This window comes from Mesorhizobium sp. P2_C7, assembly GCF_056404515.1.
The window spans coordinates 1-110,957 of sequence record NZ_JBFUDW010000009.1 but is presented as its reverse complement, the minus strand read 5'-3'; the positions used below and the strand labels follow the sequence as shown (position 1 = coordinate 110,957).

At 63.4% G+C, this 110,957-nt stretch carries 109 protein-coding genes and 3 pseudogenes (1 of these 112 running past the window's edge); 61 read left to right on the top strand and 51 right to left on the bottom strand.

What is annotated here, in order from left to right:
• Together AC1D2G_RS19820 and ypfJ are read right to left on the bottom strand one after the other, a co-directional pair.
• Nucleotides 1-741: the 5' portion of a TCR/Tet family MFS transporter gene (locus AC1D2G_RS19820; RefSeq protein ID WP_477416016.1), read on the bottom strand. Its footprint begins 525 nt before the window's first position; the window shows 741 of its 1,266 coding nt (coding positions 1-741); the start codon lies at nt 739-741; the stop codon falls past the left edge of the window.
• A gap of 156 nt (nt 742-897) precedes the next feature.
• On the bottom strand, nt 898-1,824 hold the full coding sequence (gene ypfJ, locus AC1D2G_RS19815; protein ID WP_477228134.1) for a KPN_02809 family neutral zinc metallopeptidase: 927 nt from the start codon (nt 1,822-1,824) through the stop codon (nt 898-900).
• A gap of 193 nt (nt 1,825-2,017) precedes the next feature.
• Here ypfJ and AC1D2G_RS19810 point away from each other — a divergent pair, with 193 nt between their 5' ends.
• Complete coding sequence (locus tag AC1D2G_RS19810; RefSeq protein WP_477228135.1) at nt 2,018-4,087, top strand: hypothetical protein; 2,070 nt, start codon at nt 2,018-2,020, stop codon at nt 4,085-4,087.
• 114 nt (nt 4,088-4,201) lie between these two features.
• On the opposite strand, the gene AC1D2G_RS19805 is transcribed toward AC1D2G_RS19810, so the two are convergent.
• A complete protein-coding gene (locus tag AC1D2G_RS19805; protein ID WP_095090960.1) occupies nt 4,202-4,390 on the bottom strand; it encodes a hypothetical protein in 189 nt (62 codons plus the stop codon).
• Nucleotides 4,391-4,499: 109 nt separating this feature from the next.
• A complete protein-coding gene (gene mntR / locus AC1D2G_RS19800; RefSeq protein WP_167392353.1) occupies nt 4,500-4,955 on the bottom strand; it encodes a manganese-binding transcriptional regulator MntR in 456 nt (151 codons plus the stop codon).
• A gap of 231 nt (nt 4,956-5,186) precedes the next feature.
• On the opposite strand from mntR, the gene AC1D2G_RS19795 reads away from it, so the two are divergent.
• From AC1D2G_RS19795 to AC1D2G_RS19785, 3 genes are all read left to right on the top strand, one after another.
• Nucleotides 5,187-6,551, top strand: coding sequence for an Nramp family divalent metal transporter (locus AC1D2G_RS19795; protein ID WP_457153166.1), 1,365 nt, complete (start codon nt 5,187-5,189; stop codon nt 6,549-6,551).
• A 74-nt stretch (nt 6,552-6,625) separates the two neighbouring features.
• A complete protein-coding gene (locus AC1D2G_RS19790; protein ID WP_477228136.1) occupies nt 6,626-7,468 on the top strand; it encodes a protein-L-isoaspartate O-methyltransferase family protein in 843 nt (280 codons plus the stop codon).
• A 118-nt stretch (nt 7,469-7,586) separates the two neighbouring features.
• Entirely contained in the window at nt 7,587-8,240 is a 654-nt protein-coding gene (locus AC1D2G_RS19785) for a dihydrofolate reductase family protein (RefSeq protein WP_477228137.1), read from the top strand.
• A 12-nt stretch (nt 8,241-8,252) separates the two neighbouring features.
• On the opposite strand, the gene AC1D2G_RS19780 is transcribed toward AC1D2G_RS19785, so the two are convergent.
• Complete coding sequence (locus AC1D2G_RS19780) at nt 8,253-9,122, bottom strand: LysR family transcriptional regulator (protein ID WP_477228138.1); 870 nt, start codon at nt 9,120-9,122, stop codon at nt 8,253-8,255.
• A 176-nt stretch (nt 9,123-9,298) separates the two neighbouring features.
• Between AC1D2G_RS19780 and AC1D2G_RS19775 the strand changes: the two genes are divergently transcribed.
• A complete protein-coding gene (locus tag AC1D2G_RS19775; protein WP_477416299.1) occupies nt 9,299-9,898 on the top strand; it encodes a LysE family translocator in 600 nt (199 codons plus the stop codon).
• Nucleotides 9,899-9,920: 22 nt separating this feature from the next.
• Here AC1D2G_RS19775 and AC1D2G_RS19770 read toward each other — a convergent pair whose 3' ends face one another.
• Complete coding sequence (locus AC1D2G_RS19770; protein WP_477416014.1) at nt 9,921-10,715, bottom strand: SDR family NAD(P)-dependent oxidoreductase; 795 nt, start codon at nt 10,713-10,715, stop codon at nt 9,921-9,923.
• 218 nt (nt 10,716-10,933) lie between these two features.
• Between AC1D2G_RS19770 and AC1D2G_RS19765 the strand changes: the two genes are divergently transcribed.
• On the top strand, nt 10,934-11,389 hold the full coding sequence (locus tag AC1D2G_RS19765; RefSeq protein WP_477228140.1) for a MarR family winged helix-turn-helix transcriptional regulator: 456 nt from the start codon (nt 10,934-10,936) through the stop codon (nt 11,387-11,389).
• A 25-nt stretch (nt 11,390-11,414) separates the two neighbouring features.
• On the opposite strand, the gene AC1D2G_RS19760 is transcribed toward AC1D2G_RS19765, so the two are convergent.
• Complete coding sequence (locus AC1D2G_RS19760) at nt 11,415-12,593, bottom strand: MFS transporter (protein WP_477228141.1); 1,179 nt, start codon at nt 12,591-12,593, stop codon at nt 11,415-11,417.
• A 206-nt stretch (nt 12,594-12,799) separates the two neighbouring features.
• On the opposite strand from AC1D2G_RS19760, the gene AC1D2G_RS19755 reads away from it, so the two are divergent.
• The 4 genes from AC1D2G_RS19755 (at nt 12,800) to carB (ending at nt 19,001) form a co-directional block, all read left to right on the top strand.
• A complete protein-coding gene (locus tag AC1D2G_RS19755) occupies nt 12,800-13,156 on the top strand; it encodes an ArsR/SmtB family transcription factor (RefSeq protein ID WP_457152519.1) in 357 nt (118 codons plus the stop codon).
• Between the two features lie 78 nt (nt 13,157-13,234).
• Nucleotides 13,235-13,993, top strand: a complete 759-nt coding sequence (locus AC1D2G_RS19750; protein ID WP_477416012.1) for a metallophosphoesterase family protein — start codon at nt 13,235-13,237, stop codon at nt 13,991-13,993.
• A 397-nt stretch (nt 13,994-14,390) separates the two neighbouring features.
• Entirely contained in the window at nt 14,391-15,278 is an 888-nt protein-coding gene (locus tag AC1D2G_RS19745) for an SH3 domain-containing protein (protein ID WP_477228143.1), read from the top strand.
• A 219-nt stretch (nt 15,279-15,497) separates the two neighbouring features.
• A complete protein-coding gene (carB, locus tag AC1D2G_RS19740) occupies nt 15,498-19,001 on the top strand; it encodes a carbamoyl-phosphate synthase large subunit (RefSeq protein WP_477228144.1) in 3,504 nt (1,167 codons plus the stop codon).
• Here carB and AC1D2G_RS19735 read toward each other — a convergent pair.
• The 5 genes from AC1D2G_RS19735 to AC1D2G_RS19715 all read right to left on the bottom strand — a co-directional run bounded on the left by AC1D2G_RS19735 (nt 18,998) and on the right by AC1D2G_RS19715 (nt 23,120).
• Nucleotides 18,998-20,173 (bottom strand): FAD-dependent monooxygenase, encoded by a 1,176-nt coding sequence (locus AC1D2G_RS19735; RefSeq protein ID WP_477416010.1) that lies wholly within the window; start codon nt 20,171-20,173, stop codon nt 18,998-19,000. The genes carB and AC1D2G_RS19735 overlap by 4 nt on opposite strands.
• 256 nt (nt 20,174-20,429) lie before the next feature.
• The gene (locus AC1D2G_RS19730) at nt 20,430-20,822 is read right to left on the bottom strand and encodes a RidA family protein (protein ID WP_477228145.1); all 393 of its coding nucleotides are present in this window, start codon (nt 20,820-20,822) and stop codon (nt 20,430-20,432) included.
• Between the two features lie 310 nt (nt 20,823-21,132).
• Nucleotides 21,133-21,525 carry a RidA family protein gene (locus tag AC1D2G_RS19725; RefSeq protein WP_477228146.1) on the bottom strand — a complete coding sequence of 131 codons (393 nt, stop codon included), beginning with the start codon at nt 21,523-21,525 and terminating at the stop codon, nt 21,133-21,135.
• A 74-nt stretch (nt 21,526-21,599) separates the two neighbouring features.
• Entirely contained in the window at nt 21,600-22,064 is a 465-nt protein-coding gene (locus AC1D2G_RS19720; RefSeq protein ID WP_477228147.1) for a cupin domain-containing protein, read from the bottom strand.
• A gap of 312 nt (nt 22,065-22,376) precedes the next feature.
• Nucleotides 22,377-23,120, bottom strand: coding sequence for a DUF899 family protein (locus AC1D2G_RS19715; RefSeq protein ID WP_477416008.1), 744 nt, complete (start codon nt 23,118-23,120; stop codon nt 22,377-22,379).
• A gap of 179 nt (nt 23,121-23,299) precedes the next feature.
• On the opposite strand from AC1D2G_RS19715, the gene AC1D2G_RS19710 reads away from it, so the two are divergent.
• Entirely contained in the window at nt 23,300-23,644 is a 345-nt protein-coding gene (locus AC1D2G_RS19710; RefSeq protein WP_457153702.1) for a hypothetical protein, read from the top strand.
• A gap of 9 nt (nt 23,645-23,653) precedes the next feature.
• On the opposite strand, the gene AC1D2G_RS19705 is transcribed toward AC1D2G_RS19710, so the two are convergent.
• Together AC1D2G_RS19705 and AC1D2G_RS19700 are read right to left on the bottom strand one after the other, a co-directional pair.
• Nucleotides 23,654-24,142 carry a GNAT family N-acetyltransferase gene (locus tag AC1D2G_RS19705; RefSeq protein WP_477228149.1) on the bottom strand — a complete coding sequence of 163 codons (489 nt, stop codon included), beginning with the start codon at nt 24,140-24,142 and terminating at the stop codon, nt 23,654-23,656.
• Between the two features lie 5 nt (nt 24,143-24,147).
• Nucleotides 24,148-25,080: a transglycosylase SLT domain-containing protein gene (locus AC1D2G_RS19700; protein ID WP_477416006.1), complete on the bottom strand. Its 933-nt coding sequence runs from the start codon at nt 25,078-25,080 to the stop codon at nt 24,148-24,150.
• 181 nt (nt 25,081-25,261) lie between these two features.
• On the opposite strand from AC1D2G_RS19700, the gene AC1D2G_RS19695 reads away from it, so the two are divergent.
• Nucleotides 25,262-25,831 (top strand): methylated-DNA--[protein]-cysteine S-methyltransferase, encoded by a 570-nt coding sequence (locus tag AC1D2G_RS19695; RefSeq protein WP_477416004.1) that lies wholly within the window; start codon nt 25,262-25,264, stop codon nt 25,829-25,831.
• A 59-nt stretch (nt 25,832-25,890) separates the two neighbouring features.
• On the opposite strand, the gene AC1D2G_RS19690 is transcribed toward AC1D2G_RS19695, so the two are convergent.
• Nucleotides 25,891-26,220, bottom strand: coding sequence for a hypothetical protein (locus tag AC1D2G_RS19690; protein ID WP_477416002.1), 330 nt, complete (start codon nt 26,218-26,220; stop codon nt 25,891-25,893).
• Nucleotides 26,221-26,505: 285 nt separating this feature from the next.
• On the opposite strand from AC1D2G_RS19690, the gene AC1D2G_RS19685 reads away from it, so the two are divergent.
• Nucleotides 26,506-26,718 (top strand): cold-shock protein, encoded by a 213-nt coding sequence (locus AC1D2G_RS19685; RefSeq protein ID WP_010910991.1) that lies wholly within the window; start codon nt 26,506-26,508, stop codon nt 26,716-26,718.
• A 231-nt stretch (nt 26,719-26,949) separates the two neighbouring features.
• Here the strand turns inward: AC1D2G_RS19685 and AC1D2G_RS19680 are convergent, their stop codons facing one another.
• The 3 genes from AC1D2G_RS19680 to AC1D2G_RS19670 form a co-directional block, all read right to left on the bottom strand.
• Entirely contained in the window at nt 26,950-27,558 is a 609-nt protein-coding gene (locus tag AC1D2G_RS19680) for a glutathione S-transferase family protein (protein ID WP_477416000.1), read from the bottom strand.
• A gap of 264 nt (nt 27,559-27,822) precedes the next feature.
• Nucleotides 27,823-28,671: an EAL domain-containing protein gene (locus tag AC1D2G_RS19675; protein WP_457152237.1), complete on the bottom strand. Its 849-nt coding sequence runs from the start codon at nt 28,669-28,671 to the stop codon at nt 27,823-27,825.
• Complete coding sequence (locus AC1D2G_RS19670; RefSeq protein WP_477228153.1) at nt 28,668-29,564, bottom strand: EAL domain-containing protein; 897 nt, start codon at nt 29,562-29,564, stop codon at nt 28,668-28,670. Before AC1D2G_RS19670 ends, AC1D2G_RS19675 begins: the two co-directional genes overlap by 4 nt.
• Before the next feature lie 203 nt (nt 29,565-29,767).
• Here AC1D2G_RS19670 and AC1D2G_RS19665 point away from each other — a divergent pair, with 203 nt between their 5' ends.
• Nucleotides 29,768-30,970 carry a pyridoxal phosphate-dependent aminotransferase gene (locus AC1D2G_RS19665; RefSeq protein WP_477228154.1) on the top strand — a complete coding sequence of 401 codons (1,203 nt, stop codon included), beginning with the start codon at nt 29,768-29,770 and terminating at the stop codon, nt 30,968-30,970.
• 81 nt (nt 30,971-31,051) lie between these two features.
• Here the strand turns inward: AC1D2G_RS19665 and AC1D2G_RS19660 are convergent, their stop codons facing one another.
• Entirely contained in the window at nt 31,052-31,447 is a 396-nt protein-coding gene (locus tag AC1D2G_RS19660; RefSeq protein ID WP_477228155.1) for a (R)-mandelonitrile lyase, read from the bottom strand.
• Nucleotides 31,448-31,692: 245 nt separating this feature from the next.
• Here AC1D2G_RS19660 and AC1D2G_RS19655 point away from each other — a divergent pair, with 245 nt between their 5' ends.
• The 3 genes from AC1D2G_RS19655 to AC1D2G_RS19645 all read left to right on the top strand — a co-directional run bounded on the left by AC1D2G_RS19655 (nt 31,693) and on the right by AC1D2G_RS19645 (nt 36,689).
• Nucleotides 31,693-33,222, top strand: a complete 1,530-nt coding sequence (locus AC1D2G_RS19655; RefSeq protein ID WP_477228156.1) for a putative bifunctional diguanylate cyclase/phosphodiesterase — start codon at nt 31,693-31,695, stop codon at nt 33,220-33,222.
• Nucleotides 33,223-33,418: 196 nt separating this feature from the next.
• Nucleotides 33,419-35,470 carry an elongation factor G gene (locus tag AC1D2G_RS19650; RefSeq protein ID WP_477228157.1) on the top strand — a complete coding sequence of 684 codons (2,052 nt, stop codon included), beginning with the start codon at nt 33,419-33,421 and terminating at the stop codon, nt 35,468-35,470.
• Between the two features lie 721 nt (nt 35,471-36,191).
• Nucleotides 36,192-36,689 (top strand): methyltransferase family protein, encoded by a 498-nt coding sequence (locus tag AC1D2G_RS19645; RefSeq protein ID WP_477228158.1) that lies wholly within the window; start codon nt 36,192-36,194, stop codon nt 36,687-36,689.
• Nucleotides 36,690-36,734: 45 nt separating this feature from the next.
• Here the strand turns inward: AC1D2G_RS19645 and AC1D2G_RS19640 are convergent, their stop codons facing one another.
• Both AC1D2G_RS19640 and trxB read right to left on the bottom strand, forming a co-directional pair.
• Nucleotides 36,735-37,631, bottom strand: a complete 897-nt coding sequence (locus tag AC1D2G_RS19640; RefSeq protein ID WP_095090930.1) for a LysR family transcriptional regulator — start codon at nt 37,629-37,631, stop codon at nt 36,735-36,737.
• Nucleotides 37,632-37,710: 79 nt separating this feature from the next.
• Nucleotides 37,711-38,685, bottom strand: a complete 975-nt coding sequence (trxB, locus tag AC1D2G_RS19635) for a thioredoxin-disulfide reductase (RefSeq protein ID WP_477415998.1) — start codon at nt 38,683-38,685, stop codon at nt 37,711-37,713.
• A 251-nt stretch (nt 38,686-38,936) separates the two neighbouring features.
• On the opposite strand from trxB, the gene AC1D2G_RS19630 reads away from it, so the two are divergent.
• Together AC1D2G_RS19630 and AC1D2G_RS19625 are read left to right on the top strand one after the other, a co-directional pair.
• Nucleotides 38,937-39,416 (top strand): Lrp/AsnC family transcriptional regulator, encoded by a 480-nt coding sequence (locus tag AC1D2G_RS19630; protein WP_095090929.1) that lies wholly within the window; start codon nt 38,937-38,939, stop codon nt 39,414-39,416.
• 247 nt (nt 39,417-39,663) lie between these two features.
• Nucleotides 39,664-40,458 (top strand): glycosyltransferase family 2 protein, encoded by a 795-nt coding sequence (locus AC1D2G_RS19625; protein ID WP_477415996.1) that lies wholly within the window; start codon nt 39,664-39,666, stop codon nt 40,456-40,458.
• An 87-nt stretch (nt 40,459-40,545) separates the two neighbouring features.
• Here the strand turns inward: AC1D2G_RS19625 and AC1D2G_RS19620 are convergent, their stop codons facing one another.
• From AC1D2G_RS19620 to AC1D2G_RS19605, 4 genes are all read right to left on the bottom strand, one after another.
• Nucleotides 40,546-41,187 (bottom strand): HAD-IIIA family hydrolase, encoded by a 642-nt coding sequence (locus AC1D2G_RS19620; protein WP_477228161.1) that lies wholly within the window; start codon nt 41,185-41,187, stop codon nt 40,546-40,548.
• Nucleotides 41,188-41,199: 12 nt separating this feature from the next.
• Nucleotides 41,200-41,772 (bottom strand): D-sedoheptulose-7-phosphate isomerase, encoded by a 573-nt coding sequence (locus AC1D2G_RS19615; RefSeq protein ID WP_477228162.1) that lies wholly within the window; start codon nt 41,770-41,772, stop codon nt 41,200-41,202.
• Between the two features lie 7 nt (nt 41,773-41,779).
• Nucleotides 41,780-43,273, bottom strand: a complete 1,494-nt coding sequence (rfaE1, locus tag AC1D2G_RS19610) for a D-glycero-beta-D-manno-heptose-7-phosphate kinase (RefSeq protein ID WP_477228163.1) — start codon at nt 43,271-43,273, stop codon at nt 41,780-41,782.
• Between the two features lie 140 nt (nt 43,274-43,413).
• Nucleotides 43,414-44,046 (bottom strand): LysE family translocator, encoded by a 633-nt coding sequence (locus tag AC1D2G_RS19605; protein ID WP_457153558.1) that lies wholly within the window; start codon nt 44,044-44,046, stop codon nt 43,414-43,416.
• Nucleotides 44,047-44,210: 164 nt separating this feature from the next.
• Between AC1D2G_RS19605 and rfaD the strand changes: the two genes are divergently transcribed.
• Genes rfaD through waaC form a run of 3 tightly spaced genes read left to right on the top strand, consistent with a single transcriptional unit; the run spans nt 44,211 to nt 47,106 of the window.
• Entirely contained in the window at nt 44,211-45,161 is a 951-nt protein-coding gene (gene rfaD / locus AC1D2G_RS19600) for an ADP-glyceromanno-heptose 6-epimerase (protein WP_095090923.1), read from the top strand.
• Entirely contained in the window at nt 45,134-46,141 is a 1,008-nt protein-coding gene (gene waaF / locus AC1D2G_RS19595; protein ID WP_477228164.1) for a lipopolysaccharide heptosyltransferase II, read from the top strand. The genes rfaD and waaF overlap by 28 nt, the downstream gene beginning before the upstream one ends.
• Nucleotides 46,138-47,106, top strand: coding sequence for a lipopolysaccharide heptosyltransferase I (gene waaC, locus AC1D2G_RS19590; protein WP_477344158.1), 969 nt, complete (start codon nt 46,138-46,140; stop codon nt 47,104-47,106). Before waaF ends, waaC begins: the two co-directional genes overlap by 4 nt.
• Before the next feature lie 251 nt (nt 47,107-47,357).
• Here waaC and greA read toward each other — a convergent pair whose 3' ends face one another.
• Together greA and AC1D2G_RS19580 are read right to left on the bottom strand one after the other, a co-directional pair.
• On the bottom strand, nt 47,358-47,831 hold the full coding sequence (gene greA, locus AC1D2G_RS19585) for a transcription elongation factor GreA (RefSeq protein ID WP_095090920.1): 474 nt from the start codon (nt 47,829-47,831) through the stop codon (nt 47,358-47,360).
• Between the two features lie 307 nt (nt 47,832-48,138).
• Nucleotides 48,139-48,675, bottom strand: a complete 537-nt coding sequence (locus AC1D2G_RS19580) for a tetratricopeptide repeat protein (RefSeq protein ID WP_095090919.1) — start codon at nt 48,673-48,675, stop codon at nt 48,139-48,141.
• 145 nt (nt 48,676-48,820) lie between these two features.
• Here AC1D2G_RS19580 and AC1D2G_RS19575 point away from each other — a divergent pair, with 145 nt between their 5' ends.
• The 5 genes from AC1D2G_RS19575 to AC1D2G_RS19555 all read left to right on the top strand — a co-directional run bounded on the left by AC1D2G_RS19575 (nt 48,821) and on the right by AC1D2G_RS19555 (nt 53,640).
• Nucleotides 48,821-49,246, top strand: a complete 426-nt coding sequence (locus AC1D2G_RS19575) for a DUF3775 domain-containing protein (RefSeq protein ID WP_184874603.1) — start codon at nt 48,821-48,823, stop codon at nt 49,244-49,246.
• A gap of 177 nt (nt 49,247-49,423) precedes the next feature.
• Nucleotides 49,424-50,455: an extensin-like domain-containing protein gene (locus AC1D2G_RS19570; protein ID WP_477228328.1), complete on the top strand. Its 1,032-nt coding sequence runs from the start codon at nt 49,424-49,426 to the stop codon at nt 50,453-50,455.
• Between the two features lie 117 nt (nt 50,456-50,572).
• Complete coding sequence (locus AC1D2G_RS19565; protein ID WP_477415994.1) at nt 50,573-51,379, top strand: extensin-like domain-containing protein; 807 nt, start codon at nt 50,573-50,575, stop codon at nt 51,377-51,379.
• A gap of 85 nt (nt 51,380-51,464) precedes the next feature.
• Nucleotides 51,465-52,172: an LssY C-terminal domain-containing protein gene (locus AC1D2G_RS19560; RefSeq protein ID WP_477228167.1), complete on the top strand. Its 708-nt coding sequence runs from the start codon at nt 51,465-51,467 to the stop codon at nt 52,170-52,172.
• 157 nt (nt 52,173-52,329) lie between these two features.
• Nucleotides 52,330-53,640, top strand: coding sequence for a hemolysin family protein (locus tag AC1D2G_RS19555; RefSeq protein ID WP_477228168.1), 1,311 nt, complete (start codon nt 52,330-52,332; stop codon nt 53,638-53,640).
• A gap of 55 nt (nt 53,641-53,695) precedes the next feature.
• On the opposite strand, the gene AC1D2G_RS19550 is transcribed toward AC1D2G_RS19555, so the two are convergent.
• Genes AC1D2G_RS19550 through AC1D2G_RS19540 form a run of 3 tightly spaced genes read right to left on the bottom strand, consistent with a single transcriptional unit; the run spans nt 53,696 to nt 56,941 of the window.
• A complete protein-coding gene (locus AC1D2G_RS19550) occupies nt 53,696-55,258 on the bottom strand; it encodes a DHA2 family efflux MFS transporter permease subunit (RefSeq protein ID WP_477228169.1) in 1,563 nt (520 codons plus the stop codon).
• Nucleotides 55,259-55,265: 7 nt separating this feature from the next.
• Nucleotides 55,266-56,390, bottom strand: coding sequence for an HlyD family secretion protein (locus AC1D2G_RS19545; protein WP_477228170.1), 1,125 nt, complete (start codon nt 56,388-56,390; stop codon nt 55,266-55,268).
• Entirely contained in the window at nt 56,387-56,941 is a 555-nt protein-coding gene (locus AC1D2G_RS19540; RefSeq protein ID WP_095090912.1) for a winged helix-turn-helix transcriptional regulator, read from the bottom strand. Before AC1D2G_RS19540 ends, AC1D2G_RS19545 begins: the two co-directional genes overlap by 4 nt.
• Before the next feature lie 424 nt (nt 56,942-57,365).
• Here AC1D2G_RS19540 and AC1D2G_RS19535 point away from each other — a divergent pair, with 424 nt between their 5' ends.
• Entirely contained in the window at nt 57,366-59,447 is a 2,082-nt protein-coding gene (locus AC1D2G_RS19535; protein ID WP_477228171.1) for an ABC transporter ATP-binding protein/permease, read from the top strand.
• Nucleotides 59,448-59,486: 39 nt separating this feature from the next.
• Here the strand turns inward: AC1D2G_RS19535 and AC1D2G_RS19530 are convergent.
• A pseudogene (locus tag AC1D2G_RS19530) lies at nt 59,487-60,466 on the bottom strand (quinone oxidoreductase family protein).
• Between AC1D2G_RS19530 and AC1D2G_RS19525 the strand changes: the two are divergent.
• On the top strand, nt 60,465-60,977 hold the full coding sequence (locus tag AC1D2G_RS19525; RefSeq protein ID WP_477228173.1) for a winged helix-turn-helix transcriptional regulator: 513 nt from the start codon (nt 60,465-60,467) through the stop codon (nt 60,975-60,977). The pseudogene AC1D2G_RS19530 and the gene AC1D2G_RS19525 sit on opposite strands and share 2 nt — an antisense overlap.
• Nucleotides 60,978-61,033: 56 nt before the next feature.
• Here AC1D2G_RS19525 and AC1D2G_RS19520 read toward each other — a convergent pair whose 3' ends face one another.
• Nucleotides 61,034-61,639: an NADPH-dependent FMN reductase gene (locus AC1D2G_RS19520; protein WP_477228174.1), complete on the bottom strand. Its 606-nt coding sequence runs from the start codon at nt 61,637-61,639 to the stop codon at nt 61,034-61,036.
• Nucleotides 61,640-61,728: 89 nt separating this feature from the next.
• On the opposite strand from AC1D2G_RS19520, the gene AC1D2G_RS19515 reads away from it, so the two are divergent.
• Nucleotides 61,729-62,097 (top strand): winged helix-turn-helix transcriptional regulator, encoded by a 369-nt coding sequence (locus AC1D2G_RS19515; RefSeq protein WP_167392347.1) that lies wholly within the window; start codon nt 61,729-61,731, stop codon nt 62,095-62,097.
• A gap of 256 nt (nt 62,098-62,353) precedes the next feature.
• Here AC1D2G_RS19515 and AC1D2G_RS19510 read toward each other — a convergent pair whose 3' ends face one another.
• Together AC1D2G_RS19510 and AC1D2G_RS19505 are read right to left on the bottom strand one after the other, a co-directional pair.
• Nucleotides 62,354-62,749: an acyl-CoA thioesterase gene (locus AC1D2G_RS19510; protein ID WP_095090906.1), complete on the bottom strand. Its 396-nt coding sequence runs from the start codon at nt 62,747-62,749 to the stop codon at nt 62,354-62,356.
• 91 nt (nt 62,750-62,840) lie between these two features.
• The gene (locus AC1D2G_RS19505) at nt 62,841-63,782 is read right to left on the bottom strand and encodes a phosphoribosylaminoimidazolesuccinocarboxamide synthase (protein ID WP_477228175.1); all 942 of its coding nucleotides are present in this window, start codon (nt 63,780-63,782) and stop codon (nt 62,841-62,843) included.
• 202 nt (nt 63,783-63,984) lie between these two features.
• On the opposite strand from AC1D2G_RS19505, the gene AC1D2G_RS19500 reads away from it, so the two are divergent.
• From AC1D2G_RS19500 to AC1D2G_RS19490, 3 genes are read left to right on the top strand one after another with little or no spacing between them, the layout of a single operon-like run.
• Nucleotides 63,985-65,601 carry a GMC family oxidoreductase gene (locus tag AC1D2G_RS19500; protein ID WP_477228176.1) on the top strand — a complete coding sequence of 539 codons (1,617 nt, stop codon included), beginning with the start codon at nt 63,985-63,987 and terminating at the stop codon, nt 65,599-65,601.
• A complete protein-coding gene (locus tag AC1D2G_RS19495) occupies nt 65,598-66,812 on the top strand; it encodes a mandelate racemase/muconate lactonizing enzyme family protein (protein WP_477228177.1) in 1,215 nt (404 codons plus the stop codon). Before AC1D2G_RS19500 ends, AC1D2G_RS19495 begins: the two co-directional genes overlap by 4 nt.
• A complete protein-coding gene (locus AC1D2G_RS19490; protein WP_477228178.1) occupies nt 66,809-67,726 on the top strand; it encodes an NAD(P)-dependent oxidoreductase in 918 nt (305 codons plus the stop codon). The genes AC1D2G_RS19495 and AC1D2G_RS19490 overlap by 4 nt, the downstream gene beginning before the upstream one ends.
• Nucleotides 67,727-67,806: 80 nt before the next feature.
• On the opposite strand, the gene AC1D2G_RS19485 is transcribed toward AC1D2G_RS19490, so the two are convergent.
• On the bottom strand, nt 67,807-68,745 hold the full coding sequence (locus AC1D2G_RS19485) for a diacylglycerol/lipid kinase family protein (RefSeq protein WP_477415993.1): 939 nt from the start codon (nt 68,743-68,745) through the stop codon (nt 67,807-67,809).
• A gap of 696 nt (nt 68,746-69,441) precedes the next feature.
• On the opposite strand from AC1D2G_RS19485, the gene AC1D2G_RS19480 reads away from it, so the two are divergent.
• The 4 genes from AC1D2G_RS19480 (at nt 69,442) to AC1D2G_RS19465 (ending at nt 72,715) form a co-directional block, all read left to right on the top strand.
• Entirely contained in the window at nt 69,442-69,876 is a 435-nt protein-coding gene (locus tag AC1D2G_RS19480) for a hypothetical protein (protein ID WP_477415992.1), read from the top strand.
• A gap of 7 nt (nt 69,877-69,883) precedes the next feature.
• Nucleotides 69,884-71,014, top strand: a complete 1,131-nt coding sequence (locus AC1D2G_RS19475) for a hypothetical protein (RefSeq protein ID WP_477415990.1) — start codon at nt 69,884-69,886, stop codon at nt 71,012-71,014.
• A 15-nt stretch (nt 71,015-71,029) separates the two neighbouring features.
• On the top strand, nt 71,030-72,028 hold the full coding sequence (locus AC1D2G_RS19470) for an alpha/beta fold hydrolase (protein WP_477415988.1): 999 nt from the start codon (nt 71,030-71,032) through the stop codon (nt 72,026-72,028).
• A 165-nt stretch (nt 72,029-72,193) separates the two neighbouring features.
• Complete coding sequence (locus tag AC1D2G_RS19465) at nt 72,194-72,715, top strand: hypothetical protein (RefSeq protein ID WP_477415986.1); 522 nt, start codon at nt 72,194-72,196, stop codon at nt 72,713-72,715.
• Nucleotides 72,716-72,800: 85 nt separating this feature from the next.
• Here the strand turns inward: AC1D2G_RS19465 and AC1D2G_RS19460 are convergent, their stop codons facing one another.
• The 3 genes from AC1D2G_RS19460 to AC1D2G_RS19450 all read right to left on the bottom strand — a co-directional run bounded on the left by AC1D2G_RS19460 (nt 72,801) and on the right by AC1D2G_RS19450 (nt 75,509).
• Nucleotides 72,801-73,424 carry a hypothetical protein gene (locus tag AC1D2G_RS19460; RefSeq protein WP_477415984.1) on the bottom strand — a complete coding sequence of 208 codons (624 nt, stop codon included), beginning with the start codon at nt 73,422-73,424 and terminating at the stop codon, nt 72,801-72,803.
• Nucleotides 73,425-73,441: 17 nt separating this feature from the next.
• Nucleotides 73,442-75,064, bottom strand: coding sequence for an FAD-binding protein (locus tag AC1D2G_RS19455; RefSeq protein WP_477415982.1), 1,623 nt, complete (start codon nt 75,062-75,064; stop codon nt 73,442-73,444).
• Nucleotides 75,065-75,266: 202 nt separating this feature from the next.
• Nucleotides 75,267-75,509 (bottom strand): DUF1344 domain-containing protein, encoded by a 243-nt coding sequence (locus AC1D2G_RS19450; RefSeq protein WP_095090895.1) that lies wholly within the window; start codon nt 75,507-75,509, stop codon nt 75,267-75,269.
• Between the two features lie 446 nt (nt 75,510-75,955).
• On the opposite strand from AC1D2G_RS19450, the gene AC1D2G_RS19445 reads away from it, so the two are divergent.
• A complete protein-coding gene (locus AC1D2G_RS19445) occupies nt 75,956-76,450 on the top strand; it encodes a YegJ family protein (RefSeq protein ID WP_477396142.1) in 495 nt (164 codons plus the stop codon).
• A 14-nt stretch (nt 76,451-76,464) separates the two neighbouring features.
• Here the strand turns inward: AC1D2G_RS19445 and AC1D2G_RS19440 are convergent, their stop codons facing one another.
• Together AC1D2G_RS19440 and AC1D2G_RS19435 are read right to left on the bottom strand one after the other, a co-directional pair.
• Complete coding sequence (locus tag AC1D2G_RS19440) at nt 76,465-77,436, bottom strand: hypothetical protein (protein WP_477396143.1); 972 nt, start codon at nt 77,434-77,436, stop codon at nt 76,465-76,467.
• Between the two features lie 68 nt (nt 77,437-77,504).
• Nucleotides 77,505-78,563: a CapA family protein gene (locus AC1D2G_RS19435; RefSeq protein ID WP_477415980.1), complete on the bottom strand. Its 1,059-nt coding sequence runs from the start codon at nt 78,561-78,563 to the stop codon at nt 77,505-77,507.
• Nucleotides 78,564-78,724: 161 nt separating this feature from the next.
• Here AC1D2G_RS19435 and AC1D2G_RS19430 point away from each other — a divergent pair, with 161 nt between their 5' ends.
• A complete protein-coding gene (locus tag AC1D2G_RS19430) occupies nt 78,725-79,981 on the top strand; it encodes a hypothetical protein (RefSeq protein ID WP_477415978.1) in 1,257 nt (418 codons plus the stop codon).
• 16 nt (nt 79,982-79,997) lie between these two features.
• Here AC1D2G_RS19430 and AC1D2G_RS19425 read toward each other — a convergent pair whose 3' ends face one another.
• Nucleotides 79,998-81,203, bottom strand: a complete 1,206-nt coding sequence (locus AC1D2G_RS19425) for a clavaminate synthase family protein (RefSeq protein WP_477415976.1) — start codon at nt 81,201-81,203, stop codon at nt 79,998-80,000.
• A gap of 101 nt (nt 81,204-81,304) precedes the next feature.
• On the opposite strand from AC1D2G_RS19425, the gene AC1D2G_RS19420 reads away from it, so the two are divergent.
• Nucleotides 81,305-82,231 carry a LysR substrate-binding domain-containing protein gene (locus AC1D2G_RS19420; protein ID WP_477415974.1) on the top strand — a complete coding sequence of 309 codons (927 nt, stop codon included), beginning with the start codon at nt 81,305-81,307 and terminating at the stop codon, nt 82,229-82,231.
• A 7-nt stretch (nt 82,232-82,238) separates the two neighbouring features.
• On the opposite strand, the gene AC1D2G_RS19415 is transcribed toward AC1D2G_RS19420, so the two are convergent.
• The 3 genes from AC1D2G_RS19415 to AC1D2G_RS19405 are packed head-to-tail and all read right to left on the bottom strand — an operon-like array spanning nt 82,239 to nt 86,708.
• Nucleotides 82,239-83,171: a hypothetical protein gene (locus AC1D2G_RS19415; RefSeq protein ID WP_477415972.1), complete on the bottom strand. Its 933-nt coding sequence runs from the start codon at nt 83,169-83,171 to the stop codon at nt 82,239-82,241.
• A complete protein-coding gene (locus AC1D2G_RS19410; protein WP_477415970.1) occupies nt 83,171-85,873 on the bottom strand; it encodes a spermidine synthase family protein in 2,703 nt (900 codons plus the stop codon). The genes AC1D2G_RS19415 and AC1D2G_RS19410 overlap by 1 nt, the downstream gene beginning before the upstream one ends.
• Before the next feature lie 49 nt (nt 85,874-85,922).
• The gene (locus AC1D2G_RS19405; protein WP_457152803.1) at nt 85,923-86,708 is read right to left on the bottom strand and encodes a protein-L-isoaspartate O-methyltransferase family protein; all 786 of its coding nucleotides are present in this window, start codon (nt 86,706-86,708) and stop codon (nt 85,923-85,925) included.
• 31 nt (nt 86,709-86,739) lie between these two features.
• On the opposite strand from AC1D2G_RS19405, the gene AC1D2G_RS19400 reads away from it, so the two are divergent.
• The 10 genes and pseudogenes from AC1D2G_RS19400 to AC1D2G_RS19355 all read left to right on the top strand — a co-directional run bounded on the left by AC1D2G_RS19400 (nt 86,740) and on the right by AC1D2G_RS19355 (nt 96,820).
• Nucleotides 86,740-87,093: a hypothetical protein gene (locus tag AC1D2G_RS19400; RefSeq protein WP_457152802.1), complete on the top strand. Its 354-nt coding sequence runs from the start codon at nt 86,740-86,742 to the stop codon at nt 87,091-87,093.
• Nucleotides 87,094-87,306: 213 nt separating this feature from the next.
• Nucleotides 87,307-88,953 carry a DUF2778 domain-containing protein gene (locus tag AC1D2G_RS19395; protein ID WP_477415968.1) on the top strand — a complete coding sequence of 549 codons (1,647 nt, stop codon included), beginning with the start codon at nt 87,307-87,309 and terminating at the stop codon, nt 88,951-88,953.
• Nucleotides 88,954-89,081: 128 nt separating this feature from the next.
• Nucleotides 89,082-92,105, top strand: coding sequence for an excinuclease ABC subunit UvrB (gene uvrB, locus AC1D2G_RS19390; RefSeq protein ID WP_477415966.1), 3,024 nt, complete (start codon nt 89,082-89,084; stop codon nt 92,103-92,105).
• Between the two features lie 168 nt (nt 92,106-92,273).
• Complete coding sequence (locus AC1D2G_RS19385; RefSeq protein WP_477228194.1) at nt 92,274-93,179, top strand: DMT family transporter; 906 nt, start codon at nt 92,274-92,276, stop codon at nt 93,177-93,179.
• A gap of 253 nt (nt 93,180-93,432) precedes the next feature.
• A pseudogene (locus tag AC1D2G_RS19380) lies at nt 93,433-94,778 on the top strand (ATP-binding cassette domain-containing protein).
• A gap of 100 nt (nt 94,779-94,878) precedes the next feature.
• Nucleotides 94,879-95,160 carry a type II toxin-antitoxin system RelE/ParE family toxin gene (locus tag AC1D2G_RS19375; RefSeq protein WP_095090884.1) on the top strand — a complete coding sequence of 94 codons (282 nt, stop codon included), beginning with the start codon at nt 94,879-94,881 and terminating at the stop codon, nt 95,158-95,160.
• A gap of 8 nt (nt 95,161-95,168) precedes the next feature.
• Nucleotides 95,169-95,468, top strand: coding sequence for a HigA family addiction module antitoxin (locus tag AC1D2G_RS19370; protein WP_457153409.1), 300 nt, complete (start codon nt 95,169-95,171; stop codon nt 95,466-95,468).
• 133 nt (nt 95,469-95,601) lie between these two features.
• Nucleotides 95,602-95,784, top strand: a complete 183-nt coding sequence (locus AC1D2G_RS19365; RefSeq protein ID WP_095091704.1) for a hypothetical protein — start codon at nt 95,602-95,604, stop codon at nt 95,782-95,784.
• Nucleotides 95,785-95,941: 157 nt separating this feature from the next.
• Nucleotides 95,942-96,364: a VOC family protein gene (locus tag AC1D2G_RS19360; protein ID WP_457153410.1), complete on the top strand. Its 423-nt coding sequence runs from the start codon at nt 95,942-95,944 to the stop codon at nt 96,362-96,364.
• A 103-nt stretch (nt 96,365-96,467) separates the two neighbouring features.
• Nucleotides 96,468-96,820: pseudogene (locus tag AC1D2G_RS19355) on the top strand (DUF1428 domain-containing protein).
• A 232-nt stretch (nt 96,821-97,052) separates the two neighbouring features.
• Here the strand turns inward: AC1D2G_RS19355 and AC1D2G_RS19350 are convergent.
• Entirely contained in the window at nt 97,053-98,687 is a 1,635-nt protein-coding gene (locus AC1D2G_RS19350) for a tetratricopeptide repeat-containing sulfotransferase family protein (protein WP_477228195.1), read from the bottom strand.
• A gap of 784 nt (nt 98,688-99,471) precedes the next feature.
• Here AC1D2G_RS19350 and AC1D2G_RS19345 point away from each other — a divergent pair.
• The 5 genes from AC1D2G_RS19345 to AC1D2G_RS19325 all read left to right on the top strand — a co-directional run bounded on the left by AC1D2G_RS19345 (nt 99,472) and on the right by AC1D2G_RS19325 (nt 100,862).
• Nucleotides 99,472-99,678 (top strand): cold-shock protein, encoded by a 207-nt coding sequence (locus AC1D2G_RS19345; RefSeq protein WP_023809797.1) that lies wholly within the window; start codon nt 99,472-99,474, stop codon nt 99,676-99,678.
• A 148-nt stretch (nt 99,679-99,826) separates the two neighbouring features.
• Nucleotides 99,827-100,096 (top strand): hypothetical protein, encoded by a 270-nt coding sequence (locus tag AC1D2G_RS19340; RefSeq protein ID WP_095090880.1) that lies wholly within the window; start codon nt 99,827-99,829, stop codon nt 100,094-100,096.
• Nucleotides 100,093-100,359, top strand: a complete 267-nt coding sequence (locus tag AC1D2G_RS19335) for a hypothetical protein (protein ID WP_457153413.1) — start codon at nt 100,093-100,095, stop codon at nt 100,357-100,359. The genes AC1D2G_RS19340 and AC1D2G_RS19335 overlap by 4 nt, the downstream gene beginning before the upstream one ends.
• 41 nt (nt 100,360-100,400) lie before the next feature.
• On the top strand, nt 100,401-100,538 hold the full coding sequence (locus AC1D2G_RS19330) for a hypothetical protein (RefSeq protein ID WP_164482279.1): 138 nt from the start codon (nt 100,401-100,403) through the stop codon (nt 100,536-100,538).
• 99 nt (nt 100,539-100,637) lie between these two features.
• The gene (locus AC1D2G_RS19325; RefSeq protein WP_477415964.1) at nt 100,638-100,862 is read left to right on the top strand and encodes a hypothetical protein; all 225 of its coding nucleotides are present in this window, start codon (nt 100,638-100,640) and stop codon (nt 100,860-100,862) included.
• 59 nt (nt 100,863-100,921) lie between these two features.
• On the opposite strand, the gene AC1D2G_RS19320 is transcribed toward AC1D2G_RS19325, so the two are convergent.
• Nucleotides 100,922-101,335, bottom strand: coding sequence for a Kazal-type serine protease inhibitor family protein (locus tag AC1D2G_RS19320; protein WP_477228197.1), 414 nt, complete (start codon nt 101,333-101,335; stop codon nt 100,922-100,924).
• A 510-nt stretch (nt 101,336-101,845) separates the two neighbouring features.
• On the opposite strand from AC1D2G_RS19320, the gene AC1D2G_RS19315 reads away from it, so the two are divergent.
• The 3 genes from AC1D2G_RS19315 to AC1D2G_RS19305 all read left to right on the top strand — a co-directional run bounded on the left by AC1D2G_RS19315 (nt 101,846) and on the right by AC1D2G_RS19305 (nt 103,231).
• On the top strand, nt 101,846-102,058 hold the full coding sequence (locus AC1D2G_RS19315) for a cold-shock protein (protein WP_006202520.1): 213 nt from the start codon (nt 101,846-101,848) through the stop codon (nt 102,056-102,058).
• Between the two features lie 343 nt (nt 102,059-102,401).
• Nucleotides 102,402-102,614: a cold-shock protein gene (locus AC1D2G_RS19310; RefSeq protein ID WP_013530020.1), complete on the top strand. Its 213-nt coding sequence runs from the start codon at nt 102,402-102,404 to the stop codon at nt 102,612-102,614.
• 188 nt (nt 102,615-102,802) lie between these two features.
• Nucleotides 102,803-103,231: a BA14K family protein gene (locus tag AC1D2G_RS19305; RefSeq protein ID WP_477228198.1), complete on the top strand. Its 429-nt coding sequence runs from the start codon at nt 102,803-102,805 to the stop codon at nt 103,229-103,231.
• Nucleotides 103,232-103,401: 170 nt separating this feature from the next.
• Here the strand turns inward: AC1D2G_RS19305 and AC1D2G_RS19300 are convergent, their stop codons facing one another.
• The 3 genes from AC1D2G_RS19300 to AC1D2G_RS19290 all read right to left on the bottom strand — a co-directional run bounded on the left by AC1D2G_RS19300 (nt 103,402) and on the right by AC1D2G_RS19290 (nt 105,536).
• Complete coding sequence (locus tag AC1D2G_RS19300) at nt 103,402-104,040, bottom strand: MBL fold metallo-hydrolase (protein WP_457154591.1); 639 nt, start codon at nt 104,038-104,040, stop codon at nt 103,402-103,404.
• Between the two features lie 139 nt (nt 104,041-104,179).
• Nucleotides 104,180-104,497: a hypothetical protein gene (locus AC1D2G_RS19295; protein ID WP_095091700.1), complete on the bottom strand. Its 318-nt coding sequence runs from the start codon at nt 104,495-104,497 to the stop codon at nt 104,180-104,182.
• A 145-nt stretch (nt 104,498-104,642) separates the two neighbouring features.
• Nucleotides 104,643-105,536, bottom strand: coding sequence for a branched-chain amino acid aminotransferase (locus AC1D2G_RS19290; RefSeq protein WP_095090875.1), 894 nt, complete (start codon nt 105,534-105,536; stop codon nt 104,643-104,645).
• A 248-nt stretch (nt 105,537-105,784) separates the two neighbouring features.
• Between AC1D2G_RS19290 and AC1D2G_RS19285 the strand changes: the two genes are divergently transcribed.
• The gene (locus tag AC1D2G_RS19285) at nt 105,785-106,318 is read left to right on the top strand and encodes a MarR family winged helix-turn-helix transcriptional regulator (RefSeq protein ID WP_167392346.1); all 534 of its coding nucleotides are present in this window, start codon (nt 105,785-105,787) and stop codon (nt 106,316-106,318) included.
• Nucleotides 106,305-107,024 carry a response regulator gene (locus AC1D2G_RS19280; RefSeq protein ID WP_095090873.1) on the top strand — a complete coding sequence of 240 codons (720 nt, stop codon included), beginning with the start codon at nt 106,305-106,307 and terminating at the stop codon, nt 107,022-107,024. The genes AC1D2G_RS19285 and AC1D2G_RS19280 overlap by 14 nt, the downstream gene beginning before the upstream one ends.
• 44 nt (nt 107,025-107,068) lie before the next feature.
• Here AC1D2G_RS19280 and AC1D2G_RS19275 read toward each other — a convergent pair whose 3' ends face one another.
• Entirely contained in the window at nt 107,069-108,163 is a 1,095-nt protein-coding gene (locus AC1D2G_RS19275) for a tyrosine-type recombinase/integrase (protein WP_477415962.1), read from the bottom strand.
• On the bottom strand, nt 108,160-108,423 hold the full coding sequence (locus AC1D2G_RS19270; RefSeq protein WP_477415960.1) for an XRE family transcriptional regulator: 264 nt from the start codon (nt 108,421-108,423) through the stop codon (nt 108,160-108,162). The genes AC1D2G_RS19275 and AC1D2G_RS19270 overlap by 4 nt, the downstream gene beginning before the upstream one ends.
• Before the next feature lie 1,179 nt (nt 108,424-109,602).
• Here AC1D2G_RS19270 and AC1D2G_RS19265 point away from each other — a divergent pair.
• The coding region (locus AC1D2G_RS19265) for a beta strand repeat-containing protein (RefSeq protein ID WP_477415958.1) at nt 109,603-110,957 on the top strand (1,355 nt) is incomplete at its 3' end.

The following is a 110,957-nucleotide window of genomic DNA, read 5'->3' as shown; positions in this document are numbered from 1 at the left end:
GCGGTAATTGGAGACGAACGACCACACCGCCGGGTACATCATGTGCCCGAGCGTCATCATGAAGAAGACAAGCCCGATCCAGCCGATGCCTTTGTACTGGCGCATCTGCAGGAGCGTCCCAACCGGGTTCGCGCGTTTCCACTCGAAGCGGCGGCGATGCTTGTCGTCGAGCGTTTCCGGCAACAGGAACAGCGCAATCAGGAAGTTCACGAAAGCCAGCCCGGCGGYGAAATAGAACGGTACGCGTGGCCCGAACGTACCGAGCAGCCCGCCCAGAACCGGCCCGATGACGAAGCCGACGCCAAAAGCGATGCCGAGCAGGCCGAAATTCTTCGCCCGGTTCTCATCGTTGGAGATGTCAGCGATGAAGGCGGATGTCGTCGAATAGCTGGCGCCGGAAATGCCGGCCAGCACGCGCCCGATGAACAGCATGGGGAAGGACCAGGCGACGGCGCAGATCAGGTTGTCGATGGAAAAGGTCAGCACGGAGGCGAGCAGGATCGGCCGCCGTCCGAAGCGATCGCTCAAGCCGCCCATGATGGGCCCAAAGAAGAACTGCATCGCCGCATAGACGAAGAACAGCCAACCGCCCTCGATCGCCGCTCCGCTGATGCTGACGCCAGTCAACTCCCTGAGATAGGCCGGCAACACCGGCATGATCATGCCGAAGCCGATGATATCGAGCAGCAGCGTCGTGAAGACGAGCGCAAGGCCCCGTCTGGCGGTTTTGGGGTCGATCATAAAGGGTCAAGCTCCTCTGCTCGCCCTGGGGCGCAGGCGGACGCACCTTATAAGCGAGCTTGTCGCCCGGAACAATAAGGGAACAGGCTTGATACTTTCATCCTGACATCCCCTGACGGAGGCTTCGCCGTCAGGTCGATCTCGGAAAACGGTCCCTCAGATCGGGCCGCTCAGCGTGTTGCAATCCGAAAGCTTGCCGCTCTTGTAGCCGCGCGCCAGCCAGGTTTGCCGCTGCTGCGAGGTGCCGTGGTTGAAGCTTTCCGGCACGACATAGCCTTGCGTCTTCTTCTGCAGCGTGTCGTCGCCGATCTGTTTGGCGGCGTTCAGCGCGCTCTCTATGTCGCCCTGCTCCAATATGCCTTTCTGCGCGGTGTAATGTGCCCACACACCGGCGAAGCAATCGGCCTGAAGCTCGATGCGCACCGACAGCTGGTTGGCATCGGCTTCGCTCATGCCTTGCCGCATCTGGTTGAACTTAGACATGATGCCGGTCAGGTTCTGCACATGGTGGCCGACCTCATGCGCGACCACATAAGCCCGGGCGAACTCGCCCGAGGCGCCGAACTGCTGGTCGAGCTGCTGGAAGAAGGTCATGTCGAGATAGACCTTGTGGTCGCCGGGGCAATAGAACGGTCCGGCTGCCGCGGAGGCAAAGCCGCAGGCCGAGCGGACCTGGCCGCTGAACAGCACCAGCTTCGGGTCTTCGTAGGTCAACCCTTGAGATTTGAAGATGCCGGTCCAGGTGTCTTCGGTCTCGGCCAGCACGGTGGCGACGAACTGCTTCATCTCGTCGTTGGCGGGCGCACCCGCGCCGCTGTCCTGGCCGCCGCTGTCGTCGGTGATCTGCCCGCCGCCGCCCGGCAGCAGGCCGCCGTCGCCGCCGCCCAGGATCGTCGACGGATCAAAGCCGAAATACCATCCGGCCAGCACCACCAGGATGACGAGGAAGATGCTGCCGCCGCCGCCGGCGCGACCACCGATGGGGATGCGGAACTGACCGGGGCTGCCGCCGCCGAGCCCGCCGCCGCTGTCGCTGCGGTCGTCCTCGATATTGTCACTCTGACGACGGCCTCTCCAGAGCATGGCAACTCCTCGCGCTGCGAACTTCCCCGTTGTTCCGGCAAGGCCGGCTCAACCCAACAAACAATTATCCCAATGGTTGCACCAAGTCACAGCATTTTTCGAGACTGCGCCCCTGCCGAATGGCTGCCTCGCCACTCTGGCAGAGACCACGGAAGGCCTGTAGCATCGCCGCAAACGGAGGGGTACGCGAGGCTTGAAGACGTTCGGTGAATTCGTGTCGCTGCTCGCGGCCCTGCTCTGCCTTGGTCTCGCAAGTGCCGGCGCGGTGACGCTTGATTCCAGTGTCGCCGTCACCGATCCCGCCACTTTGCAGGCACTGGAGCGCGGCGGCCTGTCGATCAGCCGCCTGCTCGGTCCGGCACTCGGCCTCACCCGCGAGGTCGACAATCGCGGCCTATTTTCGGTGCCGGCGCTGGCCACCGTCCGCGACACCGTCAAGCTTGAGATCGCCGACGAACCGAAGACCAGTCCCGACCCCTATGTCGCGGCCATGGCTAGGTCGACCGACACCAGCCAGAAATTCAATCCGAAATACATCGACGACGACGGCTCGACGCTCGACCTGACCGGCGTCGTCAACCGCATGGATCGCGGCTATCTCGGTCATACCGAATGCGGCGAGATCCGGCTGATCTATCGCTTCCACTATTCGGTCGCGGAAAAGCCGGTGAAGGGAAAGGCGGGCCAGCGCATTTCCTCGCGCCTGCCGCTGACCATGAGCCTGGTGTTCAACGCCAAGCCCACGCGGGCCCAGGCCCGTGCTTCAAGGGATTTGCCGAGCGCAATCGATGTATCCTGCGCCGAAATCGCCAAGCGCTGGCTTGCCGCCGGGCAGATGGATCTGCCGCCAGACCAGTTGGCGGCGTGGCTGCGCTCTGACGAAGGGCCGCTCTCCGGCGCCATGCTGAATTCGTCGCAGATCATGCGCCTTGAACTCAACATGCAGGTGCTCAGGCTATCGGCCTCGACGCGCCGCGATTTCGGCGGCCACGCCGAATATCTGCTGAAGATCTTCAAATGGGATCCGGCCACATCGAGCTTCTACGAATCGAAGATGGAGAACCAGATCGACCGGGCGATCGTGCTGGCCGACAAGCCGTCCTTCGCCAAGTGGCTGCTCACCGACCGCAACATCTACGACCTCGATCATGGCCGGCTGGTCATCGACGAAAAGTTCCTGGCCAAGAGCGCCGTCTCCGTAGCACCCGGCGGCCTGAGCCGGTCGCAGAACAACATCGCCTATGGGCTGGTCGACGACGCCGATATCGACAAGGCGCTGAAGGACTACGTTGCCAGGGGCAACACGCTCTCCTCCGTCAAGTCGGTGGCAGGCTTCGAACTGCGGCTCAATGAGATGACCTGCACCGGCTGCCACCAGACGCATGGCATTGCCGGCTTCCACTATACCGGCGCCGACCCGGCCAGCGAGCCGCGCCGCAACGCCGTCTTCGTGCCGGGCTCGGCCGTGTTCTTTGCCGACCTGCCGCGTCGACGCGCCATCGTCGAGCAGTTCGCCGCCGGCGGCCATCCGGATTTCACGCGTGGCTTTGCCGCCCGTCCGGACCAGAAATACGCCGAGGCGCTGAAGGGCAGCGACCTCTACAATGGCTGGGGCTCGATCTGCTATCGGGGCGAGGATTTAAGCTTCAAGGACTGGAGCTGCGGCGAAGGCTTGCGCTGCGCCGGCGTCCACGAGAGCGCAATCCATCCGGGCTTCGGCACCTGCGTCAGCGAGGCCGGCACAGCGGTCGGTGACCCCGTCGAGTTCGGCGAGATAAAAATGTCGACATGGGGCAACGACCAGTATTGCCGGCTGTCACCGGCCACCGCCAAGGCATGCGCCATCGATCCGGCGCGGGACAAGAAGCCGCCGGTCAAGCTCGCCGGCTATGGCGCCGCACGCCAGCGTTATGACAATCCGCAGCAGAAGACCGGCGGCTTTCCCGGCGGCATGCTGCGCAAGGCAAGCTGTGAAAAGCTTCCCGACGAGGCGACCTGCGGCCGGTTGGCCAAGACCGGTTTCAACGACTGCATTGCGTCGGGCAAGGACCACAAATTCTGCACCAAGGAATTCACCAAGACCGCCGGCCTGCGCGCCTGCGACAAGGCGCATCCCTGCCGCGAGGACTATATCTGCACCGCCGGCTATGACGACCTGCCCCAGGCCAAGCCTGGTGAAGGCACCTGCATCCCGCCCTATTTCATCTTCCAGTTCCGCGTCGACGGCCACCCCAGAAGCTGGGTGCAAGATGTCAGGGAGTGAGAGCCCGGTTTTGCCGCAGGCAAAATGATAGGCCCAGTGGTCAACGAAGGCGCCGTTGCTACATCTCAGCAAACGGCTTTCGCCGACAATTGCCGATGTCTGCCCGAAAGGCGCCTAATCCCTTTGCTTGGCGCCGGCGCTCTTGCCGTCGGAACTTTTAGAGCGCTCCTCGAAACGCGCGGCGCCCTTCTTCAGCGGGTGACCGGTCTCGGCTTCGGTCTTGCGCTCGTCCTTGGCCGCTGCCTGTTTCAATCCCTTGGCCGCCTGTTTGCCCTTAGCGGTCGGTGCCTGTTCAACGCCCATCACTTCCTCCCTTGGCGCGCGCCAATCGCGCGGTGTCAGGAGCAACGTGCGTAACATCAGGCGGTTCCCGCGCGGCTTCGTCGTTCGGGAAACGCGGCGCTGACGCAGCTCAGCGTGCCGCCGTCATCGCCTTGCGGAATGCCTCGAGCGTCTCGGCGCTGACATGGTGCTCAATGCCCTCGGCATCGATGCGCGCAGTCTCGGCGCTGACGCCGAGCGAACGCAGGAAGGCTTCCACCGTCTGGTGGCGGATGCGGCTCTCCACCGCGACCTTGCGGCCGGCATCGGTCAGGAACACGCCGCGATAGGGTTTTCTGGACACCAGGCCGTCGGCGCACAGCCTGGTCAGCATCTTGGCCACCGTCGGCTGGGCCACGCCGAGCCGTGCGGCGATATCGACCTGACGCGCTTCGTTGCCGTCTTCGATCAGGTCGGCGATCAGCTCGACATAATCCTCGACCAACGCGCTGCGGCGCGCTTCGCGCGTGTGCCTGAACCCCTCCGAATGGACGTCGGCGTCAGGCAGCGGCTTTTCGCGCGGGACCGGTCTGTTCTTCAGCGCCAATGCGCGCCCCTCCTGGGAGTTTAGCCGTCCATGCATTCATAGCACGGGCTCTGATTCTTCAGGCCGTTTATTTGCATTCCGCCACAGGCGCAACCGGCGTTGTCGGCGACCGTTCCCGCGCCAGGTCGCCGCTCGAACAAAAAGCACCGACAATGAAATATAGCATATTGCATAATGTTGAGCCATGGCATAGCTTAGGGGAACATCGACACGTCTCGCGGAAAGCCCCTCATGTCTGAAGTCGAAGCCACAGCCTCCCAATCCACTTGGCGGTTCGCCAGGCCCGAGGAGGACGACCAGCCCAGCCTGCGCGAGGTCAATTCTTCCATCGCCGTGCCGAACTCGGGCGTTTGGTTCCGCCGGCTGTTCGCCTTCATGGGCCCCGGCTACATGGTCTCGGTCGGCTATATGGATCCGGGCAACTGGGCGACCGACCTCGCCGGTGGCGCGCAGTTCGGCTACACGCTGCTGTTCATCATTATGCTCTCCAACCTGATGGCGATCCTGCTGCAGGCGCTGGCTGCCCGCCTCGGCATCGCCACCGGCCGCGACCTCGCCCAGGCCTGCCGCGCCTACTATCCACGCCCCGTCAATTTCATGCTGTGGATCGCGTGCGAACTGGCCATCATTGCTTGCGACCTGGCCGAAGTCATCGGCACCGCGATCGCGCTGCAGCTTCTGTTCGGCATTCCACTGATCGGCGGCGCCGTGCTCACGGCGCTCGATGCCTTTCTCGTGCTGTTGTTGATGAACAAGGGTTTTCGCTATCTCGAAGCCTTCGTCATCGCGCTCCTGATCATCATCTTCAGCTGCTTTGCCATCCAGATCTTTGTCGCCGCCCCGCCGGCCGGCTCGATCCTGCATGCAATGTTCATTCCGTCGTCCGAGATCGTCACCAATCCGGCAATGCTCTACATCGCCATCGGCATCATCGGCGCCACCGTCATGCCGCACAATCTCTATCTGCACTCCTCGATCGTGCAGACCCGCGCCTATGAGCGCACCGACAAAGGCAAGCGCGACGCCATCAAATGGGCAACGACGGACTCGACCATCGCCCTGATGCTCGCCTTGTTCGTCAATGCCTCGATCCTGATCGTGTCGGCGGTCGCCTTCCACGACACCGGCCACCAGGATGTCGCCGAGATCGGCCAGGCCTTCGAGCTGCTGTCGCCGCTGCTGGGCCTCGGCATCGCCTCGATCCTGTTCGCCGTCGCGCTGCTGGCTTCCGGCCTGAACTCGACTGTGACGGCGACGCTGGCCGGCCAGATCGTCATGGAAGGTTTCCTGCGCCTGCGCATCCCCAACTGGGCACGCCGCCTGCTGACGCGCGGGCTCGCCATCATCCCGGTGGTGATCGTCACCGCGCTCTATGGCGAAAAAGGCACCGGCCAGTTGCTGGTGTTCAGCCAGGTGATCCTGTCGATGCAGCTGCCCTTCGCGGTTGTCCCGCTGGTGCAGTTCGTCTCCGACAGGAAGAAGATGGGCAACCTCGCCATTCCGCGCGGCGTCGCCGCACTGGCCTGGGTGGTCGCCGCGATCATCCTGGTGCTCAACTTCAAGCTGCTCTACGACACCATGTTCGGGGTCGGCTGAGACGCAAAATCGACTGCTCTGCTGAGAGATAGTCCGGCGACAAATCGGCAATCCGCGCTATCTTCTCCCGCGTCATGACCGGGATAGAAGACGTCAGGAAGTTCTACGCGAGGCTGATGGCCGCCAATGCCGGCTCGCCCGATCCGCGCCTGGAGGCGGTCTTCGCCGAGGTGCCGCGCGAAGCCTTCCTCGGTCCTGGGCCGTGGACGATCATCGCCGGCAACGGCAAGATCACGACGCCGAGCGCGGATCCGGCTCACATCTACCAGAACGTGCTGGTGGCGCTCGACAACGACAAGGGCATCAACAACGGCGAGCCGTTCCTGCACGCCATGTGGATCGGCAAGCTTGCGCCGAAACCCGGCGAAGCCGTTTGCCATATCGGCGCCGGCACCGGCTACTATACCGCGGCACTGGCCAAACTGGTTTCGCCCGGCGGCACCGTCACCGCTTTCGAACTCGACAACAACCTGGCCGAACTCGCACGACAAAATCTCGAAACCTATGGCAATGTGACCGTCGTCCATGGCGATGCCGTGACGTCGCCCTTGCCGCCATCCGACATCATCTACGTCAATGCCGGGGTCGCCGCGCCACCGGTGGGATGGCTGAAGGCGCTGCGGCCGGGCGGTCGCATGATCTTTCCCTGGCGCCCGGCCGAGCGCGTCCCGCTGTCAGTGATGGTGACCCGCACCGAAAAGGGCTTCGCCTGCAACCCCTTCATGCGCTCATGGTTCATTCCATGTGTCGGCGCCTCGGTTGCAGACCCCGCGGCGAAGATCCCGACGCGCGACCAGGCCGCGCGCAGCCGCTCGATCTGGCTGACGTCGGACAAGCTGCCGGACCGCACCGCCACGGCGATCTTCGGTGAGGTCTGGTTCTCCTCGCGCGTCCTCGATGCCAGGCCTCGCAGGTGACGCACCGACGGCGGGCCTGTCAAAATCTTGCCAGCGGTGTCGGACGGGCGGCGATCCGCGCGTCCTTGGGCTGAAGTCCAGCCGCGACGGCGTGGATTGAAGAAACCGGAGCATTGGAATGAGAAAGATCATCGCCGCGACATTCGTCAGCCTCGATGGCGTCATGCAAGCCCCAGGCGGTCCGGAAGAGGATCCGGTCGGCGGCTTCAAGTTCGGCGGCTGGACGTTCCACTACTGGGATGACGCCATGGGCGCGTTCATGGGCGAGACCTTCACCAAGCCCTTCGACCTGCTGCTCGGCCGCAAGACCTACGACATCTTCGCCGCCCACTGGCCGTACCAGGACAACGATCCGATCGCCGAAAGCTTCAACGCCGTCACTAAATATGTGGCGACGCACCGGCACGACACGCTGACCTGGAACAACAGCCAGTCGCTGGGCGACGATGTCGTGGCAACGCTGCGCAAGCTGAAGGAGCAAGACGGCCCGGACCTGCTCATCCAGGGTTCGAGCGACCTGATCCAGACCTTGCTCGCCAATGACCTGATCGACGAGATCAGCCTGCTGATCTTCCCGCTGGTGCTGGGCAAGGGCAAGCGGCTGTTCGGCAACGGCACCATGCCTTCCGCCTTGAAGCTGACCCGCCCGCAGGCCTCCAGCACCGGCGTCATCATGGCGACGTATGAGCGTGGCGGCGAGATCAAGACCGGATCGTTCGCGCCGGAGAAGCCGTCCGAGGCAGAGATCGAGCGGCGCAAGAACTGGAAGTAGCTGGACCTGGTTTCAAGCCGCCACCAGCCGCCGCGCCAGCCCTTCGCGGATATGCCGCGCGAACTCTTGCGCTGCAGGCCCGACACCATGCCTCGGCAAATGCAGGTTGATGGCAAAATTCGGCAGCGGCGGCAGGCCTGAATCGAACGGCAGTATGTCGAGATCGGCCGGCACGGTGGAGGCCAGCCATGTGGTGACCGCGAGGTCCGAGCGCACCGTCGCCGTCGTCGCGTCGATGTTACCGTTCTCGAATACGGTACGCCATTCCAGCCCGTGCTCACCAAGCGCCGACAGCACCGCCGGCCGGAAGGCGCAGGTGTCGGCAACGATCGAAACCGGCAGCGGCCGCTTGGCGCGGGCAACGCCGCCCTTGGCGCCGACCCAGACCAGCCGGTCTATGGCCAGGCACTCGCCGGCCGACGGGCCGACCCGTTCCTCGATCACCGCAAGGTCGATGGTGCCGGCCGCAAGGGCAGCAGTCAGCTCCGGTGACGACGCGCAGACCAGCGATATCTCGACCTGCGGATAGGTCTCGGCATAGCGCTTCAGCACCGGCGCCAGCAAGGTGCCGACGAGATCGTAGGGCACGCCGAGCCGCACCTGGCCGGCCACCGGGGTGCCCGCCATGTCGGTCCAGATCTCGTCATTCAAGGCCAGCAGGCGCTTACCCTTGCCGAACAGCCGCTCACCGGCGCGCGTCAATCTGAGGCCGCGCCGGTCGCGCTCGAACAGGCTGGCGCCGAGCGCCTCCTCCAGCCGCTTGACCTGCTGGCTGACGGCGCCTTGCGTCAGGTGCAGCGCATTGGCAGCCGCCGTCATGCTGGCCTTGTCGGCGACGGTGACGAAGGTGCGGATCAGCGCCATGTCGAGATTTCGGATCATAGCTGCATTATGTCTTCTAATGCCAAGCATAGCAAACATTGTATTTACTGAAGTTCATGCGCGGCTAGGATGGCGGTGTCCGTCGATGCATGTCGCCCAAAAATGCGCAGCGGTTTTGGGAGAACGAGATGCAGAAACAAAACTTGAAGCGTGTCGACACGCTTAAAGGAAGCCGCATGCTCGAGCCGATCAACCCCCTCGTCCTGTTTGCGATCATTGCCACCACCACGCCCGGCATCGCCACGACCCTGTCGACGGCGTCCGGCGCGCAGTTCGGCTTTCGCCGTTCCGTTCCCTTGCTCGTTGGAAGTGCCGCCGGCCTCGCCACGGTGACGGCCGCCGCGGCCGCCGGGCTCGCCGGCCTGCTGCTTGCGGTGCCCTCGCTGCAACTGGCGATGAAGGTCGTCGGCTCGCTCTATCTCGTCTGGCTGGCGATCAAGATCGGTCGCAGCGGACCGCCCGACCTGGACGTCACCATGGCCAGTCCGAACAGCTTTCTCGGCGGCGCCGGCATTCAATGGATGAACCCCAAGGGCTGGGCGATGGGGCTCGGTGCGGCAGCCTCGTTCGCGGCTTTGACCAGCGGCCCGCTGCAGCTTGCGCTGCTGCTAGGCGCCACCTTCGGCTTGGCAGCAGCTGCCTCGCTGTCGCTGTGGTGCGTGGCCGGGATGCTGCTTGCCCGGCTGCTCAAGACAGAATGGCAATGGCGCGCGCTCAACATCGTGCTGGCGCTGGTGCTTGCCGCCTCGATCATTCCAATGTGGCGGTCGGCCTGAACGCCAACCGCCACACGCGGGCTCAAGCCGCGTAGCGTGCCGCCGGCTTGTTGGCATGCAGGCTGCCGTAGAAGGCTTGGCGCGCGCCGAGGAAAGTGTCCAGCTTGGTGGCGTCGGCAAGCCCCGGCACGGTAACCGTTTCGCCCTTGGCCAGGCCGACAAGTGCGGCATCGACCAGATCGTCCGCCGTCATGACGATCTCCTGCGGAAGGCTATCGATATCGCTGCCGGCGATCTCCCAGAAATCGGTCCGGGTCGCGCCTGGCAGCACCACCTGCGCCTTCACCTGCGTACCCGCAACTTCGCGCTGCAGGGCTTCGGTGAAGTTGACGACATAGGCCTTGGTGCCGCTGTAGATGCCGCCGAACGAGGTGTCGAAGGCAAGCACCGAGGCGATGTTGACGATGGCGCCACGGTTGCGCGCCACCAGACCTGGCAGCACCGCACGGGTCAGCCGCGTCAAGGCGATGACATTGACCTTGATCATGCGCTCGATGGCGTCGGCATCGGCTGTCGCCACCACCTGCTGGCCGCCAATGCCGGCATTGTTGACCAGCACCGTCACGCTGTCGTCGGCGGCGATCGCCTGCTCGACGCGGCGGACATCATTGTCGTCGGCGAGATCGGCGCTGATCACGCCGACCTTACGGCCGTAGGCGTAGCGCAGCTTCTCCGCCAGTTCCTCGAGCCGGTCGGCACGCCGCGCCACCAGCACCAGGTCATAGCCCTGCCCTGCCAGCCTGTCCGCATAGACCGCACCGATGCCCGCCGAAGCTCCGGTGACCACCGCCGTGCCCTTGTTGCTCTGTCCACTCATTGTCCTGTTCCTTCTTCGACTGATTGCTTCGCTTCGACTTTTGCCGCCGGCACCGTGGGCAACCGCCCTTGCCCTGCCGCCAAAGCCATCTGATCTTATTTAGTGGCATATACCACTATGTATGAAATAGGCATATGCCACTATCTTGTCAATGATCGGGACTGAGATTATTTAAGGGTAAGCGGTCGGGCGTGATGCAGCCGTCGCCGAGAGAAAAAATGTCAAAAGATGCCCTACCCGGCCTGACGCTGTGCAACAACGCCATGCTGCGTCGCGCGGCACGCAAGCTCGGCCAGTATTATGATGATGTGCTTGCGCCTTCGGGCCTCAAGGCCACGCAGCAGGGCCTGCTTTACCAGATCCATATCGGCAACGAGCCGGCGATGGGCGCCATTGCCGCGTCCATGATCATGGACCTGTCTGCGCTTGGCCACACGCTGAAGCCACTGATCCGCGACGGCTATGTCGAGACTTTCGCCGATCCGGACGACCGCCGCATCAAGCGCGTGCGGCTGACGCCGCAAGGTCTGGTCAAGCTCGATGAGGCGATGAAGCTGTGGCAGGTCGCCCAGCAGCGTTTCGAGGACGTGGTCGGCAAGGATCAGGCGGCAAAACTGCGCGCGGCGCTAGATGACATCGCCGCGCTGGATTTCGAGCTGCCGCCGGCCAGCTAAGGCAGCCGACGGGCCTCCGAGAAGACTATTCAGCCGGCATGGCAACCGGCCGCGCCGCCCAGCGACCGGCCAGCACGATGCCGAGCCCGATGATCGGGAAGGCCGCGGCGACCAGCCCGAGATCGGCCGGCGCGCCATAGCGCAGCACGGCGCCACCGACCACCGCTCCTAGCGCCACGCCGAGATAGAGTGCCGAACCGTTGAGCGACAGCACGATCGGCGCGGCGTCGGGCGCCAGCTTGATGATGCGGCTGGCCTGCGCCGGCGGGAACGCCCAGCCGACAATGCCCCACGGCACCATCATCGCCATCAGCGCCGGTCCGGCAATATGGGACGGCAGGAAGGTCGGGATGACCGACAGCATGACCAGCATGGCCGCACTCAGCGTCAGCGACCAGCCGACGGTGCGCGTGGCGCCAAAACGGTCGGCTGCCTGGCCGCCGGCGATGTTGCCGATGACGGCGCCGACACCGAAGGCGAGCAGCATGCCGGGCAGCGCGATCTGGCTGAGCCCGCCGCCCTCGATGGCGAGCGGCGCGACATAGGCAAAGACGGTGAAGGCGCCGGTCAGCGCCAGAAGCGTCGTCAGGAGGATCGGCATCACGCCGGGCCGCAGCGCCGCTGCCAGCCGGCGCTTCAGGGGCAGCCTGGTGCCGACGATGCCGCGTGGCAGCCGGTACCACAGGATCGCGCCGGCAAGCGCGCCAAGGCCGGCAATGGCGTAGAACGTGCCGCGCCAGCCGGCGAATGCAGCGACCAGAGCGCCAAGCGGCGCGCCGACCGCGACAGCCACCGTGGTGCCACCGACGACGACGGCAATGGCGCGGGCCCGGTGATGGTCATCAACCAGCGCCACCGCCGTGCCTTGCGCGGTCGCAGCGAACAGGCCCGACGACAGCGCCATGACGATGCGTGCGATCAGCAGCAGTTCGAAGGAGGAGCTCAGCGCGGCGGCAATGTTGCCGATGACGAAGAACACCAGCGTCCACAGGATGACACGGCGCCGGTCCCATTCGCCGGTCAGCGTCGCCAGGATCGGCGTACCGACCGCATAGGCGAGCGCGAAGGCGGTGATCAGCGTGCCGGCCAGCGGAATGGAGATGCCGGCGTCCGCCGCGATGTCGGGCAGAAGGCTGGAGATGACGAAGCCTTCGGTCGAGATCGTGAACGATCCGAGCGCAAGCCAGAAGAGGCGCTTGTCCATGGGGCGTGTCCTTAGTTCAAAAGTTATTGAACAATTGGACATGACAGGGCATGATGTCAATGAAGCCAGGGAAAAATAGCAGCACCCTCCTGACAGCCCTGTGTCAGCACAGTCGGTCAGCACGGATCGCAACGGAAGAACGGCGCGTATGCGCAGAGCAGGATGGATGCGTTGAAATCGGCCCGAACTGTGCTTAGTTTCCAGCCATGACCTTGCCACACCCCAATACCGACCAGATCAGCCTGCCGATCGTGCTCGGCGTGCTCGGTGACCCGACGCGGCTCGCCATCGTGCGCTATCTCGCCAGCAAGGAAGGCGTGGCGCTGAACTGCAGCCAGTTCCTCGACCTCGGCTCCAAGACCAATCTGAGCTATCATCTGGCCAAACTGCGCGAGGCCGGGGTCACCCGCGCCGAAGTCGTTGGCACCAACCGCATGATCACGCTGCGTCGCGCCGACCTCGACGCCCGCTTCCCCGGCCTGCTCGACAGCGTCATCGCCGCCGCCGGAGACGATCCCGCGCTGCCCGCGGTCGGTGGCCACGATCTTGAAGTTTCCGCCTGACCCTTGCAGGAATTGGGTTCCTCGCCCCGCATAGCGGGGGAAAGAGAAAACGCTGCCCCACGTTCGGAGCCACCCAAGATGCGCATCGCCGTCCTCGCAGATATCCATGGCAATGTGCTGGCGCTGGACGCCGTGCTTGACGATCTGAAGCAGCGCGGCGGCGCCGACCTGACCGTCAATCTCGGCGACAGCGTTTCCGGCCCGCTATGGCCGCGCGAGACGTTTGCGCGGCTGGAAGCGCTCAACCTGCCGACGGTGCGCGGCAACCACGACCGTCGCGTCGCCGCCGATCCGGCCAGTGACGAGATGTGGCCTTCCGACGCCTATGCGCAGGAGCGGCTGACGCAGGCGCAGCGCGAGGCGCTGTTCGCGCAGCCGCTGACGCTCGAGATCGCGCCCGGCATCATCGCCTTCCACGCCCGGCCCGACCATGACGAGAAATATCTGCTCGATGCGATCACCGATGGCCAGCTGGTGCGCGCGCCATTGGCGGCGATTCGGCGCCGGCTGAAGGCGCTTGACCCGGCCTGCCGCATCGCGCTGTGCGGCCACAGCCACCGGGCCGAGCTGATCCGCATCCCCGGTGGTCCGGTCGTCTTCAATCCCGGCAGCATCGGCTGCCCCGCCTATGACGATTCGACGCCGCCGGCGCATGTCTCGGAGCAGGGATCACCACATGCGCGCTACGGCATTGTCACCTTGGGCAGCGCCGGCCAGCCCGACCGCTTCGAGGCCATCGCCGTCGACTACGACCACGAAGCCGCGGCCAGACAGGCCGGAGATGCGGGACGCCCGGAATGGGCCCACGCGCTCAGGACCGGCTTCATGCCGGGCTGAGTGTAGCTCATGCCGGGCTGAACTCGTTGATGCCGCCAGCCTCCCTGACCCGTAAACTTGCAACGCCAGGCCGCCGCGGCTAGACACGAAATGCCCTCAGCCAGGCCGGGAGGATTGACCTGGCGAGGGGATCAGCTGGGGCTTCGCAAGGAGCAGCAGGGTTTCTCCCGTCCGCCCAGCACCATGGTTCGTTCGAATTTTCGGGCTTACATGGCGGCGCGTCGTCGCTTATAAAACCGGCCGGGCATGCGACGGGCTCGATCCGTCGCGTGCACGGTGTCTTTGAGTATCAGCGCACGGCCAAATGATGAGGCGCACCGTTACGCTCCGAACAACCCTGCATGCGCTGATTGCGGCTCCGCTTCTGATGGCGGCCTGGCCGGCTGTTGGCCCCGCCATGGCCGAAGAATCGCCGGATCTCGTCATCTCCATCGTCACCGGCCTGGCGCCGGATGACCTTCTCAATATCCGCACAGCAGCATCGCCGGTCGCCACGGTCGAAGCGCGTCTGGCTGGAGGCGCAAGCGTCACCAATCTCGGCTGCAACGACGTCAACGGCAACAAATGGTGCAAGGTCGAGAGCATGGGCAAGGACAAGCTGAGCGGATGGGCGCCGGCGCGCTACCTCATCCCCCTCAATCCGGCTCCCTATGTCGAAGGCCAGGCAAGACCGGCCGACGCACCGATGGTCGCCTCCACTGGCAATGAGGCCGATCAGGCATCGGCGCTGGACAAACCACAAACCGGCGACCCCGCCAAGCCCCAGCCGCCGATCGCACCGCCGCCCGACCTGGCGGCGCGTCTGGGTGGCGCGGGTCCGGAGGCTGGCGCCGAAAGCACGCAGAAATCAGCCGTCGAAATCGGCCAAACGGCCATGCGGGATGCCTACGGCCTGGCCTTCGCGGTGCAGGAAAACCCGACGACCGGCGAGATCGAAAAGCCGCCGGCCGCGGCATCCATTGCCCCGCCGCCTGACTCACAAGCCGTCGCGCGGATGGAACCGCCAGCGGGCCATGCCACCAATGAAATTCCCTGCGCCCGCTATGTCGGCGAGCCGATGACCCGCTGCCCGGTCAGCGTCGTGCGCGCCGGCACGGACAAGGCCGACGTCACCGTCACTTGGCCCGATGGCGGCACCCGCGTCATCTCCTTCGTCGCCGGCAAGCCGGCCGGGTCCGACGGGCAGAGCGACTTCCGCTTCACCCGTGAAGGCAGCCTGAACATGATCCGCATCGGCGTCTCCGAACGCTTCGAGATCACGGATCAGATGGCGCTGGGGGATTAGTCTTAGGGGAGTAAGGGAGTAGGGCAGTAAGGCAGTATGTTTGCAGCGCGCTCCAAACTCTACCTACTCCCCTACTCCCCTCATTTTCGGGGTTACATCGGGCAAAACTCTTCCCTATAAGGCCCTCCTAGCCTGATACCAGAATCGCGAGCACAACCGGCCGGGTCTTCCCGTCCCGGTTTTTTGTGCAAGCCGCCCGCCGAACGGAACTTATCGCCCATGCCAAGACGCACTGACATCAAGTCGATCCTGATCATCGGGGCCGGCCCCATCGTCATCGGCCAGGCCTGCGAGTTCGATTATTCCGGCACCCAGGCCTGCAAGGCGCTGAAGGAAGAGGGTTTTCGCGTCATCCTGGTCAATTCAAATCCGGCCACAATCATGACCGACCCGGAACTGGCCGACGCCACCTATATCGAGCCGATCACCCCGGAAGTCGTGGCCAAGATCATCGCCAAGGAGCGGCCCGATGCGCTGCTGCCGACCATGGGCGGCCAGACCGCGCTCAACACCGCTCTGTCGCTGCGCCGCATGGGCGTGCTCGACCGCTACAATGTCGAGATGATCGGCGCCGACGCCACGGCGATCGACAAGGCCGAGGACCGCGCGCTGTTTCGCGAGGCGATGAAGAAGATCGGGCTGGAAACGCCGAAGTCGATGCTGGCCAACGCCACCGACGTCAAGAACACCGACCGCAAGACGCACGAGGCCGAGCGCGCCGCCGTCAAGGCCGAGGCCCCGGCCGATCTCGACGCTGCGCTCGACGCGCTGGAAACCCGCTGGAACCTCGGCGAAGGCGACCGCAAGCAGCGCTACATCAGCCATGGCATGGCGATCGCCGCCCAGGCGCTCGACCATGTCGGCCTGCCTGCCATCATCCGCCCGTCCTTCACCATGGGCGGCACCGGCGGCGGCATCGCCTACAACCGCGCCGAATTCTACGAGATCGTCCAGTCCGGTCTCGATGCCTCGCCGACCACCGAAGTGCTGATCGAGGAGAGCGTGCTCGGCTGGAAGGAGTACGAGATGGAGGTCGTCCGCGACAAGGCGGACAATTGCATCATCGTCTGCTCGATCGAGAACATCGACCCGATGGGCGTGCACACCGGCGATTCGATCACCGTCGCGCCAGCGCTCACGCTCACCGACAAAGAATACCAGATGATGCGCAACGCCTCGATCGCGGTGCTGCGCGAGATCGGCGTCGAGACCGGCGGTTCCAACGTGCAGTTCGCCGTCAACCCGGCCGATGGCCGTCTGGTCGTGATCGAGATGAACCCGCGCGTCTCGCGCTCGTCCGCCTTGGCTTCCAAGGCGACCGGTTTCCCGATCGCGAAGATCGCGGCCAAGCTCGCCGTTGGCTACACGCTGGACGAGCTGGAGAACGACATCACCGGCGGCGCGACGCCGGCCTCGTTCGAGCCGTCGATCGATTACGTCGTCACCAAGATCCCGCGTTTCGCCTTCGAGAAATTCCCCGGCGCCGAGCCGGTGCTGACCACCGCCATGAAGTCGGTCGGCGAAGTCATGGCCATCGGCCGCACGTTCCAGGAATCGCTGCAGAAGGCGCTGCGTGGTCTCGAAACCGGCCTCACCGGCCTCGACGAGATCGAGATCCCCGGCCTCGGCCACGGGACCGCGATCGCCAACCATGCCGACGACCGCAACGCCATCCGCGCAGCACTGGGCACGCCGACGCCCGACCGGCTGCGCATGGTGGCGCAGGCGATCCGCATGGGCACCTCGCTGGAAGACGTGCACGCCATGTGCAAGATCGACCCGTGGTTCCTCGAGCAGATCGCCGGCATCGTCGCCATGGAAGCCCGCATCCGCGAGCACGGCATCCCCGGGGATGCCGTCAATCTGCGCATGCTGAAGGCGATGGGTTTTTCCGACGCCCGCCTGGCATCGCTGACCAGGACCGACATCGAAGTGATCGCGAAGGTCCGCGAAAAGCTCGACGTTCACCCGGTCTACAAGCGCATCGACACCTGCGCCGCCGAGTTCGCCTCGCCCACCGCCTACATGTACTCGACCTACGAAGTGCCGTTCGCCGGCCACCTCGCCAACGAGGCGCAGGTCTCGTCGCGCAAAAAGGTCGTCATCCTCGGCGGCGGGCCGAACCGCATCGGCCAGGGCATCGAGTTCGACTATTGCTGCTGCCACGCCGCCTTTGCGCTGCGCGACGCCGGCTATGAGGCGATCATGATCAACTGCAACCCCGAGACCGTGTCGACCGACTACGACACCTCGGACCGGCTCTATTTCGAGCCGCTGACGGCGGAAGACGTGCTGGAGATCCTGCGCGCCGAACAAGCCTCGGGCGAACTGGTCGGCGTCATCGTCCAGTTCGGCGGCCAGACGCCGCTGAAGCTGGCGGATGCGCTGGAGAAGGCCGGCATCCCAATCCTCGGCACCTCGCCCGACATGATCGACCTCGCCGAAGACCGCGACCGCTTCCAGAAGCTGCTGCACAAGCTCGGCCTCAGCCAGCCGAAGAACGGCATCGCCTATTCGGTCGAGCAGGCCCGCCTCGTCGCAGGCGAGCTCGGCTTCCCGCTGGTCGTGCGCCCGTCCTATGTGCTCGGCGGCCGCGCCATGCAGATCATCCATGACGAGGGCATGCTGCAATCCTACCTGCTCGACACCGTGCCCGGCCTGGTGCCGGAGGACATCAAGCAGAAATACCCCAACGACAAGACCGGCCAGATCAACACGCTCCTGGGCAAGAACCCGCTGCTGTTCGATACCTATCTCTCGGGCGCCATCGAGGTCGATGTCGATTGCCTCTGCGACGGCAAGGCAACCTTCGTCTCCGGCATATTGGAGCACATCGAGGAGGCCGGCATCCATTCGGGCGACAGTGCCTGCTCGCTGCCGGTGCACTCGCTGCCTTCGGAGCTGGTGGATGAGCTGGAGCGCCAGACGGCGGCACTCGCCCGCGCGCTCAATGTCGGCGGCCTGATGAACGTGCAATATGCGATCAAGGACGGCACGGTCTATGTGCTGGAGGTCAACCCGCGCGCATCACGCACCGTGCCCTTCGTCGCCAAGACCATCGGGCGGCCGATTGCCAAGATCGCCGCCCGCATCATGGCCGGCGAGACGCTGGAAGACGCCTTCGCCCATTACGGCGCCATGCCCGACCCCAGGAATCCCGGCCACATCGCGGTCAAGGAAGCCGTGTTCCCCTTCGCCCGCTTCCCCGGCGTCGACATCTTGCTCGGCCCGGAAATGCGCTCGACCGGCGAGGTCATGGGCCTCGACCGCGATTTCGCGCTGGCCTTCGCCAAGAGCCAGCTGGGCGCCGGCGTCGACCTGCCACGCTCCGGCACGCTGTTCGTCTCGGTGCGCGACGAGGACAAGAAGGGCATATTGCCGGCGGTGAAGCGCCTCGCAGGTCTCGGCTTCAAGGTGATGGCAACCTCAGGCACGGCCCGCTTCCTCGCCGAAAACGGCGTCGTCGCCGAGAAGATCAACAAGGTGCTGGAAGGCCGCCCCCACATCGAGGACGCCATCCGCAACCGCCAGGTCCAGATCGTCTTCAACACGACTGATGGCCAGAAGGCGGTGTCGGACTCAAAATCGCTCCGCCGCGCGACGCTGATGCAGAAGGTGCCGTATTACACGACGCTGTCGGGCGCTGCCGCGGTAGCGGAGGCGATTGCCGCGCTGAAGGCGGGGAGCCTCGAGGTCAGGCCGCTGCAGGAGTACTTTGCCTAGAGCGAAGCCGCGGCTGCCATGGCTTCGGCATCGGCGTCGTAATTCCAGACCCAGGCGCGTTCCTGCGGCTGAGCGTCAAGCTTGCGGTCGCGGGCATGCAAGTCGCCGCTGGATGCGTCATAGCGAGCACCGTTCATGCGCGCCATGCGCTGGACGCCGGCAGTCCGCTCGCGCCGCAGCTGCTCGTAAATCAGCAGCGCCCGTGGGGCTGACTTGCGGTCTGCGTGGCTCAGCACCGTCGCCAAGGCAACCGCGTCTTCGATGGCCTGATTGGCTCCTTGTCCCAAATGCGGCAGCATTGGGTGGGCGGCGTCGCCCAGCAGGGTCAGGCGTCCGCGAGTCCAGGTTGCGAGCGGCTCACGATCGAACAGGCCCCACCTAAACGTCGTTTTCAGTTGGGCAATGACCGTCTCGACCATGGGGTCCCAACCGGCGAACTCCCGGGCAAGGGCGGCGGGATCGCCCCGTGCCGACCATGACTCCTTCATCGGCTCGTCAGTCGTCACAAAGCCGACGTAGTTGATGAGCAGGCCGGCGCGCACCGGATAGACGAGAAAATGCTTGCCTGCACCAAGCCAGTTGCGCATCGCTCCCGGCGGCCACGAGACACCAGCCGCCGGGATCACCCCTCGATAGGCGACCGATCCCGAATAGAGCGGGGCGGACGGGGCAACTACGAACTGCTGAAGGGTAGAATGGATACCGTCAGCCGCGATCACGACGTCGGCCGTGGTGGGCAAACCATTGGCGAAAGTGATGACGGCCTGCTCATCGTCCTGTTCGAAGCCGATACATCTGTGGCCGGTCTTCACACTATCGGCAGGTAGCCGATCGACGAACATTGCCAGCAAATCGGCGCGGTGCATGCCGTAGAACTCGATTTGGCTGGCAAGCTCGGGGGGCCACATCGCAGCCGCATAGGATCCATCGGCGCGACGAAACTGTGGGTCGATCCATCTGGCGCCCGAGCGGATCAGCTCGTCACCGAGGCCGAGCCGCCGAAGCATCCGGACACCGTTCGGTTGGATCACGACGCCGACGCCGACCTCGGCCAGGGCCGTAGCCTGCTCGTAGAGACGGACGTCCATGCCACGTTGAAGCAGGGCGGCAGCAGCGGCGGCGCCGCCGATGCCGCCGCCAATGACTGCCACACGTAGCGGGCTCGTGCTCATTGCTCCGGCTCGTCAAGCATGGTCAGCCCTTGGCGCGTGCCGCCACCCGCGGCCGCCCGTGAATATTGGCAGCCTAGCGCCGGCGCACAGCGCAGGCAAACGGCGATCATGTTGTAAGGGGTGCGTCGTCGCCGAGAACAAGGTGCTGGAAAGCCGCCCCAACATCGAAGACGCCATCCGCAACCGTCAGGTGCTGATCGTCTTCAACACCATGGGCGGACAGAAGGCGGTGTCGGACTCCAAATCGCTGCGCCGCTCACGCCACCGCCACGCACTCGATCTCGATATCAAACTCCATCGGCCATGACGCCACCGGCACGAAGCTGCGCGCCGGCGGGTTGATCGAAAAATACTTCGCATAGACCCGATTGATGGCGTTGTAGAAGCCGGAATTGACGGCGTAGATGCGCACCATCACCACATTGTCGAGCGAGGTGCCGGCCGCTTCCAGGCAATGTTTCAGCGCCTTCAGCGACGCCTCGGTCTGCGTTTCGATGTCGCCGCGCACCATCTCGCCGGTCACCATGTCCACCGGCGGCGTCGCCGAGATGAACACGAAGCCGTTGGCCTTCACCGCTGTCGAACAGGGAAGGCCGAGCGCCCGCACCTTGGCCGACATGACAGGCACTTCGATGACTTCCTTCTTCACGGCAAATCTCCCTGGGTTTTCAGGGACCTTATCGCGCCACCAGCCGAACGCCAGCGCGGAGCGATGATCCAGGACTGACGCCGCTCACCCCTGCCCAGATGCGGCGCCGGGAACGCCCTTACCTTCTCCCCCTGGGGGAGAAGGTGGATCGGCGCGATAGCGCCGAGACGGATGAAGGGTGCTCCAGCGGAGTGAGACGTTGGCGTTCCCTGGAACACCCCTCATCCGTCGCCTTCGGCGACACCGCCCGGGGCGAGTCACGGGCCTCGCCCGCCCTTCGGGCCCCACAAGGGGAGAAGGGGAGCTCGGCTCAGCCCACCGCCACACATTCGATCTCGATATCGAACTCCATCGGCCATGACGCCACCGGCACGAAGGTCCGCGATGGTGGGTTCTCGGGAAAATGCCTGGCATAGACGCGGTTGATGGCGTTGTAGAAGCCGGAATTGACGGCGTAGATGCGCACCATCACCACGTTGTCCAGCGAGGTGCCGGCCGCTTCCAGGCAATGCTTCAGCGCCTTCAGCGATGCCTCGGTCTGCGTTTCGATGTCGCCCTTGACCAGCCTGCCGGTCGAGATATCGAGCGGCGGCGTGCCGGACACGAAGACCAGCCCGGCGGCTTTGGTCACCAGCGACAGCGGCACGCCCAAGGCACGCACGGCTGCCGACAGCACCGGCACTTCGATGATTTCTTTCTTCACGGCAATCCTCCCTGGGTTTGCAGGGAGCTTACCGCGCCGCCCGGTGAACGCCAGCGCGGATGCATGGGCCAGAGCTACCCCTGCCCCGGATACGGTGTGCCGTCCTTGTGCAAGAAACGTCCGTCGGAGCTCGGGCTCATCATGTCGATGTCGGAGCATGTGATGACGTCGTCCGGGTCGCGCGAGCCGACCTCCAGATAGAGCGCCGTCGTGGACGACCGGTTGATCAGGTGATGGCCGTTGCCGCTGTTCTTGGCGAAGGTCGCGCAGTCGCCTGCCTTGAGCAGCGTCTCGCCGCCGTCCTCGACCAGCATCAGTTCGCCTTCCAGCACGGTGACGAACTCGTCCTCATGGCTGTGCCAGTGGCGCTGGCTGGACCAGCCGCCGGGCGGCAAGGTCATCAGATTGACGCCGAAATCGGTGAGCCCGCCCGCGTCGCCCAGCCGCCGCCGCGTGCGGTCGGCACAGGGTTGATCGAAAGGCGCGGGGTAGCCGGAGCCCTTGCGGACGGGCACGGCTGACAGGTCGATCTTGGGCATGGAATGCTCTCCCGTTTTGTGCCGACATTGTAGACAAGAACCGCTTGGCACAGACAGCCTTGTCGACGTCGGCGCTGCCCCTCATTGCCCTGCCGGGCATTTCTCCCCGTGCCACGGGGAGAAAGGGGCCTGCCGCGACGTCGGCTCTCTTCCTGCAGCGCTGGCGATTGGCGAAAGCGTCGATCACAGCGCCCCTCTCCCCGTTCTACGGGGAGAGGATGCCGGCAGGCAGGTGAGGGGCGGCGCCAGCGTCCGGAAGGTGCGAACCAACCTGAAGCGATCGCCCGCCGTACAGAACGAGCCCCTGCCCTCCTAGTGACAGCACGCCTCGCCATATTGCAGTTGCTCGTTCCAGTTCGGCCGGCCCTCGGGCGTGAAATCCATCAGGTTCCACAGCGGCTCGCAGGTGCCGACGCCACGCGGATCCTGGCCTGGGTCCGTTGGCGCGAGATCCAGTTCGGAACTCCAGAAATGGCGGATGCCGTCGGCGTCGCGATGGAACACCGACAGCAGCGGCGACTGTGCGCCGTCGGCCGCCTCCGCATTGTAGTCGCGCTTGAAGCCGTTGTTGGCCGAAGACACCAGCCGCATGTTGCGCCAGCCTCGGTCGCGACCGAGCGTGACCAGGTTTTCGAGCGCGGTTTTCGCCACCACGGCGAAGTTGAAGCCGGCGGCTTCGAGATGGCCGACCGCGCCGTCGAACTGGTCGAGCAGCGCCGTGCAGGACGGGCATGGCTGGTCCAGCCGTGCGAGCTTCGCCGTGCCGCCGCTGGTCGCCACGTCGCGCGTCTCGCGTGGGTGGCGGGGAAACATCATGTTGTAGAGGATGAGCGAATCCTTGCCGGGCGCAAACAGCTCCGACAGTTTTACCTTCCCGGGCTTGCCGTCCGATCCCAGCGCGTCGAACACATAATCTTGCGGCACTAGCCCACCGGGCGGCAGCGCGCGCCGCGCGACCGCAACCTCTTCCATGGCGCGGCGCAGCCCGATTTCCTTCTGCAGCAGTTTTTCGCGGGCGGTGCGGTATTTGGCGGATTCGTTGGGAAAGGTGATCATGATCGGCTCCTTCGGTCGCGGCGCCGGCGTCCCGGCGCGGTTGCTCTGCGACCCAAGGACGTTTGGCGGCGATCGGTGCCGACATTTTTTTGCGCAGCGCTCGGGCGATTCCTCGTGGCGGAACCTCGCTCTCTTCCCAGCATTCTCCCCACAGGATAAGCCAGCAGTCCGGGAACAAAATGCACAACGACGATGACGACGAGATCGACCTGCGCTGCCCGCAAGTGGTGGCCGACAATGCCGCCAAGGGGCTGCGCCTGCGCGGCGAATTCGGCCGTGGCGGCACCGAGATCGGCGTGGCCCGCGCCACCGAACTGAAGAACCGGGAAAAGCTCGCGCCCTCCACCATCCGCCGCATGGTCAGCTATTTCGCCCGCCACGAGGTCGACAAGCGCGGCAGGAACTACGGGAATGAGCAAAACCCGTCGGCCGGCTACATCGCCTGGCTGCTGTGGGGCGGCGACGAGGGCCGCGCCTGGGCGCTGGACCTCAAGCGGAAGATCGGCAACGCGCCGGACATTTGAGCGCCCCGCTCAGCTGTACCAATCGACCTCGAACATGCCGAGCCGATCGTAGAGCCGCACTGCGGCGGCGTTTTCTTCGGTGTTGGTCTTCAGGTCGACATAGTCAGCGCCGCGTGCGCGAAAGGTGGCGAAGGCGTGCCACATCAGCGCTTCGGCAATGCCCTTGCCGCGCGCCTCGGGATGGACGGCGAGGTCCTTGACGAAGGCGCGCGTCCAACACAGCGCGGCCGCCGCCAGCCGGCCCTTGGCGTCGATGACGAGGAAACACAGCGCCGGGTCGAATTCGGGATCGCCTGATATGCGCGGCCACCACTCGTCAAACGGGCCGTCGGCACCGTCGTCGAACACTTCGGTCAGGAGCGCATGCAGGGCCGGCGCATCACCGGGCTCGAAGCAGCGCATCACAAAGCCTTCCGGCCAGTGCGCGGGAACCAGCGTCTCGTCGAGGATCTTGCGCAGCCGGATATCGTTCAGAGCCGGCGGCCGCGGTTCAGGCATCGCGCTCAGGCGTCGGGCTGCAGGCGGCTGCGCTGGCGGTCGCGGCCAAGCCCGGTCGCCTCGAGCAGGCCCTTGCGCTTGGCGTCGAAATAGTAGCCGGTCTGGTAGAGCCAGTCGGCCCGCTTGGCGTTGCCGCCGGACACCAGCCAGGCGCCACGCAGATATTTGACCGCGTATTTCAAATTGGTGTCGGCGTCGAACAGACCCTTGGCCGGTCCGTCATAGCCCATGCCGCGCGCCGTCGCGTGCTTGATCTGCATCAGCCCCCAATGGCCATTGTTGTAGGCTTTCGGGTTGAAGGTGCTCTCGCGGTTGACGACATGGCGAACCAGATCGACCGGCACCTGGTAGAGGGCGGCGTATTTCTCGATCAGCCGCTCGACGTCGCCACGCACGCCCGGCGCGTGCTCTTCTTCCGCGGGTGCCATCGGGAACTGGACGAGGGCAGCCGGGTTCTGCGGCACCATATAGGCGACCTGCTGGACGCCTGGCACGACCTTCCGGTCGCCCTTGGCGGTCGCGGGCATGACGAGCCCGGCGGTCGTATAGGTCTCGGCCGTCTTGACGGTCTCGCCTGCGGTCGCCGGCGGCGGCGCTTGCCAGGCATTGGCGGTCATGATGGCGGGTACCGCCGGCGCTGCCGGGGTCGATCCGGCGAAGGCGGCGGTCGCAGCAGCCGGCTGGGCGGCCGCATCGGGTGCCGACGTGGCCGGGGCGGGCGTCAATGCAGCCGTCTGAACGGGCGCGATTCCCGATGATTCCGGCAGCACCGAAACCGTCTCCGGCAGCGGTATCGTGAAACCGGCGTCAGCGCCGGCGGCAGTCGCGGTTTCGGTCAGGGCAGGCGCGGATTTCATCTGCGAGGTCGACGTGCAACCGCTGATGCCGGCGGCAGCCAGGATCACGCCGATCGCGATAAGAGTGTGTTTTGCTGGCAAGCCGCGCTCGGGTCCGATTTGTCGGGTTATTAAGAAATTCCTTACACCAGCGATTCACGACCGGCAATCGGGGCCCTCAGGTGGTTTTCGGGTGGCGAGACTTGAGGCCAGATGCCATATTGTTCTGGATATGTACCGGGACGAATGCCGGATTTCGCCACTTTGCGGAAAGGAACGCATCATGGAAACGACATCTTCGATCACAGCCGGCCACGCAGTGTTAGAAACAGTGATCGGCTTCATGGGCATCGCCTGGAGCGAAAAAGGCCTGATCAGGCTCTGCCTGCCTGAACGCAGCCGCGAGGCGGTGGAGCGGCGGCTGATGCGCCATGCCGGCGTTTCCGCATCCACCGCCCAGCCTCCATGGGTCGTCGACCTGATCGCCTCGATCAAGGCCTATGCGGCCGGCGAGGATGTCGACTTCACCGGCGTACCCGTCGATCTCGACGGCATCGACGACTTCCGCCTCGCCATCTACGGCGCGGCGCGGAAGCTCGGCTATGGCGAAACCACCACCTATGGCGAACTGGCCAAACGCGCCGGCCATGGCGGTCTGCCGCGCGAAACCGGTGCTGCCCTTGGCGCCAATCCGGTGCCGCTGGTCATTCCCTGTCATCGCATCCTTGCCGTCGGCGGCAAGATAGGCGGCTTCTCGGCGCCCGGCGGCTCGAACACCAAGGAGAAGATGCTGGCCATGGAAGGCGTGCGCGTCGGCCCGCCGCCACCAGCGCAGGTTTCCTTCGGCTTTTGAACCATCTCTCTGTCGCAATTCCCTGGGGGAAGGCGCTTCACACTTTTCCTGGAATTGCTCTAGTCGTTGTGGAAGAAGCGCCGATGGAAATGCCGATCATAGTCCGGCCGCTTGCAGGTATAGACCGGACAGGATTTGGTGTCGGCGCTCGGTACGTAGGCGCGTGCCCTCACCTCGCCCATGGTGCAGAACTGCTCGCTCTGCACATAGCGGTCATAGAGCGGCAGGCCGGGCACCCGCGTCGACTGGTAACGCAGGATGACGGCGCCCTGCCGCGCGATCGTCGACTGGACACGCCCGCAGCTCATACGCGTCGGGTCGTAGCGCGAGATCGCCTGCGCCTCGGCGGCCACCAGCGTCAGGCAGGCGGCAAGCAGAATGGTTTTCATGATCCTCTCCCCAAGCTCCTCCCGGATTGAACACCGCCGGGGCCCGATCCTGTTGCGACGCTCTCACGCGATTGGGGCGGCCATTGGGCGGCATCCTGATCACGGCCTTCTCACGCAGTCTTGTTTTTCGTGCGAAAGCAGCCTATATGCGTTCCATTGATATTTCGGCCGATCGATCCGGGCCTCGCGATAATCGCGTTTGCTGACGTCTATCTCCAAAATCTCGATGCACACCGGCTGGACTTCGGTCCGGTCAATCTAAAGCAAATGTGAAGGACTATCTAAATGGCAACTGGAACGGTCAAGTGGTTCAACGCCACCAAGGGCTTCGGCTTCATCCAGCCTGACGCGGGCGGCGCGGACGTATTCGTCCACATCTCCGCTGTCGAGCGTGCTGGACTGTCGACCCTGGTCGAAGGCCAGAAGATCAACTTCGAGATCGAGCAGGACCGCCGCACTGGCAAGTCGTCCGCTGGATCTCTGAGCAAGGCAGCCTGATTTTGCGAATGGCGCGCGCCGGGCGAGAGCTCGGGGCGCGCGGCAAGTCACGGATGTACTGACAGTCGCGCGAGAAGCGCGCCGGAGCGGAAAGAACCGAAAAGCTGGATCAGCAGATAGCTGCCAGCCCGGACCGGACGCTCCCGATCAGGCTACCGAAAATGGGAAGGCGGGATTTATCCCGCCTTTTTGTTTGTCTGGGGTTCAGGCATCGACAATTGGCGACGTTGCTCACCCCACCCAGTCCATCGGCACATGCCCTGGATCCGCTTCCACCCGGCCAAGCCAGTCTGTCACCGCTGGATAGGCATCGAGCTGGAAGCCGCCCTGCTCTGCCGTATGCGTATAAGCATAGAGCGCGATGTCGGCGACGCTGTAGGCACCGCCAGCGAAGAACGCATTGGTTTCCAGATGTTTGTTCATCACGCCGAGCGCCTTGTTGCCGCGTTCCAGCGTCACCGCCAGCCGCTCCGGCGTCGCATCCCGGGCGCGTTCGGGAAAGGTCAGCAGCGCCTTGCGCACCGCGATATAGGGCTCGTGGCTGTATTGCTCGAAGAACAGCCATTGATAGGCCAGTCCCCGTTCGTACCTGTCCGCCGGCAGGAAGCGCGTGCCTTCTGCGAGATAGAGCAGGATGGCGTTGGATTCAGCCAGCCGCCGGCCGTCATCGAGCTCGAGCAGCGGCACCATGGCGTTCGGGTTCTTGGCGACATAGTCCGCTTTTCGCGTCTCACCCGTATGCGAACTCACCTCGACATTGGTGAAGGCGAGGCCAAGCTTGGCCATCAGCAGCCGCGGCTTGTAGCAATTGCCGCTGTCGATCATGCCGTAGAGTATCATTGCAGTTCCCCGGTGCGCTGCCTCTGCCGGCGTGATTATCGCAGCGGCGACGTCCTCAACCAATGATTTGTTTTGGCACGACCATCAGCGCTGCTGATGTGTGAACGCATGAGGGCGTTCAAGGGCGTGACGAGATTCAGGTCAGGCCGAGTCGAAAACGGTGGATTCCGAGAACCGGAACGGAGCGTACATTTGGGTACGTGAGTACCGGAAGCGCAGGAAGCTGCCGTTTGCAGGCCGGCCTCACCTGAATATCGAGGCGCCCTAGCCGAACAGCGGCACAACCTTGCTATCCCTGCCAAGCAGCGTGTCGACGGAGAGCGGCTCTTCGTTGAAGATCGTGCCGGCCAGCGCCGGGCGGGCGAGAAGAAACCCCTGCAGCAGGTCGACGCCGCCTTCGAGCGCGACGCGCAGGTGTGTGGGCTGCTCGATGCCTTCGACCAGCACCTTGGCGCCACGGTCGTGCAAGGTCGAAACCAGCGGGCGGAAGAACCGTTCGGCGGCGGCATGGCGGCAGAACTCGGCGAACCAGGTGCCGTCGATCTTGACGATGTCGGGATGGAGCAGGCTGACCCGCTCCTCCGTCGAGTGGCCGGTGCCGAAATCGTCGATGGCGATGCGGATCCCGTCGCGCCGCATTTCGCGCACCAGTCGGATGAGAAGCGCGTCGTCGGCCGCCTGTTCGGTGATTTCGCAGACCAGCATGGCCGGCGCGAGGCCGAAATCGCCGAGATACCTGGTCATCAGCCGGATCTCGGCCAGCGCTCGCCCGGGATGGTCGTTGATCAACGGATTGTAGTTGAAAAACAGATCGAGTCCGTCGACGCCGATGTTGTGAAAATTCCTGAGGTGAAGCACCCGGCACATGGTCTCGACAAACAAGCGGTCGGAAGCGGCGATGCTTTCGAAAAACACCTTCGGCGCACCGGGGCGGCCGGCACGGTGCGGCTCGATCAGGGCTTCGACCGCGACGGCGTGAAGGAAGCGGCCGCGCGGAGCGAAAATCGGCTGATAGGCGCTGCGCAGCCGGAACTCGCCATGGATGCCGTATTCGATACCGACTTCGTCGACCTGGATCGCGTTGCCGACATCGCGCCGCCGCTCGCGCCTCATGGCGCCACCTTGCGCCCGAAGGCTTTTGCTGGCCGTGTCGCGTGCGGTGGTGCCGGTTGGACAGGCGCGGCTTCAACGGCCGTGGAGGCGGCCTGCTGCGCGGATTTGCCGAAGACGCGAAAGCTTGTCGGCGCTAGCTCGGGCCGCGCCAGCACAAAACCCTGCACCATCGACGCTCCCGACTTCTCGGCGAGTTCCAGTTGCCAGCCCTCCTCGATGCCCTCGAACACCGTGCGGATGCCTTGCTGCTCGAAACTTTTCACCATGGTGGTCAGCAGCGCGAAGCCGGCCCCGGACTCCATCAACTGCGTGATCCAGAAGGCGTCGAATTTGACGATGTCGGGCTTCAGCTCCTTGATGCGGTTGATGTCGGAATCATCGGCGCCATAGTCGTCGACGGCGATGCGAAAGCCGTTGGCCCGAAGTGCTGCGACGAAACTGTGCAGGGTCTCCTGCGACGCCGAGCGCTGCTCGGTCACTTCGCAGACCACACGGCGCGGATCGATGCCAGCCTCGTGCAGCACCAGCCGCATTTCGCGCAAGGCATTGTCGGCAACGGTGCGCTCGGTGAACACCGACGGGTCGAAATTGACGAAGATCGATGCTTCTTCAGGCAGGCAGGCGCCGGCGTTCAGAAGATGCAGCGTCCTGGTCAACGCCTCGACATGGAGGCGGTCGGCGGCCGGGCAGGTGCTGAAAAAGCTCATCGGCGATTGCGGCTCGCCGTCGCGGAACGGCCGGATCAGCCCTTCGAACGCCGCCACCGACAGCTTGCCCTCGTTGAAGGCGAAGATCGGCTGGAAGGCGCTTTGCAGCGTGTAGATGCCCCAGACACCGGTGGAGGTGCCGTCGTCGTGACGGATGATGTGGGCAAGCCCGATGCTGCGCGACACGGTTCCTCGCTCCGCAAACTGGCGGTCAAACTGTGATCCTGTCACGCAAGCCTCTACCGCCCGTTAATGAATTTATCGTTGCCGATCACGGGTCCTTGAGGCCTGGATCAGCCGACAATGCTTGCACTGCGCGAAATCATGCGACATGAGAAGCGCCGCGGCCGCTCCCGGCCCGCGCCGACCTTGTTTGGAGATATCCGGTCATGGCCTTTCTCGCCGACGCCCTTTCCCGCGTAAAGCCTTCCGCGACCATTGCGGTGACGCAGAAAGCGCGTGAGCTGAAAAATGCCGGCCGTGACATTATCGGCCTCGGCGCCGGCGAGCCGGATTTCGATACGCCCGACAACATCAAGAATGCGGCGATCGAGGCGATCCGCCGCGGCGAAACCAAATATCCGCCGGTGTCGGGCATCGTGCCGCTGCGCGAGGCGATCGCGAAGAAGTTCAAGCGCGAGAACAATCTCGATTACAAGCCCGAGCAGACCATTGTCGGCACCGGCGGCAAGCAGATCCTATTCAACGCCTTCATGGCGACACTGAACCCCGGCGACGAGGTCATCATACCGCGCCCCTACTGGGTCAGTTATCCTGAGATGGTGGCGATCTGCGGCGGCACCTCCGTGTTTGCTGACACCTCGATCGACAACGGCTTCAAGCTGACCGCCGCGGTGCTGGAAAAGGCAATCACGCCCCGCACCAAATGGCTGCTGATGAACTCGCCGTCGAACCCGTCGGGTGCAGCCTATACCGAGGTTGAATTGCGCGCGCTGGCCGACGTGCTGTTGAAGCATCCGCATGTCTGGACGCTGACCGATGACATGTACGAGCACCTGACCTATGGCGACTTCGTCTTCAAGACCATCGCCGAAGTCGAGCCGAAACTCTACGAGCGCACGCTGACCATGAACGGCGTGTCGAAAGCCTATGCCATGACCGGCTGGCGCATCGGCTATGCCGCCGGCCCGGTGGCGCTGATCAAGGCGATGGACATGATCCAGGGCCAGCAGACCTCGGGCGCCTGCACCATCGCGCAATGGGCATCGGTCGAGGCGCTCAACGGCCCGCAGGACTTCATCGCCAGGAACAAGGCGATCTTCCAGGGCCGGCGCGATCTCGTCGTGTCGATGCTCAACCAGGCGCGCGGTATAAGCTGCCCGTCGCCGGAAGGCGCCTTCTACGTCTATCCGTCCTGCGCCCAGCTGATCGGCAAGAAGACCAAAGCCGGCAAGCTGATCGACACCGACGAAACCTTCTGCTCGGAACTGCTCGAGGCCGAGGGGGTCGCAGTGGTGTTCGGCTCAGCCTTCGGCCTCGGCCCCAATTTCCGCATCTCCTACGCCACTTCGGAGACGCTGCTTGAGGAAGCCTGCACGCGCATCCAGCGCTTCACGGCATCGCTGACCTGATCAGGCCAGTCTTGAAATTGAAAACCCGGCTTCACCGCCGGGTTTTTTGTTGGCAACGACGCCGCCTCACAGGCTCGGCACTCAGCCGCCATATTGGACTGACGTCACCTCTTCCAGCCAGTCGGCGTGGACACCGTCCAGCGCCTCCTGCATTGCGATATGCGTCATCGCCGACTTCGGCGCCGCACCGTGCCAGTGCTTTTCGCCAGGCGCGAACGAGATGACGTCGCCGGCCCTGATCTCCTGGACCGGCTCGCCCCATGTCTGGGCAAGGCCTGCGCCTAAGGTGACGTAGAGTGTCTGGCCGAGCGGATGCGTGTGCCAGTGGGTGCGCGCGCCCGGCTCGAAGCTGACCAGCGTGGCCCGCAGCCGCGCCGGCGCCTCCTTCTCGATGATCGGCGTCTGCAACACGCGGCCGGTGAAGTACTTCTCCGGCGCTACGATGGTCGGCACGCTGCCGCAAGCAATGATCTTCATCGGGGTGATCCTGGAACTGGTGAAGCGATCGGCGACAGACGCCGCCCGACATGTGACGAAAAATGCATTCTCGGCCGATATCATCCGAGGCGCAACCGGCCGTTTCGCCCACCGCCGCAAGACCGATTTTTCTCCTTAACCATGAACGCTCCCCGCACCGTGTCGCGGCACGGAAAGATGGCGAATTCAATGTCTTCTTAACAGCTGCGCTCTAGCCCTGAGCCTGCATTTCAAGGGGCGATGAGATGAGCATACTGGCGACGATCAAGGATCACAGCGGCCGGATCTACCGCGGCATCCAGTTGCTGCTTCTGATCAGCATCGGCGCCGCGGTGCTTGGCGCGGTCGACCTGTCGCGAAACCTGCCCTCCAGCAACGCCTTCGCGGTCTCGATCCTCGCCACCAGCTTGGCCCTGATGGCCCTGATGTATATGCGCAGCAGCGTCGTCAATCGCTTGCGGTCGGCCGCCGCCGCAGAGGCGGAAAAGCATCATTTCCTGACCAGGGACGCGATGACCGGGGCGATGACGCGCCGCTATTTCCTCGAAGCGCTGCACGGCAGTCTCGGCAGCATGCGCGACCGGCACGATGCGACCTTGCTGTTGATCGACGTCGATCACTTCAAGCAGCTCAACGACACGTTCGGACATCAGTTCGGCGACCTCGCTCTGGCGCATCTGGTCAAGACGGCCGAGCGCATCTTTGCCGGAGGCATGGTCGGACGGCTCGGCGGCGACGAATTCGGCGTCATCGTCCCGCACAACGATCTCGCCATCATCAGCAAGAAAGTCAGGCGCTTGCTGGACGCCATGCGGGCCGGGAAATCGCATGAGGGCAAGACCATCCCACTGTCCATTTCCGTCGGCGTGGCGCTGGCGCCGGCACATGCCTCGAACACGACGGAACTGATGCTGGTCGCCGACCTGGCGCTCTATGAAAGCAAGGCGGCGGGCCGTGGCCGCGTCACCGTGTTCGACGAGGAGATGCTGTCCGACAAGCGCTATCGTCGCCTGGTCGAGCGGGAGTTGCGCGCGGCGGTCTATCTCGGCGAACTGGAGCTGCACTACCAGCCGATCGTCAATCCGGACAGTTCCACCTGTGGCTTCGAAGGGCTGATCCGCTGGCGCCACCCGGTTCGTGGTCTGATCTCGCCGGCCGAGTTCATTCCGATCGCCGAACGCTCGACCCTGATCGACATGCTCGGCGAGTGGGTGTTCAAGCGGGCCTGCGCCGATATCAGCCATTTCCCGGGACGCCGCATTTCGATCAACGTATCCGGCGAACAGCTGAAGCGTGACGAGATCGTCACCATGTGCGATCGCGTGCTGAAGGAAACCGGCCGTTCCGCCGCGCAATTCGTCATCGAGATCACCGAGACGGTGGCGACCGCCGCCACGCCCGAAATCCTGCGGCGCCTCGAAGCGTTGCGCGGCCTCGGCTTCCACATCGCGCTCGACGACTTCGGCACCGGCCATTGCGGCTTCAACTATCTGAAGACCTTGCCCGTCGACAGCATCAAGATCGACCGCTCCTACATCCGCAGCCTCGCCCATGACCAGGTGGCGCAGATTTTCGTTTCGGCGCTCGCCCAGATCGCACGCATCCAGGACGTCACCATCGTCGCCGAGGGCGTCGAGACGCAGGAGGAATTCGCCCTGGCCAAGGCTGCCGGCTGCAATCGTTTCCAGGGCTATTTCTTCGGCCGGCCGGCGCCGCGCGACAAGCTTGGTTCGTTGCATGCCGTCCATGCCGAGCCGCTGGCGCTGAGCGCCTGAGGCGACGGCCGAAGAGTTTCTATTTTTCTTGCCCTGCCGGCAAACAAGTGGGACGATGGTTTCGGGCAGGTGGCCAAACCAAAAGAACCCCGCCCGCGACGGTCGAACAGGCCGGCCGCCGCTCAGGACCGATTGACCAAGCCTGAACCATGCATGCCAGTCGGTCCTACGGGAAACGCCTGAGTGGAGGTCAGTCATGGGTACTCGCGCCGGAGGACGACGCACGGGACCGAAATGCATTGCCATAATCGGTCCCTTCGCCAGCGGTAAGACGACACTTCTCGAAGCCATATTGGCCCGCACGGGCTCAATTCCCCGACAAAACCCCGTCTCATCGGGCAACACCGTTTCAGATCATTCGCCAGAGGCGCGGGCCCACGCGATGAGCGTCGAGGCGACCTTCGCCACCACCGAATTCATGGGCGAGCAGCTTACTTTCGTCGATTGTCCCGGCTCCATCGAATTCTCTTTCGAGGCCGAGCCGGTGCTGGCCGCCTGCGACCTCGCCGTGGTCGTTGCCGAGGCCGACGAAAAGAAGATCCCTGCCCTGCAGCTGATCATGCGCAGGCTCGACGATCTCGGCGTGCCGCGCATCCTGTTCCTCAACAAGGTCGACAAGGCAATCGCCGGCGTGCGCGACACGCTGAAGATGCTGCAGCCGGCCAGCGCCGTGCCGCTGCTGCTGCGCCAGATTCCGCTGCGCAAGGATGGCGTCGTCATCGGCTCCATCGATCTGGCGCTGGAGCGCGCCTACATCTATCGCGAATATGCCGAAAGCGAAGTGGCCGAAATACCTGGCGATGACAAGGCGCGCGAACTGGAGGCGCGCTTCTCCATGCTGGAGACGCTGGCCGATCATGACGACCAACTTATGGAACAACTGCTCGAGGAGATCGAGCCGCCCAAGGACGCCATCTTCGACGACCTCGCCGCCGATCTGCGCGATGGCGCGGTGACGCCGGTGCTGATCGGCACCGCCGAGAAAGGCAACGGCGTGCTGCGCCTCTTGAAGGCGATCCGCCACGACGCGCCCGACATCGAGGCGACCCGCAGGCGGCTGGGCGCGCCCGACGGCGCGGCCACCGTGGCTCAGGTGATGAAGACCATCCACACGCCGCATGGCGGCAAGCTGTCGGTGTCGCGCATCCTGTCCGGCCAGGTCGTCGACGGCTCCGAACTCTGGCTGCCCGGCGGCAACACGGCGAAGGTTTCCGGCATCTACCGAATGCTCGGCAAGGATCAGTTCAAGCTCACCATCGCCAAGGCCGGCGACACTGTGGCGCTGGGCAAGCTGGATGAGGTCAAGACCGGCCAGACGCTGAGTTCGGCCAAGGGCGGCATCAAGCCGCTGCTTGAGTTCGAGCCGCCGCAGCCGGTCTTCGCTTTCGCGCTGCGCCCCAAGGAGCGCAAGGACGAAGTGAAGATGTCGGCCGCCATCCAGCGGCTGGCGGAGGAAGACCCCTCGCTCAGCCTGCGCCACAACCAGGACTCGGCCGAGACCGTGCTGTCGGGCCATGGCGAGATGCATCTGCGTGTCGTGCGCGAGCGGCTGGAAGGCAAGAACCAGATCCCGGTCGAAGGTCATGCGCCGGCGGTGCCCTATCGCGAGACGATCCGCAAATCGGCGCAGCAGCGCGGCCGGCACAAGAAACAGTCTGGCGGCCATGGCCAGTTCGGCGACGTGGTGATCGAGATCAAGCCGCTGCCGCGCGGCTCCGGCTTCCAGTTCACCGACACCATCACCGGCGGCGTCGTGCCGAAGACCTATATCCAGTCGGTCGAGACTGGCGTGCGCGACTATCTGAAGTCGGGCCCGCTCGGCTTTCCCGTCGTCGATGTCGCCGTCAACCTCTCGGACGGCTCCTACCACGCGGTTGATTCCTCCGACATGGCCTTCCAGATGGCGGCCAGACTGGCGATGAAGGAAGGCATGGCCGCCTGCTCGCCGGTGCTTCTGGAACCGGTGATGAAGGTCGAGATCGTCACGCCCTCCGACGCGACCTCGAAGATCATCGCGCTCATCCCGCAGCGGCGCGGCCAGATCCTCGGCTATGATGCGCGGCCTGACTGGCCGGGATGGGATGTTGTCGAGGCGACCATGCCGCAGGCCGAGATCGGCGACCTGATCATCGAGTTGCGCTCGGCGACCGCTGGCGTCGCCAGCTACCGCGCCGTCTTCGACCACATGGCCGAACTCACCGGGCGTCTCGCCGACGAAGCGATGAATGCCAACGGCAAGGCTGCCTGATTCGGTCTTCCCCTCGAACCCCGGTTCGAGGGGGGCCAAATGAAAACGACGCCCGGCGGGGACCGGACGTCGTTTTATTCGCGGACCGTTTCCCAGGAGGCAAAACGGAAGGTCCGCCGCATCTGGCGCCGCCGAACTTCGGCAGCGAAAATGGTTCGGACGCGGTAGCCGCCTGAGCCCGGGCCGTTCGAGTGATGCCCCCATCTCCCGCACGACCACACCGCGTCCTATGGTGTGGATAGCACGTGTCGGGCGTCCATGTCATGTTACCTGAGGTTACATGTCACTGTTACGTGGCAATTCTGATGAATTTTCGAGTTGCTCCGGCAGGGCTCGGGCAACAAAAAAGCCGGATCAACGAAGATCCGGCTGAGTTTGATTGGAAGTGCCTGTTAAGGCTAACCTCCAGAGGGGAACACTCTAGGGCGCTAATGGGAGGAGAACGCGCCCAGGAGATGATCTATATATGTGCTCATCATGCCCAAGAAACAAGCATCTATTTTGCAACACACGCATGCAAAAAGACGCAGGCTGTGGTCTAACCCATATCCGAGACCTATAGGACCAGCAAAATCAGCAAAACGGAGTGTACGGAGGCGCGATTCTCACTACAGAATCGCCAATCGCGATCGATTTCTGTGCCCAAATGCCAAAACCGCGCAATGATGTGGAAGCAGGCAGCAGCCGTTCATTTATCAGGCAGTCAGGGAGGAAGCACCCAATGCGGACGTTTTCGGCGATCGCCGGCAGCGCGGCGTTCTTCATCGCCGCACCCGGCGTGGTTGCCGGGCTGGTGCCCTGGCTGTTGACCGATCGCTGGGGCTTGCCATGGTCGAGCCTGCCGGGCTTTGTGCCTGTTGGCGGGCTCCTGATCGTCACCGCGATCGCTGCACTGCTGCATGCCTTCGGCCGCTTTGCGCTCGAGGGGCTGGGCACGCCCGCTCCGGTTGCACCGACCGAGAGACTGGTGATCGGCGGCATCTACCGCCATGTCCGCAACCCGATGTATGTCGCGGTGCTGTCGATCATCCTCGGCCAGGCGCTGCTGTTCTCGAGTTTGACGCTTGCCGCCTACGCGACCATCGGCGCGATCGCCATGGTGTCGTTCGTCCGGCTCTACGAGGAGCCGACACTGGCCCGCCGCTACGGCGCGCAATACGAAATCTATCGCCGCGCCGTGCCCGCCTGGCTGCCGCGCCTGACGCCCTGGCGGGGGTGATTCTAGAACTGGATGAAGACCAGAAAGTCGGACGCCAGGGGTGGATCAGAAAGACCAGCTACGCGCCTTGGCGATGATGAAATCGCGAAAGACATGCAGCTTGGCCTGGTTCTTCATCGCGTCCGGATAAGCGAAATAGGTGTCGAATGACGGCACCTCGGTCTCCGGCAGCAATTGCACCAGGTCGGAATCCTTGTTGATCACATAGTCGGGCAGCATGGCGATGCCGGCGCCGCCCTGCACCGCGCGCTTGATCGACAATATGTCATTGATCTGCAACGTCGGCACCCTTTGTCCGCCTTCGAAATCGCCAATCGTTTCCAGCCAGTTCAGTTCCGACAGATGCGACGGCACCGGCACGCCGAAGGTGACGATGCGATGGCTCTTCAGCTCGGCCACCGAAGCCGGCTTGCCGTGCTTGGCGACATAGGTGGGCGAGGCATAGAGGTGGAAGTGTACGGTGAACAGGCGGCGCTGGATCAAGTCCGGCTGCTGCGGCTGGCGCAGCCGGATGGCGCAATCTGCCTGGCGCATGGTGAGGTCGAGTTCCTCGTTGGCGAGGATCAGCTGCAGGCTGATTTCGGGATAGAGCTCTATGAACTCCTGCACCCGCTCGGTCAGCCAACCGGCGCCCAGCCCGACGGTGGTCGTCACCCTGAGCACGCCGGAGGGGCGATCCTTGGTCTCGGTCAGCCGCGACTTGATGGTTTCGAGCTTCATCAGCACGTCATGCGCCGTGCGGAACAGCATTTCGCCCTGCTCGGTCAGCACCAGCCCGCGGGCATGGCGGTTGAACAGCGGCACGCCGACATCATGTTCGAGCGCGCTGACCTGCCGCGAGATCGCCGATTGCGACAGATGCAATGTCTCGGCCGCATGGGTAAACGACCCTGCCTCCGCCGCAGCGTGAAACACGCGTAGCTTGTCCCAGTCCAACGCCATGCTACCCCTCGTTCTGTTTTGGCGTCTGAATGAAAAATCAGGCTTTTACACGGCGTTTCTAAGTCGCCTTCTGAACTCTTTATTCCGCCGCTTCACGGTGCACTTCGATGCCGGCCAGATACTTCTCCGCCTCGAGTGCAGCCATGCAGCCGAGCCCCGCTGCGGTCACCGCCTGGCGGTAGATGTCGTCGGTCACGTCACCCGCCGCAAACACGCCGGGAACGTCGGTGCGGGTCGAATCCGGCGCCGTCCACAGATAGCCGTTCGGCTTCTGCTTCAGCTTGCCGGCAAACAATTCGACCGCCGGCGCGTGGCCGATGGCCACGAACACACCGTCGACCTTGAGATGTGTTTCCTGGCCGGTCACCGCATGCTTGAGCTTCAGCCCTTCGACCGAAGGCGGCAGCGGCGCCTTGCCGGGACGGCCGGTGATCTCGTCGACGATCGTGTCCCAGATGATATGGACATTGTCCTTCTTCAGGAGCCGCTCGCGCAGGATGCGCTCGGCGCGGAAATCGCTGCGCCTATGGATGACCGTCACACTCTTGGCGAGGTTCGACAGGTAGAGTGCCTCTTCCACCGCCGAATTGCCGCCGCCGACAACAGCGACATCCTTGCCGCGGTAGAAGAAGCCGTCGCAGGTGGCGCAGGCCGACACGCCGAAGCCCATGAAGGTTTGTTCGGTCGGAATGCCCAGCCATTTGGCCTGCGCGCCAGTGGCGATGATCAGCGCGTCGGCGGTGTAGCTGGTGCCGGAATCGCCCTTGGCGCGGAACGGCCGCACATTGAGGTCGACCTCGGTGATGATATCGTTGATGATGTCGGTGCCGACATGTTCGGCCTGCTTCAGCATCTGCTCCATCAGCCACGGCCCCTGGATGGGGTCGGCAAAGCCGGGATAGTTCTCGACATCGGTGGTGATCATCAGCTGCCCGCCCTGCTGCAGGCCGGCGACCAGCATCGGCTTCAGCATGGCGCGGGCGGCGTAGACCGCCGCCGTATAACCGGCTGGGCCGGAGCCGATAATGAGAACGGGCGCGTGCTTGGTGGTCATCTAGAAGCCTCTGCGGAGGGCTGCCGGCAATTGCGGCATGGAAAACTCGTCGATATCGCGCGTAATGTAAGTGTTGCCCACGGCGCCAGCAAGGCAGGTTGGCATTCGTCCCCGGAAAGCTTTGTCGCACCCCTGTCGCCGCTTTGATCGGCCGAAATATTCCGAGCGAGGGATGGAATGGACAGCGAAGTCGTTTAATTACAAGATCACGCAAGATTCTTGCGTATTGCCCTGACTTATCGAGAGCCCTCATGCCGCTCAAGGCCGATCTCGACGCCATCGACTGGAAGATCCTGCGCGAGCTTCAGGCCGATGGCCGCATGACCAATGTCGAACTATCGAACCGCGTTGGCATTTCGGCGCCGCCGTGCCTGCGCCGCGTCAAGCGGCTGGAGGAAGCCGGCATCATCCGCGGCTACCGCGCCTTGCTCAACGCGCCGGCGCTCGGCCTCGATGTCGTTGCCTTCTGCCTGATCGGCCTGCATCACCAGGCCGACGCCGAACTGCGCACCTTTGCAGAGCGCACCCGCGGCTGGCCGATCGTGCGCGACGCCTGGATGGTATCGGGGGAATCCGATTTCCTGCTGCACTGCGTGGCGAGCGACCTGGGGGCCTTCCAGACCTTCGTCATCGAGGAGCTGACTTCGACCCCGAATGTCGACACGGTGCGCACCGCGCTCACCATCCGCCGGGTCAAGGACGAGGGGCTGGTCTCGTTTGCACAGCCTTGAGGCTGGTCGACGGCAGCACCACATCGTCCCCGCTCGATGCGAATTCCCGGCTTCGCCATACCAGGGCCGCTTTCGGATTCGACAGGCTCTGGTGTAGAAAGCCGGAGCGTTCTGACGGACGTGGCTGCTTTGTTGGTTTCCTAAGGCAATTTCAGGAAAGTGTGACGGGTTTTTCGACAGGGCTTGCGTAACAACAGATGGCGCAAGCAGCGTAATTTCACAGAACAGTGTGCTGTAGAGTGGGATCATGACTCGATTTTCTAGTCCGGTTTCGGCGCTCATCATCTGCATGAACGAAGCCGACATGATCGGCCCGTGCCTGGAGAGCGTCGACTTCTGCGCCGACATCGTCGTCGTCGATTCAGGTTCGACGGATAACACCCTGGACGTCATTCAGGAGTTCATCGCCAAGGGCTACCCGATAAGGCTGTTTCACAACGATTGGCCGGGTTTCCCACGTCAGCGGCAATTCGCGCTTGATCAAGCCACGCAGCCATGGTGCCTTTCGATTGAAGCCGATGAGGCCGTCGACGACCTGCTCAGGCGGTCGATAGTGACCGTGACGCAGCCTCACAACGAGGCCATCGACGGATGGTTCGTAAGACGCCGCGACAAGCTGAAAGGCTATGGCTATGCGCACCGCTGGGTGCTGCACAACAGGCTGCTGCGTCTGTTCCGCCGCGACAAGGCCACCATGGACATTGACCTGCGGGTCCATGAATCGTTCGAGGTGCCGGGCGAAACCGGTACGATTGAAAATGGCGTGTTGCTGCATCGCCGCGAAATGACTGTCGCGGAGGATCTGGCAAGGGCCAACACCTACTCCAGCCTCAAGGTTGCCACGCTGGTCGAGAGAGGCAAGAAGCCAGGCTTGATAAGGCTGGTCCTGTCGCCGCTCGGCAACTTCCTGAAATTCTACCTGGCCAAGCGCTACTTCCTGTGCGGCCGGCATGGCTTCGTCTATTCGATGATGGTGATGGTGTATTCGTTCGCCACCGAGGCCAAGCTTTATGAAGCTTCGCGAGACAACGATCGGACTTGAGGCCAAATTCCACTTTCGGAATTATGCCCCCCTTGCTTTGATACAATTCCGGACGGAAAGCCGTTTCACACTTTTCCCGGAGTTGCTCTAGCCCGACATAGCGCCGAGTGCCGCTATTGCGGCGAGCAGGCCACCCAGATCCTCGTGGTCGCGCCAGGGCTGGACTGTAAAGCCCGATTGAACGGCCGCTTCGCCGTCGACCAGCCAGCCCTGCAAAAGTCCGGCGCGCTGTCCCGCCTCCATGTCCGCCTGCTTGTCGCCGACGATCAGCGATCGCTGCAGATCGAGCCCGAGACATTTGGCCGCCTCCAGCAGCATGCCGGGATTGGGCTTGCGCATCGGATGATTGGCGATCGCAAGCGGCCCCTCGCCCGCCTCGTGATAGGCGCAGGCAAGGACCATATCCACGAACGCGTCGTCGGCGCGCAGCAGGTCGAGCACGCGGCCATTGACGGCGGCGAAATCGCTCCAGCCGTAGTAGCCGCGCGCGATGCCCGACTGGTTGGTGACGATGATGACGGGAATGCCGGTCTGATTGGCGGCACCGATCGCAGCGGCGATATCCTCGCGCAGCACCATTTCGGCCGGGTCATCGGGATAGCCGGTGTCGAGATTGATGGTGCCGTCGCGGTCGAGAAACAGTGCAGGCGTACCGGTCGGAAAAATCCTGCTATCGATCCGCTCTACCCACAGTCCGGGCTCCTTGAGCGGATAGGGTTCGAGCTTCACGACCAGGTCCCGTCAGCCATTGCTGAGACGCGCTTCGACCACTTCGCACAGATGATGATAGAGGCACAGATGCCCCTGCTGGATGATCGGGGTCGAGGTCGAGGGCACGTTGAGCAGGATGTCCGATAGCGGCTTGAGCTTGCCGCCGGTGTCGCCCGTCAGGCCGATCACCGTCATGTCCATCATCCGCGCGTGCTCGGCAGCGGCGAGAATGCTCGGCGAATTGCCGCTGGTCGAGATTGCCAACAGCACGCCGCCCGCCGAGCCATGCGCCTCGACCTGGCGCGAAAACACCGTGTCGAAGCCATAGTCATTGCCCCAGGCGGTCAGCACCGCGGCATTGGCCGGGAGTGCGATGACATTGTAGGCCTTGCGCTCCTTGAGGAAGCGGCCGACCAGTTCGCCGGCGATGTGGATCGCATCGCTGGCCGAGCCGCCATTGCCGCAGATCAGCAAGGCTTTGCCCTGCGAAAGAGCCGTCACGATGGCGCTCACCGCCCGCTCCATCTCGCTCGTCAGGTCGCGCTCGACCATGGCGGAAATCGCGGCCGCCGAGCGGACCAGGTAGTCGTTCAGGTCAGACATGAATTCCTCAGCTTGTGGTGCCGCCGGCGCGCAATTTGCCGATGGTGTTGGTGGTGCTTTTGCCGGCGACGAGATCGATCAGCACGACGCGGCCGCCCGCCTTCCGCACCACATCGGCACCGACCACGGTGTCGATCGTGTAGTCGGCGCCCTTGACTAGTATATCGGGCAGCAGCGCTTCGATCAGCGCCAGGGGCGTGTCCTCCTCGAACACCACGACCGCATCGACCGAGGCAAGGGCGGCGAGCACACAGGCGCGGTCATGCTGGTCGTTGACCGGCCGCCCGACGCCCTTTAGCCGTCGCACCGAAGCATCGCTGTTGAGGCCAAGCACCAGCCGGTCGCACTGGCTGCGCGCCGCGTGCAAGAGACTGACGTGGCCGGCATGCAGGATGTCGAAGCAGCCATTGGTGAAGCCGACGCTCAAGCCCTCCTCCTTCCACGCCGCGACCATGCGCGCGGCCGACGTAGCGTCGAGGATGGCATCCTTGTGGGCGGTCGGCCCGTGCGAACGGAACAGCGCACCGGTGAGTTCCTCGACCGTCAGCCGCGCGGTGCCGCGCTTGCCCACCACGACGCCGCCGGCAGCATTGGCGATCGATGCCGCCGAGACAGGGTCGGCACCGGCCGCCAGCGCCAATGCAAAGCTCGCGATCACCGTGTCGCCGGCGCCCGAAACGTCGAACACTTCGCGCGCCTGGGTGGCGATATGGCGCGCCTCGGTCGGGTCGACCACGCTCATGCCCTTTTCGCTGCGCGTCGCCACGACGAAATCGAAGCCATGCGCTGAAATCAGCTGGCGTGCCGCCGCCACGATCTCGTCATCGGCGAACACCGCATGGCCGACAGCTTCCCCAAGCTCCTTGCGGTTGGGGGTGATGGCGGTCGCTCCGGCATAGCGCGCATAGTCGCGGCCCTTCGGATCGACAAGCACCGGCTTTCCCGCCTCACGGCAGATGGCGATCAAGTCGCCGGCGACGCCGTCGAGCAATATGCCCTTGCCATAGTCGGACAGGACGACGATGTCGGCGCGCGTCAGCGCCGCGCGGAAATGCCGGATCAGACCGTCGCGCTCCGCAACATCGAGCGGCTTGATCTCCTCTTCGTCGAAGCGCAGCACCTGCTGGTTGAGCGCGCTGAAGCGGCTCTTCGACGAGGTCATGCGGCCACGCGCCTGCGCGAGGCCCGCTGTGTCAGCGCCGAGTTCGCGCAGCATGCGCACGAGATTGTCACCGGCAGCATCAGTGCCGATCACCGACACGGGAACAGCGGATGCGCCGAGCGAGACGATGTTGGCGACGACATTGCCGGCGCCGCCCATAGTCGAGGTTTCGCCGCGCCGGTGCAGCACCGGGATCGGCGCTTCCGGCGAGATCCGCTCGATGACGCCGTTGACGAACCGGTCGAGGATGAAGTCGCCGACCACCAGCACGGTGGCCTGGCCAAACCGTGCGATGGCGCGGTGCAGGGGTTCGGGAGAAGGCGGATTGTGCTTGATCATGTCACTGGCAACGCGTGGAAATGGCCGATTTCAACCTTGCGGGTAATCATCAATTGAAGGGCCGGTTCGTTCATGGCGAAGCCGATATACCGCAAATCCACGCAGCGCAACGGCTGGCCATGACCACGATGGCCGGGCGGTCAGGTCTTCTGCAGGGCGACATGGACACCCAGCCCGACCAGCACCGCCCCGCCGGCCCGCTGCATCAGGCGCTGTGCACGGCTCGAACGCCGCAAGCAGCCGATCACGGCACCGGCCAAGAACACGCAGACGATATCGGCCGAAGAGAACATCAGATTGACGATGGTGCCCAACACGACGAACTGCAGCCAGACCGGTAGCGCCGCCGAGGTATCGATGAACTGCGGCAGGAAGGCCATGAAGAAGATCGCCGTCTTGGGATTGAGCACCTCGACGGTGACGCTCTCGAAAAAGGCGCGCCGCGCCGATTTCCGCTCGATCGCGGGCAGCGCCATGTCGCCCTCGACGCGCTTGCGGAACAGCGAAACGCCGAGCCAGATCAGGTAGAGCGCGCCGACCAGCTTGACCGCCAGATAGAGCGGCGGCACGGCGTGAAACAGCACCGACAGGCCCGCGGCAGCGGCAAAGACATGCACATAGCCGCCCAGATGAATGCCAAGTGCTGCCGTCAGGCCGGACCAGCGGCCGCGCGCCATCGTCTGCGCGGCGGCGTAGAGCATGGCCGGGCCGGGAATGTAGGCGAAGATCGCCGTGGTGGCGAAAAACGCGATGAGCAGTTCGGTCGACGGCATTCTTCTGTCCCTCACGATCGTCCCGGGTGGCACAAACCGACTGAAGCGGAAGCTTTGCGGCGCCACTGTGACATCCGCTTCGCTGCCTGCTTTATCGACAGCCCACCCTGCCTCCCTTATAAGGGCCGGGATCGGCAAGTGAAACGCGTATCAGGGCCAACAACATGATCATCGTCACGGGCGGCGCCGGCATGATCGGCTCCAACATCGTCGCGGCGCTGAATGCCGAAGGCCATGACGACATCCTCGTCGTCGACGACCTCACCGATGGCCACAAGATCGCCAATCTCGCCGATCTGCGCATCGCCGACTATCTCGACAAGGACGATTTCCTGGGCCGTATGGAGGCTGGCTCGTTCGGCCGCATCGAGGCCGTGTTCCACCAGGGCGCCTGCTCGACCACCACCGAGTGGAACGGCAAGTTCATGATGGAGGTGAACTACGCCTTCTCGAAACGGTTGCTGCATGCCTGCCAGGCGCTGCGCGTGCCCTTCCTCTACGCCTCCTCGGCTTCCGTCTATGGCGGCGGCGCCGAATTTCGCGAAGACCCGGCGCTCGAGCGACCGCTCAATGTGTATGCCTATTCCAAGAAGCTGTTCGACGACTATGTCAGGCGCACCGTCTTCGACACCGATCATGCGCAGGTTGTGGGCTTGCGCTACTTCAACGTCTACGGTCCGCGCGAGGCGCACAAGGGCGCCATGGCCTCGGTCGCCTTCCACCTATTCAACCAGGTCGAGCGGGGCGAGAACCCGAAACTGTTCGGCGCCTATGATGGCTTCGGACCGGGCGAGCAAAGCCGCGATTTCATCCATGTCGGCGACGTCGCCGACGTCAATCTGTGGCTGTGGAAGCGCGGATCGAGCGGCATCTTCAACTGCGGCACCGGTCGCGCCCAGCCCTTCCGTGCCATTGCCGAAACCGTCATCGACACGCTGGGCAAGGGCGAGATCGAATTCATCGAATTCCCCGACCATCTCAAGGGCAGCTACCAGAGCTTTACGCAAGCTGATATGTCCCGTTTGCGCGCGGTCGGTTACAATGGCCAATTCCGGACAGTGGAAACCGGTGTCAGAGACTATGTCGAATGGCTGAAAGCCCAACGATCCTCGTGATCGGCCCACGCTGGGTGGGCGACATGGTGATGGCGCAGTGCCTGTTTTCGGCGCTGAAAGAGCTTCATCCCAACGCCGCGATCGATGTGCTGGCGCCGGCCTGGGCCGCGCCGCTGGTCAAGCGCATGCCCGAAATCCGCCAGCAGATCGACTTTCCGCTCAAGCCCGGCGCGCTGGAATTCACCATTCGCCGGCGTTTTGGCCGACTGCTGCGCGGCCGCTACGACATGGCCTATGTCCTGCCGGGCAGCTGGAAATCGGCGCTGATCCCGTTCTTTGCCCGCATTCCGCGCCGTTTCGGCTATTTGCGCGAAATGCGCTACGGCCTGCTGACCGACATCGTGCCGCTGCCCGACAGCGTCAAACGACGCACGGCGCAGGCTTATTTCGGCCTCGCCCAGGGCGGCCATTTCCGGCCGCCACGCCTGACCGTGGACGCGAAGAACCAGGCCGCCCTGCTCGACCGCTTCGGGCTCGCGCCCCAGAAATTCGCAGCGCTGATGCCCGGCGCCGAGTTCGGCCCGGCCAAGCGCTGGCCGAGCGAAAGCTATGCCGGGCTTGCCCGTGATCTCATGGCGAAGGGTTTGAAGGTCGCGCTGTTCGGCTCGAAGAACGACCGCGACGTGGCGGCGGAGATCGCAGCCCTTGCCCCCGGCGTTGTCGACCTCGCCGGCCAGACCCGGCTGGGGGACGCCATCGACCTGATCTCGGCGGCAAGGCTGGCGGTGTCCAACGACAGCGGGTTGATGCATGTCGCAGCGGGAGTCGGCACGCCGATCGTTGCCGTCTACGGCTCGACCTCGCCACAGAATACGCCGCCGCTGGCGGAACGGTGCGAGTTGGTCTGGCTCGGCCTGTCCTGTTCGCCTTGCCACCAGAAGGTCTGTCCGCTCGGCCACCTCAACTGCCTGAAGACGCTTGAAGTGGAGCAGGTCGTGGCAGCAGCGAAACGCCTGCTGGAAATCCCGGCAGCCGCATGAAGGTCCTCATCGTCAAGACGTCGTCGATGGGCGACGTCATCCACACCTTTCCGGCCGTCGAGGATGCCCGCCTTGTCAGGCCCGACATATCCTTCGACTGGTGCGTGGAAGAGGCATTCGCCGGCATCGTGGCGTTGCATCCGGCGATCGACAGGATCCACACGGTGGCGATCCGGCGCTGGCGCAAGACATTGCTCGACGGCGGCACCTGGCGCGAAGCGGCCGCCTTGCGCCGCACCCTGCGCGACTGCCGCTACGACCTCGTCATCGATGCGCAGGGCCTGCTGAAATCAGCCCTGGTGGCCAGGCAGGCCGGTGCGCCGATCGCCGGCTTCGATCGGTCGAGCGCGCGCGAACCTTCTGCGTCGCTGGTCTACGACGTCACCTACGCCGTGCCGCGCGACCTGCACGCCATCGAACGCACGCGGCGGCTGTTCGGGCTGGCGCTCGGCTACCAGCCCGATCTTTCGAGGCTGGACTCCGGCATCGTCCCGCCGCCCGGCAATCTGGCCGGCATCAGTGGCAGAATCGCCTTCCTGCTGCACGGCACCAGCCGCGAAGACAAGAAGTGGCCGGTCCAAGACTGGATCGAAACCGCCCGCCTGCTGGTTGAAAGGGAGACGACGCCGGTCACCACATGGTCGAACGAGCGCGAAAAGGCTGTCGCCGAAGCGATCGCCGGGGCTGTTCCGTCAACGGTCGTGGTGCCCAAATCGCCGCTCTCCGACATCGCCGCGATCATCGGCCGCTCGACGCTGGTCATTGGCGCCGACACCGGGCTGACCCATCTCGCCAGCGCCTTCGGCCTGCCGACGGTTGCGGTTTTTCTTGCCACCGAGCCGGGTTTGACCGGGCCGCGCGGGCCATACGCGTCAACGCTTTTGGCCGCACCCGGGGACCATGTAACGCCGGGGCAAGCGGTAGCGGAGGCAGAGAGGCTGCTGGAGCGTAGCCAGGCGGATTGATTTATTCAATCAATTCAATTGGAAAGGTTAGTGCTGCCCTCATCCGCCTGCCGGCACCTTCTCCCCGTATAGTGACGGGGAGAAGGGAGCAGAGCGCAAAGTTGGCGGATGTTTGCAAACGCTGAAAATTAGCGAAATCATCGGTGAAGGCGTCCTTCTCCCCGTCGCTATACGGGGAGAAGTGCCCGGCAGGGCGATGAGGGGCGGCGCCAGCCTTGGCTTGAAAAGCAAGTCGGCGCTTCTCAAATCGCCTAGATAAACTGCACCTGGACGATCTCGTAACCCCTTGCGCCGCCTGGCGCGTTGACCTCGATGGCGTCGCCGACTTCCTTGCCGATGAGCGCGCGCGCGATCGGCGAGGAGATCGAGATGCGGCCGGACTTCACGTCGGCTTCCTGGTCGCCGACGATCCGGTAGGTCTTCTTTTCCTCGGTGTCCTCGTCGACCAGCACCACGGTGGCGCCGAACTTGACCTTGTCGCCGCTGAGCTTGCTGACATCGATCACTTCGGCGCGCGCGATATAATCTTCAAGCTCGTTGACCCGGCCCTCATTGAGGCTCTGCGCCTCTTTTGCGGCATGGTATTCGGCATTTTCGGAAAGGTCGCCATGCGAGCGCGCCTCGGAGATCGCCTCGATGATGCGCGGCCGCTCTTCCTGCTGGCGCCAGCGCAGCTCTTCCTTCAATGACGCGAACCCCTCGCCTGTCATCGGGACCTTGTTCATGATGCCTGACCTTTCCTGCTGCCACCCCCGCGTTTCGGGGAAAGCCTTGTCAATGGGTACAAAAAGAAAACGGTCCGAGAGCCTCGGGCTAACGGAACCGTTTCACCGCAATTTCCCTGAATATAGCAATCTTCGCAGGTTTTTCACGCCCAAAAATCGGTTTTGCGAAAATGTTCTCCGGCTTTCACAAATGCCGGTCGCTGCTTTCGCAAATACTGTCGCGGCCGATGCGAACCGGCGATGGCCGGCAACAAAAAATCCGGCCGCGATCGCTCGCGGCCGGATTGAGAAATATTGGGCGCCGAAATCAGCTCCGCATGAAATGGTCGATCTGCTCCGACAGCATACCGTATTCGCGCGAACCCTTGCCGGTCCGCTTTTCGATTTCCATCAACTGCTGCTGGGCACCGGCCAGATCGCCGATCTGCAGATGCGCTTCGCCGAGATATTCGCGCACCAGCGTGTAGTTGGGGTCGATGCGCAGCGCTTCCTCATAATAGCCGAGGCCGACGGTGACGCGGCCGGAATGGCGGTGCGAATAGCCGAGATAGTTGAGGATGCGCGGATCCTGCTTGTTGGCAGCGAGGCTGAGCACGGCGATCGCCTCGTCATAGCGCCCGGCCAGCGCCAGCGAATGCCCGGCATCATAGATGCTGTCATCATCCAGCATGCCTTCCTGGGGTGCGACGCACTTTTTCTTCTTCTTGTCCCAGACCTGGCCCTTCTTGCACTGGGTCACGGTCTGGTCGCTTCCGCCGCTACTGCCGGCGGCGTACACCGGAACGGCAAGGAACTGCAGTGCGACAAGGGCAGTCGCCGCCTGGATCAGCATTCTTTTATGCATCGAAGCCTCCTTGAGGGGTGAGAATGCAACACTAACGCCGGACGCCCTCGGTTTCATCCCGGAAAAAAAGCATATCGGAGAACATCAGGTGACGGATGCTGCAAATCCGCTATCATTCAAGCAAACGACCTGACGGAGACGGAATGTGCAGCGGCGCCTTGAAAAGGATTGGGAGCTTTCGATCGGCCCCGACACCGTGCGCCTGTTCATCCTCAAGGCCAAGGCATTGAGTGCCGCCGTCAATGAAGACTATGCCGGTGGCGCCGAGCATGAGGTCGAACTCGACGGTGAGGCCCATGCCAACCACCATCATGACGGCCTCGCCGAGGAAAGTTCCGAAAACCTCACCGAGGAAGAACTGCGTGAGTTGATCAACGACCTCAATGTCGATGAGGCAGCCGAACTCATTGCCCTCGCCTGGATCGGTCGCGGCGACTACGATGGCACCGAATGGGCGGATGCGCTTGCCGCGGCGCGCGAACGCGCCAACAAGCGCACGGCAAAGTACCTGCTCGGCATGCCGCTGCTTGCCGACTGGCTGGAGGAAGGGCTGGAAGCGATCGGCGCGTAACATCGTGGTTACCGTTCGTGATGGGGCCAAGGCAACCTCCTTGCGTCCGCGCCGTTGACGGCCATGGGGTCGATTGTCTTTTCCCAAACCTGCAGGATTGCACTGGTCGTAGCCATCGCGGCTGTGCTGGTTGCGCCCGCCGACGCCAGACATCGCCATTGGCACCACAAGCCCCAGGTGGAGCAGCCGATGTCGCTGCGGGCCGACCAACCGCTGGAACCGCGGGGCAAGCATCGGCTGAAACGGCGGGGCTCTCAGCACGTCACGCCGGGCCCGACACAGATACAGCAGAAAACGCAGGATCCGCTGGCATCACCAGCCGAGGTTCCGGTGCCGGAGCCACGTCCCCCAGACGCGCAGAAGGCCGACGTTTCAAAGAAGGACGAGCTGAAGACGCAAGCTCCAAAGACCGGCGGAGCGGTTGACCGGCTCAATGAAGAAAAGTCGCATCAAAAAAAGCCGCCCCGCCCCGAACCATCGGCCGATACGGAAAACGAACCGGAGCCGCCTTCCGTGGCGCCGACGCCACCACCAAAGCCTGGGACCGTGGAGCCCGAGGTTGAGCCGCCGGCTGTCGCCCCGCAGCCGCCGCAAAAGCCGGCGGATGCGGGCGACGAGAAAATGCTGCCCGACCCGCGCTCGGCCGATCTCCCCGACGACAAGATGCCCGACGAGGAAGTCTCTTGCCGCGAGCGGCTGAAGACGCTCGGTGTCGAGTTCGAGGAACACAAGGCAGAACGCAATCCCGACATCGGCTGCTCGATCCCCTACCCGATCGTGCTGAAGACAATCGGCAAGTCGATCGCCATCGGCCCCGGCACCGAGCTCAATTGCCCGATGGCCGAAGCTGCGGCACGTTTCGCCGCTGACGTCATCCAGCCGGCGGCGAAAGCCGAATTCGGCGCGGATCTGCAATCGATCGGCCAGGCATCGGCCTTTGTCTGCCGGCCGCGCCACGGCACGAGAAAACTGTCGGAACACGCCTTCGGCAACGCGCTCGACATCGCCAGCTTCACGCTGTCGGACGGCAAGAAGATCGAAGTCGGCCCGGCGCCGCCGGAAAAGGACGCGAAATTCCTCAACGCCGTGCGCAAGGCCGCCTGCGGACCGTTCAAGACCGTGCTCGGACCAGGCGCCGACCCCGACCATGCCTTGCATTTCCATCTTGATCTCGAACCGCGCCGGCATGGTGGCACCTTCTGCCAGTGAGCTTGGTGGGCCGACACTGCATGCCGCAATTCGGCCGCAGGCATGAACACGGGCGCTGAGTTTTCCTTTACCCTTGATCGTTAAAATGCCGGATATCCGTGAATGGGATTTCCGCCAATGGCCGGCAAATTTCGCGTCGTGTTTTCCACCGCCGCGCGCCAATCGAAACGTGCTGCGATGGTCGCCGCCGGCCTTGYCCTCGCGGCGGTTTCGGCCTGCAACACCGGCAGCGTGCTGTCACTTGAACCGGCCGTCGATGTCGGCTCGCAGACCGCTGCCGTGCCGCAATACACGGGCATGCAGAAGCTTGTTCCGTCCAATCCCTATATGACGAGCGCCGCCTATCCGCGCATGGATGAGCCTATGTCGCCGGTCGAGCAGATGCCGGCCAGCGAAACCGACTGCCGCCAGCAGTTGAAGCGCCTCGATGTCGCCTACACCGACCTGGCGCCGATCCATGAAGGTCAGTGCGGCATCGATTATCCGGTCAAGGTCTCGGCCATCGGCAGCATCCAGATGAAGCCTGCCGCCACGCTGACCTGCGACATGGCCGCGACCTTCGCGGGCTGGACGAAGAACGAACTCGTTCCCTCCGCCCGCTGGCGCTATTTCTCCGGCGTCAAGACCATCCACCAGGGTTCCAGTTATTCCTGCCGCAACATTGCCGGCGAAGGTGTGCTGTCGGAGCACGGTAAGGGCAACGCGCTCGACGTGATGAGCATCGAGCTCAACAATGGCGACGACATCGACGTGCGCAAGCCCGGCCTGTTCGCCTTCCGCACCCGCGGTTTCCTCAACAATGTGCGCGCCGACGGCTGCCAGTATTTCACCACCGTGCTTGGCCCCGGCTACAATTACGACCACCGCAACCACTTCCACTTCGACATCAAGAACCGCAGGAACGGTTATCGCGCCTGCCGCTAGAGTGTCGGACAACAGCATGTCGACACCCTTTGCCGGCGAAACACGACATCGCATAGAGTGATGCCGGAACGTTCGGGCGACGGTGATGAGCCAGCGAAGTTTTCAGCGACGCATTGCAATCTGGATGACGGCCTTCCTGGCCGCCTATCTGGCGCTCGCCTATTTCGCCGCGCCGGAATTCTGGACATTCCGGGATCGCGGCTTTCGCACCCAGCGTTTCGAGATGGTGACGCACACGCCGCAAGGCATTCCGGGTGATCCAATCAATGTCGGCCTTGTCGGCACCAAGAAGGAAGTGGTCCATGCCTTCGCCGTCACCGGCTGGGACACTGCCGATGCCGTGACCTTGACGACCGCGATCGAGATCGGTGAAAGCGTGCTCTTCGACCATCCCTATCCCGATGCGCCGGTCAGCCGGCTGTTGTTCGACGGCCGCGCCCAGGATCTTGCGTTCGAAAAGCCGGTGGGCGCAAGCGCCGACAGGCGCCATCATGTCCGCCTCTGGCAGACAGGCGCGAGCGGCGATGACGGCCGGCCGCTGTGGCTTGGCTCGGCCAGCTTCGATCGCGGCGTGGGGCTGAGCCACGATACCGGCGCCATCACCCATCACATCGGCCCCGACATCGATGCCGAACGCAATTTCCTGATGCGCGATCTGGCCACCGCCGGCACGCTGATCTCGACCAGAGACATGGCGGGCATCGGCGCCACCAGCAGCGGGCGCAATGGCGGCGGCGATCCCTATTTTACCGACGGCGAGGCCGTTGTCGGCGTGTTGAAGCAACTGCCGTGAGATCATGTGTTCTGAGACCAGATGGTCCGGGATCGACCTGAAAATTGGCCGTGACCCCGATGCCGCGGACGACATCGGTTGAGAGCTGCCACTGTCATTTTCTAAAAATCTTGGCGGACTATTTTCGAAAGCCGCGCCGCAATGCTATTGACCGCTCATGCTATACGTCGAAATCGCTATCGTGGTCGTCCTCATCTGTGTGAACGGCCTTTTGTCTATGTCCGAGCTCGCCATCGTCTCGTCGCGTCCGGCCAGGCTCAAGGCGATGATCGACCGCGGCGTCAACGGCGCCGGCCGGGCTCTTGAGCTTGGCTCCAATCCCGGCAAGTTCCTGTCCTCGGTGCAGATCGGCATCACTTTGGTCGGCGTTCTCTCTGGCGCGTTTTCCGGCGCCACGCTGGGCGACCGGCTGGCCACCTTCCTGGCCTCGACCGGCATGCGCGAAAACGTCGCCGATCCGGTCGGCGTCGGCATCGTCGTCGCCATTATCACCTATTTCTCGCTCATCGTTGGCGAGCTGGTGCCCAAGCAGATCGCCTTGCGCGATCCCGAGCGCGTGGCCGCGCGGGCGGCCCCGGCAATGACCATCCTCGCCACCGTCTCGGCTCCTCTGGTCTTCCTGCTCGACATTTCCGGCCGCGCCATATTGTGGTTGCTCGGCCAGCGCGGCGAAAGTGAGGAGAAGGTCACCGACGAGGAGATCAAGATGCTGGTCGCCGAGGCCGAGCATCACGGCACCATCGAATCCGACGAGCGGCGCATGATTGCAGGTGTCATGCGGCTTGGCGACCGCGCAGTTCGCGCCGTGATGACGCCGCGCACCGAGGTCGACTGGATCAATCTGCAGTCCGACGAGAGCACCATCCGCAAGCTTTTGATGGAGACCCAGCATTCGCGCCTGCCGGCGGGCGACGGTGGCGTCGACGTCATGGTCGGCGTGGTCCAGACGCGTGACGTGCTTGCCGCGCTGCTTGCCGGCCATGTGCTCGACCCGCGCAGGCATGTGCGCGCCGCTCCCATCGTCTATGACCAGGCCGACGCGTTGGACGTGTTGCAGAAGCTCAAGGAATCCGACGTGCCGATGGCGCTGGTGCATGACGAATACGGCCACTTCGAAGGCATCGTCACCCCGGCCGACATTCTCGAAGCCATCACCGGCGTCTTCCGGGCGGATATCGATGCCGGCGACGAGGAAAACGCGGTCAAGCGCGAGGACGGCTCATGGCTGCTCGCCGGCTACATGCAGGCCGACGAAATGGCCGAGATTCTGGGCTTCGACCTGCCGGAAAACCGCGACTACGAGACCGTCGCCGGCTACGTGCTGGCGCACATGCACCATCTGCCGGCGACCGGCGAATGCGTCGACGCGCAGGGCTGGCGCTTCGAGGTGGTCGATCTCGACGGCCGCCGCATCGACAAGCTGATCGCCACCCGCCTGCCCGGCTCGCACCGAGAAGCCGTGCGCTAACGAATGGCCTTCCGGCTCCCTGTCTGATTCGTTCGATCGTCGCTTTGATCCCGCCTCAATGTGCGTCCGGAGGCGGCGCCTTAGGTGTGACGTTGCGCAGGAACGGTACGAGAGCCGTCGCGATGACGAACGCGATCATGATCACCAGGAACGCATCCGCGTAAGCCATCGTGGATGCCTCGCGATAAGCCAGCTGCCACAGCTGTTTCAGCGAAGCAGTGTGACCGTCGGCCACTGCGCCCGGGATCTGGCCATAGCGCTGCGCGACGCCGTCGACCAGGCGCATGGCCGCCTCATTCTGCGGCGTCAGGTGCGATGCGATCATCAGGAAATGGAAGTTGGTGCGGTCGTTCAGGATGGCGCCGCAAACGGCGATGCCGACCGCGCCGCCGAGATTGCGCATCGTGTTGAACAGGCCACTGGCATATTTCAGCCGTTCGGGCGGCAGGCTGCCGAGGCCGAGATTGACGCTCGGCGCGACCGCGAAGACCTGCGGGAAGCCACGAAAGATTTGCGGCAGAAGCAGCTGCGCGGCGCCCCATTCGCTGGTGATCGCGCTGAAGCTCCACATCGACGCGCCGAAGGAGGCAAGCCCGAACATCATCAGCCAGCGCGTGTCGAAGCGCTTGGCGAGAAAGATGTAGACGGGGACGCCGACCATCGAAGCGACACCGGTGGAAAAGACCGCCAGCCCGGTCTGCAGGGCGTCGTAGCCGCGCACGTAACCGAGAAACAGCGGCGTCAGGAAGATCGTGGCGAAGATGCCGACGCCGGTGATGAACGAGAGAAAACAGCCAATCGCGAAATTGCGGTTGCCGAAGGCGCGGAAATCGACCACCGGCTGCGAATAGGTGAGGCTACGGACGACGAACAGTACTCCGGTGACCCCGGCGAGGATGGCGCCATTGCGGATTGTCGCATCATCGAACCAGTTCCAGCGCGAACCCTCCTCAAGAACATATTCAAGTGTGCCCAGGCTGACCGCCATCAGGACGATGCCGATGTAGTCGGCGCCCTTCAAAAGGGACGGATCGGGTTCGTCGATCTTGACCAGGACGGCGACGAGGATCGTGATGATGGTGCCGGGAATGACGTTGACATAGAAAAGCCAATGCCAGCTCAGCGTATCGGTGATCCAGCCGCCGATGACGGGGCCGAGCGTCGGCGCGATCGAAGCGATGCTGCCAACAACCGCGGCCGCATAGACCCGCCTCGGACCCTGGAAATAGTGGAACGACGAGGTGAAGACCGTCGGGATCATCGACGCGCCGAGCAGCCCCTGCAGCGCGCGGAAAGCGATCATGCTTTCGATGTTCCAGGCCAATCCGCAAAGCATGCTTGCCAGGGTAAAGCCAGCGGCCGAGATGGTGAAAAGCCACCGGGTCGAGAACACGCGCGTGAGCCAGCCCGACAGCGGGATCACGATGATTTCCGCCACCAGGTAGGATGTCTGCACCCAGCCGATCTGATCCTGGGCAGCCGACAGGCCGCCGCCGATATCCTGGAGCGAGGACGCGACGATCTGGATGTCGAGAAGTGCTATGAACATCCCCACGCACATCACCATGAACGGCAGGATGCTCGCGAAGAAGGACTGCGGGACGGCACGCTCTGACATGGCGTTCTCAGTGCGACGCGGTGTCGACCGTCACGGCGGTCGACAGACCCGGCCTGAGCGCAACTTTCTGCGCCTGGTCCTGGTCGATCGTGATCCTGACGGGAACACGCTGGACGATCTTGGTGAAATTGCCGGTCGCGTTCTGCGGCGGGATCACGCTGAAGATGGCCCCGGTTGCGGGCCCCAGGCTGGTGACATGTCCTTTGAGCGGCTCGTCGGGTGCAATGTCGGTATAGACCGTCGCCGGCTGCCCGTCGGCCATGTGGCGCAGCTGATCTTCCTTGAAATTGGCGTCGACCCACAGCCCCGATGCCGGAACGATCGTCAGGAGATAGCTGCCGGGTGAAACATAGGTGCCGACCTGCGCCAGCCTGTTGCCGATGATCCCATCGATGGGCGAGCGGATTTCGGTGAAGCCGAGATCGAGCTGCGCGGTGTCGACATCGGCCTTGGCTGCCGCGACCGCGGCGGTTGCTTCCGAGATCTGGGTGTTGAGGACGTCGAGCTGTTGCTTCGCCGCCGCAAGTCCCGCACGGGAGGCGGCGACCGAGGCCTTGGCTTGGCCATCGGCGGCAAAGCTTCTCTCGGCGTCCTGCTGGGAACCGGCCCTGGTGCTGGCCAGCACCTCATAGCGCTTCGCGTCCTGAGCGGTGAAAACGGCGGCCGCGCTCTTGGCCTCGAGATCGGCCTCGGCCTGCTCGATCACCGAATTCTGCAGCGAGATTTGGGCATGAAGGTTGTCGAGAGCCGACTGCTGCTGCTGGACCGATGCCTGCGCATGCTCCAGCGCCGCCTTGAAGGACCGGTCGTCGATGCGGATCACGAGCTGACCCGCCTCGACATGCTGGTTGTCCTCGACAAGGATCTGGTCGATATGACCGGCGACCCGTGGCGCCAGCGGCGTGACGTTGCCGCCGACATAGGCGTCATCGGTCGAGACGAGAAAGCGGCCGGCCTGCCACCACTGGACGCCGTACCAGCCGGCGACGCCGATCACGACAAGGCCTGCCAACATCAGCAGCGGCCTGCGACGCTTCCTGGCGGGCATGGGAGTGGCGGCAACGGAAATGGCAGGCGTGAGATTTTGGGCGACCGATGGCTGCAATTCGGCCGGCGAAAGAACCTTGTTCATCTGCCGCGCCCCTCGTCCTGGCTGTGCTGAAGCAACGCGTTGTCGACCAGCGGAAGGCCTGAGCCTTCGCTGCTGAAGCGATATCGCCGCCGCATGCGATCGGTGGCCTTGGGTGCCGTTGCCATGGCGAAGTCCTCGCTGTCGAGTTCCTTGCCGGTCTGGCGATCGACCAGCACCGGCTCGGCCCAGCGCCCGTCAGCCTTGTCCACAACGACGAGGCTGGGGCCCTCGGGCGCCAGATGCTTGTTGCCCCAAGCGAGCAAGGAAAGCAGGACCGGGCGGAAATCGCGCGCCTTGGAGGTCAGCACATATTCATGGCGAAGCGGCCGTTCGCAGTAGACGCGCTTCTCGAACAGGCCGCGCTCGACCAGGCTGTTCAGCCGCCGCGTCAGAATGTTGGGCGCAATCTCCAGGCTCTTCTGAAACTGGTCGAAGCGCGTCAGGCCCTGGAACGCATCCCGCAGCAGCAGAATGCTCCACCACTCGCCCACATCGTCGAGGCTGCGCGCGATGGGGCATGGGCGGGTTTCGAAGCTTGTTTTGGCAACCATTGTCGCTGGTCTCTTTCAAAATGAAAGTGACTCATAGCCTAGTGGATTGCATTATGCAAGTGACTTGTGAGGATCGAGGGCTGGAACCCGGTTTTCAACGGAGATCGGCTAAAACACCAAGACGTCGATTCCGCCCATCGGATGGACGGCAGCGCCGTGCACTACGCTGTGGATACGGATCGCGACGACGTCACGTCAAAATGATAGGGTCATGTGCTCGACCAAAGGCCTTGGCCTCGGCATGCTCACCGGCCCGCGTCACATCCCGGCGGTAGCCTGAATGGCCGCGGCGGGCCGGCCCCAWGCCGGCCCGCGTGCGTTTCATCGACAAGCTCCTCGCCACCCGCCTGCCAAGCCGCGCTGATAATTGTCGAGAAGCGCTGACATCCATGAAACCTTTTGATTTTTAAGCCGTTGTCGGCCTATGTCCGGGGTCAAATCCAAGCCGAAATCTGTCAACGGTGCCAAACCACGCGGAGCTGAAAAGTCGCGCCAGGAAAAGGCATCGACTGTCGAAGCCGCGCCCGAGGCCGACGGGCATGCGGCGCCCGAGGTCGACGGGCATGCCGCGCCCGAGGTCAACGGCCAGGCCGCGCCGCCGCCCGATGTCATCGAACCCGATCCGGAACTGACGCCAGAAAAGGCCGAGCAGGCGCGCAAGAGATATCTGTTGAAGCGCTTCTGGATCAGTGCGCGCGGTTACTGGGGCCGCGGCGGCGACAGGCTCGCCTGGCCGTTCACGATCGGGCTGTTGATCCTGATATGCGTGAACGTCGGCTTCCAGTATGGGATCAATCGCTGGAACCGGGCGATTTTCGACGCCCTTGAGCAACGCGACGCCCACACCGTGTACTTCCTGAGCGTCGTTTTCGTGCCGCTGGTGCTCGGAAGCGGAAGCCTTGTCGTTACGCAAGTCTTCCTTCGCATGACGATTCAGCGCCGCTGGCGTTCCTGGCTCACCACCGCGGTCATCGCGCGCTGGCTCGCGAACGGCCGCTACTATCAGTTGAACCTCGTCGGCGGCGACCACCAGAACCCCGAAGCCCGCGTTTCGGAGGATTTGCGGATTGCCACCGAATCCCCGGTCGACTTCACCGCCGGTGTCATCAACGCGTTTCTGTCGGCCTCGACCTTCATCGTGGTGCTGTGGACGATCGGCGGAGCCCTGAGCTTCACAGTCTCGGGTTCGACCATCACGGTTCCCGGCTTCCTCGTCATCACGGCGATCATCTATGCCGCGATCACGTCCACTTCGATGGCGGTGATTGGCCGCCATTTCGTCCACCTCTCCGAGGAAAAGAACCAGGCGGAAGCCGAATTCCGCTACACGCTGACGCGCGTGCGCGAGAACGGCGAGAGTATCGCGTTGCTCGGCGGCGAGGAGGAGGAGCGCAGCGGCATCGACAAGAGGTTCGCGCATGTGCTCAGGCAATGGGCGCTCCTCACAGGCCAGCACATGCGCACCGCACTGGTGTCGCAGGGGTCGAGCCTGTTTGCGCCGGTCGTGCCGATTCTGCTTTGTGCTCCAAAGTTTCTCGAAGGCAACATGACACTTGGACAGGTCATGCAGGCTGCCTCCGCCTTTGCCATCGTGCAGGGCGCATTCGGATGGCTGGTCGACAACTACCCGCGTCTCGCCGACTGGAACGCCTCGGCAAGGCGCATCGCCTCGCTGATGATGTCGCTCGATGGGCTCGAGCGAGCCGAGCAGAGCGACGCCCTGGGACGCATCCAGCGTGGCGAAACCGAAGACGGCGCGATGCTCAGCATCGACAATCTCTCCGTGACGCTCGACGACGGCACGTCCGTGGTCAAGGAAACCAAGGTCGTGATCGAACCGGGCGAGCGGGTGCTGGTCGCCGGCGAATCTGGCTCAGGCAAGAGCACGCTGGTGCGGGCCGTCGCGGGTCTCTGGCCATGGGGTGGCGGCAGCGTCAATTTCCACGCCGACAGGCGGCTGTTCATGTTGCCGCAACGACCCTACATCCCCTCAGGCACGCTTCGCCGCGCAGTCGCCTATCCCGCCGCCGCCGACAACTGGACGATCAAAGAGATCAAGGCTGCGCTTGATAGGGTGGGCCTCGCCTACCTCGCCGACAGGATCGAGGACGACGCGCCATGGGACCAGACCTTGTCGGGTGGCGAAAAGCAGCGGCTCGCCTTCGCGCGTCTCCTGCTGCACAGCCCCGACATCATCGTGCTGGATGAAGCAACCGCGGCGCTCGATGAGAAGAGCCAGGGCAAGATGATGGAGGTGCTCATCCAAGAATTGCCGAAGGTCACCATCATAAGCGTTGCGCATCGTGCCGAACTGGAGGCCTTCCATAGCCGCAAGATCACGCTGGAGCGGCGCGAGGGCGGTGCAAAGCTTGTCAGCGATATCGATCTTGTCCCACGCAAGGGCAGACGCAACTTGATCGGGCGCGCCTTGTGGGGCTCCGGTGGGCTCCGATCGAAGGGCAGCGTGACTTCAAGTAAGGCGACGCAGTCCCAGACTAAAATTTGAAGTCCGCCCGGTCTGAAGGCGATTAATCGACAAACAATATCAGGGCATCAGCACCACCTTCCCCGTCGAGCGGCGCTCGTCGAGCAAGCGGTGCGCTTCGCCAGCCTGGTCGAGCGGGAAGCGGCCGCCGATCGCAACCTGGAGCCGACCGCCTGCCGCCAGTTGGAACAGTTCGGACAGGCTGGCTTTCAGTACGTCCGTGGACAGCAGCGGCAGCAGCGCGAAACCTCTCAAAGACTGGTTGCGGCCGATCATCGCTTCCAGGTCGGAAGCCGCAAGCGTGTAGCGGCCAAGTGCGGCGAACACCAGTTCGCCGCCGGGTGCCAGAGCCTGCAGCAACGCAGCCGTCAGTGGGCCGCCGACCGTGTCGTAGATGATATCGGCGCCCTGCCCGTCGGTGACGTCACCGAGGTGAGCGGGCCACTCCGGCTTGAGATAGTCGACGGCGGCATCGGCGCCGAGCGACAAAGCGAGATCGAGCTTGGCCTTGCCGCCGGCGGCCGCGATCACCTTGCGGCGCCCTTTAGCCTGGCCAGTTGGACAAGCAGCGAACCGACGCCACCCGATGCGGCCGGCACCAGCACAGACTTGCCGCCGGGCGGGCTTTGCCGCAGCAGGTGAAGGGCCGTCAGCCCCTGTACCATCAACGCTGTGGCATCCTCGAACGACAGGGCATCCGGCAGCCGCACGACGAGATCGGCGTCGATCGTCACCTCCTCGGCATAGCCGCTGTGAGGATGCTTTGAAACGAACAAAGGCGCGGCGACACGGGCTCCCAGCAGCGACGCATCCGCCCCGTGTCCAACAGCCTCGACGAAGCCCGCGGCCTCGACCCCAAGGATCATCGGCAGTTGCGGCGTCACCGCGTAGCCATCCCTGCGCATCAGCACCTCGAAGAAATTTATCCCGGCGGCATGGACGCGGATCAGCACCTCGCCGGCCTGCGGCACTGGCGACGGCAGGTCGACCGCCTCCAGTACGTCGGGACCGCCGAAGCGGCTGAGTTGAATGGCTTTCATGGCAAACTCCGATCGCTATGGCATCGGCCACGGTTTGCCACTATCTGCGCAGCCTCGACTACACACTCATTTGTCCCCTGCTGACCAGGAGGTGACCATGGCCAATCCAGGCAAGAGACTGCCCATCAAGCGATTGCCGATGCTGCCGGCGGAACGCGCCCTGAAAGTGATCGCCGGGCGCTGGAAGGCGGTCATCCTCTACCATCTCTTCGACGGCCCGCGACGACTGTCGGTGCTGAAAGCGATGATGCCCGGCATCACCCAGAAGGTTCTGATCCAGCAGCTGCGCGAAATGGAGGAGCACGGCCTCGTCAGCCGCGAGATCTTTGCCGAAGTCCCCTCGCGCGTCGAATACTCCGCGACAAGTCTCGGCCTCAGCCTCGAGCCGATCCTGCTTGCGCTTTGCCAATGGGGCCAGCACCACGCCGACGAACTCAACGAAATGCATCGCCTCGCCGATTGCATCATCCGCCCAAGGCCGGCGCGGGAGACGCACGCCTCCCACAATTGAAAAAGGGCGGCGCTAGCGCCGCCCCGGATCCTTGGGAGGATAATTCGAACCGGCGGTCAGGCCGCCTTGACTTCCTCGGCGACGGCGTCGGCCTGACGTGCTGCCTTCAGCACCTTGGCCCACCACGAGACGTCGTTGACCAGCGCCGTGGCGGCCTGGTTCAGGTGCTCGAGCTCTTCGAGCTTCTTCTCGCCCTGGCGGACGGCGAGGAAGTCGCCCCAGGCGATATGGACGGCCGACTTGACCGGCGCCATCTGCAATTCGACCGCATGAAGGCGCAGTTGCTCGACGGCGCGGGAGCCGCCGACGCTGCCATAGCCGACGAAGCCGGCCGGCTTCTTGTTCCATTCGTTGGCAGCGTAGTCGATGGCGTTCTTCAGCACGGCCGTCGGACCATGATTGTATTCGGCGGCGGTGAAGATGAAGCCGTCGAATTCGGCGACCTTCTTCTGCCAGCGCTTCGCCACTTCATTCTGGGACGGTGCCCAGGCGGAGGATGCGACCTCGTCGAAGAACGGCAGTGGGAAGTCGCGCAGGTCGACGATCTCGACGTCGATATCGGCATGCGATTTGGCGATCTTGGCAATCCACTGGGTTGGTACGTCGGCGAAACGGGCGGCGCGCGTCGAACCGACAACGATGGCGATCTTAGGTTTTGACATGGGGCTCTTCCTTGCAAGTAAAGCTGGTATCGTTTGGATACCGGCGCTATATGAGATACTGTCAACTCGCGGCGCAAGGAGGCACCTTTTTGTTACTGAGGAACCCGCTCAACACCGAAGATTGCCGCGCCGTTTCGGAAATCCTGCAGCGCGTCGGCGATAAATGGACCGTTCTGGTGGTCGGCAAGCTCGGCCAAGGACCGTTGCGATTCAATGAGTTACGCGCTGCTGTCGGCGGCATCTCGCAGAAGATGCTGACCACCACCTTGCGCGGATTGGAGCGTGACGGCTTCGTCACCCGCACGGTGTTCCCGACCATACCGCCGCGCGTCGATTATGAGCTGACCGAACTCGGCCATGAGTTGCTGATCCCCGTCAGCGCACTCGGTGAATGGGCCCGTGTCAACACCACGCGCGTGCGGGCAGCACGTGAGAAATTCGACGCGACGCATGCCTGAAGCCTTTGTATTGGAATGGTTTTTGCCGATGGCTGCGCTAGCGACATCGCATTCCGTCGGCGGCTGTTGACCCGGTTTCGGGTCTGGCTTTCAGACGAACGCCGTCAGCGGACAAGGACAAAGCCGCGGCGGCACCTGCCAGCGCGGCGTTCAGCAATCGTTGACTGATTGTCTTCGTTCATCAACAGACCGTGCGCGGCCCGTTTCGCATCTGCCGCGTGTTCACCCCGGCATGGCTGTGCGCCGAAGCCCCCGGTCAGGCTTCCGCCGGAACCGCCTTTGGCTTGCCCTCGCCATCCAGCGCCACCATGACGAAATCGGCATGGGTGACCTTCTCCATCAGGTCTGAGAGATAGCGCTGCGCCCAGGCCTCGACCTTGAGCGTCATCGAGGTGCGGCCGACACGCTCGACATGGGTGTAGATGCACAGCGTGTCGCCGATCTTCATCGGCTTGGCGAAGGACATTTCCTTGACCGCCGCCGTCACCACGCGGCCCTTGGCGCGCTCGGCCGCACGGATGCCGCAGGCAAGATCCATCTGCGCCATCACCCAGCCGCCGAAGATGTCGCCGGCCGCATTGGCGTCCGAAGGCATGGCCAGCGTGCGCAGCGTCAGATCGCCGAGCGGCCGTCCTTCAGCGTAGTGCACCATGGGGGAAATCCTTCGAGGTCAATGCCCTCGATCCCGTAGCGTCATGGCGCAGAGAGGTCAACGCGCCACCCACCGAAGTCTCGGTTGGCCGCTAGAAGTAACGCGCGAGGTTCGAGCGAATGCGGTCCAGGACGCTATGCCCAGACAGGTCGGGAGAGAATTCCCTGCCGGTGATTGCCTCGTAAGCCTGTGCATAGACCCGGGATGCCTGTTCGACAATCTCGTCGGGTATGTCAGGTATCGGTTGGCTGTAAGGATCGCATCGCGCAGAGACCCACGACCGGATGAAATCCTTGTCGAAACTCTCCGGCCGGCTGCCGCTGGCGAGGGCTTCCTCATAGCTCTTGGCGATCCAGTACCGGCTGCTGTCCGGCGTGTGGATTTCGTCGGCAAGGATTATGGTCCCGTTCCTGTCGGTGCCGAATTCGTACTTCGTATCGGCGAGGATGAGGCCGCGTTCGGCGGCGCGCTGCTGTCCACGGGCGAACAGCCGCAAGGCATAGCCCGACACGGTATCCCACTGCGCCTGGGTGAGAAGGCCCTGGTCAAGGATCTCGGCCTTGGACAGCGGCTCGTCATGGCCACCGTGCTGGGCTTTGCTGGTCGGCGTGATGATTGGCTCGGCCAGTTTTTCATTGTCGCGCAGGCCGTTCGGCAGGGTCATTCCATACATGTCCCGGTCACCGCGCCGGTACCTTGTCAGGATCGAGGTGCTGGTGGTTCCCGCCAGATAGCCGCGCACGACGATCTCGACCGGCAGGATGTCCAGCCTTGTGCCGACGACAACGTTCGGGTCGGGATATTCGAGAACATGGTTCGCGCAGATATCGGCGGTTTCCTCGAACCAGTACCGCGCCGTCTGGGTGAGGATCTCCCCCTTGAACGGGATCGAGGTCAGGATGGTGTCGAAGGCACTGAGACGGTCGGTGGCGATGATGATGCGCCTGCCGTCCGGCAGGTCGTAGTTTTCGCGGACCTTGCCGCTGTAGTGGCCCGGCAATTCGGCAATGAAAGCATCAGGCAAGGTTCGCATATGATTCCTGCCTTCCGCAGATTGGCTGATATCATCGCATAAGCTGTCGACCCCATGCATATCAAGCGCGATTGTCGGGATTCCCCGCAACTCGACCTGGCATCCCGGTCGCTTTTTTCACAACCGATGCCGGAAGGCGCGGCGACGCGGCCGACCCGCCGCGTCTAGGCTGTGGCCAGATTTCCGGAGCCGCCCACCAATCATGCAGACCTATGACTTCATCATCGTCGGCTCCGGCTCGGCCGGCTCGGTCCTGGCCGACAAACTGTCGGCCTCCGGCCGCTTTTCCGTGCTGGTGCTGGAAGCCGGCGGCACCGACCGCCGCTTCTACGTGCAGATGCCGCTCGGCTACGGCAAGACCTTCTTCGATCCGGCGGTGAACTGGAACTACAAGGCCGAGCCGGACCCTGGCTTAGCGGGCAACGCCGACCACTGGCCGCGCGGCAAGCTGCTCGGCGGCTCGAGCTCGATCAATGCCATGGTCTGGATCCGGGGCGCGCGCGAAGATTTCGATGCCTGGGCAGCCGCCGGCAACCCAGGCTGGGGCTATGACGATATCTTGCCCGCCTTCAAGGCGCTGGAGGACAACCAGGCCGGCGCCGACGCATGGCGCGGTGTCGGCGGCCCGCTGCATGTCACCGATTGTTCGGACGCCGTCCACCCGCTGACCAAGCGCTATCTCGCCGCCGGCCAGCAGGCCGGCCTGCCGCTTAACCCGGATTTCAACGGTGCTGCCCAGGAAGGCGTTGGCGTGTACCAGATCTCGACCAGGAACGGCCGCCGCATGTCGGCGGCGCGCGCTTTCCTGCGCCCGGCGATGAAGCGCGCCAACGTCCGCGTCGAGATGAACGCGCAGGCGACCAGAGTGCTGTTCGAAGGCAGGCGCGCCGTCGGCGTCGAATATCTCCAGAACGGCGAGACGAAGACGGCGCGTGCCGGGCGTGAGGTCATCCTGTCGGGCGGTTCGGTCAACTCGCCGCAATTGCTGCAGCTGTCCGGCGTCGGCCCCTCGGCGCTGCTCAAGGGGCTTGGCATCGCCGTCGTCCATGCCAACGAGAATGTCGGCGCGCATCTGCAGGACCATGTCGGCATCAACTACACCTTCAAGGGCAGGCTGCCGACGCTCAACCAGACGCTGCGTCCATGGTGGGGCAAGCTCCTGGTCGGCATGCAATACATCCTGACGCGCTCCGGCCCGCTGTCGCTGTCGATGAACAATGCCGGTGGCTTCTTCCGCACCGACCCGGCGGCGACCCGCCCCAACATGCAGCTCTATTTCCAGGCCTTCTCGACCGTCATTCCCAAAAGCGGCGAGCGTCCGATCCTGACACCCGACCCGTGGCCGGGCTTTTCCATCGGCCTGTCCAATTGCCGTCCGTCGAGCCGCGGCGAGATCATGATCCGTTCCAGCAATCCGCGCGACTATCCCAGGATATCGGCCAATGCCTATTCGACCGAGGCCGATGTCGCCGAGATGCTCGACGCGGTGAAGTTCGTGCGCAAGATCGCCTCGATGCCGGCAATGGCCGAGATCATCGAGGAAGAGGTCCTGCCGGGGCCGTCGATCACTTCAGACGCCGATCTGATCCAGGATTTCCGGAAGCGCTCGGGCACCGTCTATCATCCGGTGTCGACCTGCCGCATGGGGCCTGATCCCTCCCGCGCCGTGGTCGATCCGCGCCTCAAGGTGCACGGTATCGAGGGCTTGCGTGTCATCGACGCCTCGATCTTTCCCGACAACATCACCGGCAACACCAACGCCGCCTCGATCATGACCGGTTGGAAGGGCGCCGAACTGGTTCTGGAGGACCAAAAATGAAAATCACCGACGTCAAGACCTGGGTTGTCGGCAACCCGCCGCCCGGCATCGGCGGCAAGTATTTCATCTTCGTCAAGCTGACCACCGATGGCGGTGTCGTCGGCTATGGCGAGGCTTACAACGCCACCTTCTCCGCCCATGTCACGGCGAAGATGGTCGAGGATATGGCCGAGCGCTATTTGATCGGCCGCGATCCGCACGACATCGAGAACTTCTTCCGCCGCGCCTATTCCTCCGGCTTCACCCAGCGCCCGGACGTGTCTGGCATGGGGTGCTTCTCGGCGCTGGAAATGGCCTGCTGGGACATCGTCGGCAAGGAGGCCAACAAGCCGGTCTACAAACTGCTCGGCGGCCAGGTGCACGAGACGCTGCGCTCCTACACCTATCTCTACCCGCACACCGGCAGCGTCCATTCGGAGGACGCTCCGGACGGCAGGAACGTCTACAACGACCCCGAGATGGCGGCTGCCTGCGCGCTCGAATATGTCGAGCAGGGCTTCAACGCCGTTAAGCTCGACCCGGCCGGTCCCTACACTGCCTTTGACGGCCATCAGCCGCGTCTCGTCGACATCGATGTCTCCACCCGCATGATCAAGGCGATCCGCGAGGCGGTCGGCACCCGCGCCGACATCCTGTTCGGCACCCACGGCCAATTCACCGCCTCCGGCGCGCTGCGCATGGCCCGCGCCATCGAACCCTATGATCCGCTGTGGTTCGAGGAGCCGGTGCCGCCCGACATGCCTGAAGTGATGGCGCAGGTGGCGCGAGGCACGTCGATCCCGATCGCCACCGGCGAGCGGCTGACGACCAAGTTCGAATTCGCCCGCGTCATCGAGAACCGCGCCGCGACCATCCTGCAGCCCGACCTCGGCCGCTCGGGCGGCATCCTCGAAACCAAGAAGATCGCCGCCATGGCCGAGGCTTACCACATCCAGGTCGCCCCGCACTGCTATTGCGGGCCGATCGTCGGTGCTGCCAACATCCAGCTGGCGGTGACGCTGCCCAACTTCCTCATCCTAGAATCGCTGAAGCAGTGGGATGGGTTCCACGCGACGCTGCTCACGAAGAAGATCGAGTGGCAGGACGGCAATGTCATCCCGTCGAAGGAGCCCGGCCTCGGTGTCGAACTCAACGAAGCGGTCTGCGATGCGCATCCCTACACCGGCAAGGAATTGCATCTGCAGATGATGCAGACGCCGCTGATGCCGTGAGCGAAAGCTACGCCTTCATCGGCCTTGGCCATCTCGGCGGCAATCTTGCCGCCAGCCTGATCCGCAACGGCTTCGCGGTCACCGTCTTCGACCGCGAGCCCGCTGCTGTCGAGCGCCTCGTTGCGCTGGGCGCCACCGCCGCCAACAGTCCCGCCGAGGCCGCCTCGCGAGCCGGCAATGCGGTAACCTGCCTGCCCTCGCCCAAAGTCAGCGAAGCGGTGTTGGCCGGTCCAGGCGGCTTGCTCGAGGGCCTGCCCGAAGGCGGCACCTGGATCGAGATGTCGACCAACGGCCGCGACGAGATCGTGCGTCTGGCCGCCCTCGCCTCGGCCAAGGGCATCGAGACGTTGGAATGCCCGGTCACCGGCGGCGTGCATCTGGCGGCGGTCGGAAAAATCACCGCACTGGTCGGTGGCGATGCGGCACTCTATGCGCGCCATCGCCCGGCCATCGAAGCGATGTGCGCGAAGTCGTTCCTCATGGGTCCGGTCGGTTCGGCGGCGGTGATCAAGGTGATCACCAACATGCTCGCCTTCATCCATCTTGTCGCCGCCGGCGAGGCCTTGATGCTGGCCAGGCAAGGCGGGCTCGACCTCGCCCAATCCTACCACGCCATCGTCGCCTCCTCCGGCAACAGCTTCGTCCATGAGACCGAAAGCCAGCTCATTCTCAACGGCTCCTACGACATCGGCTTTACCATGGACCTGGCGCTGAAGGATCTCGGCTTCGCGCTCGCCATGGGCGAACAGTCTGGCGTGCCGCTTGAGCTTGCCACGCGGGTCAACGCGATTTTTGAGCAAGGCAAGGCTGCCTATGGCGGCGCCGCGTGGTCGACCCAGATCGTCAAACTGCTGGAAGATGCCGTTGGCACTGACCTGCGCGCGCCCGGGTTTCCAGCCAAGCTCGAAGTCTGACACCAGGCAAGAAATCAAGCGATTTCAGTTGGTTGGACCCATCTCCGAACTCACCTGAATCGATCTGTTAACGACTTGATTCAATATCTGAGCGTCAGCGCGCCGGGCAGGATCTCGAAGGTCGCCGGTATGCGTCCCGGCGACTCGCCATCGATGTCGACCATCGCGCCGTTCGTCTCGACATCGCCGAGCGGCTCGACCACCACTTTCCGGCCGCGCAGGATGGTGATCGCGGGATGGTTGCGGTGCCGGCCGCCATAGAGCAGCCGGATATCCCAGATCAGCTTCAGCTTGCCGGCGGCGCGCAGGATGACGATGTCGAACTGCCCATCGGCCAGTTCAGCATCCGGCGCGATCATCATGCCACCGCCGAAGAACTTGCCGTTGGCGACCGCCACCAGCGCCATGCGCGCCTCGACCGGCGTGCCGTCGTCGACCGTGATCCTGACATGCTGGAAGCGGTAGCGGATGAATTCGACCACGGTGCGCCACAGGAACAGCGACTTCGCCGACATCTTGCCCTTGCGCTTGTCGGCGTTGACGGCGCGGTCGGTGGCACCTGACAGGCCGAGGCTGGCGATGTTGATGAAATGCCGGCTGGCCAGCGCGCCATGGTCGTCGATGTAGCAGATTCGTCCGGCATCGACTTTCCGAGGCTTGGTCTCGGCGAGCCGCTTCAGCACCGCATCAACCTCGCGCGGCAGGCCGAGCCCGCGCGCGAAATCGATGCCGGTCCCGCACGGCAAGAGGCCAAGCTCGGTTGTTCTGCGGCCTTCCTTGGACGCCTGCAGCAGCCCGTCGGCCACCTCGCTGGCAGTGCCGTCACCGCCGGCCGCGATCACCAGGTCGAAACCGTTTGCCGCGAGATCGAGCGCCAGCCTTTCGGCATCACCTTCGGCCTGCGTCTCGCGCAGCTCGAATTCGCCGAAATGCTTTTTCAGCGACGCGGCGACCTCCGGCCAATGCCGTTTCAACCGGCCGCCACCGGCAATCGGATTGAGGACCACTCCGACTTTCAAGCACACCCTCCCGCGAGGACATCAAGGCGCCCGGCGCCTCGAATCCTTTGCCGGCATTGAAACCCGCGCCCGCCGACAGGGCAAGGGTGAATGTCCACCGCTGCCGCCCGTCATGGCGGACCGGAAAATCCGTTGTCCTTGCTTGATCCCCGATAATCCCACTATCCACAGGCTTGCCGCAGTGTCGCCAACCACTTACCCGGCGTACATTGAACCCATCTCAGGCGGCTACCGATCGCCCAGCCGAAAGGCGAAGTGAAAGGCGGATTTCCTGAGGCCCGTACGGCCCTGAGCGAGAGCAGGCTTGCCTGTTGGAGGGACGGATGCCGAGACCTACGGGGCCGCGGAAAGCGTGCCAACGCCGACGGCGGACCGATGCTGCCATGAAGGACGGCAAAAACCTTCGATGGTGCGCAGGGCAAAGCCCGCAAGGGCGGAGACCGGCGTGGTCCCGAACGGGCGCTGCTCTCGGGTGGCGGGCTGGCAGGACCGTCAAAATCAAGGCCGGCATGGCGCGACGACTTTAGGGAAGTTGCTGCCGCGACCGTGTCCTGATCTGACAGGGAGGCGCTGGGAGAGATCCCGGCGCCGACTGTCGTTTGGCTATCCCCTACAATTTTTACGCTGTTTCCGGATATGGCTGCAACCGGCTCTAAAATCAGCTAACGTCCGGCGTCAATTGAAGGGGGATACTTCATGACGTTGATCCAGAAGCTTGCCGTTGCGTATGCGTTCCTGTTCTTCGCCGTCGTTGCCATCGGCTACATACCGGCGTTCAACGATGCCAACGGCAATCTGTTTGGCCTGTTCTCGCTGCAATGGTATGATGACCTGCTGCACGCCTTCTCCGGCGTCTGGGCGCTGGCCGCCGCCTTCATCTCGCATCGCCAGGCGGTGTTCTATTTCAAGCTGTTCGGGTCGGTCTATCTGTTCGACGGAGTGCTTGGCCTGATCACCGGTTCCGGCTGCCTCGATGCCGGCATCTTCATCAACGGCTTCCGCTCCCTCAACGATATCGAATTCCCGGCCCGCTTCTTCGCCAACCTGCCGCACATCGTCATTGGCGGCTTCGCCGTCTATGTCGGCTTCTGGCTGTCGAAGCGCCTACACGACCACTTCGCCACGGCCTGATCCGGCAATGTTCCTGTTTCGCTGGCTGAAGCGCATCGTCAAGGCGATCCTGTGGCTGATCGTCATTCTCGTCCTGATCCCGGTCGTCGGGCTGAGCTATGGCTTCCTGATAACGTCGTCACTCGACAAGGCACCGCTGCCCGGCATTGCCGACGGCGCTCCGCCCAAGGCGCTGGCCGACAAGGTTCGCGCCGAAATCCCCGGCTATCAGCGGCCGGAGGAATCGACCTTCCTCACCTACCCGGAATGGGCGATCGTCTACGCCGCGCGCGAATATGCCGGCTTCGTCGACAAGAACCCGCCGAGCGGCTTTCCCTATTGGTCCTATGTCGGTCGCTTCTGGCAGGACTACGCCATGGTGATCCGCGCCAGCTCTGCCTACAGTTTCAACTTCGCCAACCACCAGATGCTGGTCATCATCGGCACCAGCCACAGCATCGAACACATCTTGCAATGGGCCTATGAGAACACGGTCGGTCGCGTAACCGAGGCGACCGCCGGCAAGCGCACCGCCGCCGACATCTATCAGGCCAAGGTGGCGGCCGACTATGCCGCTTTCCTCGACCAGGTGCCGTGGTATCAATTTCCCTATGCGCAGAAGCGCGCCGGCCTGTTTGCCGTGCAGCCGGCGCCAGGCGACAGTTCCATCCGTACCAGCGAACGCAAGCTTGCCTTCGGCCTTGCCGACACCATCAAGCAGGGCTACGCCGACCTGATCAAGCAGGCACTCGCAGCCACATCCCCACCAGCCTTCCTCGACATCCATGTCTGGGCCAAAGGGCCGGTCGGAGAAGCGACGCGCAACGAGCCCGATACATTGCTCGAGCGCGACTACGGCGCCGACGGCGCTGTCTTCGTCACCAAGCGCTACCAGGTCTTTACCGACATGATTCCGCGCCTGATCGACAAGGGCGTCTCCTTCGTCGAAATCGGCGGCAATGACGAGATCATGGTCACCGTGCTTTCGGCCGACTCGATCGCCGTTCCCGAAGGCATCCGCATCCTGTTCAGCTATCCGCTGCCGGCCGACACGGCGACGCGCCGAACCGGGCTGACCGTCGCCGTGCGCAAATTGCATCTCGTGCTGCCGGCTCTGATCAAGTCAGGTGCAAAGCTCGAACACGTCTATGACTATTGAAACGATAGCCAGGCAATGCGCAGACTGATCCACATCGTCGGCTGGCTTGCGCTCACGCTGGTCGCGCTCATTGTGGTCGTGCTTGTCGGCTTTCGCGGCGCGGCGGCGCTGCGAGAGAACCTGTCACCCGAGGAGGCAGCTCCGGCGGGAGCGCTGTTTGCCACCGTCGATGGCCTGAAGATCCACTACCAGATTTGGGGACCGCAGGACGGGCCGCCGCTGCTGCTGTTCCACGGCACCGCCTCCTGGGCCGAGACCTACCGCGATATCGCCGTGCCGTTGGGAGACCAGGGCTTTCGCGTCATAGCGCCCGACATGCCTCCCTTTGGCTATTCGCAAAGACCGGTCGACCAGGACTATTCGCGCGCTGCCCACGCAAAACGCGTCCTCGGTTTCGCCGACGCGCTCGGCCTGCGCCATTTCAGTGTCGGCGTCCACTCCTATGGCGGCGGTGGGGTGATCGAAGCCGCCTTCGAGGCTCCGGACCGCATCGACGCTCTGATCCTGCTCGACGTGGCACTTGGCCTCGGCCGGACCGAGGCGCCGACAATGCCATTTGCCGCTCTCCTGAACCTGCGATGGCCTCGCGACCTGCTCACTGCCTCGACCTTCACCAATCCGCTCATGGTCGGACCGGGTCTGCGCTCGTTCATCGAGAACGACGACGTGGTCACGGCTGAACGCATCGCGATCTACGCGCGGCCCCTCAATGTCGAAGGAACCACCGATGCGGTCGGCCATTGGCTGTTCAGCGGCCTGTTCAACGACGAACGAAAATCCCTTGCCGCCAACCTCGCGAACTTTCGCACCTTCACGCCGCCCGTTCTCGTCATCTGGGGGCGAGACGATACGACCACGCCCCTGGCACAGGGTGAAGAGATTGCCGCGTTGTTTCCGCACGCCGAACTGGCGGTCCTCGATGGCGTCAACCACATCCCGCAGGTCGAACGTCCGCACGATGTGGTGCGGCTGATCGCGAACTTCCTCAAACGAATCTTGCCGGCTACTCGATAGATCGACCGTTCGGCGCTCCGCCACGCTCATTCCACAATCGCGGCCAAATCCCGCCTTGTTCGCGCGCGATGGATTGTTGCACGTCGCCCAAAAGCGGAAACCGGGTTTGGGACCGCGACATGCACCGAAATGGGCTGCCGGGGGGCATCTCGAAGGGACAAGACCGTGATCAAGACCGCCCTTGTCGCCATGACCATTGTCGGCTGCGACTGCGACGCCAAGCTTTGCGAGTATATCGGCGAGACGCCGGCCAAGTGGTCGACGATCGCCGAATGCGAAGCGGCGATGAAGAGCCAGATGCTGCACGAGCGCAATTTCAACTATCCGCTCATCTCCGGCATCTGCCGCGCAAAAGGCTCGTCGTCCTCCTCGCAACTGGCCGCGACCGCGTCGCGCCCGGACCTGAAGCCCGCCAGCAGGGTCGTTGAAACCGAAAGCCCGCTGCCGCCGGAATTGAGCCGCCGACCGAGCGTTCCTGTCGGCGCGCCGACGACGGCCGTGGAAGCGGAGGCCGCCCGGCCCGTCGCCTATGAACAAGTGGTCGATGGCGGAACCGGTGTGCTCTATCGCACAAAGAACGGCTACGCCGTGGTCAAGACCGATCTTGGCCGCGCCGTGTCGGCGACCGCCGATGCGGCGAAGCGGTCGGCCAACTGGCTGGCCGGACTGGTACCGAAGGGCCTGTAGAGCAACTCCAGGGCTAGTGTGAAGCGGTTTTCCCGGGAAAAGCGCATAGCGCTTTCCCTCAGGGGATTGCGCCGAAACAACGCCCCTACAGCTTGACCTTCAGGCTCTGCCAGAACTTGTCGATCAGCGGCTTTTCGGTGGCCGCATCCTCGCCGGCGACGCGGGTGATGAACAACAACCCCTGATCGGCAAGGCCGAAGCCGACGATCTCGAAATCGGCGGTGTCGGTGCGTGTCTTCACCTTGGCGAGAATGCCGGTCAGTTCCTTGCCGTCGGCGAGCTTGCGCGTTGTCGGCTCCTGCGTCAGCTTCGCACCAGCCTGCACCGATTCCTTGGTCATTTCCTGCAGCATCAGCTGGTTGAGCGACACCGGATTCATCTTGCCGTATTCCTGCACGACGACGATCGTGCCCAGCGCCGACGCCATCAGATACTGCGTGATGTTCTCGCCGAGATCGGTCTTGGTCACCGAGATGTCGCTCGGATGGACGAAGGAGAAACTGCCGCCGGAAAAGGTGGCGAAGTCGTTGCGCTCGAGCGTCACCTTGCTCTGTTTGCCGCCGGGCAGCGTCACGTTTGTGCTCTCGCCGGGATCGATATCGACCGTCACGCCGTCGATCGTCAGCTTGAAAGCCTTGAGATCCTCGGCTCCGGCCGGTCCAGCGCACAGCGCGATGAGGGTGAGTGCCGCCGCTGATACCATCCGCATGGTCGTTCTCCTGACGTCTACACCATCCCGCTCAAAGCCTTGATGGCACGGTAGAAGGTCGAGGAAAACAGTTCCGTCGGGTCATATTGCCGCTTCTTGGCCAGGAAGGCCGGCAACTCGGGATAAGAGGCCAGCAATTCCCTGGCCGTGTAGTGCAGCTGGTAGGGCAGGAAGAATCGCCCGCCATGCTTGATCGTCACGTCGATCAGCCCCCGTGTCAGCGCCCGCATTTTCGCATTGCCGTCGGCATCGGTCGGCTGGTTGATGTAGAGCACCAGCGAATAGGCCGGCTCCGGCGCGTAGGTCAGCGCGACATCTTCCTTGTGGACGATGCGCACCGAGGCATTGAGCACCGGCAGCGGTTGGTTGCGCAGGATTTCGCGCGCTTCCGAAATGAACTCGATGTAGGCGGCGCGCGGGATGAAGTACTCGTGCAGGATGTCGGTCTCATCCATCAGGTCGTTGAACAAATAGGGCACCGAATCGTGCATCGGGTTGTTGCGGGTGACGAGACAGGCCTCGCCTTCGGCCATGGCTGAAGTGCGCGCCACCGTGCAGCTTTCGAATTTCGGTTCCAACGTCTTTTCGGTGAACCACTTCAACTCCTGGAACAGGCTGCCCCATTTCGCCAGATTGATGAGCACCCGCTTCAGCCCCACCGAACCCGGCTCGCCGATCTCAGGCTGGTCGGCCGGCGGCTGGTCGGCCACCTTGTCGTAGCGATAGACGATCATATCCTCGAGGAAATTTCCCGGCGCAGTCGACAGATGGCCGTAGAACAGGCCGATCTCCTTGTTCGGCTCCAGCACGTCGGCGAAGAATTTCGGGAAATCGTTCGATTTGATGATCTCGCGTGAGGTGCGGTAGACCGTGTTGTCGACGATATCGAGCGTCGCCTCCAGCACCACGCCGAACAGGCCGTAGCCGCCGACGACGTGGCGGAACAGCTCGATGTTCTCGCTCAGTGAGCAGGTTGTCACCGAACCATCGGCCAGCATCACCCGCATCGAGCGGATCGAGCCGGCAACTGAACCCGCCTGATGGTCCATGCCATGCGCGTTGACCGACAGCGAGCCGCCGACCGAGAAGATGTCGGTCGACTGCATCGCCTTCACCGCGAAGCGCGGATGCAAAAGGTTCTGGATATCGTGCCAGCGCGCGCCCGGCTGCAGGGTCATGGTCTTGGCCGCGGCATCGACGGTGACCTTGTTGAACTTTCTGAGATCGAGCACCAGCGCGTTGTCGTCGAAGGCGTGCCCGCCCATCGAGTGGCGGATGGCGGCCAGCGAGATTTTCAGCCCGTTGGCGCGCGCGAAGGCCAGCGCCTTGGCGATGTGGTCTTCCTCGCTGACCTCGACCACGCCATAGACCGGCGTCTTCGACAGGCCGCTGGCGTCGTTGATGTCGCCGCCTTTTGCCGACCAGGGCAGCGAAGGATCGAAGGCCGGCGGACTGGCAATCGGCTTCATTGGCAGCGCGATGCCATCGACATCGGCGATGCGCCCGGCGTTCTTCGGTCCCGAAGGCCCTCGCGCCAACCGCGCCACAGTGGTGCCGCCCCACAGCACCGCGCCGCCGAAGACGGCCGCACCCAGCAGCAATCGCCGCGACAGGCGAAACCCTTTTTGTTCCTCGGCCATGGATATCCCCCCGTTGGCCAAGGGATAACGCGGCTCTTTGGCAAAAACCATAGCAGTGCATGGCGGAGCCGAGGCGTTGTTACGGCATCAAGGCGCCCAATGATGAGGTTCAGGCGTCACAAAGGTGATCTCGAAGAGTTGCGCTGCCCCCCATCCGCCTGCCTGGCGATGAGGGACAGCGCCCTACCCATCAAGATTGGGCTTACGAAGACTTCTTGATCGACGTCACCATGCCGGTCTTGTCATCGACCGTCACCGCCACCTTGGCGCCGACCTTCAGTTTGCCGACCGCCGCTTCCGGCGACAACTGGTAGATCTTGCCGTCGTCGAGGGTGATCGACTTGGTCGTCGGATCGACCGACTGGATGGTGCCCTGAACGGTCGCGGCATAGGCCGTGCCGAGGAAGGCGAGCAGGGCGGCGGTGGTTGCGAGGGTCTTCTTCATCGGTAAGCACTCCGTGCTGTTTCGGTTTCCCGGGGCTGCCGTCTTGGGCAACGACAGCACCGAACGGCCTGAAACTGAAACTGAAAGCTCCTCCTCCGCAAATCACGTTGAGTGAATTTTCGCAAACAATATCATAGGCTTAATTCCGACACATTGCCTGCCGTCGATGCAACTGCCGGCCGCTTCGGTTCCCTCCAGCAAGTGCACTTCTTTCCACGAAAAGAGTCACTTGGCCGATTGTGGCGGGCAGCTTTCAATCACCACGCGGCTGCCGCAATCCACCTCGGGCGGCATCACGAAACAGACTTCTGGCCGATCATCGGTACAAAATTTGTTTCATGGATCAGTTCAAACCGCCCCCAAATGCGGGATGAAACTCGCGCTCCGGTTGCAAACTGGGAATGGATGCAGGATGGTGTCGACCGTCGCGATGAAGGGGGCATTCCATGAAGCTTGCAGTCCGGACCATGATATCCCTGATGCTGGCGTTTGCTCCGGGATTGGCCGAGGCGCAAAATTCTAATCAGGGTGGCGACAAGGTTGTCAGCGTCGCCAGGGACGATCCGGATATGGCGGCGGCCATAGCGCAGGCTCGCGCAGGCCTGGATGAATTCCTGACATTGTCGGAGGCTCCCCCACCTTTGACATCAGACTTCAAATTGAAGGTCGAGGTCAGGGACGGAGACGCCGCAGAACATTTCTGGATCATACCCTTCCACCGCACCGCAACCGGATTTGCAGGTACGTTGGCGAACGAGCCACAGAGCGTGCACAACGTCGTAGCCGGCCAGGAACTCGAATTCACCCGGGAAGATATTTCCGACTGGGGCTACACCAGAAACGGCCGTCAAGTCGGCAGCTTCACAGTCTGTGTGTTGTTTAAGACCATGTCGAAGGAAGACGTCGACTATTACCGCCAGAACTATGGCTTCGACTGCTGACGCGCGTCACCTGACTAACCCGTCTCCCCATCCCTCGCGCCGATCTTGCGCACCAGCGCCGCGGTCGCCAGCATGGCGCCCATGTCCGCGATCATCGGCGCGACATGCCTGGTGTAGTCGAGCGGCACCGAGATAGCCGGCAGTTCGAAGAAATTCTTCGTCTGCGGCAGCAGCAGGAAACCGTCGCTGCCGTTGAGCGCGACGCGGGCCGGATCGTCCGGCCAGGTTTCGCCCAGCCATTTCAGCGCCTGCGCCAGCCGGCCGGTCACCAGCGGCCGCGCCGCCTCGATGTTGTCGGTGCGAAATTCATAGGCGGCGTCGAGTTCGGGCACACCGGACGACAAGTCCTGCATCTTGCTGGCGAACATGCCGCGGAAGAAGCCGACGACCGCATTGGTCCGCCGCGTCGCCACCAATATTCCCGGGAACGGCTCGATCGCTTCGAAAGCGACGACGACACCCTTGAAGGCTGTCGATGAACCCTTGCCCGACCCTTCGCGCAATTCTGCTTCGTAAAGCTCGAACGGAAACTCTTCGTAGCGGCCCGAAACGACATCGTCGAACGACTGCCGGTTGAAAGGCCCGACCGCCTCGCGCGGCAGCCGGTCGAACGAGTTCGGCCTCCCCCCATGCTGGTAACGCATATCCGCGATGAAGCCGAAGATGATCGGCAGCAGCGTCTCGCGGAACGATTGCTGCAGCCGCGTCGCCGGTTTCATGGCCTGGAAATAGAGCAGGATCAAAGCCGCGAAGCCGATGACGTAGAGAAACACATGCGGCGTCGAGAACCATTGCTCATTGGGGTCGGCGACCTTGTTGAACAGCCAGGCGATCAGCACCACAAACACCAGCACCAGGCCGACGAACAGCGGCACCCGCCAGCGCACCTGCCGAACCGCCGAAGCCCTCGCCGCCTCATAGGTCTCGATGTCTTTCCGGATGCCGGCCGTGACCGCCTCGCTCGGCATGAAATCCGCTGTTTCCATCGCCATCCCCCCCGTAAGCCTGCCGCTGCCGGCGCATGATAGTCGGTTTTGCCGAGGCCGCCAGACGGTTAGGCGGTGCCCCCGTCCTCGCTTCTAGGGGAAGGGAAAATCGCCTCCAGCCGGCCCTTGACCTTGCCGCGCATCCGCCCCTTCAACCCTGCCACCGGCAGCAGCCGCTCATGATCACCGGCGCGCAGCCGCACAAAGGGATGCAACTGGTAGGACGCGATCGCGCCGCGCGTGCCGGCATCGGCACTGACATCGACGATGAATATGCCTCCAATGCGCCCCGGCCATGGCTGGCGGGCAAGGGCCGTGCCGAGGAAATCGCCGAGCCCATAGGCGACGATCGTCTGGTCGATCCGCTCCACCGGTTGTACGACATGGGCATGATGGCCGGCGATCAGCCCGACACCATCTGCGGCCAGCCGCCTGGCCAGTGCCTGCGTCTCGGCGCGCGGAAAATGCCGGAACTCCCAGTCCCAATGCGGCACCGCGCAGAGAAGATCGAGGCCGGCGCGCGGCCATTGCGCTGGATCGCTTTCCATCGACACGCGGCCGGCGAACAGGTTCTCGTCAGCGTTGCGCCATAGCGTGAAGGCCGCGAAGCCGAATGTCAGCGGGCCGACGGTGACAGGCACTAACGCACCATTGGCGGACAGGCCGATGGTGCGGATGCCGAGCCGTTTCAGCGCCGCCACCGTCGCGTCGAAACCGGCGACGCCCTGGTCGAGCACATGATTGTTGGCGAGCGACAGCACCAGCTTTTCGTGTGCGATGCCAACGGCCGCCAGCGTCTCGACCAGAAAGCGCTCGCTCATCGCATGGTGCGTGCCGAGTTTTGTCCCCAGCACCGCATTTGGTGCGTCCACGATCGGGCTTTCGCAATTGCCGATTACCAGGTCGGCAGCGCCGAGCAACGCCTTGATCGCCGGATCGCAGTCCGGCGCACCGCGGTTGGCCACCGCCGAGATGTCGCCGATGAAGGCGAGCGGCACCGCCCGCTTCGGCGGCGGTGTCATCATCGTCGCGGCCATCGGCGCGAAACCATTGGCATCACCGCCGAGCGAGGGCTTCAGAAAGCGCGGCAGCCACGACAGTTTGTAGGAAAGCGGATAGTTCGACACGCCCAAGCCCAATCGTTTGCCCTGTGTAGACCGTCGGGCTCGAGGGTTGAAGCGCATCCGCAGACAATCTTGCAACGATGACAGTCTGCGCCTCGGCGCTGACAGGCGCGGCTCTGCAAATGCGTGTATGCTGGCCGAGCGACCAACGCATGGGGGAAAAGATGACACGAATAGCAAGCCTGCTGGCATCCGCTTTCATTCTGCTTGTGCCCTTGTCGTCCGCGCGCGCCGCCATGCCCGAAGCGGCAACCGCCTTGTTCGAGGCCAGGACCGTGGCCGCGCGCGACACCGCCCTGGCGACGCTGGAGGCCGCCGCGCCAAAAGATCCGGCGTCCGCCTACGCGGCCGGCGCCGGCGAGTTCTTCACCGCGCTGGAGCTGCTGGCCAGCGGCCTGCACCGCCATGGTTTCGAAAGCCCGCAATCCTTCATGCTGCCATTGATGCGGCTGCCGGTGCCGGACAATCCCAACCCAGAGCCGCTGACCTATGAGCAGTTCCGCGCCATTCTGGTCGGCTTCCGCGACCGGCTGGAAAAATCCGCCGCAACGCTGGGCTCGGTCCCGGCCGATGCCGATATCGGCATGGTGCTCGACCTCACCCATGTCGGCATCGACCTCAATGAGGACGGTGCGATCACGCCGGATGAGAGCATGGCCGCCATCATGGCGTCGCTGTCGCGCGGCGGCAGCGCACCGGACGGAGCAGTACCCGCTCTCACCTTCCGCTTCGACCGCGCCGACGGCTATTGGCTGCAGGGCTATGCCGAATTCCTGATGGCGCAGGCCGATTTCTGGCTGGCGCATGATTTCAGGAGCACCTTCGACGGCTCCTTCCACATGCTGTTCCCGCGCGCCAAACTGCCGTTGCAGGACATTCTCGTGCCGCCGAGCAGCGACATGGGCAGCAGCATCTTCACGTCGGAATGGCGCATCGCCGATTTCATCTCGTTGGTGCATCTGGTCAACTGGCCGGTTGTCGAACCCGAGCGCCGGCAAGCGGCGCGTCGCCACCTGCTCGAAATGATCCGGCTCTCGCGCGAGGACTGGAAGGCGATCCGCGCCGAGACCGACAACGACCGCGAATGGCTGCCGGGACCGCAGCAGAAGGGCGAGAACCCGCTCACTGGCCTTGAAGTCGGCGAAGAGCAGGTCGAGGCCTGGCTCGCCACCTTGACCATGGCCGAGGATCTTCTGGAAGGCCGCTTGCTGCTGCCGCATTTCCGCATCACCGGCAAGGGCATCAACATGAAGCGCTTCTTCGACGAGCCAAAACCCTTCGACCTGGTGCTGTCGATCACCGGCCCGGCCATCGCGCCCTATCTCGAAAGCGGCAAGATCCTGACCAGCGACGAATTCAACCAGATCCAGCGCCAGTTCGGCGGCAGCGGTTTTCTGACTTTTGCCCTGTGGTTCAACTAAGGGCAACGGCAGGACGCTAGAAAATCGCGCCCTGATAGAGCACCGTCTCGGCCTCTTCAGGCGCAAACCGGCGGGCCAGCGTGCGAAACGCGCTGTGCACGCCGTCGCGGTCGATATTGCAGCTTCTGAGATGCCGCACCGCCAGCGTCGGATCGAAGGCGCTGCGGCCATGCAAGACACGCTGATTGTCGAAGACCAGCACCTCGCCCGGCTGCAGCTGGTGCTGGAACTGGTTTTGCGGATCGCAGATCAGCCGCGTCAGTTCGGCCAGCGCCTCGATCACGCCGTCGATTTCATCCTCTGAGGCCGTCTGTGCCGCCAGGCAGCGGTCGTTGTAGCGGACGCCGGTGACGACCCCGGTTGCATCGAGGCTGATGACATGTGCCTCGGCACTGAAGAACACCTCGCCCGCATGCTCGCGATGAAAGGTGACGCCGTGCCGCGTCAACAGATCGAACAGTTCCGGCGTCTGCGTCTGCATCAGCGCGGCAACATGGAAGCCGTCAACCATCTGGGAGGTGCCGCCGCTGCCCGCACCGGTGCGGATGGCGTGGAAGAAGATGAAGCCCGGCGGCGCATAACGGAACGGCTCGTCCGTATGCGGGATCTGCGCCCTAGCCGTCTCTCCCGCCACGCGCGCATCCGGCCGCGAGATCAGGTCGAACACCTTGCCGTAGCTGGTCTCGCGGATCGGCCCGTAGCGGCCGGCGACCCGCGCCGTGGCTTCCGTTTCTGCGGGAACCCCGGTCAGCATGGCGATGCCGTGATTGCGTAACGCCCGCAGCGAATGGAACAGCATCTCGTCGTCCTCGACAACCGCGTCGAATGAAAAGCGGCCAAGCCGCGCGGTCAGGTCGCTGCTCCACAATTGCGGCTGGAACCGGGCCGGGCCTGAGCCAGCGCCGGCATGGTCTGCCAGGAATTCAGCTCCGAAGTGCGAGACATGGCCATCATCCCAGACGACACCCACCTCGCCCGCCGTGACATTGATTGAGCTGGCTCGAACGCTTGCGCCAATATCGGCCGGTGTCAGCCATCTCTTGCCGGAGACAGTGTCGCCACAGGCATCGCATTCGCAAGCCAGCCGCAGCCAGCGCGTCGAAAGCTTTCCAGTTCGGCCGTCCGCCAGGTCGACGACGACGCGCTGGCCTTCGGCACGCATGGCGCGGATCGGCGTGGTCGAAGTCGAATGCCTTGATGGGTGCTTTGGCGTGTCAAGCATTGCAGCGGTCCCTACGATTGAATTTCTTAAACGATCTTAGATGCCTGAAAACGGTGATTCAAACGAGTTCCCTTCGCCAACTTTTGAGTTAAACTCAATCCATGACACTCCGGGATCTTCCCCTATCCGCCTTGCGGGCGCTACTCGCCGCCGCCAGGGCTGGTAGCCTGACGCGCGCTGCCGAGGAGCTGGGCGTCACTCCAGGCGCCATCGGCCATCAGATCCGGCAGCTGGAGGAGCGGCTGGGCGTCAAACTGGTGCGGCGCGAAGGCAATGGCATCGTGCTGACCCGCGCCGCCGAGGCCGCCCTGCCCGACATCGACCGCGGTTTTGACGCGCTGGCTTCCGGCATGCGGCGGCTGCGCTTCGAACGACGGGCCGAGACCTTCACCATCTCAGCCGATCCGTCCTTCGCCTCGCTCTGGCTCGCGCCCCGCCTCAGCAGAGTGCGCGCGGCGCTGGGCAAGCTCGACGTGCGCATCGTTGCGTCCGTTGCGCTCGATACCATGCTGGAGGAAGGTGTCGACCTCGCCATCAGCTATCGCAAGGGCGCAACACCGGATCTCGCATCGCTCGACCTGTTCACCGAACGGGTGATCCCAGCCTGCGCGCCTGCATTGGTTCGCGGCCAAATCAGGTCGGATGTGGCCGAGGTGCTGGACAGCATGCCGCTGCTGCACATCGATCCGACGATGGGCGACGACGTCTACCCGGCCTGGCGCGACTGGTTCACTGCCGCCGGCCGGCAACGGAAAGACATCGACCAGGGCCCACGTTTTGGGCTAACGATCGTCGCGGCACAGGCGGCGATTGCCGGCATGGGAGCATTGCTGGCCAGCGAATTGGTGCTACGGCGTCATCTCGATCCCGGCCATCTCATCGAGATTGCAAGGGATGTGCCGGCGTTGATGATCAGGCGCCGCCTCGTCTGGCCACAGCATAGCCCGAAGGCGCGCCGCGCCGCAGCCGTCGCCGCCGAACTGGCAGCAATTGCCGATATCGGCATCGATGGCGCCCTGCCCGCGTGAGCCCGACTTAAAGCGCAAATCCGTGCAGCCGGCCGAGCAACCATTGCAATGGATTGGCGACGAAGGCGCGGGTGACGAAACTGTCGTGGGCGGCGTCAGAGGCAAGCAAGGCGACGGTACCGGCTTCGAGGCGGCGCGGCGGATCCGAACTGGCGTCGATGCCCTGGCCCGCCAGCAACTGTCTGATTTGCACATTGCCGGAGGCGGAAGATTTTCCATAGGCGCTGACGAAGAAGCTCTTCCTGTGGCGCGCGGCCCAGTTGGCGAAAATGTCGGCCTCGTCGAACACGGCGTCGAGCAGGATGACGCCGAGCAGGCGGCCGTCTATGTCGCCATTCCCTAGGACGAAGGCGGCGGGATTGTAGCCGCCGCTATAGGCGACGAGCACCACCGGCATAGCGTCGAATTTAGCCGCCTTGGCGCCGGTCAACTTGCCCAGGCCTTGCGCTGCCTCGGCCATGAACATCGCGAAGTGACCGGGCGTCCAGAAATTGCCGGCGCTCGAGTCTTGCGCGTTGCTGGCGAATTGCGGCGCCACCAGCACGGCGTTGAGGCCGGACGCTTCGACCTGCGCGACAACCCGCTGGCGGCCGACGACATCGCGCTGCAAGGTGGCGCCATTGCCATGGAAGAACACCACGATGACCGCCGGCCTGGCCGGATCGAACCCTCGTGGCGCCGCCAGCAGCGTGCTGCGGTCGGAATAGGTCTCGTCTTCCCAGTAGATGCCACCACGCGGCGAGGTGTGGCCGCGCCGGCCGTTTGATGTCACGTCGAGAAAAGGCCCGGATCCATCGGGCAGCTTTCCCCGATAGGGAAAGGGTGATGTCTTGAACGGCACGATGGCCGACAAGGCCTTGCGCAAGCGCGCGCCCTCGCCCGCTACCGGGAACGCCGCCGCGGCCAGCAGTCCTGCGACGATGGCGCGCCGGTCGGGCATCAGGCCGTCACCAGCCGGATGGCTGGTGCCTTCGACGGCAACAGCACGGCAAAGAAGGCCGGGATGGCGACGAGATAGGCGATCGCCGCCCATTGCAGCACGGCGCTGAGGCCGAAGCTGGTAGCGACGATCGGCACGGCGGCCGAGCCAATCACCGAAAAGCAGCCGTTGATGCCCCAGGCCCAGACGAACAGATGCTCCTTGCCCAGCCGCGCCAGCCAGGTCATGGCGGTTGCCATCGGCATGCCCATCAGGAAGGCCGGCGGCGACACCAGAAGGAAGCAGAGCAGCAGCCGGACGGCATAAGGATAGGCGCCGATCCAGTCGAGGACCGGCGACAGAGTGAAGCCGTAAGCCAGCAGCAGCAGGCAGATCGCGAGCAGCAGGACAGGCAACAGTGTCCGGGCGCGGTTGAAGATGCGCTCGGCAAACAGGCTGCCGAGACCGGAAAACACCAGCATCGATGAGATCAGCACCGAGGCCGACACGGTCGGATTGGCGAGCGCCACGGTGAAGCGGCTGATCAGCCCGACCTCGACCATGATGTAGCCGAGGCCGAGGCAAGCGAAGTAAAGGATGGTGCCTAGCTTGCCACGCGAGCGCGAGAACACGATGCGCCAGCCGAAGATGACTGGCAGCAGCACCAGCGACGCCGCCGTGATGCAGGCGATGCCGAGCGTCGCCCAGATCAGCAGATAGCCCCAGTCGTCCTGGAACAGGTCGAGCCGGTCCAGTGTCAGCGGCAGGTCGGCGACCTTTACATAAGCGGCGAAGTAGGGCTGGTCGTTGCTCAGCGGACGCACGTCGAACACATAATCGCTGGCAAGCTTCGCCCAGCCGCCCGTCAAAAGCGCGTGCCAGGTCATGCGCTGCAGCGCGGTGGCCGGCAGCACGTCGGGGCCGGCATCGCCGCCAGCATCGGCGCAGGCATCGAGGGTCGGATCGGCCGGCGCGGTCGGGTCGCAGGCTGCGTTGGGAGCGGTCGGGTCGGCCGGCGCCGTCGCATCGGCGGCGGGTTGGGTCAGCGTCGCATCCTGTCCGCTGCCAAAGATCGAGGCGCGATAGTCGTCGAGGATTTTCTGCGCCGTCGAGCCGTCATAAGGCATGCCGGGGTAGTAGACCTCTTCCCACGACATCGACTTGGTGTAGTCGCGCAGCGTCTTGATTTCCGCCGCGCTGAAACCGCCACGCTTGAACAGCACCGTGGTTGTCGAGAGATAGCTCGACACGGCGAAGATATCGTTGGCCGCACCTTGGCGGTCGAACGTCCGGGCCGCCTCGGCGATGGTGGAATAGAGCTTCAGCACCGATTTCGGCGGCTCTTCCTTGTTCCACAGGGTCACCGACAGCACGCCGCCGTCGGCCAGCGCATGCATGTAGCTCAGCATTGCCTCGTGCGTGTAGGCGTATTTCTCCGAGATGGCGAAACCGCCCGGATTGGACAGGCCGACACTGTCGGCTAGGCTGAGATCGATGACGTCGTAGCGCTCGCCGGTGTTGGCGAGAAACAGACGCCCGTCATAGTCGATCACCTTGATGCGCGGCTCGGCCAGGATGTCGCCTGTGACATCCTTCAGCACCGGGTCGCGGAACGCCCGCAATGTCATCGGGTTGCTCTCGGCGACGGTCACCGAGGTCGATCCGGCGTTGAGCGCGGCCTGGGTGGAGATGCCGCCACCGAACTGCACGACGAACGTCCTGGGCTTCGCCTTGATGACATAGGGATAGTGCATCGGCAGATAGCGGAAATAGACCTGCTCGGCCGGCGCCAGATTGCGCATGATGCCTTCCGGCCCGTCACCGTCGCGATACATGCCGACATAGGTGTTGGCCGGAACTTCCGGCATGCCGAAGGCGGCATTGTCGCTCAGGCCCGGCGCGAAATGCATGTAGGAACTGGCATAGACCTGCAGGTCGCCGAACGGCGAGACGCTGCGGTAGATGCGCTTGCCGTCCGGAAAGTTGCGGGCATAGGCGACGCCCTTGTATTGCGACACCGCGATGTCGGGTATGACGAGCAGGCCGGGCAGCATCAGGTAGCCGGCGATCGACAGCGCCGCGACAACCGCGCCGGCGACAACACGCTTCCAGGCGCCGAAGGCGAAGAACCACAGCAGCGAACCGGCGGCCCACAACAGCAGCGGCACGACGATGATGGTTTCAGGCGAAAACAGATACATCGACACCAGCACGACGAGGCCGGCGAGCCCGGAGCCGGTGAGGTCGGCGAAATAGACGCGACTGAAGGCGGTGCGGCTTTTCAGGAAGACGATGCCGAGGAAGAACGCGCCGGCCAGGAACGGCAGGAGATAGAGCAGGAAATTGGCCAGCAGCCGCCATTTCTGCTCGGGATCGGAGACCAGGAAGATGGCGTTGAACGGCACCGTCTGGGCAGCGAGGTTGGAGGCGACGACAAGCGGGCCGACCAGCAGCAGCGCCGCCGTGGCGGCCCCTTGCCAGTGCCTGTCGAACCAGTCCTTGCCGGCGAAGATCACGACGCTGGACAGCGAGAAGCCAAGCATGGCGAGGCTGACCACCAGGGAACCGAAATGCGACCAGCTGCCGACGGCGAACACCCGCATGACCGATATCTGCAGCGCGATGATGGCGCCGGCAATCAGCCCGATTGCGAGGTAATGCGCGAGACCAGGCGCCTCCAGTGAGGCGATGCTTGGTCGGGAGATCGGTGCGACGGCTGCCATGCGGGCCTTTTTATCTGGCGGTTCAGCAAGGCCTTACCAAACGGCCGGCTCAGCTGTTGTGCGTGCCGACGATCTGGTCGCCTTCCATCTTGGTGAAGGGCACGAAAGGCACCACCTTGCCATTATAGATGTCCGAGCGGACGATGTTGAACGTGCCGTCGGCGAGCTCTTCTTTGATCACCTTGAGCACATGCTGGGCGCCTGGCGGACCGACCGGGATGACCATGACGCCATTCGGCTTGAGCTGCTGCAACAGCGACGGCGGAATGTGGTCGATGCCGCAGGTGACGATGATCTTGTCGAACGCCCCAACGCTTTCCCAGCCGTAATAGCCATCGGCGTTGCGGCTGGTGACCGAGCCGAACTCGCTGTAGCCGCGCTCGATCAGCGCGTCATAGGTGCGGCGGGTGCGCTGCGCCAGCGGATTGATGATCTCGATCGTGTGCACCTTGTCGGTCAAATTGGCCAGATAGGCCGACTGGTAGCCGGAGCCGGTGCCGATCTCGAGCACGGATTCGCCGAGCTTGACGTCGATGGCCGTCGTCATGCGTCCGACCAGATGCGGGCCGGAAATGGTCACGCCATAGCCGATGTCGAGGAAGGCGTGATCATAGGCACGCGCCAGATTCTGCGGCAGGACGAACTCCTCGCGCGGCGTCAACAGGAAGGCGCGCTTGTTGCGGTCGTCCAGCACGTCCTTGTTGTAGACCATGATCTGGAAGCGATCGAAGCGCTCGGCCAGCAACTTCGGGTCCTCGCCTCGATTGGCCACCATCCACTCGATGAACGCCTTCTTGTCGTTCACCGGCACTTCGGCGTTGCGATCATACGGCACCGGCACACTAGCCCTAGCGGCGCCAGGAAGAATGGAAAATGCCGCCGCCCCCGCCGACAGCGTCAAGAAGTCCCGACGCTTCATTAAAAAGCCTCCAAAAGTGGCCTTTGCCACCTCAAACCCAAGCATTTCAATCCGATTGCACTGCCTCCCAAAACGAGTCAATGGCCGTCGAGGGGCGACCGTCCGGGCGATGAATTTGTGGCAGGCGGGCAACAGTTTTGCCGATGCCGACGGCCTGTTCAGCAGCACTCAATGGCGCGCGACATTGTCGCATGACTCGCTGAACGGCCTTTTTGGTAAATTAGCAAAGGCTGTTTTGCTTGACTTGGGCGGCAAAAACAGGCAGCAAAACAGGATTGGAGGGGCTCCAATGCCGCGTTGATGGTCGTGGACAAGCCTTTTGAGGCAAAAAGTCCACGTCGTTCGTTTGGTTTTGAGAGGGATTGATTAACCAACTTTGTCCATATTTTGAAGCAATCGGCAACTAACGACAGGCGCGATAAACGCGTCGGGGACCACCTGGGATCACTCACAGAATGGTCGTCGCGGCTATGACAGCCGCGGACGTGGGAGCCGATTGGAGCAAGATTGGTGCATGGCGTTCTTGAGTAAAAAAATTGGCGGGGACGAGCGTTGGGACGGCGAGACCGCCTGCGACGCGCCACGGTCCTCTTCCTTCAACCCTGAACGGATCGTCCGCTGGGTCGCGGTGCCCGGTGTCAGCGCGGCCATTGGCCTGTGGCTGGTCGGTACCATGGCTGGCCTGAGTTCCGTCGGCGCCTCGCTGTCGGCGACATCAGGCGGCCTGCCGCAGACGCTTTCGATGCCGGGGGCGCTTGCCCTTGCCGATCCGTTGAAGCAGCGCTTTCTGAGATCTTCGGCGCCGTTCGTGCTGGCCAGTGCCCATGGCGGCACGCAGGCGCTGCACGATCATTCCGTGCAATGCGGCGCGAGTTGCTTCAAGCTGGCTGCGTTAAACCCGCAGGCTGAGAAATCCGCTCGCCTCGTGGTGCAGGCAAAGCCAGCCCCGATGGTTGTAAAGTCGAAATCGCAAGAGCGTTTCGAGCGCATGGAGGCGTCGCTGTCGCCGGCCAAACTCGCCGCTGCCTTTGCCGGGGCCGGAAAACCTGTCGTCGCGGCCGACGCATCCGCGCGCCCGGTCATTTCCACCCTTGCGCCGCAAATTGCTGAAGCGTCCCTGGTCCCGTCCGTCAAGGTCATGGCCAGCCTGTCGGATGACATGCCGGCTCCAGCGGCCGAACGCTTCGCCCGGATGGATACCGGCTCCGTCGTCGTGCAGACGGCGCCGCAGCCGATGGGCTTTGCCCAGTCGGACGCACAGACGCCAGACAACGCACAGTTGGCGCTTGCCCTCGTCCAGTCGCTGCCGGTCGACGACGAGGCGTTCGCCTCGCCACTACCTATGACCGAGTCCTCGGCCGATGTCGCGGTTTCGCCTGTCGAAACCCAGGAGGCACAGCCCGGCGATGCAGCTTCCCTGCCGGATGCGCTGACCGACGACGTGCCGTTGCCGACCCGGCGCCCGCAATTCGACGCGCCACAGCAGCCCAAGGTCGTACAGCAGTCGACGAAACCCATCCAGCAACCGTCGAAACCCATCCAGCAACAGTCGAAGCCCGTCCAGCAGCAGAAGCCCGCCCGTGAGATGGTTCAACAGGCCCAGCCCTCCAGGCCGGCGCGGCAAGGCAGGTCCGGCGAGGGCGACGTGCTGGCCTATGCCAAGCCCGACACACCTTCCGGCGGCCTTGGCCAGGCATTCAAGAACCTGTTCAACTCGCCGGGCTCCACGAGCGGAGCCAGCAATGGCGTCGCCGTCTACGATATCAGCGCCAAGACCGTCTACATGCCTGACGGCTCGAGGCTCGAGGCGCATTCGGGCGTCGGCGCCATGGCGGACCAGCCGCGCTATGCCGATCAGAAGAACCGCGGACCGACACCGCCCAACACCTACAATCTGTCGCTGCGCGAGTCGCGCTTTCATGGTGTGGAGGCTTTGCGCCTGACACCGGTCGATGGCCGCAACAAATACAATCGCGACGGCCTGCTGGCCCATACCTACCTGCTTCGGGGCCGCTACGCCCAGTCGAGCGGTTGCGTCGCCTTCAAGGACTATGCGCGCTTCCTCGCCGCCTTCAAGAAGGGCAAAATCAAGCGCCTCGTTGTGGTGCCGCGCCTGTCGTCTTCGCCGACGCAGGTCGCATCCGCCGCCAGGGGCGCGTAATACCAAGAAGCATTCGGCCGCACTTTCTGCCCTGCTCCTGACAGCCTACTGTCAGGAGCAGCGTTGTCCAATACGCCTCTCCCCATCGCGCTCTTTCCATTTTGGCCGGGAAATCCCATATTCGGGACATGGCCAAATCCCCCGACAAAAAAACGCCGCCGACGGCGAGTGACGACCGCGCCGCCCCGAAGCGGCACAGCCCGCTGACCGATTTCCTCGACGCCTCGGAGCCGCTGCACAAGGGCGGCTTTGCCGAGATCCCGCAGGCCGAACTGTCGGGCACGCCGCTGGCTGGCTCGATCGCCGATTGGGCCGAGCAGATCGAGCAGGAAGCCGAGAAAGAGGGGCGCCTCGGCAGCAGGAGCGACGGCGGCAAATCGCCGAAGCCATCGAAAAAGATTCCCGAGCGCTCGTCGTCGCCCGGCCGCACCGCGCGCGGCACCTCGATGGGTGGCGCGGCAACAGCAAGAGAGCGCACGGCCGCCGGCCTCAACCCGGTCGCCGGCCTCGACATCTCGCTGGAAGAAGCCGAGACGATGACCTCGAGCGGCGTCACCGCTACGGTGGCCGCGTTGTCAGCGCTGATCGAATCCGGCAATCCCGTGCACAAGGATGGCGTGTTGTGGACGCCGCACCGCCCTGCCCGCCCGGAAAAATCCGAAGGCGGCATCGCCATCAAGATGGTGTCGGATTTCGAACCGGCCGGCGACCAGCCGACGGCGATCAAGGACCTGGTCGAGGGCGTCGACAACAGCGATCGTACGCAGGTGCTGCTCGGAGTCACCGGCTCCGGAAAAACCTTCACTATGGCCAAGGTGATCGAGGAGACGCAGCGTCCTGCCCTGATCCTGGCGCCGAACAAGACGCTGGCCGCGCAACTCTATTCCGAGTTCAAGAAATTCTTCCCGGAAAACGCCGTCGAGTATTTCGTCTCCTACTACGACTATTACCAGCCGGAGGCCTACGTTCCGCGCACCGACACCTTCATCGAGAAGGAATCCTCGATCAACGAGCAGATCGACCGCATGCGCCATTCGGCGACGCGCTCGCTGCTCGAGCGCGACGACGTCATCATCGTTGCCTCGGTGTCTTGCATCTACGGTATCGGTTCGGTCGAGACCTACACGGCAATGACCTTCCAGATGCAGATCGGCGACCGGCTCGACCAGCGCGCGCTGCTCGCCGACCTCGTCGCGCAGCAGTACAAGCGCCAGGACGTCAACTTCGTCCGCGGCTCGTTCCGCGTGCGCGGCGATACGATCGAGATCTTTCCGGCCCACCTTGAGGATCGCGCCTGGCGCATCTCGATGTTCGGCGACGAGATCGAGCAGATCACCGAGTTCGACCCGCTGACCGGCCAGAAGACCGGCGAGTTGAAGAGCGTCAAGATCTACGCCAACTCGCACTATGTGACGCCGCGCCCGACCCTCAACCAGGCGATCAAGTCGATCAAGGAAGAGCTCAAGCACCGGCTGGTGGAACTTGAGCGCGCCGGCCGGCTGCTCGAAGCTCAACGGCTGGAACAGCGCTGCCGCTTCGATCTGGAGATGCTCGAAGCCACCGGCTCCTGCGCCGGCATCGAGAACTATTCGCGCTATCTCACCGGCCGCCAGCCGGGCGATCCGCCGCCGACACTGTTCGAATACATTCCCGACAATGCGCTGGTCTTCATCGACGAAAGCCACGTCACCGTGCCGCAGATCGGCGGCATGTATCGCGGCGACTTCAGGCGCAAGGCGACGCTGGCAGAGTATGGCTTCCGCCTGCCGTCCTGCATGGACAACCGGCCGCTGCGCTTCGAGGAATGGGATGCCATGCGCCCGCTCTCCGTCGCCGTCTCGGCAACACCGGGCGGCTGGGAGATGGAACAGGCCGGCGGCGTCTTCGCCGAGCAGGTCATCCGCCCGACCGGGCTGATCGATCCGCCGGTCGAAGTGCGCCCGGCCAAGAGCCAGGTCGACGATGTCGTCGGCGAGATCCGCGACACCACCAAAGCCGGCTACCGCACGCTGGTGACCGTGCTGACCAAACGGATGGCCGAGGACCTCACCGAATATCTGCACGAGCAAGGCATCCGCGTGCGCTACATGCACTCCGACATCGACACGCTGGAGCGCATCGAGATCCTGCGCGACCTGCGCCTCGGCGCCTTCGACGTGCTGGTTGGCATCAACCTGTTGCGTGAGGGCCTCGACATTCCCGAATGCGGCTTCGTCGCCATTCTCGATGCCGACAAGGAGGGTTTCCTGCGCTCGGAAACCTCGCTGATCCAGACCATTGGCCGCGCCGCCAGAAACGTCGACGGCAAGGTCATCCTCTATGCCGACCAGGTCACCGGCTCGATGGAACGGGCGATGGCCGAAACCGGCCGCCGCCGCGAAAAGCAGATGGAGTGGAACGCGGCCAACGGCATCACCCCGGAATCGGTCAAGTCGCGCATCTCGGACATCCTGGATTCGGTCTACGAGAAGGACCATGTCCGCGCCGACATCTCGCAGTTCACCGACAGCGCCGGCGCCATGATGGGCAACAATCTCAAGGCCCATCTCGACGCCATGGACAAGCAGATGCGCGACGCCGCCGCCAATCTCGATTTCGAGAAGGCGGCCCGCATCCGCGACGAGATCAAGCGGCTGCGCGAGATGGAACTGTCGATCTCCGAAGACCCGCTGGCGCGCGAGATGGAAGGCCAAAGTCCCGCCTCGGGCCGCGAAAAGGGCAAGCACAACAAGGGCGTGGCCAAACATCGTACGACGGAGGAACAGGAGCGTTTCCGCAAGCTCGACGCAGCACGTGCCGCCGAAGAGGCGGCCAAGGCTGCCCGGCCCAACCTCTTCCGCAAGCCGTCGCTCGACGCCATGGGTCCGGGCACCGACATGCCCACGCCCGCAGGCGCGGTGTCCCGTTCGCTGTTCAAGAAGCAGTCGGCCGAAGAGGCGCACGGTTCTGATTTCGGCATTCCCGGTGACACGACCAAACCGCTGTTCAAGAAGAACTCGCTGGATGAGATGACGGTGCGGCGGACCGAGACACCCATCGAGGGCGACAAACCGGTCAAGCGCGAGCGCGCCGGCATTGGCTCCTATGAGGATCCCGGCGACGCCCGCCGCGAAAAGCGCCGGCCAGGCAAGACGGGCAGGCCGGGACGGTAGCGATCCTTCGCGCCCCTTTGACAGAAGGGCTGTCCGCCCAACACAAGTCTTTCTATCGGCAACTCTTTTCCTGGACCATGCGCCTGCCCTTGTCAGTTGCCGGTCGAAACGATACGGGCCGTGGCAGCTTCTCTCCTTCCACCTGCAAGCCCCACGGCCCTCCACACAATGAAGCCCAAGGACATCGCTGCCTACGTCTTCCTGGCCATCACCTGGGGGCTGTCGTTCCTGGTGCTGCTCAAGGTGGTGCATGCCTTCGGCTGGATCGGTGCGGTGACCTTGCGTTCGCTGATCGCCGGCATCACGCTTCTGCTGCTGGCGGTGGCAACGAGGCGCCGGCTCGACTTCAGCGCCGGCTGGTCGCACTTCGCCATTGTCGGCGCGACGACGGTCGCGGCACAGTTGATCGGCCTGTCCTATGCCACCCCGCGCATCGGCACGGCGATGGCGGCCATCCTGGTTGCCGCCATCCCGCTGTTCTCGATGATCATCGGCCAGTTGTGGGGGCTTGAGCGCATCACCGTCCGCGGGCTTGCCGGGCTGCTGCTCGGTGCCGCCGGTATCATCATTCTCGTCGGCTTCCCGGCAGTGCCCGTCACGACATCCTTCGCGCTAGGTTGTGCCGCATCGCTGTTCAGTTCCTTCTCGGCGGCCTTCGGCAGCAACTATGCCAACCGCCATCTGCGCTCGGCCGGCTCGCTCGAACTCACCAGCGCCGCCTTCCTCTTCGGCGGGCTGATGACGCTGCCGCTCCTACTGGCCGTGCCGGTGCCGGCGATGCCGCGCGCCATCGACTTCCTCTATCTCGCCATCCTTGCCTGCGTCATGAGCGCAATGACCTATGTCGTCTATTTCCGCCTGGTCGCCAGCATCGGCGCCACCAGGACGATCAGCGTCGAGTTTGCCGTGACCGTGATCGCCGTGCTGGTCGGCACGGTCATGCTCGGCGAGTCGCTGACCCTCATCCAGGCCTTCGGCGCGGTGGCGATCATCGCCGGCTGCGTGCTGGTGCTGGACCCGTTCCCGCGTCGGATGAAAGCGGCAGCCTTGCCATCGGCCTCGCCCTTGGTGTAGTCATCTCCCGTACTCGAACGTCTTGAAAGGAGGGCTCACGTGTTTACGTTTTTTCGTCACCATCGTCAGCGTGGCCCGATTTCTGCCCTGCGAGCTAGCTTGCAGGGCTGACCAGGGACGGTCCGGGTTTTTCCCGCTTCGATTTTATTGGTCTGCCCTTCGTGTCGTTGCAACGCCGAGCCTGATGGCCTGCACGCGCACCGTCAAAGTGCATTGAACCGGACTTGGCTCCGGCAAGACCAGAGAAATCAAAATGGCCCTGATCAGCCTCAAATCCCTCGGCGTCACCATGAGTGCGCCGCTCTTTGCCAATCTCGACCTCACCATCGGCACCGGCGACCGGCTCGGCATCGTTGCCGCCAATGGCCGCGGCAAGTCGACCTTGCTGAAATGCTTGACTGGCGAGATGGAGCCGACCTTTGGCGACATCAGCCGCACGCGCGGCCTGTGCGTCGGCCATGTCGAACAGTCCGTTGCATCGGCCCTTCTCGACCGTACGTTCCACCAGGTGGTGGCCGATGCCTTGCCGCCTGAGCAGGCCGAAAGCGAGATGTGGCGCGTCGACGTCGTTCTCGATTCGCTCGACGTGCCCGAGCCGATGCGCGAACGGCAAATGCAGGCGCTGAGCGGCGGCTGGCAGCGGCTTGCGCTGATTTACGCCCGGAACAGTCGCCGGTGTTTGCCCTGCCCTACTCCAGGGCAAGGCAGGCTCTCGACGACGTCGACGCCTCGACCGAGCGCAAGTTCCAGCGCGACATGAAGGTAGCGCAGCAATTGCGCCGGCAGGCCGCCAAGCTCAACAACATCGGCATCAATTCGGGCAGTGACTTGCTGACGGTCAAGACCAAGCAGCTCAATCAACGCGCCGAGCGCCTGGAAGAGGCGGCTGCCCCGGCGCATCGCGAGAAATCGGCTGGCGCGATCAAGCTCGCCAATCGGGGCACCCACGCAAAGGTGCTAATCACGCTCGAGGACGCCGCAGTGGAAACCCCTGATGGAACGCTGCTGTTCAGGACCGGCAAGCGCCACATCTGCCAGGGCGATCGCATTGTCCTGCTCGGCTGCAATGGCGTCGGCAAGTCGCGCTTCGTCACCCTGATCCGCAACGCCATCCTCGAGCCAGAGGCGGTGCAGAACGTGAAGGTGACGCCGTCGACCGTGCTTGGCTATAGCGACCAGGCGCTGTCGGGCATCGGCGGCGACGACACGCCGCTGGCGATGGTCTCGCGCCGCTACGATGTTGGCGAACAGCGCGCCCGCTCGCTGCTCGCCGGCGCCGGCGTCGGCATCGATATGCAGGAGCGACGGATCCGCGTGCTGTCCGGCGGTCAGAAGACGCGGCTGATGATGCTGGCGCTCAGGCTCGCCAACCCCAATTTCTATCTGCTCGACGAGCCGACCAACCATCTCGACATAGACGGCCAGGAAGCGCTGGAAGCGGAGCTGCTGGAGCATCAGGCAAGTTGCGTGCTCGCCTCGCATGACCGCTCCTTCATCCGCGCCATCGGCAACCGCTTCTGGCTGATCGAGAAGCGGCGGCTGACCGAAGTCGAGGATCCCGAGGACTTCTTCCGCTCGGTGGCCGAAGCGGGTGGCTGAGGGTTGGCGGCAGGATGAAACGCCAATCGTATCATGGCATGAGACGTTCTCTTGACTTCCGAGACGTATCATGCAAAGATACGTATATCGGATACGGCAGATGATACGCTCGTTCAAGGACAAGACCAGCGAGGCCGTATCAAACGGCAAGGCTCCGAAGGGTTTCCCGTCGGACCTAGTCCGATCAGCCCAGCGGAAGCTGTTCATGATCGACAATGCCGCCGAACTATCAGACCTGAAGACGCCTCCAGGCAACAGGCTTGAGCCGCTGAGAGGCAACCGTGCGGGTCAGCACTCGATCCGCATCAACGATCAATTTCGCATCTGCTTTCGCTGGGTGGACGGGCAGGCCGAGGATGTGGAAATAACCGACTACCATTGAGGTTTCAAATGCTGAACATCAATCCATTTATCCATCCCGGAGAAATCCTCCGCGAGGAATATCTCGTACCGCTTGGCCTGAGGCCTTACACATTGGCCAAGAAGCTGCATGTGCCGCGCACGCGCATCGAGCGCCTGGCCAGCGAGACGACACCGGTAACGCCCGACACCGCTCTGCGCCTCGCGAAGTTCTTTGGAACCACGCCGCAGTTCTGGATGAATATGCAGGCGAGCTACGACCTTGCTGTCGAGGGAGAGGCCAAGAAGGCAGATATTGAAACGATCGAAAGCCTGGAGACTGCGGCTTGAGGTAGGCGGCCCGCCTCGAGCCACCGACGGTGCAGCGAAAAAAGGTTCCGACGATCTGTCGGATCGCCTCAGCCTGCCGCGTCCTTGGGATGCCGACACGATGATGTCGGCGCCAACCCAGGGAGATCATGTCATGTCGGTTCTTTCATCCATCGGTCGCATCGCAACCCAATATGCGGCGGCACGTGCCCGCCATCGCAGCGAACGCATCCTGCTCTCGCTGCCCGCCGAATTGCGCAAGGACATCGGCTTTCCGGAACTCTTCGACGCGCAGAACAGCCGCCGCGCGGCCACCTTCTCGGCCAAGGTCATATGACCGCGACCAGCCTGCCTCTGCCTCTGTCGCTCAATCCCGCCGGTTGCCCGGTCTGTCCGGGCCCGGCCGAGAAAAATTTCGCGGCCCTGTAGGATTGCCGTCACCTCATGCGTCCTATGGTTGGCAAGGCCAAGCCAAACGCAAAGAGGAGCAAGACATGACTGACCAGACCCCCGTTCAGCCCGCGCCGAAAGTGCTCGGCGGATTAACCCCCTATCTKCAGGTGGACGGAGCCTTCAAGGCCGCTGAATTCTACAAGAAGGCCTTCGGCGCCGAGCAGGTGTTTGCCTATCCGCCGGACGAAAAAGGCCGCACCATGCACATCCATCTCTACATCAATGGCTCGACGCTGATGCTGGGCGACGCCTACCCCGAGCACGGCCACCCGCATCAGAACCCGCAGGGCTACACCATGCAGCTGCATCTCCAGGACGACACCATCGAAAGCTGGTGGCAGCGCGCCATCGACGCCGGCTGCGAAGAAGTGGTGCCGCTGCAGGTGATGTTCTGGGGCGACCGCTGGGGCCAACTGCGTGACCCCTTTGGTGTTGCCTGGGCGATGAACGCCCCGGTGAAGTAATAGGCGAGCAACAGCACCTCTTTCCCCAGGAGTGATGCGCTCATCTGCGCCGGGTCGCATCCCTGCCGGCCCGGCGCCCGATTTTCAGCAAGAGGAATATGCCATGTCCTATGTCGATGGTTTCGTGCTTGCCGTGCCAAAGGCCAAACTCGAAGACTACAAGAGGCTGGCCAACCTCGCAGGCCCCATATGGATGGAACACGGCGCGCTCGCCTATGTCGAATGTATCGGCGACGACGTGCCCTATGGCGAGGTCACCTCGTTTCCGCGTGCCGTTCAGGCAACTGACGACGAGATCGTCGTCTTCGCCTGGGCGGTCTATGAATCCAGGCAAAGCCGAGACACGGTGATGGCCAAGGTGATGGCCGACCCGCGTTTGACACCCGATTGGGGCCCATGCCGTTCGATATGAAGCGCATGATCTTCGGCGGCTTCCAGCCCTTCATCGAGCTTTGAGCAACTGAGCCCCCATCGCTTCGTCATCCTATGGCGGAGCAAGGAGCGAAGCGACGCGGCGCAGACCATAGGATCCATGCCGTCACGTTAAAGCATTGAAAACGGTGAAGAATTCCGTTCCGCCGCATCCTTCGATCGAGGTCCCGGAATGGATCCTCGGGTCTGCGCGACGCCGCTTCGCGGCTGCTCCGCCCGTGCATGACGAAGCTGGGGTTAATCTGCCACCCGCGCGCTAATCCAGCCTATCCAGCAGCGGCTTGAGCCGATCGCCATAGCGCTTCCATAGATCGACCGAGCCCTGATACATTGGCTGGCGCACCTGCGCGGCGGATGCCGTGCGCACCGGCCGGTCGGTCTCGTGGAACGACAGCACCGCATCGTTCCACGGCAGGCCGAGATGGGCGATAAGCGCCCGCGTCTGCCCTTCCTGGTCGGCGACGAAATCCTCATAGCGCACATCATGCACCACCCCAGGCAGCACGGCATGCCAATGCGCCATGATGTCGGTGTAGAGGTTGTGGAAATCGGCGAGTTCGCCGAGGTCGTAGCCGTAGCGATGGCTGTCGCCGCGGAAATGCACCTTGTAGATCGACAGGCACGTCGCCGCCGCGTCGCGGGCGCAATGGACGATCTTGGCTTTCGGCAACATCAGATGGAGGAAGCCGACGAGCAGGAAATTGCCCGGCATCTTGTCGGTGACATGCTTGAAGCCGGGAAAGCGGGCGTGCAGCATGTCGAGATAGGCTTCGCCAGCCTCGGCAAAAGCCTTGTCGGGCATGTCGGCGATCCCGGCCGGAAAGCCGCCCTTCATGGTCAACGGAAACTGCTTGCCTACCGCCATCTTCAGGATGTTGAGCTCGCCGGCGCCATAGACCTGGGGATGGCTGGCGATGATCTGCTCGATCAGCGTCGTGCCGGAGCGCGGCATGCCGACGACGAAGATCGGCGTGTCGTCGGCAATCGAGCTGGGCTTGTGTTTCTCGAAGAAGCCGGCATCGAAGGTTGCTTTCATGGCCTCGAATTCGGCGCGCGTCCTGGCCGCATCGTAGTCGATGCCCTTGCGGCGGATCGCGTTGCCTTCGGCGAAATAATCGAAGGCCCTGCCGTAATCCTTCAGATCGTCATTGGCCTTGCCGAGGCCGAAGGACAACTGCATGCGCGCCAGGCTATCCTGCGGCGCCTTGGCATGCTGAGCCTCCATGCCGGTCAATTCGCTGTCGCGCTCCTTCTGGCGCTTGACCTGCGTCAGCATCAGCCAGGCTCTGGCCATGCCGGGGTCGACCGCCAGCGCCTGCCGAAACAGGTCGGCGGCTTCATCGAGCTTGCCCTTTTCCATCAGCCCGACGCCCAGCCCGTGCAGCAGGTCCGCGTCCTTCGGCCGGATCGTCAGCGCCTCGCGGAAGACGGCGAGCGCCTCGTCCAGACGTCCGGCTTCTTGCAGCGTTTCGGCAAGTCCGATGCGGGCGCGGACATGGAAGGGATTGCGACTGACCGTGCCGCGATAGATCGCTTCGGCCTCCTCGAACTGGCCGAGCTGCTTCAGCGACGAGCCAAGATTGTCGCGCGCCGCGAGCTGGTCCGGCCGGATATCCACCGCACCGCGAAAGAAATCGATGGCGGCTGCGATGCGGCCGAGATCGCGCATCACCGTGCCGAAATTGTTGAGGAAATCAGGATTTGTGGGCTGCAGGCTCACCGACTGTTCGATGAGATCGAGCCCCTCTTCGCTGCGCCCGGTCTGGTGAAGCAGCAGGCCGAGGAAATGCGCCGCGGCCGCATGATTGGGCTTGCGCGCCAGTACCTGGCGGTAAAGCGCCTCGGCTTCCTGCCGTCGCCCGGCCTGGTGCAGCTGCAGGGCCTGCTGCACATACTGGTCCAGCCCCAGCGGTGGCTGTCCTCCAGCGCCAGATCTGGCTCCCGCGCCCGCCGCTCTTCTCTGATCTCTGTTAATGGGAAACCTGCCGTGTTTTTCCGCCGGCCGCGATCTAAGCAATTCCGGGAAAGGTATGAAACGGTTTTCCGTCCGGAATTGCGCCAAACAAGGAGATAGATCGGTTCGGCGTTTCAGTGAAACGATGAACCGATCTAGGCCATCGGCGCTTCAGGTTCAAGGCTCGCTTGGTATCCGTCAGCGCAGAAGCGATCAAATCAGCCGGTTGGCCTCCGCAACTTGCCTGGCACGCCGGAGCGTTCCGTCGGTATCGGCGACCCTTCGCTTTGCCGCTTCGTCACTCCTGACGGTCAGCCGCGGCGACAGGATGGGCGTTGCCGTCGCTTGTTTAGCCAATGGGCCGATCGCGACTGTAGCTCCTGCCGATGTTGTTTCGTTAATCATGAAATCTCGTCCTTTCATACGTAAATAAAACAAAAATACCGGGAGAAATGTTCCCGCCAGACTTCAAATAATTTTTGATATCTATGGGCTTGTATCATCGTTTTCCTGAAAGTTACAGAAAGCAATTTTCTGAGCGAAGCCCGATTTTTATTTTAAATCGCCTTGATTAAATTGCGGCAAAGGCCTATATGTACAGGATCGCTTTGGGTAGAATTGGCACCTCGCGGCGTCAGAGGTTCTCGACCCGCCAATCTCATTCCAAATCACCGATACTGGCCGCGTTTCGCGACCTCATCTCACCCCTCGAAAGACCCACATGAACACCGGGACCGTAAAGTTCTACAATGGCCAGAAGGGCTTCGGCTTCATTCAGCCGACCGATGGCGGCAAGGACGTTTTCGTCCATGTCAGCGCGCTGGAGCGCGCCGGCTTTCCTGGCCTCGCCGAAGGCCAGAAGCTGCAGTTCGAGTTGGAGCGTGACACCAAGGGCCGCGAATCGGCCGCCAATTTGCAACTGATCTGATCCGGCCGAATTCGATGAACGCTGACCACGGATGTACTGGCAGCTCTCGAAAGCGGCTTATTTCCAGCAATTGCCGGAAATAGGAAAGCGGGGCTCGTCCCCGCTTTTTTGCTTTTCAGGGCCGCTGCGGAAGCATCAAGGCAAGACAATGACCGATCGCACCACCCACTCCATCGCCCATTTCGCGGCACCCTTCGTGCTCGGCGGACTGGAAGGACAGCTGCCGGCCGGCGACTACGACATCGATCACGACGAAGAGGTGATCGAGGGCATGTCGCGGCTTGCCTGGCGACGCGTCGCCACCTTCATCCATCTGCCGGCAAGGGCCGTGAAAAACCCGACCACCAGCCAGCTTGTCGCCATCGATTACCTCGAACTCGAAACAGCGCTGAAGCGCGACAGGGAGAATGCAGCATGATCCGTTTCCAGCAGAATGCGCGCCCGCGCACCGACACGCCCTCGCACCAGTTTGCGATCGGTCAGACTGTCCGCATGAAGAGCCGCACCGGCCTCGTCCAGAAAACCGCGGAACTGTTCCAGATCAAGAGCAGGCTGCCGGTCAAGGACGGCTCGCCGCAATACCGCATCCGCAGCGAGCAGGAGACCCATGAGCGGGTCACCACGGAAGACAATCTCGAACCGGCCGACAACCCGGTCGTTACTGACAACCCGGTCGTCTGAGCGCCCAGCAAAGCCACGCCAACACGCAACAGGAGCACGACATGTCCAAAGGTCAACAGCGAAGCAATCGCGAAACGCGCAAGCCGAAGAAGGACAAGGTCGTGGCCAAGCCAGCCTCCCCGTTCGGCTCGTCGGTCAAGCAGGCAGAGAGTAGCCTGAAGCCGAAGTCGAAGGGCTGACCAGCCCAGGGGCGCCTCGTGCGTCCCCCCGTCGCCCACTTTGTGAGGCGACGGACTGACACGACACGTTTGCGCAACACCCCGCACACGGAGGCGCGCTTGAACTTCGTCATCGAGTTCTACCGGTCGCGCGACGCCGACGAAGCCACGCTCGACAAGGTATCGCTGGAAGCGCCGAACCTGCGCGCCGCCCTGCAGGGCGCAACCGCGCTGTTCCACACGCTGGCCATGCCGCAAATCCCCGATCGCCTGCGCATTTCCGACGAGRACGGCAGCGAGCTTTACGCTGGCCCGGCCGACGGGGCGTATCCAGCGGAGGTGTGAGCGAACGCCTCGGTTTTCCCTTCCCATTGTGGGAAAACGCTAAACACGCCCAGTTCCCGTCAGCACGGTCCGCCGTCGATGACGCGATAGTCCGCGGCGCGGGCTTCGCAGGCATTGGGGAAGGTGCGCAGTTCGCCATGCCGGCGTGCGCACACGGGAGCATATTCGCGGGTGCAGAACGTCTGCTCCTCGCCACCGCCACCGCCACCGCCGCCGTCGCGGCATGGACCGTCGCGCACGATGCGGTAGCCGGCCCGGTCGGCAAGGCAGGCATTGGCAAAGGTCTGCCGGTCGCCGCCGCGCCGGGCGCAGACCGGCTCGTACTGCCTGCTGCAATACTGCGGTTCGGGCCGGGGCGGATGCGGACGCGGCCCTGGTCCCTCATCGACGACGACAGTGCAGGCGGCAAGAATTGCCGACAGGAACAGGATGGCAAAACCTTGCCGCGAAAAGACTGTCGCCAGAAACTTCATGTTGATCTCTCCCTCGATCCCGTCCCGGGAAGACGATCCTTGCCATTCCATTGCCAAATGCAACCCCCGTTTGCAGCCTCCCGCCGGAAACGATGCGCGGAGCCATGGCACCCATCAGCCCCATCCCGCTGGCGGCCACGACATCTGGCCCATTCGTGGCCGCGCTCTGGGCCGATGACCCGGCCGGCAACCAAGCCTATGTCGGGCCGCATCGGATGCTCAGGTCAGTCGATCCATGCGTCGGGATGCGCCCATTGTGGCGGCCCGCGGCGCTATCTTGCAACCTTCACGTTTCCGTGCGATAAATTCCGTGTTCGGGCATTTGCGACCCGGAGAGCGGAACGTTTTGGACGACCTTTCCCCGATACTGTGAATCTCTGACGGCCCCGTTTTCGGCGGGGGGTTTGACCATGCGCCAATGCATGACTGCCGAAGCAACCACCGGGACTTGCCCATTGCGCCAGGCGGCGGGCAGGACCACCAGACTGAACGGGTGAAGGAGTTTCCCCAATGGCCCAGACCGGCACCGTTAAATTCTTCAACGCGACCAAAGGCTTCGGTTTCATCACGCCCGATGGCGGCGCCAAGGATGTGTTCGTCCATATTTCCGCGATCGAGGCCTCCGGCCTGCGCACGCTCGTCGACGGCCAGAAGGTCACCTTCGACGTCGAGCCGGATCGCATGGGCAAGGGCCCCAAGGCGGTCAACCTCCGCGCTGCCTGAACCATCGGGCGCCGTGCGTCCCTGACGCATGACGGAGGCTCCAATGCCTGGACCTGGCTTGGAGAGGGATTTGAATTTGAAAGGCGCGGCGGTTTTCGTCGCGCCTTTTTCATGCCGCGAGGTCTGCCAGATGCATGTCGCTCAAAGTGCGCGGTGGTCTTTAGACAAACGACATTCATAAAAACAAAGACTTAAACGGGCGTCGTCTGAATCCCTTCAAACGCGACGCACTTTAGCAGCCCCAAAAACTTTCTCTTGCCGATGGCGCTAAAATAAAGGACAAATTTCCATTCGGGCATTTGCCGGCCCGAGACTGGACTTTATGGGACCAAAGGAGCTTCCCATGCCGCAGACCGGCACCGTCAAATTCTTCAACCATGCCAAAGGCTTCGGCTTCATCACGCCCGATGATGGCGCGAAGGATGTTTTCGTCCATATTTCAGCCGTGCAGGCGTCGGGCCTTCCTGGTCTTGAGGATGGCCAGAAAGTGTCCTTCGACACGGAACCGGACAAACGTGGCAAGGGCCCGAAGGCCGTCAACCTATCGGTTGGCTGAACCGGCTCCAGACCGGCGACGGCTCCGGCTGAATAGCCCCTGTTCCCTGCAGGGGTCTTGACGCCTGTTTTGGATATTGTGCGTCGAAATCCGTTCAGCCCCCGTTCAGCCATGGTCGTGTATTAGTCTTTGGTAAAGCCGGACCGCATCCCCCGAAACTTGCGCGGGCCGGCACGAAGGAGACCGACATGAATCGAATTTTCAAGACCGCTGTCCTGTCCGCTGCCGTGGTCGCAACCACGCTCGCGACCTTGCCCGCTGCGTACGCGGGTGACTGGCGCCATCACGGGCATCACGACAACGGCGATGCAATCGCCGCCGGCGTCCTCGGACTCGCGGCCGGCGCGCTGATCGGTGGTGCGTTGGCCAATGACGGGCCCCCGCCCTATGCTGACCGCTACTATGATGACGGTTACTACGAGCGTGACGTCGTGGTCCGCCCGGCACCGGTGCGCCGCTACTATGCAGAACCGAGGGTCGTCTACAATGAAGGCTACGCTCAGCCCTGGACGCGTGACTGGTACGACTATTGCTCGGACCGCTACCGTACCTTCAACGACCGCACCGGCACGTTCACCGGCAATGACGGCGAACAGCATTTCTGCACGGCGAACTAAGACCTAAGGCATCCCTGCCCCAACGAAAGCGCTGACCGCAAGGTCGGCGCTTTTTGTTGTTGGTTTGATCGTCCCGGATTTCTCTTGAGATCGGCGCCGCCCCTCATCAGCCTGCCGGCACCTTTCCAGTGAAGTACGGGGAGAAGCCATTGGCTGCAGCACAGGCGCTCTTAGGTCAGAAAAGGGTTGGTCCGCCGCTCCTCGCCGAAGCGTCCGCCGGGACCATGGCCGCAGATGAAGCCGATGTCGTCGCCGAGCGGCAGGAGCTTGTCCTTAATCGAGGCGATCAGCGCCGCGTGGTCGCCGCCCGGCAGGTCGGTGCGGCCGACCGAGCCGCGAAACAACACATCGCCGACATGGGCGAACTTGGCCGCGCGGTTGTAGTAGACGACATGGCCAGGCGCGTGGCCAGGGCAATGCAACACCTCGAACACATGCGAGCCGAATGACACGGTCTCGCCTTCGGTCAGGAACCGGTCGGGCACGCAGTTGCGCGCGCCGGCGATGCCGTACCGCCTGCCCTGGTTTTCCAGATTGTCGAGCAACGGCTTGTCGGCCTCATGCGGGCCGATGATCTCGACGCCGAGCGCCTCCTTCAACTCCATGGCGCCGCCGGCATGGTCGATATGGCCATGCGTTATCCAGATCGCCCCGGCTGATATCGCGTTGTCCTTCAGCGCCGCCAGCACCTTGTCGATGTCACCGCCCGGATCGACGACGACACCCTGCTTGTCGTCCATGTCGAACAGGATGGTGCAATTCTGCTGGAACGGTGTGACCGGCACGATGCCGGCATTGAGCTGACCCATGATCGTCCTTTCGCTACTCCAGCGTGATGTAACGGCGCGGGCGAAGGGCGTCCACCCCTCGACAGACGAACGGTCAGTCGCTCCGAAAACGAAAATGGGCGGCCGAAGCCGCCCACTTAGAACGCCTAGACCGAATAGCTTACTTCTTCATGGCACCCATGACTGCGCCGAGAATGCCGGTCAGGATCGCGCCGCCGCCGGCACCGCCGACGATGTTGTTGAGATTCAGCGCGCTGCCGAGACCGCTCGTTGCTGCTGCCGCGGCCGCCGGATCGACCGCGCCGCCACCAAGCAGGCTGCCGAGGATCGCCGCACCGCCGACGCCGCCAATGGCTCCGCCCAGGATTTTGGGAAGCTGACCCAACGCCGCCGTCTTGAGCGCCGCACCGACCGCCTGACCACCGATGATACCCGTAATCACCTGTACAATGATCGGAAGAAGCGTGTTCATGTCCATATGATTAGTCCCTCCATAGCTGCCAGCCTTCCGGGCCGACACCATCATGAGACGCCGAAATGGACGAAAGTCAAATGCACAAACGCTTAAATAAAAGGGGCGGCCTCAAAACCGCCCCTGCTTGCTCGAAAAGCTGTGACTTTCGTTATTCTGCTGCGATCGCGTGCTTGGGCTGAACCGCTGCAGAATAGTCATTCATAAGGTTCTTGGCGATTTCACCGACCTCGAATCGGTAAGGTCCGATCTCCGAAACCGGCGTTACTTCCGCTGCCGTCCCGGTCAGGAAGCATTGCTCGAAGCCCTCGAGTTCTTCCGGCATGATGGCGCGTTCGATCACTTCCAGACCGCGATCCTTGGCCAGTCCGATGACCGTGCGGCGGGTGATGCCGTCGAGGAAGCAGTCGGGCTTGGGCGTGTGGATCTTGCCGTCCTTGACGAAGAAGATGTTGGCCCCGGTCGCCTCCGCGACCTGACCACGCCAGTCGAGCATCATGGCATCGGCATAACCCTTGGCCTCGGCGGCGTGCTTGGACATGGTGCAGATCATGTAGAGGCCGGCGGCCTTCGACTTGGACGGCGCCGTGCGCGGGTCGGGCCGGCGCCATTCCGCCACGTCGAGGCGGATGCCTTTCAGCTTCTGCGCCGGATCGAAATAGCTCGGCCACTGCCAGATGGCGATGGCGCAGTTGATGCGGTTGTTCTGCGCTGAAACGCCCATCTGTTCACTGCCGCGCCAGGCGATCGGCCGGACATAGGCGTCCTGGAAACCTTGCTTCTTCAAAAGCGTGGTGGAAGCGTCGTTGAGCTCGGCCACCGAATAGGGAATCTTGAAGCCGAGCAGGCGCGCCGATTCATGCAGGCGCTCGGTGTGTTCGTTGAGCTTGAAGATCTCGCCGCCATAGGCGCGCTCGCCTTCGAACACGGCGCTGGCGTAGTGCAGGCCATGGGTCAGGACGTGGATCTTGGCGTCACCCCATTGGACGAACGCGCCATTCATCCAGATGAAGCCGTCCAGTTGATCGAAGGGAACGGATGCCATGGTAACCTCCCGCGGGCGGCAGCCCGCATAGTGTTGTATCGTTGTGTGTTTCGTGTCGGTCGCGCAAGGCGGCCTTTATGCTGGAGCGTAGGCGGATAATTGGGCTCTGGCAAACTCAGGAAGTTCCGGAAAAACCGGCCTCTCTTGCCTTTTCGTTCGCAATCCGCCCAAAAGCTTGTCAAAAATTACCATTGCCGGGAAATTACGTCAATAGTACTGACATAATCTCTCTTTCAAGCGGAGAAATGATGACGGATCGAAGCCACGCAGCCGGGAAACCGATCAGGACGGCGATCACCGACGAGGACGGCATCGATTTCGCCATCATCGAACTGCTCTTCTTCGCCTATCGGGACTTCACCTCCGATCCGGATCAGATCCTGGCCGATTATGGCTTCGGCCGAGCCCACCACCGGGTGCTGCATTTCGTCAACCGCAGGCCGGGCCTGACGGTTGCCGAACTGCTCGACGTGCTGAAGATCACCAAGCAGAGCCTGGCGCGGGTGCTCAAGCAATTGATCGACACCGACCATGTCGTGCAGTTGCAAGGCCCTCGTGACCGCCGCCAGCGCGAGCTTTATCCGACAGCCAAGGGCCGCGCGCTGGCGCTGGCGCTGGCGCGGCCACAGTCGCGCCGCATCCATGCTGCATTGGGAGATTCCGGGATAACCGAACGGACCCTGGTTGAACGGTTCCTCGAAGCGATGGTCAATCCGGAACTGAGAGCGCAGATCGACGTTGGGTCCGCAAAAATGTCAGGGAAAAGCCATGGAGAGCACTGAAAGGGTCGATCATGCGGCCGCACCGGACGACGACGCGCCGCATTTGCTCGTCGTCGACGACGACACCCGCATCCGCAATCTTCTCAAGCAGTATCTGACCGAAAACGGCTTTCGCGTCACCGTCGCCGGCAATGCCGGCGAAGCCAGGCGCAAGCTTGCCGGCCTCGACTTCGATCTTCTGATCCTCGACGTGATGATGCCCGGTGAAACGGGCGTCGACCTGACCAAGTCGCTGCGCGCCGAAAAGAACGTGCCGATCCTGATGCTGACGGCGCTGTCGGAAACCGACAGCCGCATCACCGGCCTCGAAGCCGGCGCCGACGACTATCTGCCGAAACCTTTCGATCCGCGCGAGCTGATCCTGCGCATCAACAACATCCTGCGCCGCGGCGGTCCGGCGACAACGCCGAAGGTCGAGCAACTGGTCTTCGGCCCTTACACGTTCCAGATAGCCAGGCGCGAATTGAAGCGCGGCGGCGAGGCGCTGAAGCTGACCGACCGCGAGCAGGAGATCCTGGCGATCTTCGCCGCGCGAGCAGGCGAGACGATCCCCCGCCACGAGCTTGTCGGCGACGATTCGGAAGTCGGCGAGCGCACCATCGACGTCCAGATCAACCGGCTGCGCCGCAAGATCGAGCGCGATCCGTCCAATCCGGTGTGGCTGCAGACCGTGCGCGGTATTGGGTATCGGCTCAGCGTGGAATAGCGGTTTCTCTGCTAAGTATTTTCAATAACTTACAGCTCAAATTGTCAAACCAAGGAGCTTGGTTTGACAGTTTTTGTTCCTGCTCCGTGCTCTGCGATGGAATTAATCGCTTCATGCGCCAGACGCATTTGATCAACGGCCTCGGTGTAGCGAACGATCTCATCAAGCTTTTTGTGACCGGTAATTGCCTTGATCTGGTGGGGCGTGCAGCCGGCTTGGGCAAGCCGTCGGCTACATGCCTTGCGCAGACCGTGCGGTGAAAGCCCCATGGCGCCGCTTGCCAGATCCTCACGCAAACCAGCTTCGCGGACGCAGACCCGGAACCAGTTCGTGAAGGACTCGGGCTGGAACGGCTTTTCGTATTGCGTCAGGAGAAATGTGAGATTGTCCTGGGGCCGGGCATCGAGCGTGCCTTTAAGGTATGCATGAAGCGGGATCGAGACGGCCGTCCCTGTCTTTTGCTGTCGAATGGATAGGACGTCGTTCTTGACGTGCTGCCGACCCATACCAATCACGTCTGAGCGTCGCTGACCGGTGAACAGCAGAAGGTCGAGGGCGAGGCGGGCGCGGGTGCCCTCTGAGTGCGCCGCGTAGAACGCGACAATGTCCTCCTCCTCCCAGGTGATGAACCCGCCCGACTTGATTTTCATGCGCCGTATCCGGATCGTTGGATCGTCCTTGCGCATCCCCATATCGATGGCGCGTCCCATAAGGAGCTTCATCATCTTCAGCAGTTCGTTGGCCGCGCCAGGGTGTTCAGCCTTCTTGTCCCTCATCTTGAGGACGTGCTTGCGCTCGATCCCGGCGACCGAGCCAATGCCGTATTCCATACGGATGCGCTCGAGTGCGTTCCGATACGTTTTCTGGCTCGCCTTTGCTAGATTTCTGAAATCTGCGCTGCCGTAGTAGGAGAGGATCAGCGCCCCGATTGTCCCGGGCTGGGTTCGATTAGCTCCTATCATGGTTATTGGGGCCGCCCTGCCGGCTTCCCACGCCGTCAGTGCGGCCCCATAAGCGTCCATGAACTCGGTCGAGTATGGAAGACCTGGCAGAGTAGTCTTCGACGGTCTGAAATAGTGCCGGGGCCGGCCGGTTCGATCAATGAAGGCTTTGACGTGCTTCGGCAGCTTACGCTTCATTGGACGAGCCGATCCCACTCGTTGTCGGAATCTTGAGACTCAGAAATTCCGCTCAGTCCGTCAACCGCCCTCTCGAGTGCGCGGACATCCCAGCGCTTGACGCCAGGAAGCGGCAAAGGCGGTGGCATGATGCCGGCACGCACCAGCTTGTCGAAATAACCGACACTAGCACCCACGAAGCTGGCGGCCTCGGGACGGCCAAAGACGCGGCGTTCCGATGGCGGTAAGGCGTGTATAAGCCCGCAGGTGATCATCGTCATGGCAGAATACTCCTTCTACTTGACGTTATAGCGTTGTCTGCCGCCGAGAAGCCGAAGTTTGTGAAAAAGCTTGCTCCGGAGCTACGGCGCCATGCCGGTTGGTGCTGAGGGAGAGGATTGAACTCTTATATACATTAACAAGATCAATTACTTACATATATTTCTGTAAAATTGTGGCGGACATCAAGGTGAGCAAGACATCGGTCCTTTAGGGAACGCATAGAGCGCACATCAAGATCCTGGCCACGACATTGGCCTCCTCCCCGGAGGAGGTATCTCGGCGCCGGTGGGAAAGAACCTGCCCCTGTCCAGTCCACCCCGTGGAAGACGATGACGCCGCCGGGTCTCAGATGCTTGGTGAGCCCCTAAACATCGGCAGGATCTGGGAGAACATCCGCACATACCGACCGACGATCGCAAAGATGGCATGTCAAACCTCAAATCCGACGGATCCCCCTTCGACAAAGCCGACATTGCTCAGCGCCTGCGCTTTCGCCCGTCCGGTCGCAGCGCCGCCGTTGCGATCGGTCGATACCAGCCCGCAGCCAACGCGACGTCGCCGCCGCCGCCGATATCCGGCACATGCATGTCCTGACCTACCTCTGCGCATCGCAAATAACTTCGTGACCAGACCTTGTGCGTCGCCAGCCGTCTCAGTTCCCTGATCGGCATGGCCGACCTCATATTCGCCTTTTGGACCAATCCAGCGCTCGCACCGCCGCTAGGTCCAGCACTGCGGGATGATCTACGATTTTGGACGCGACCCAAGGGGGTCGGTGCTATGAATGCGTCACCCGGCCGAAACAAAACGCCACTACTGTTCGTAGGCGCGCCGAAGGTGGGCGAAACTGAGCCGACCAGTAAGAATCCGGCACCGAGGAGCGTTCTCCTCTCGACTTTTCAGAATATTAGTGATTTCTTAATAAACCCTTGGTGGGGGACTTCTGTTGTGATGCGCTGCGTTTGTCATGGCTTGCGTATTCTGCTTAAGGCAGTTGTGCTTTCCATGGCTACCATCCTCTATGCACAAGCAGTCCAGCCAACCAACGAAAGTTCGGGGAACATCCCATATCAGCAAATACTTAGCGGGACTCTCGCTGAGATCTGGATCGGCTCCTAGCTCGGACCTCAGCGCGTTTACGGCTTGCCCATTTCAAATAGAAGAACGGGGAGGACGCCATGCCATCAAGGACGCTGACTACCAGCAACGATATCGTTACCTTCAACGGAGCGAGCTCGAACACGGTGTTCGGAACGATCGGCGCAGGCGCGACGCTGAACACAGGGGATCGCCTCACCGGGGGCAGCGGGGCCGACACGCTGGTGATCTCGGGCAGCGGAACATTTAACCTGAACAGCCTGGCGGCCTTCACCGGCTTCGAAAATGTGAATCTCACCGGCACGGGCGAGACCCTGACCCTGAAGAATGGGCAGAACCTGACGGTCAACGCGGGAAGTGGCAACGCGGTCACCCTGGGAACCGGCAATGACACGGTCTCTTTCACCGGCGGCACGAACACGGTGAACGCGACGATCGGCGCAGGCGCGACCCTGAACACCGGGGATCGCCTCACCGGAGGCAGCGGCGCCGACACGCTGGTGATCTCGGGCAGCGGAACATTTAACCTGAACAGCCTGGCGGCCTTCACCGGCTTCGAAAATGTGAATCTCACCGGCACGGGCGAGAGCCTGACCCTGAGGAATGGCCAGAACCTGACAGTCAACGCGGGCAGTGGCAACGCGGTCACGCTGGGGACCGGCAATGACACGGTGGCTTTTGCCGGCGGCTCCAATACGGTGTTCGGAACGATCGGCGCAGGCGCGACGTTGAACACAGGGGATCGCCTCACCGGGGGCAGCGGGGCCGACACGCTGGTGATCTCGGGCAGCGGAACATTTAACCTAAACAGCCTGGCCGCTTTCACCGGCTTCGAAAACATTAATCTCACCGGCACGGGCGAGAGCCTGACCCTGAAGAATGGGCAGAACCTGACGGTCAACGCRGGCASYGGCAAYRCGGTCACCCTGGGGACCGGCAATGACACGGTCGCTTTCACMGGCGGCTCCAACTCGGTGAGCGCGACGATCGGTGCAGGCGCGACTTTGAATAGCGGCGATAGTCTGACGGGCGGCAGCGGCGCCGACACGCTCAACATCTCCGGGTCGGGATTGTTCGACCTCAACAGTCTTGTGGCCTTCAGCGGCTTCGAAGACATCAATCTCACCGGCACGGGCGAGAGCCTGACCCTGAGGAATGGCCAGAACCTGACAGTCAACGCGGGCAGTGGCAACGCGGTCACGCTGGGGACCGGCAATGACACGATCGCTTTCACCGGCGGCACGAACACGGTCAACGCAACGATCGGCACAGGCGCGACGCTGAACACAGGGGATCGCCTCACCGGGGGCAGCGGGGCCGACACGTTGGTGATCTCGGGCAGCGGAACATTTAACCTAAACAGCCTGGCCGCTTTCACCGGCTTCGAAAATGTGAACCTCACCGGCACGGGCGAGAGCCGGCACGGGCGAGAGCC

Excerpts from the sequence above, each read along its gene's own strand:
- AC1D2G_RS19560 (WP_477228167.1), top strand. The coding sequence starts at position 51,465 with ATGAGCCAGCGAAGTTTTCAGCGACGCATTGCAATCTGGATGACGGCC.
- AC1D2G_RS19615 (WP_477228162.1), bottom strand. The coding sequence starts at position 41,772 with ATGTCTGACCTGAACGACTACCTGGTCCGCTCGGCGGCCGCGATTTCC.
- AC1D2G_RS19340 (WP_095090880.1), top strand. The coding sequence starts at position 99,827 with ATGACCGATCGCACCACCCACTCCATCGCCCATTTCGCGGCACCCTTC.
- AC1D2G_RS19555 (WP_477228168.1), top strand. The coding sequence starts at position 52,330 with ATGCTATACGTCGAAATCGCTATCGTGGTCGTCCTCATCTGTGTGAAC.
- AC1D2G_RS19645 (WP_477228158.1), top strand. The coding sequence starts at position 36,192 with ATGCGGACGTTTTCGGCGATCGCCGGCAGCGCGGCGTTCTTCATCGCC.
- AC1D2G_RS19410 (WP_477415970.1), bottom strand. The coding sequence starts at position 85,873 with ATGGCAGCCGTCGCACCGATCTCCCGACCAAGCATCGCCTCACTGGAG.
- AC1D2G_RS19675 (WP_457152237.1), bottom strand. The coding sequence starts at position 28,671 with ATGAGGCGCGAGCGGCGGCGCGATGTCGGCAACGCGATCCAGGTCGAC.
- rfaD (WP_095090923.1), top strand. The coding sequence starts at position 44,211 with ATGATCATCGTCACGGGCGGCGCCGGCATGATCGGCTCCAACATCGTC.
- AC1D2G_RS19425 (WP_477415976.1), bottom strand. The coding sequence starts at position 81,203 with ATGCTTGACACGCCAAAGCACCCATCAAGGCATTCGACTTCGACCACG.
- AC1D2G_RS19305 (WP_477228198.1), top strand. The coding sequence starts at position 102,803 with ATGAATCGAATTTTCAAGACCGCTGTCCTGTCCGCTGCCGTGGTCGCA.
- AC1D2G_RS19335 (WP_457153413.1), top strand. The coding sequence starts at position 100,093 with ATGATCCGTTTCCAGCAGAATGCGCGCCCGCGCACCGACACGCCCTCG.
- AC1D2G_RS19765 (WP_477228140.1), top strand. The coding sequence starts at position 10,934 with ATGTCAAAAGATGCCCTACCCGGCCTGACGCTGTGCAACAACGCCATG.
- AC1D2G_RS19505 (WP_477228175.1), bottom strand. The coding sequence starts at position 63,782 with ATGCGAACCTTGCCTGATGCTTTCATTGCCGAATTGCCGGGCCACTAC.
- AC1D2G_RS19535 (WP_477228171.1), top strand. The coding sequence starts at position 57,366 with ATGTCCGGGGTCAAATCCAAGCCGAAATCTGTCAACGGTGCCAAACCA.
- rfaE1 (WP_477228163.1), bottom strand. The coding sequence starts at position 43,273 with ATGATCAAGCACAATCCGCCTTCTCCCGAACCCCTGCACCGCGCCATC.
- AC1D2G_RS19415 (WP_477415972.1), bottom strand. The coding sequence starts at position 83,171 with ATGCCCGACCGGCGCGCCATCGTCGCAGGACTGCTGGCCGCGGCGGCG.
- AC1D2G_RS19650 (WP_477228157.1), top strand. The coding sequence starts at position 33,419 with ATGGGTACTCGCGCCGGAGGACGACGCACGGGACCGAAATGCATTGCC.
- AC1D2G_RS19655 (WP_477228156.1), top strand. The coding sequence starts at position 31,693 with ATGAGCATACTGGCGACGATCAAGGATCACAGCGGCCGGATCTACCGC.
- AC1D2G_RS19365 (WP_095091704.1), top strand. The coding sequence starts at position 95,602 with ATGTCGGTTCTTTCATCCATCGGTCGCATCGCAACCCAATATGCGGCG.
- AC1D2G_RS19440 (WP_477396143.1), bottom strand. The coding sequence starts at position 77,436 with ATGGAAACAGCGGATTTCATGCCGAGCGAGGCGGTCACGGCCGGCATC.
- AC1D2G_RS19275 (WP_477415962.1), bottom strand. The coding sequence starts at position 108,163 with ATGAAGCGTAAGCTGCCGAAGCACGTCAAAGCCTTCATTGATCGAACC.
- AC1D2G_RS19285 (WP_167392346.1), top strand. The coding sequence starts at position 105,785 with ATGACGGATCGAAGCCACGCAGCCGGGAAACCGATCAGGACGGCGATC.
- AC1D2G_RS19495 (WP_477228177.1), top strand. The coding sequence starts at position 65,598 with ATGAAAATCACCGACGTCAAGACCTGGGTTGTCGGCAACCCGCCGCCC.
- AC1D2G_RS19290 (WP_095090875.1), bottom strand. The coding sequence starts at position 105,536 with ATGGCATCCGTTCCCTTCGATCAACTGGACGGCTTCATCTGGATGAAT.
- AC1D2G_RS19760 (WP_477228141.1), bottom strand. The coding sequence starts at position 12,593 with ATGGACAAGCGCCTCTTCTGGCTTGCGCTCGGATCGTTCACGATCTCG.
- AC1D2G_RS19680 (WP_477416000.1), bottom strand. The coding sequence starts at position 27,558 with ATGATACTCTACGGCATGATCGACAGCGGCAATTGCTACAAGCCGCGG.
- AC1D2G_RS19280 (WP_095090873.1), top strand. The coding sequence starts at position 106,305 with ATGGAGAGCACTGAAAGGGTCGATCATGCGGCCGCACCGGACGACGAC.
- carB (WP_477228144.1), top strand. The coding sequence starts at position 15,498 with ATGCCAAGACGCACTGACATCAAGTCGATCCTGATCATCGGGGCCGGC.
- AC1D2G_RS19775 (WP_477416299.1), top strand. The coding sequence starts at position 9,299 with ATGCTCGAGCCGATCAACCCCCTCGTCCTGTTTGCGATCATTGCCACC.
- AC1D2G_RS19330 (WP_164482279.1), top strand. The coding sequence starts at position 100,401 with ATGTCCAAAGGTCAACAGCGAAGCAATCGCGAAACGCGCAAGCCGAAG.
- AC1D2G_RS19745 (WP_477228143.1), top strand. The coding sequence starts at position 14,391 with ATGGCCGAAGAATCGCCGGATCTCGTCATCTCCATCGTCACCGGCCTG.
- AC1D2G_RS19545 (WP_477228170.1), bottom strand. The coding sequence starts at position 56,390 with ATGAACAAGGTTCTTTCGCCGGCCGAATTGCAGCCATCGGTCGCCCAA.
- AC1D2G_RS19270 (WP_477415960.1), bottom strand. The coding sequence starts at position 108,423 with ATGACGATGATCACCTGCGGGCTTATACACGCCTTACCGCCATCGGAA.
- AC1D2G_RS19780 (WP_477228138.1), bottom strand. The coding sequence starts at position 9,122 with ATGATCCGAAATCTCGACATGGCGCTGATCCGCACCTTCGTCACCGTC.
- AC1D2G_RS19315 (WP_006202520.1), top strand. The coding sequence starts at position 101,846 with ATGGCCCAGACCGGCACCGTTAAATTCTTCAACGCGACCAAAGGCTTC.
- AC1D2G_RS19500 (WP_477228176.1), top strand. The coding sequence starts at position 63,985 with ATGCAGACCTATGACTTCATCATCGTCGGCTCCGGCTCGGCCGGCTCG.
- AC1D2G_RS19420 (WP_477415974.1), top strand. The coding sequence starts at position 81,305 with ATGACACTCCGGGATCTTCCCCTATCCGCCTTGCGGGCGCTACTCGCC.
- AC1D2G_RS19805 (WP_095090960.1), bottom strand. The coding sequence starts at position 4,390 with ATGGGCGTTGAACAGGCACCGACCGCTAAGGGCAAACAGGCGGCCAAG.
- AC1D2G_RS19720 (WP_477228147.1), bottom strand. The coding sequence starts at position 22,064 with ATGCCCAAGATCGACCTGTCAGCCGTGCCCGTCCGCAAGGGCTCCGGC.
- AC1D2G_RS19630 (WP_095090929.1), top strand. The coding sequence starts at position 38,937 with ATGCCGCTCAAGGCCGATCTCGACGCCATCGACTGGAAGATCCTGCGC.
- AC1D2G_RS19480 (WP_477415992.1), top strand. The coding sequence starts at position 69,442 with ATGACGTTGATCCAGAAGCTTGCCGTTGCGTATGCGTTCCTGTTCTTC.
- AC1D2G_RS19660 (WP_477228155.1), bottom strand. The coding sequence starts at position 31,447 with ATGAAGATCATTGCTTGCGGCAGCGTGCCGACCATCGTAGCGCCGGAG.
- waaC (WP_477344158.1), top strand. The coding sequence starts at position 46,138 with ATGAAGGTCCTCATCGTCAAGACGTCGTCGATGGGCGACGTCATCCAC.
- AC1D2G_RS19400 (WP_457152802.1), top strand. The coding sequence starts at position 86,740 with ATGGAAAATGCCGCCGCCCCCGCCGACAGCGTCAAGAAGTCCCGACGC.
- AC1D2G_RS19320 (WP_477228197.1), bottom strand. The coding sequence starts at position 101,335 with ATGAAGTTTCTGGCGACAGTCTTTTCGCGGCAAGGTTTTGCCATCCTG.
- AC1D2G_RS19695 (WP_477416004.1), top strand. The coding sequence starts at position 25,262 with ATGGAAACGACATCTTCGATCACAGCCGGCCACGCAGTGTTAGAAACA.
- AC1D2G_RS19690 (WP_477416002.1), bottom strand. The coding sequence starts at position 26,220 with ATGAAAACCATTCTGCTTGCCGCCTGCCTGACGCTGGTGGCCGCCGAG.
- AC1D2G_RS19520 (WP_477228174.1), bottom strand. The coding sequence starts at position 61,639 with ATGTCAAAACCTAAGATCGCCATCGTTGTCGGTTCGACGCGCGCCGCC.
- AC1D2G_RS19790 (WP_477228136.1), top strand. The coding sequence starts at position 6,626 with ATGACCGGGATAGAAGACGTCAGGAAGTTCTACGCGAGGCTGATGGCC.
- AC1D2G_RS19785 (WP_477228137.1), top strand. The coding sequence starts at position 7,587 with ATGAGAAAGATCATCGCCGCGACATTCGTCAGCCTCGATGGCGTCATG.
- AC1D2G_RS19755 (WP_457152519.1), top strand. The coding sequence starts at position 12,800 with ATGACCTTGCCACACCCCAATACCGACCAGATCAGCCTGCCGATCGTG.
- AC1D2G_RS19735 (WP_477416010.1), bottom strand. The coding sequence starts at position 20,173 with ATGAGCACGAGCCCGCTACGTGTGGCAGTCATTGGCGGCGGCATCGGC.
- AC1D2G_RS19550 (WP_477228169.1), bottom strand. The coding sequence starts at position 55,258 with ATGTCAGAGCGTGCCGTCCCGCAGTCCTTCTTCGCGAGCATCCTGCCG.
- AC1D2G_RS19750 (WP_477416012.1), top strand. The coding sequence starts at position 13,235 with ATGCGCATCGCCGTCCTCGCAGATATCCATGGCAATGTGCTGGCGCTG.
- AC1D2G_RS19605 (WP_457153558.1), bottom strand. The coding sequence starts at position 44,046 with ATGCCGTCGACCGAACTGCTCATCGCGTTTTTCGCCACCACGGCGATC.
- AC1D2G_RS19310 (WP_013530020.1), top strand. The coding sequence starts at position 102,402 with ATGCCGCAGACCGGCACCGTCAAATTCTTCAACCATGCCAAAGGCTTC.
- AC1D2G_RS19370 (WP_457153409.1), top strand. The coding sequence starts at position 95,169 with ATGCTGAACATCAATCCATTTATCCATCCCGGAGAAATCCTCCGCGAG.
- AC1D2G_RS19710 (WP_457153702.1), top strand. The coding sequence starts at position 23,300 with ATGCACAACGACGATGACGACGAGATCGACCTGCGCTGCCCGCAAGTG.
- AC1D2G_RS19625 (WP_477415996.1), top strand. The coding sequence starts at position 39,664 with ATGACTCGATTTTCTAGTCCGGTTTCGGCGCTCATCATCTGCATGAAC.
- AC1D2G_RS19525 (WP_477228173.1), top strand. The coding sequence starts at position 60,465 with ATGGCAAACTCCGATCGCTATGGCATCGGCCACGGTTTGCCACTATCT.
- AC1D2G_RS19395 (WP_477415968.1), top strand. The coding sequence starts at position 87,307 with ATGGCGTTCTTGAGTAAAAAAATTGGCGGGGACGAGCGTTGGGACGGC.
- trxB (WP_477415998.1), bottom strand. The coding sequence starts at position 38,685 with ATGACCACCAAGCACGCGCCCGTTCTCATTATCGGCTCCGGCCCAGCC.
- AC1D2G_RS19385 (WP_477228194.1), top strand. The coding sequence starts at position 92,274 with ATGAAGCCCAAGGACATCGCTGCCTACGTCTTCCTGGCCATCACCTGG.
- AC1D2G_RS19685 (WP_010910991.1), top strand. The coding sequence starts at position 26,506 with ATGGCAACTGGAACGGTCAAGTGGTTCAACGCCACCAAGGGCTTCGGC.
- AC1D2G_RS19460 (WP_477415984.1), bottom strand. The coding sequence starts at position 73,424 with ATGCGGATGGTATCAGCGGCGGCACTCACCCTCATCGCGCTGTGCGCT.
- ypfJ (WP_477228134.1), bottom strand. The coding sequence starts at position 1,824 with ATGCTCTGGAGAGGCCGTCGTCAGAGTGACAATATCGAGGACGACCGC.
- AC1D2G_RS19375 (WP_095090884.1), top strand. The coding sequence starts at position 94,879 with ATGATACGCTCGTTCAAGGACAAGACCAGCGAGGCCGTATCAAACGGC.
- AC1D2G_RS19580 (WP_095090919.1), bottom strand. The coding sequence starts at position 48,675 with ATGCATAAAAGAATGCTGATCCAGGCGGCGACTGCCCTTGTCGCACTG.
- AC1D2G_RS19475 (WP_477415990.1), top strand. The coding sequence starts at position 69,884 with ATGTTCCTGTTTCGCTGGCTGAAGCGCATCGTCAAGGCGATCCTGTGG.
- AC1D2G_RS19715 (WP_477416008.1), bottom strand. The coding sequence starts at position 23,120 with ATGATCACCTTTCCCAACGAATCCGCCAAATACCGCACCGCCCGCGAA.
- AC1D2G_RS19510 (WP_095090906.1), bottom strand. The coding sequence starts at position 62,749 with ATGGTGCACTACGCTGAAGGACGGCCGCTCGGCGATCTGACGCTGCGC.
- greA (WP_095090920.1), bottom strand. The coding sequence starts at position 47,831 with ATGAACAAGGTCCCGATGACAGGCGAGGGGTTCGCGTCATTGAAGGAA.
- AC1D2G_RS19450 (WP_095090895.1), bottom strand. The coding sequence starts at position 75,509 with ATGAAGAAGACCCTCGCAACCACCGCCGCCCTGCTCGCCTTCCTCGGC.
- uvrB (WP_477415966.1), top strand. The coding sequence starts at position 89,082 with ATGGCCAAATCCCCCGACAAAAAAACGCCGCCGACGGCGAGTGACGAC.
- AC1D2G_RS19665 (WP_477228154.1), top strand. The coding sequence starts at position 29,768 with ATGGCCTTTCTCGCCGACGCCCTTTCCCGCGTAAAGCCTTCCGCGACC.
- AC1D2G_RS19640 (WP_095090930.1), bottom strand. The coding sequence starts at position 37,631 with ATGGCGTTGGACTGGGACAAGCTACGCGTGTTTCACGCTGCGGCGGAG.
- AC1D2G_RS19445 (WP_477396142.1), top strand. The coding sequence starts at position 75,956 with ATGAAGCTTGCAGTCCGGACCATGATATCCCTGATGCTGGCGTTTGCT.
- AC1D2G_RS19455 (WP_477415982.1), bottom strand. The coding sequence starts at position 75,064 with ATGGCCGAGGAACAAAAAGGGTTTCGCCTGTCGCGGCGATTGCTGCTG.
- AC1D2G_RS19770 (WP_477416014.1), bottom strand. The coding sequence starts at position 10,715 with ATGAGTGGACAGAGCAACAAGGGCACGGCGGTGGTCACCGGAGCTTCG.
- AC1D2G_RS19295 (WP_095091700.1), bottom strand. The coding sequence starts at position 104,497 with ATGGACATGAACACGCTTCTTCCGATCATTGTACAGGTGATTACGGGT.
- AC1D2G_RS19430 (WP_477415978.1), top strand. The coding sequence starts at position 78,725 with ATGACACGAATAGCAAGCCTGCTGGCATCCGCTTTCATTCTGCTTGTG.
- AC1D2G_RS19795 (WP_457153166.1), top strand. The coding sequence starts at position 5,187 with ATGTCTGAAGTCGAAGCCACAGCCTCCCAATCCACTTGGCGGTTCGCC.
- AC1D2G_RS19300 (WP_457154591.1), bottom strand. The coding sequence starts at position 104,040 with ATGGGTCAGCTCAATGCCGGCATCGTGCCGGTCACACCGTTCCAGCAG.
- AC1D2G_RS19345 (WP_023809797.1), top strand. The coding sequence starts at position 99,472 with ATGAACACCGGGACCGTAAAGTTCTACAATGGCCAGAAGGGCTTCGGC.
- AC1D2G_RS19705 (WP_477228149.1), bottom strand. The coding sequence starts at position 24,142 with ATGCCTGAACCGCGGCCGCCGGCTCTGAACGATATCCGGCTGCGCAAG.
- AC1D2G_RS19540 (WP_095090912.1), bottom strand. The coding sequence starts at position 56,941 with ATGGTTGCCAAAACAAGCTTCGAAACCCGCCCATGCCCCATCGCGCGC.
- waaF (WP_477228164.1), top strand. The coding sequence starts at position 45,134 with ATGGCTGAAAGCCCAACGATCCTCGTGATCGGCCCACGCTGGGTGGGC.
- AC1D2G_RS19470 (WP_477415988.1), top strand. The coding sequence starts at position 71,030 with ATGCGCAGACTGATCCACATCGTCGGCTGGCTTGCGCTCACGCTGGTC.